We start from the raw sequence: 89,168 nt of genomic DNA, 5'->3' as shown, positions 1-89,168 counted from the left end.
TCACTTAATTCTTTTTGACCAGAGCAACTGTTTCTAGCTCTAGTTTTTTTGGTCTTCCTGTTTTATTATGTTCTTGTAATAATGCGTCTAATCCTTCCGTCTTATATAAGTGAAACCATTCGTAAATTGTTCTCTCACTACGTCCCATCATTACCGCTAAGTATCTGATCGTTTCAGCCACTTGAATTTTCCAAAGATATAAAGCTTGAACTTTGGCAAAATTCAAAGCTGTTTTTTGTTGTTTCATGAGATTTTTTAGTGTATCTGCTGATTCAATTACTTCTATTTTTGATATTCCTGACATACTATTGCTCCTGTTAATTTATTCCTATACTAACCCTGAACTTACTTTTTGTAAATGGTATAACTACATTAAATTATTCATAATCTAATAAAATTTGTACCCATTTTGGAGGTCTAGGAATGGGGTTTCCTAAACGATCTAACATTAATAATGATACTAAATGAACTACTAATAAATAAATTAAATTGTTAATAATAATTAAAATGATAGCGATAATTTGAATTAACCATAAACTAGGTTGTGCTAATAAACCTAACTTAATAAATATCCATTCAGCTAATTCTGTTACTTGAGTAATTACATATAACCAAAGATCCTCTCCTAATAAAATTGAAAATAACCAAAATCTGAAAAAGAAGCCTATTGTACCAATAATTGTTCCGAAAAAAATAGAGCTTAACCAACTGGCATTTCTTTTCCATAACATTCCCAATTGTACACCCATTAAACCATAGGGAATTAAGAAGATAATTGAGCGAGTTGGCCCCATTAAAATTGATAATAATAGAAAAGAAACAAGGGCTGACATCCATGAGGCACGGCTTCCCCAACGTAAATAAACTAAAGCGATCGGCACGGGAAAAAACATTTTTAAAATAGGCCCAAGGGGAAAATAATAATTAATCAACCAAATTAAACTTCCCGTACTTGCTAAAAAGGCAGTTTCTACCATTTCTAAAGTACGTTGAGAAGTTTGGATTTTTTCTTTTTTAATTTCCGGTTGAGTTGTTAAATCAATTTGTTCTTGATCTCCTGCATCAACCCAGTTAATTTCTTCATGATTCATGATATTTTTAAGCTTGATAATTTAAGATAATTTGTTAATATTATATAATCAAAAATATTTTTTTAACTGATCTGTTTAATAAATGTCAATTATCAACTGATAAAATAACTTTCCCAATAATAAGTTGAACCGATTTTTTTTAATAAGCGCCATGTTTTACCCTCGGCTTGTCTTTGTAAATAAATTTCAAATTGATTATTTTTTTGTTTGATGGTTTCCTGTGGATATTTTAAGGTTAAATTATATGTTCCTTTGAGATGATAACTGGCTAATTTATTAATAAATATTGGCTCGATTTTTTTTATAGTAATTTGATTTATTTCTAACTCAGGAAAAGAGGATTTTAAACTTTGACTTAGATTAGTTTGTGTCTTTTTTAATTGTAAAATAATTGCTTGATTAATAATATTACCATCTGGGGCAAATTCTAAAGGTGGTTTAATAATTGTACAACCATTTAAGCATAAAAAATAACAAAATACAAGCAAAATTAAAAATTTTTTAGTTATTTTTTTAAGGGTTAGATTGATTGATTTTAACATAAGAAACTTGACATCAATATTATTTTATGTTAGTCTAATTTTAATATTTTAATTGTATCATAAAATCAAAAAAAATAATTATTTAGATTAGATAAAAACCGTGCTTGAAGTTGAAGTTCATCAATGTTTAAAATCATTTTTAAAAAATAATCAATCCCCTTGGCATCATCATTTAACAATGGCAAGGTTAGTAGCACGGGCTTTACGTTTGGGGAGATCGGCTTTAATTCAAACAGGGGCATCCCATCAACAATATAAATTAAGTTATTTATTACCAGCTTTATTAGATCAAAGCCCTGTTATTATGCTTATTCCTGAGCAATTTCAAGAAAGAATCTTAACTTATGATCTGCCTAAATTACAACAGGAATTAAACTTAAATAAAGCCGTTTCAATTAATAATTATTGGCCTTGGCCTGATGATTTTTCAGGGGTGCTTTTAACTTCTCCTCAAAACTGGTTAAATAATTATTTTAACCAATTGGGAGCTTTTCCTGCTCAGATTCCTCTGATTATTGATCAAGCTGATGACTTAGAAAGTTACACTCAAGACTGTTTAACGGCTGAAATTAATCATGATCATTGGGAACAATTAATGATTAAATTACCAGCTTCAAGGGAATTTATTAGAGATATTCGCATAAAACTCACAAAATATATTTTTGATCATCCCGTTAATCCCTATGAATGTTGGGTAATGGACACAGAAGAAAAAACATTATTATACAATTTATTTAATGAAATAAAGTCTAATTTTAATTTAATTCCTGATTTTGAGGGATTTTGGCAAAAATGGCAAAATGAAAGTCCATTTTTATGGATTTCTGTTAATAGGAAAAAAGGCCAATTTAGTCTTTTTTGTAGTCCAGTAAAAGTCAGCGATCGCCTGAAACAAATTTGGCAAAAACAAACAGTTGTGATGATCGGAAGTTGTTTAGATTATAAACCAAATGCGACAATTTTCCGTCAACAAATAGGCTTAGAAGATGTTACTTGTTTAAAATTTTCTCCTAATACTAATCGAGAGCAATTTCAATTATATATACCTGAGCGTTTTCCTTTACCGAATAATCCTCAATTTGCTTCGGTTTTAATCAATAAAATTGAAGAATTTTTAAGCTATACTAATCAAATTGAAAAACCTGTTATTATTTTAACAGATGATGTGCCATTAAAAGGAAAAATCGGAGCAATTTTAGCGGGAAAATATGGCTCAAAAGTTCAAGTTGAAAATCCTAATTTAGCAGACAATAATATTTTAATTAGTGGGTGGGAATTTTGGCGAAAATATCAATTTCAGATAGGGAAACCCCAACTTTTAATCATTGCTACTCTACCTTTACCCTCTTTAGAAAATCCTTTAGTGGCGGGTAAAGTTGAATATTATAAACAACAAAAACAAGACTGGTTTCGTCTTTATTTGTTGCCCCATTCTTTAAGGGAAATTCAACGATCTGTATTAGCTATTCGAGAAAATCAAGGGGTAGTTGCTCTATTAGATAATAGGGTTAATTATCGCTCCTATGGGGCTTTAATTTTAGAAAGTTTAGAGCCTTTTGCCCGTTCAAATTATCTCGATCCAAGTTGGTTTGAAATGGTTTAAAATTGTATCCTTAACCCTGAAGGGTTAAGGCTATAAAAACGAAGTCTGCCTACGCAGACTTCATTCTAGCCTGTGCAGACAGGCTTTATTTTTATAGCATAAGGCTTCAGCTTTATGGGATTTTATTAATTAATATTAAATTAAATTATGAATAATTATTATATTTCCAGTAAACAATTTAATCAATGGTATAATCAAGCTAAAATTCAAGCTAATCAAAATCAAATTTCTAGTTATGAATTAGATTGGTTAATTTTAGAATTAACTAATATAAATCGTCTTGATCTTAAATTACAAAACTTTCAATCTTTACCTCAAATTAATTTAAAAATCCCCTTTGATCAATTAATTAATTTATGGGAAAAAAGGGTAAATGATCGCTATCCATTACAATATTTAATTGGCTTTACCTATTGGCGCAATTTTAAGTTAAAAGTTACCCCAGATGTGTTAATTCCTCGCCCTGAAACTGAGGAAATTATTGATCACGCCATCGCCGCAATTAAAAATAGTAAAACTCCTAATTTAGATCGGGGTGATTGGGTTGATCTTGGCACAGGTAGCGGGGCGATCGCCTGTGGTTTAGCACAGGTTTTTCCTAATATGATAATTCATGCAGTTGATTATAGTCAATCGGCTTTAAATATTGCCCAAGAAAATGCGAAAAATTTAGGCTTTGCTAATAGAATTAAATTTTATCAAGGCTCATGGTGGCAACCTTTAAGCCATTTAAAAGGTAAAGTTAAAGGGATGATTTCTAACCCTCCTTATATTCCCACGGCCGGATTAAAAAACTTACAAATTGAAGTAAAAAAATATGAACCCTATTTAGCTTTAGATGGGGGAGAAGACGGTTTAAAACATATTAAATATTTAATTAATACCGCTCCTGAATATCTTTGTGATGGGGGAATTTGGTTAATCGAAATGATGAAAGGACAAGGAGAAACAGTAAAAAAACTATTAGAAAATAATGGTAACTATGGGAATATTAAAATTTGTTATGATTTAGATAAAATAGATAGATTTACTTTAGCTTATTGTTATAATTAAACATATTATTAAAAAAGTTGTAAATTTTTTTTAATCTCAGACTTTTGATGTTATAACTTTATTAGTCTAATTGACTTAAGTAAAATTTTCAAAAATGTTACAAAAAATGACCAAAAATCTATTTCATGTTAAAACCTTAAATCAGGCTTTACAAATTTTTAAATTTCCTGATGATTTAATTACTAAACAGGAAAAAATTACTAATTGGATCGCTTCTTTACAAGGGGGAATATTAGATGAAATTAAAGAGACTTCTTTACATGGTCAATTTTTTAATGATATTTTTCAAGAAATATTAGGTTATCGCCCTATTACCGCAACAAAAGGTAAATCTTGGGAAATTCATGCTGAGGCTAGTATCTCTGATGGAGGCGGATCGGCTGATGGTGCTTTAGGTTTTTTTACGGCTACAGAAAATCAAAAGGGTAAGGTAAAATTAGAGGGTAAAATTATTGCTCCGATCGAATTAAAGGGTGCAAAAATTAATTTAGATCGTCCATTATCAGGTAAAAAAGAGTCAGCAGTTGATCAAGGTTGGCGTTATGCTAATTATACCCCTAATTGTCAATGGGTAATTGTTTCTAATTATCGAGAAATTAGATTATATCATACTAATAAAACTCCGGCTTATTATGAACAGTTTTTCTTAACAGATTTAGCTGATCTAGATCAGTTTAAAAAGTTTTATTTTCTTCTATGTCGCCAAAATTTTTTACCTAGTAGTAATAAAAGTAATCAATCTTCTAAAATTGATTTACTTTTAATTCAATCTAACGAAAAAGAAGAAGAAATTACTAAACAATTATATCAAGAATATCGTCAAGTTAGATTAGATTTAGTTCAACATTTTAAAAATACCGCTTCTTTAGCTATTTCTAACAGAGATCAGGTATTAATTGAGAAGGCACAAAAAACTTTAGATCGTTTACTTTTTATTGCCTTTTGTGAAGATAAGGGTTTATTACCTAAACATATTATTAAACAAGCCCATGATCATCAAGATATTTTTAATCCTCGCCCGATCTGGCATAATTATAAAGCCGTTTTTCGGTGGGTAGATCAGGGTAATGATGATCCTTTAATTTCCGGTTATAATGGTGGTTTATTTAAGCACGATCCTTTATTAGATGAGGATTTACAGGTTTCTGATCTATTATGTTCTCAATTAAAACAATTAACTAGATTTGATTTTGATACGGAAGTTTCTGTTAATATTTTAGGGCATATTTTTGAGCAGTCTATTACTGACTTAGAAGAATTAAAAGCTTTAGCTAAAAATCAAGCCTATAATCAAAAGAAAGGTAAGCGTAAAACTCAAGGTGTTTTTTATACTCCTGCTTTTATTACCCAATATATTGTTGAAATTTCTTTAGGTAGTTATTTAAGTAAACAAGAGGAAGAATTAAGAAATAAATTACAATTTAAGCCCGTTAAAGCTAAGTTAACTAAACAAGAAAAAGCTTTAGAAATTAAATTTTGGGAAACCTACCGAGATCAAGTTTTAAAGAAAACTAAAATTCTTGATCCAGCCTGTGGATCGGGTGCTTTTTTAATAGCGGCTTTTGATTATTTAGCTCAAAAGTATGAGGAAGTTAATCAAATTTTAGCAGATTTAACGGGTGAGGAAAAAACTATTTTTGATTTGAGTAAAACGATTTTAAATTGTAATTTATATGGGGTTGATCTCTCACCTGAATCGGTTGAAATTACCAAGTTATCTTTATGGTTAAAAACGGCACGGCCGGGGCAAACTTTAACCGATCTTGATCATAATATTAAAGTGGGTAATTCGATTATTGCTGATCCTAATTTTGATCCCAATGCTTTTAATTGGGATCGGGAATTTCCTGACATTTTAGCAGAGGGTGGTTTTGATATAATTATTGGTAATCCTCCCTATGTAAGACAAGAATTATTATCACCTTTAAAGCCCTATTTACAACAACATTATCAGGCTTATCATGGAGTGGCAGATTTATATACCTATTTCTATGAAAAGGGGGTTAAACTATTAAAAAATAATGGCTTTTTATCCTATATTGTTACTAATAAATGGTTAAAGTCTGGTTATGGTGAAGCCTTAAGAAAGTTTTTTACAGAAACGACTATTGTTGAGCAAATTATTGATTTTGGACACGCTCCAATTTTTGAGGATGCTGAGACTTTTCCCTGTATTATTAAGGTGAGAAAAAGTGAAGCCCTCACCCCCGCCCCCTCTCCTACAGAGCGAGGGGAGTTTAATGTTGTAATATGTGCTATTCCTAAAGAGGAATTAAGTAATATTAATTTAATTAGTTATGTTAATCAAAAAGGTTTTGAAATACCCTATAGTCGTTTTAATAGTAATGCTTGGGGTTTGGAAAAACCGGAAGTTAATTTATTAATGGAAAAGATTAAAAATCAGGGTATTCCTTTAACTGATTTTGCCGGAATTAAGCCTTATTATGGTATTAAAACAGGTTTTAATGAAGCTTTTTTAATTGATCATGAAACGAAAAATCAATTAGTTAAAGCAGATCCTCGATCGCTTGAAATAATTAAACCTTTTTTAAGGGGGCAAGATATTAAAAGGTGGTATCCTGAATGGAAAAATCAATGGATTATTGTGACATTTCATGGTATTAATATTGACGAATATCCTGCTATTAAAAATTATCTTATTCAATATCAAAAAAGATTAGAACCTTGTCCTAAAAGTTGGGATAAAAAGATTAATGGAGAATGGGAAGGACGTAAACAAGGAAAATATAAATGGTATGAACTTCAAGATAATTTTAATCATTGGCAAGAATTTCAACAGAATAAAATTGTTTGGCAAGATTTAGCATTTCATTCAAAATTTTGTTTTGACAATAATAGTTTTTTTGCAGAAATGACTTGTTTTGTTTTGCCTTCTTCTGATTTATATTTGCTTGGATTATTAAATTCTCCTGTTATTTGGTATTATTTATTTAATACGACAATTCATGGAGCAAACGAAACTTTAAGATTAAAAAATATTTATACTGAAACAATACCGATCGCCGATCCTACATCAGAAATTAGAGCAAAAACAGAAGAAATTGTTAGTCAATTAATTGAAATTAGCAAAAATAATCAACAAATTTATAAAGATGTATTTGATTGGTTATTTATAGAGTATAAAATTGAAAAATTAGGCAGAAAATTAGAAGATTTTGCCAGTTTATCTAGTGATGAATTTGTCACAGAAATTAAAAAACGTCAATCTAAAGGAATGAAAAGTATTAATATTAATCAATTCAGGCAAATTCGGGAAGCTTATGATCAATATGTTCCCACAATTCAACAGAATAAAAATTTAATTTTAACCTTAGAATTGGGTTTAAATGATTTAATCAATCAAGCCTATCAATTAACACCAGAAGAAATAGAATTAATGTGGAAAACAGCACCACCAAGAATGCCTATTAATTATCAATAAAAAAGGTAAAAATATTTTCTCAATCAATAACTGCCGATCCTAATTTTACCCAAAAATTAAAAGATCAGATACAATGAATTTTAAGAGAAAGTCAGCCTAATTCTGAAACAACAGAAACGGGGAAACCAATTTGGGGGCTTATCTTTACGGTGAATGTAAAGAGGGACATCTCTCAGTTCTCGCCCGTCAGCTAACCTCGTAGGCATTGAGAGGAGACTAAAGAATGAGCTTTTTACTGTCTCAATTTCATTTAGGTATTTCCTTTGACCAGTCTCTACATTTTATTAATTACCTTTATTTGATTTTGAGGTATAACTAATTATCATGAATTATTTTTAATAATTTTTGTTTAAATAGATTAAAGATTTTTGATAGATTTTTTGATCGAAAATTCATTGTAAATTGAGGATTTTTATGAAGTTAAAGAAAAACAATTTTCTTAATTTTTTCACTAATGCTAATTTTTTATTGCCGATCGTGGGTTTTTTAGGGGTGATCCTGTTATGGTGGATCATTGCTTTATTTAGGCATGAAATGATGCCCACTCCCCCCGAAGCCCTTGTGAAAAATTTGGATTTTATTTTACACCCTTTTTATCATCGTGGGCCGGGTGATCTGGGCTTAGGTTGGTTACTTTTGGCTAGTTTAAAGCGTGTTTGTATTGGCTTTTTACTCGGCGCGATCGTGGCCATTCCCCTCGGTTTTTTAATCGGAATGTCTGACACTGCATGGCAAATACTTAACCCCATTATTCAAGTCTTTAAGCCCGTTTCGCCCCTTGTTTGGTTGCCGATCGCCCTTGCTATATTCAATGCGGCCGAACCTTCCGCCATTTTTGTGATTTTTATTACCTCTTTATGGTCAACTATTATTAATACCGCCGAAGGGGTGAAAAATGTACCCCAAGAATATTTAGAAGTGGCTCAAGTCTTAGAAATGCCCCGTTGGCAACAGTTAGTTACGGTGATGTTACCCGCTAGTTTACCCTACATTTTTACAGGTTTACGCATTAGTTTAGGGGTGGCTTGGTTGGTGATCGTAGCGGTGGAAATGTTAACCGGAGGGATCGGGATCGGTTTCTTTGTCTGGGATGAATGGAATCGTCTTAACGTGAGTTCGGTCTTTTTAGCAGTGTTTGTGATTGGCATTACAGGCTTAATTTTAGATTATGCTTTGGCTAAATTACAAACTTTAATCACCCATCGCCCCGCTAAAGGTTAACAGGAGTTTATTATGAGTCACATCAAACGAAGGTTATTTCTACAGGGAATGATGGCCACGGCGGGATCGATCGCTCTTAAAGGTTGTAGTCAACCAAAAACCAATTCTAATCTAAGCCAAGGGGAAGTTGAAGTAATTATTAAACCCGAAACCCTCGAAAAACCTAATTTAACCGTTGGTTTTGTTCCTGTTAATGACTGCGCCCCCTTTGCGATCGCCCACGAAAAAGGCTTTTTCCGTAAATATGGCTTAAATGTTAAACTCAGTCGGGAAGCAAGTTGGGCTAACTCCAGAGACGGCATTATTTTTGGGCGTTTAGACGCATCTCCTGTGGTTTCTGGGGCAGTAACTAACGCTCGACTGGGTGCGGAAGGCTCACGCCATTTTCCCCTCAGTGCCGCCATGACGATCCACCGCCATGGTAACGCTTTGACCATGAATCGGAATTTATGGGAAGCAGGGATCAGACCTTGGTACACTTATAACGGCAATTTAGACCAATTTGGTCAAGATTTACGCCAATATTGGCAAAAATCCCCCATTGATGAGCGAGTTTGGGCGGTGGTGTTAAGTTCCGCCATTTATGAATATTTCGTGCGTTATCTCCTCGGCTCCGTAGGTTTAAACCCGATCGAAGAATTTAGATTAATCATTTGCCCACCCCCTCAGATGGTGAGTAATATGCGGATGGATGCCATTCAAGCCTATATGGTAGCCGAACCTTGGAATACAAGGGCAATTTCGGGGAATGAAAATGTGGGTTTTACCTTTGTTCAAGGTCGGGAAATTTGGCGAGGCCATCCCGATCGCCTTTTGGCAGTAAGGGAAAGTTTTATTAAAGAAAACCCCAAAACCTATCGCTCCCTAGTTAAAGCCATGATCGAAGCCTGTCAATATTGCAGTAAAGAGGAAAATCGAGCCGAAGTAGCTCAAATTATCTCCCAACGCTCCTTTACAGGGGCAAAAACCCAATATACAGAAGCCGCAATAGTGGGTAATTATAATTATGGTGGTTTTGATGATCAACCCAGAATTAAAAACAGTTTAGAAACAACCCTCTTTTTTGACTTACCCTCTGGCATTTCAACCATTGAAAACGATCATTCTACCTTTTTATGGCAGTCTGATGCCCTCTGGTTGATGACACAAGCCTATAGATGGGGACAAATAGAGGAATTTCCCAAAAATGTGGAAGAAATAGCCGCCCAAGCATGGCAAACCGACTTATATCGGGAAATAGCGCAGGAAATGGGGATTAAATGTCCATCGGATAATTATAAAACTGTGTCAGGATCGGCTTTTATTGATGGCAAAACCTTTGATCCTAGTGATCTAATGGGCTATATTAACAGTTTTGAAATTAGGGCAAATGCCCCGAAAATTTACGGTTTAGCTTAATTTCTCTATCCGTGAGACAGGCTAGAAGCCTATCCCACCTTGGCACAGGCATCTTGCCTGTGAACAAATAAATGACCCGAATCAAAATATTATTAATCAAAAGGAGTTAAATTTATGGTATCACCCTCCCAAAATCAACTAACAGATAATACTTCTAATGCTGATGATTTTCTAGTGATTGAAAATGTAGTTAAAAGCTTTAAAAAAGCCGATGGTAGTGATTTTACCGTCTTAAATGGCATTAATTTAACCGTTGGTAATAAAGAATATGTTTCTGTTATCGGTCACTCTGGTTGCGGAAAATCAACCCTTGTGAGAATAGTAGCAGGTTTAGAAAAACCCACCTCTGGAGTGATCACCCTTGAAGGTAAAATGATCCGTAAGCCCGGAGCCGAAAGAATGATGGTATTTCAAGGCTATGCCCTCTTACCTTGGTTAACCGTGCGGGAAAATATTAAACTGGCCGTAGATCAAGTTTTCAAAAAAAACAGTAACGCTGAAAAAATAAATATAGTTAATGAACATATTGAAATGGTTAATTTAACGGCGGCGGCGGATAAATACCCCCATGAACTTTCGGGAGGGATGAAACAGAGGGTAGGGGTAGCAAGGGCTTTGGCTACCCGCCCCAAATTATTATTATTAGATGAGCCTTTTGGGGCTTTAGATGCTTTAACTCGCCCTAAGCTACAACAACAAGTCATAGATATTTGGGAAAGTCATCCTCAAGCTGTGATGATGATCACCCATGATGTAGATGAGGCCATTTTTATGTCCGATCGAGTGGTAATGATGAGTAATGGGCCTAACGCCACCATCGGCAAAATTTTAGATATACCCTTACCACGCCCCCGCCACGCCCACGAGATCAGGGAAACTGAGGAATATTATCATTTAAGAAATGAGGCTTTAGATTTTCTGGAAAAATACCAATAATTAGGATTTGATTTTCAATCTATTCAACAATTGACAATTACTCAATTGTCAATTGTTAACTAATAACATTCTAAACCGATAGATTATACTCACAATAATTACCTTCTTTTTTTGCTTCTTCTAAGGTTTGACAAGCATGAGCCATACAACAACCACACTGAGTAGAAACTCCGGTAGACTCTGCCAGTCTTTCTATGGTACAAATGCCCTGTTTAACCGCTTTTTGAATATCTTTTTCGGTAATTCCTTGACAAATACAAATATACATCTTTCTTTAATTGGATAGGTTAACAATAATATTATTCAATAATCTTGAGAATTATTTGCAATTGTACAAAAAAATTTTTTCTCTGTCAAGGGCAGGGGTGTTTTCAATGTGAAATTTTGCCCTAAGCCTTGCCCCTCTGGCACAGGAGAGGGGTAATTTTTTAGGTTAATTTTAAAAATTTTAAATTGATTTAGAGAAAGTTTTATCTTGATTTTGGCTTAAATAACCGTCAAATACTGAGGCAATATTTCTGATTAAAAGTTTACCTCTGGGAGTTACTTTTAAACCATGATTAAAAATCTCAATTAAACCATCTTCTTCTAATATTTTTAATTGGGGTATTTGCTCCTCAAAATAATGTTGAAAATCCACATCAAAACCTAAAGGATATTTTTCTTCTAAGTCTAATAAATCTAACTGAAATTGACACATTAATTCCATAATAATTGTACGGCGAATCATATCATCATGACTTAAAGTTACTCCTTTTTCAATGGGTAATTTTCCGGCTTCCACATCTTGATAAAATGGTTTTAACCGTTTATGATTTTGTACATAAACATCATTTAACATACTAATAGATGTAATGCCAAAACTTAATAAATCTGATTCTGGTTTAGTGGTATAACCTTGAAAATTACGGTGTAATGTGCCTTCTTGTTGTGCTAAGGTTAATTCATCATTTGGTTTAGCAAAATGATCCATTCCAATATAAACATAACCATTATTTGTTAATTTTTCAATGGTCATTTGAAACATAGCTAATTTTTGTGCAGTTGAAGGTAAATATTCTGGGCTAATATGTTTTTGGGTGGGAATAATATTAGGAATATAGGCAAAATTAAACACCGCAATGCGATCAGGATCGAGTTTAATTGTTTTATTAATGGTATCAGTAAAGGTTTCTAAATTTTGATGAGGTAAACCATAAATTAAATCAACATTAATACTTTCAAAACCCGCTTCTTTGATCCAACCCATTGTTTCAAATAACATTTTTTCTGGTTGAATACGGTTAACAGCTTCTTGTACTTTTAAGTTAAAATCTTGAATGCCAAAACTAATACGATTAAAGCCAATACTTTTTAAGAAAAAGATATAATTTCGATCTAATTGACGGGGATTAACTTCAATGGAAATTTCTGCTTTTTCTTCAAAAGTAAATCGTTGATTAATGGCATTCCAAAGTATTTCTATTTGATCTTGATTGAGATAATTAGGTGTACCTCCCCCCCAATGTAATTGATTAACTTTTCTGTTTTGATCTATTAATTTTGACAGTTGATCTATATTTTTAATTACATGATCTAAATAGGGATCAGCTACTTTTTTCTGTTGGGTAATAATGGTATTACAACCACAAAAATAACAGGCACTATCACAGAAGGGAATATGACAATATAAAGAGAGGGGATTTTTTTTATAATTGGCTACAGCTATTGATGATAAAAAGTCTTTTTCTTGAAATTCTGTTGTTAATTGGGTGGCGGGAGGATAACTGGTATAACGGGGAATTGCTTTGTTATATTTTTGTAATAAATTGGCATCAAAAGTAACGGTTTGTGATAATAATTTCATAGTAGTTATTGGTTCTTTGTTATTTGTTATTTGTCAACTATCAACTATCAACTATTAAGCGGTAACTGTTAATTGATTACTGTTAACTGTTTCTGTACTTCCGGGTTTATCTTGACGGGTAATTAAATCAAAGATATGATCACCAATTGATTCTTTTACTAATGGTTCAAGATCATGAAATACATCTCGATTTAATTTAAAAGCTAAGTTTGCTTCTTCAATAATGGCATTAGTTAAAGTTTGATCTAAGGGTAAAGAATTTAAGTGATTACGATAGGTTTCTTTAAAATTTCTTTTATCTTGAATAGTGGGTAAACTATCAAATTCATAAAATTTTATACCTTGATCTTTAGGAAGATCTAAAGCTGAAATAGCAATATTTTTTAAACTTTGGCCTCCCGATAAATCCCCCATATAACGCACATAGGCATGGGCTACTAATAAGGCCGGGTTGGTGTTAGAAACTTCTTTAATCCGATTAACGTAGGTTAATCCGGCAGGTAGGGGAGTAATCTGAGCCTTCCAATCCTCTCCAAAAAAGTAGGTTAAATCTTCTTCTAATTTGCCTTGACGATTTAATTCGGGGAAAAAGATTAAACTAATAATTGGATCCTCGGCGTGACGTTGTAATTCTTCCTCTAAAGTGGTATAAACATAATATAAATTGGTTAGTAAATTGCGAAAAGGCTCTTTTTCCACAATCCCCTTGAGAAAACATTTCATGTAAGCAGTATTTTCCGAGAGGGTATGAGATTTTTTTGTTCCTTCTCGCAATAAACTGGCAAATTCATTACTCATAGCTTTTTACCTCTTAATTGATTGATCAAGGGCGATCGCCCTTGGTTTAATTTTTTTGTATTTTCATAACTATATAGTTATATGTCTGTTTTGACAAGTAAGGGTTACAAAACTTAATATTTTGTAACTGATGACGGTTGGGGGTTTATTTGGTAGATTTAATTAATAAAAGACTTCCGGCGCTCAAGCCTAAAATGTTGGGTAGCCATGCGGAAACAACGGGGGATAGAACTCCCCAAATACCTAACGAACTGCTCATAAAACCTAACAGATAATAACAGAAAACGATGCCGACACAAACCCCGAAACTGGTGGCTTTACTGGTATTTTGGGGGCGAGTACCCAAGGCCGCTCCCACTAGGCCAAAGACGAGACAAACAAAAGGCAGAGCGATTTTTTCTTGTATTCTCACTTGTAATTTTCTAATTGCTTTTTCATCGCCACTCAAACGAACCATATTCAAGTATTCTTTGGCTTGAAAAATATTCATTTCTTTATATTGTTTGCGTCTTTGTGCGAGATCAAGGGCGGTTTTTGGGAGGGCTAATTGTTGATGTTCAAAGGTTAAAATATTACGGTAAGAACCGTCCGGCGCGATCGTATAAGTTGTACCATTAAAAAAATCCCATGTATTCTCTTTAAAATTCCATGTAGCTGATTTTGCTGTAATAATTTGATTAATTTCTGGTTTAGATCTTTCTAAAATAGTTAAACCTTGCATTTTACTACCATCAAATTTTTCGGCATAAAATAATCGAATCATAATCCTTTCTTTTTGTCCATTTTCTTTTTCTATATACTGATATTCTGGATAAATAATATTATTTTCTTTGAAGGAAGTTTGAGCTTTATTTAAGGCTTTTTCTAAGGTAATTGAGGCGGTATAATTGGAAGCAGGGGCGACAAAATCATTAAAAATATAAGTAACACCTGTCATTAATAAACTAAAAATAATCCCCGGAATAATTAAACGATAAATACTAATACCAATACTTCTTAAAGCGATAATTTCACTGTCACTAGAAAGACGACTATAGGCCATTAAAGTGGCGAGTAACATGGCCATGGGAAAGGCTAAAACAATAAATTCAGGTAATTTTAAGAGAAGAATTTGTACGGCTAAATTTAAACTTAAACCTGCTTCTGTGACTTGACGTACTAAGTCAAATAAAGTGCCGATCGCCACGCCTAGAGAGGTAAATAAGCCCATCCCAAACAGAAAAGGAATCGTTAATTCTGTTAAGATATAACGATCCATGATGGAAATTCCTAAAAAATTTCCCGATAAAGAGGTAACATTTTTTGGTTTAGTTAATACGTTCATTAAGAATAATTTTAATTATTAAAAATTAAAAATTTTGAATTTTTTTATTATTAGCTATCAGCTATTAGTCAATTGTGAATTATCAATTATTTAATTATCTATGAAATTTATCACCTAAATAAAATTGTCTGACTAAAGGATTATTATATAATTCTTCTGATGTGCCATTAGCTAAAATTTCACCATCTCTCATAATATAAGAGCGATCGGTAATTTCTAAAGTTTCGCGCACATTATGATCGGTAATTAAAATACCCATATTACGTTTTTTTAAGTCAGCCACAATTTTTTGAATTTCTGAAACAGCGATGGGATCAACTCCGGCAAAAGGTTCATCTAATAATAAATATTTAGGCCCATCCTTACCAGAAGCTAAAGCCCTTGCTAACTCCGTGCGTCTTCTTTCACCTCCAGAAACTTGATTTCCTTTTGTATTAATTACTTTTTGCAGACGAAATTCATTGATTAAAGTTTCTAAACGAAAAGCCCTTTCTCTACGGGGAATATTGGTTTGTTCTAATACTAATTGGATATTTTCTTGTACTGTTAAATTACGAAAAATACTGGCTTGTTGTGTTAAATATCCGATGCCTAAATGCGCTCTTTTATTAATCGAAAGTTGAGTTACATCATGATCGTCTAACCAAATTTTACCTTCAGTCGGTTTAATTAGTCCGGTGGTCATGTAAAAAGTTGTGGTTTTTCCTGCACCATTAGGCCCGAGTAGACCGACAATTTCACCCTGATTAACTCTTAAGTTAACCCGATTAACAACTAATCTTTTACCGTAATATTTATGGATATTTTCTAAAATAATCACTGCTGACGTTTTGGGATTGGATTATATATTTAATTAACCATCATAAACGATCATTTAACAAAAATTTCAACAATTGACAATTACATCCCCAACCTCCTCCCAGTGGGGAGAAGGGGGTAAAGTTAAGACAAATTAAGCTTGTAAAGTGGGTAAAGTTTCCTTTAACACCGCTAAAACGGTATAAATATCACGTTCCGACACAAAGCCTAAATGACCAATACGGAAAATTTGACCTTTGAGGTGATCTTGACCTCCGGCTAAGGCAATATCAAATTTTTTACGGATCACACCGCGCACATCTTCCGCATTTAAGGGAGAAGGATCAACCGCCGTAATAGCATTACTCGCATATTGATCGGGTGCATATAATTTTAAACCTAAAGCCTTCACACCTTCACGGGTAATTTGGGTTAAACGCTGATGACGGGCGAAAATATTTTCTAAGCCTTCCTCTTTCATTAACTCTAAAGCCGCATTGAGGGCGAAATAAAGGTTAATGGCGGGGGTGTAGGGGGTGCTGTTTTTGGCATTGGCTTTTTTATATTTGCCTAGATCAAAGTAAAAACGGGGTAATTTTGCCGTTTCGTAAGCTTTCCATGCCTTATCACTTACCGCTAGAAAACCAAGGCCGGGGGGGATCATATAACCTTTTTGTGAGCCACTTCCCACCACATCTAAACCCCATTCATCAATGGGTACATTAGTCGCGCCCAAACTGGTGACAGCATCAACAATAATTAAAGCCTCACCATGTTCTTTAACGGCTTTATTAATTTCCTCAAGGGGGTTTAACACGCCTGTGGAGGTTTCAGAATGGGTGATAATAACCGCTTTAATTTTCTTATCGGTATCGGCTTTTAACTGTTCCCTAAAGGCTTCGGGATCAAGGGGTGTACCCCATTCGGCTGTAATAATATGGGTATCTAAACCAAAAGCTTGAGCCAGTTTACCCCAACGCTCACCAAATTTACCATTATCACCCACTAAAACTCGATCGCCCGGACTTAAAAAGTTAATAATACCGGCCTCCATTGCCCCCGTACCGCTACTGCAAAGGGTTAACACCTCATTTTTAGTTTGATGTAACCATTTTAAATTGTCGTTGACTTGAGCAATAAGATTACTAAAATCCCCGCTACGATGGCCGATCGGGTGTTTAGCCATCGCTAATAACACTTTTTCGGGGACGGGGGTAGGCCCAGGGATCATTAACATTTGTTTTTCGCCCATTTAATTTACTCCTTTTTTTAGCAATAAATTTAAAATTTTCTATATCAGTTAATACAGTGTTTAAGCTTATCTTATTTTTTGAATCTTGTCATTATAGTTTAATAAAAATTTATTTAAAAGTTGTTAAATTTTAACATACCTGACTTTTGGCCTAACCTAAGTTGTAATTTAATCATATTATCTCACTGGAATAATTTTAAGATTTTTTGATCATTTTTGGATCAAAATAAATAATCCTCTCAAGGCTTTATTGAAAAAATAATATTTAATCAATTCTTTTATGATTTAAAATTGATCAAAAGTTTTATTTTCTCAGTTGATAATTGTTGAATAATGCTCTATTTATTTTGTTTCTAAAGTCCAAACTCGATCCCAATTTTCGGCGGGGGGATGGGTAAAGAAATGTTGACATCTTTGCATATGTAAATAGGCCGCTTTATTATAGGGATCTAACTGTAAAACTCTCGCAAAACGATCTAAAGCAAAAGCAAATTTTTTGTTATTATAAAGGGTTCTACCCTGTGTATAAAGTTCAATAATTTGTTGGGTTTTTGGTAAAATTGTTTCCGTATTTAATGCCACTAATTCATAAATAGAAACGGGTTCATTTTTACCTTTTACCCTAATACGATCTAATTCTCTTACTATTACTTTATCTTTACATTCTTCATAAGTATTTTCACTAATTACAATATCACAACCATATTGTTTACTTGTACCTTCTAAACGGGAACTTAAATTAACTCCATCGCCGATCGCCGTAAATTCCATTCTTTTACTTGAACCAATATTACCACTAATGACCGAACCGGAATTAATCCCGATCCCGATCTTAATTTCCTGTTTATTCTCCGCTTTGCGCCGTTTATTAAACTCCGCTAACCGATGACGCATTTCGATGGCGGTTTGTAGCGACTTCCAAGCGTGATCCTCCAAGGGTAAGGGCGATCCAAATACCGCCATGATCGCATCCCCAATATATTTATCTAACGTGCCTTTATATTTAAAAATTACCTCCACCATTGTCTCAAAATATTCATTTAACATTCCTACCACTTCCTCCGGTTGTAATTTTTCCGTGAGGCTGGTATAACTGCGAATATCGGAAAATAACACCGTTACATCCTTACGATCGCCCCCTAAGCCTAGATTACCACTTTCTAATAACTGTTCAGCTAACTCCTGTGTCATATAGCGATACATGGTACTTTTGAGGCGTTTTTCATCGGAAATATCATCCATGACTACTAAAGCTCCGTAAACACTCTGATCACTGGCATCGGTGATCGAATTAATTGATAAATTAACACTATGTTCCTCCCCAACCTCAGAAACTAAAGGCTGATCAGGGTAATATTGTTCTCGATCTTTTTGCTCTTTAGGGTGTAAAGCCCTCTCAAACCACTGCGCAAAATCTCCTTTTTTATATTCTAATTCACCGGATTTAATCTCTACTAATTCACTCATTTTTTTACCTTCAAGGGGATCATCCTCACCAAAACCGAGTAATTCCTTCGCTTTTTCATTGGCCGCAATAATGATCCCGTTGCGATCGGTGGAAATAACCCCATTGGTTAAACTGCGTAAAATATCCCTTTGCATCTGCTCCTGTTGCTTAACTTGGGCAAAGAGTTTGGCATTTTGGATCGCTACCCCAGCCTGAATATTAAAAGCCTTCATAAACTCCTGATCACTGCGGTTAAAACTGGCTTTCCATTTTTCAGGGGGTGTGGGCCACTCATCTGGATTATACTCAGGAAAATCACCCTGTTTTTCTTTATTAACTAACTGAGTTACCCCGATTAAATCACCATCGGAGTTAAACACAGGCATACACAGTAAACTACAGGTACGAAAACCCGTTTGTTGATCGGTTTTTTTCGAGGTATCTGAGTCAGGATTAGTATATAAATCAAACCCTATATTGAGGGTTTCTCCGTCTGTATGGCGATTAGGTTGTAAATTTAATTGAGCCACTTTTCCGGCAAAACCCACGCCAATGGGAACTCTTAACTCCCTTTGGGAACCGTCTGGCATATTAATTTTTGTCCAAAGATCCTGCTTTTCATGGTCAATTAACCAGAGGGTACTACGAGCGGCATTCATTAATTTTTTGGCCGCATCCATCACTGTTCTGAGGGTTGCATCTAAATCTAAATTACTTTTACTGAGGGAATTGGTAGCCTCAATTAAAGCATTGGCCGCCCGTTGACGTTGGGTAGCCTTATAAAAAGAGCGAGAAGACTCTAAAATTAAACGGATTGAAGGCGCAAAATCCTCAAATACTTTTATATCTTCATTGGTAAAACCTTCATGGGAAACGGTTTCCCCAAGGGGGGCGGCCAGATCATGGGGGGATTTTAATTTATTTAATAATTGTACCACCGCCACCAATTCCCCATCATCCCTTAACAGGGGTAAAGCTAACATGGTATAAGTACGATAACCCGTTTTCTTTTCAAATTCTTTGGCGGCCGTGGAGCGGGGATCATCGTAAAAATCAAAGGGTATATTGACAATTTTCTTAAAAGTAGCCACCTCCCCCGCAATACCTTGATTAATGGGGATCCTAATTTCTAAAGGTTTACCATCTTCCCCTTTCGCTACAATAGACCATAATTCATCTTGATCATCATCTAATAAAAAAATGGTGGTGCGATCGGCCCCTAATAGCTCTCCCGTTTTGAGGGTGATTGACTCCAACATATCGTTGAGAATAGCATCAAAACCCTGACTATCTAAGACACTATCCAACATTGATAAAGTATCATGAAAAACCTGTAATTTTTGCTCTACACCTTCAACAACTTCTTTAAATGTATCTTGATTGAGAGGGGCTAAAAAGGCACTAAAATTGCCCCCAGTAGTTACTAAAGCACTACCCCCCGGATTAGACGGAGATTGGGAATTAAACTGATTACCATTGCTTTCTACAGTAATATCAATGGTTTGATAATCTTGATCGGATCGAGCAGAGTGATGATATGCCGCAGTCATAATTATTGTTTAATTCAGAATTGGGTTTTGATGATTATAGCAATAAGTTTAACCCAGATTCCGTAATTCAAATTGTAGCATAATAAAACACAAAAAGAATTGAGGGGAAAAGTGATCAATCATGATTGCCTGAAGTTGCTAAAAGAGGGTTAGTTTAACAATTTATTTTATTCAGTAAAAATGTTAATTTTTGAGTAATAAATTTTATTTTTTGATCAATTTATGATAAATTCGGGGTGAGGTTAATCTAATTTTTCCATAGTTTGATCAATTAAATTTAACCCTTCTTCTACTGTTTCAATTAAAGATAATTGCTCCCTTAAATGAGCCGCCCCATTAAAATCTTTACAATACCAAGTTAAATGTTTTCTCGCTTGAAAAATGCCTTTTTTTCCCTTATATTCCCATAAACCTTGTAAATGTTCTTTCGCACATTCTAAGCGTTGTTTAATGGTTATTTGATCCGGCATCTTTCCTGTTTTTAAAAAGTAATCAATTTCCCCCACTAAAAAAGGATTACCTAACGTGCCTCTCGAACACATCACCCCATCAGCCCCCGTTATTTCTAAACATTTTAAAGCCGATTCGATGGAGAAAATATCACCATTTGCGATCACAGGAATAGTTAAAATTTCTTTCACTTTTGTGATCCATTCCCACCTTGCTAAACCGTGATAACCTTGCTCTCTGGTGCGCCCATGAATAGTTAATAAAGAAGCCCCAGCCGCCTCCATTCTTTTCGCAAATTCTAAAATATTAATTTCCTGATCATTCCAACCAAGGCGAGTTTTCACCGTCACAGGCACATCCACTGCTTTAACCACTGCCCTCACAATTGCCTCAGCAACCTCTGGTTGTCTTAATAATGAGCTTCCGCCGCCCTTTTTAGTGATTTTATTCACAGGGCAACCCATATTAATATCTACGGTTTGTGAGCCTTCTAAAACTGCTTTTTCGGCGGCCGATCCCATAAAATCGGGGCGACAGTCAAACAGTTGAATACTGATGGGATGCTCATTTTCGCCTATTTCCATGAGGCGGGGTATTTGGGGTAAATGGTGAATTTCCTTAGCGTTTACCATTTCAGTGTAAAGCATGGAGTCAGGAGCATAACGGCGCACTAAACGCCGAAAAACCAAGTCAGTTACACCTGATAAGGGTGACTGAAAAACTCGACTTTTGACTTCAACTGAGCCTATTTTTAAAGGTGTTTTTAATTTTTCTTGTAAATTAGGAGATATTTTAAGCATTATTGATATTTATTTTATTATATTTAAGGTAGTTTTAGAGGCTTAATATTAATTTAAAGATTAGGTAAATCTTCAATCTAACAAACATAAGAAGATAAACTATCATTAGCAATTTCATTAACAAATCTGTGATCTGCTGTCACCATCTTAGCATTATGGTTTACAGCTAAAATACCAAAATTGATCACTATTTCCCCTTATCCTTTTCTCTTTTTTTACTTGCCTTAGAAAAGTTTGATATTTTTAAGTCTATTCCCTGATAGCTTAGTCTTTGGAATAAATCCCTCATAGTGACGATACTTCCAAAGCATATTGACCTCAACTTTATAACAATATTTGTTAATATTATAAAATCATCGGAGATTTTACTTAAATTATTCTTTTAACTTTAACTTATTTAAAATCCCCCAGTTTTAACAATCAAATACATCCGCAACATTTCCTTAATTTTTCTCCGGTAACAGAAACATCAAGATAGAATTTAGCTAAAGGTATTTTCACAGTTTTCTGTGCATGACAAGCTTTCAGCCCATTCTCTTGCATCTTTTGGTAGTTTATCTAACATTTTTTCTGCCCTAGATTGATTAATAAAATTGATAATTGTATTTTCTTTTAATTTCCTTTAATCTTATCTTTATTGTCATTATAAACTTTTAATTTTAATTTACTGCTTTTGTCTGGCCAAGCCTAATTACTTTTCGACAGTCTGATTATATTACCAATTTTTGTTATGATTTTTTCTCACTGCCTTATTACCCTAATATGTTATTCCATTATCACTTTTACCGATTATGTTTTTCAAACACGCCTTGAAACGAATTAAAACTGAACCCTCTTTCTTAACTTCTTTTCGCAAAAACACACCTGAGCGCCTCAATCATTGGTTTAAATGGTTAGCCCCCGGCCTATTGGTGAAAAGATGGTTGTTAATCAGTGCGGGGGGAGTATTACTCACCAGTTTAGGATTAGCAATTCTCTTAAAATTAACTCCAATTTATTATTTATTAGATTTTATTTCTAATCTTTTAGAGCAATTAGCTCAAATTTTACCTAATTATATTTCTGGCCCTTTAGTGATTTTACTGGGTTTATTTTTCATTTTTTGGGGTCAAGGCCGCACCATGAACTCAATCACAGAGGTACTTTTACCAGAAAGTAACGAAGAATTAGTTGATGTCTTATTAAATTATCGCCGTTTAAATAAAGGGCCGAAAATCGTGGTGATTGGAGGGGGAACAGGTTTATCTACCTTATTAAGAGGGATTAAGGTTTATAGCTCTAATATTACCGCTGTGGTAACGGTGGCTGATGATGGGGGATCATCGGGGCGCTTAAGGAGGGAAATCGGAGTTTTACCCCCAGGTGATATTCGCAACTGTATTGCGGCCTTAGCAGACGAGGAAAAATTATTAACTGAGTTATTTCAATATCGTTTTCAAGCCGGAGATGGTTTAATTGGCCATAGTTTCGGCAATTTATTTTTAACGGCCATGAGTGACATTACAGGGGATATTGAACAAGCGATCGCCGCTAGTTCTAAAGTTTTAGCCGTGAGGGGGCGAGTTTTACCCGCCACTTTAAGCGATGTGAAATTATGGGCTGAATTTACTGATGGAAGACGAGTAGAAGGTGAGTCTAATATCCCAAAAATGGGAGGAACTATCTCAAAGATTGGTTGTATTCCTGAAAAACCCCCCGCTTTACCAGCGGCCATCAAAGCAATTGATGAGGCCGATTACATAATTATAGGGCCGGGAAGTCTTTATACAAGTATTATCCCCAATTTATTAGTACCTGAAATTAGAGAAGCGATCGCGCGAAGTCAAGCACCACGCATTTATATTTGTAATATTATGACCCAACCCGGAGAAACTGAGGGTTATACGGTTTCCGACCATATCAGAGCCATTGATTATATTTGTGGGGGAAAATTATTTGATGCGGTGGTAGTACACCGTAGAAGCCCATCACCAGCGGCTTTGAAGCGTTATGCAAAAGATAATTCCCACCCCGTTTATTTAGATCGGGAACAAGTGGCAAAATTGCAAAGAAGAATAGTGATCGCTAATGTGATGGATGAAGATCCCGAAACGGGTTATGTACGTCACAATCATCACAAATTAGCTCAGATTCTCCTGCGTTGGTATCATAAACAATAATCAGTGACCATTGATCGGTAAACTTTCAATAATTATCCATTGTCAACTGATAAGTAAATTTTTGTTACCAAAAATTAGAAAAAATAAATTTTATGGATTAAACTGAGGTAAATCTTTTTTTTAAAAATTAAATATAAAAAATAAATTTTATGCAAGTCAATCTTTCATTATCTTCTCAAAAAATCACTAGATACTTATTTATTAGTATTTTGATTTTAAACTTAGTTAGTTTGATTGTTCGTGTTTTTCAAAATTTATGGTTTAAAGATTCTTTTATCATGAAAGGTCTAACCTATTTAGTCAGTTCGGCTTCTGAAAAAAATATTCCCACCTTTATTTCTTGTGTATTGTTATTCACTGCCTGTCTATTATTTTTGTTTATTTCTTTCATCAAAAAACAAGAAAAAGACCGCTATTTTCTCCATTGGTTATTGTTATCTTTTGTTTTTTTATTTTTAGCATGGGATGAGGCGGTTCAAATTCATGAATTAGTGAGCAATACAAAGGGACTTAATTCGATAAAATCATCTTTAAATTTAGCAAATATAGATTTTTTTGCTTTTACTTGGGTACTTGTAGCCATTCCACTTGTTTTAATTTTTGGGATAATTTATCTTCAATTTTTCTTTTCTTTATCGGCAAAATATCGCAATCTCTTTCTAATGTCATTTATTCTTTATGTAGTGGGTGCAGTGGGCTTTGAGATACTAGAAGGAGGGATAATGCACAATTCTGGTTTTGATAGTTTGAGTTATATTTTTGCCTCATCTATTGAAGAATTCATGGAAATGTCAGCTATTATTATTTTAATATCGGCACTATTCCAATATATCAGTAGTTATGGAATTAATCTTAATTTTTTAACTACCAATGATCACTTTGATTTAATGATCAAAAGTGATCATCCTAAACTTAATTATGTAACAGAAAATATCTTTGAAAATCAAAATTAAACTTTTGATTTAGTAAATATTTCTTTGAAAACTACAGCATATAATTGCGCTGTAGTTTTCCATGTTGGTAAGTCAACTTGAGGCGGTTTTTTCTGTTTAATTTGCCCTAAAAATTGAAGGGCGCTACCTTTAGGATCATTAATATTAATAGGAATTAAACTACTACCTCCCGCTTCAAAAGCCGCTTGATTTTTCTGACTGACGATCGCCCATTTTTCAAAACAGGCGGCTTCGGCGATGGGAAAACCAAAACCCTCGTTATCAGATAAAAACACAATGGCCGTAGCTTGACGATACCATTGGGCTAAATGCTCATTATCCACATAACCGTGATAAATGGCCCAGTCTAAGGTTTTTAATGACTCAATAAAAGCTTCTCCAGCCTCTTGACTAGAGGCATTCATCCCACCGATCAAATGAATTTGCCAATTTTCCCCAGTTACTTCCCTTAACGCTTTAGTTAAATTAATGGTCTCTGGTAAGTTTTTACTAGCAGGATCAATTCTTCCCACCGAGAGTAAAAAAGGTGTTTCAGGGGCATTAATGTTTACTGCTGGCAAATTAATTAAACTAGAATTAGAACCATTAGAAATAGTAATTAATTTGTTTTTAGGTTTAAATTTAGGGCGAAATTTTATAATATCTTGATAAGTAGCCTGACTAATAGTAACTATTTTTTGAGAGAAATAAAGAGAAGAATCTAAATAAATCAGAGAACGTAAAGCCGTTTTCAAACTGCCATATTTAGAAGCCATTTTCCACTCATTAACATCATGGATAACCGCAAGACTAGGAGGATGCCAAGGTAAAACAATGGGGTTAGAAAGCCAGACAACGCCCGTAATGCCATTTTTTTTGCAAAAAGCGGGAAAATTAAGGGCAAACCAAATTAATCTTTTTATCGGGCTATAATCGAGGGATGGCAAAGTTAAAATTTGTGCATCTATATTGTTAAGGGCGGGAGTTTTAGCTTTAGCATTAGGGGAGGCTAAAATAACAGTTTCGATTTTTTTCTGTTTTAACTCATTAATTAAAGGAGGAATTAAACGATCTAAATATTGACCAATTCCCAAACTAGGGCCAAGATAATGAGCAATTAAAGCAATAGTCATATTAATTATAAATTATTTTGATTCAACAATTGATACTTGTCAAATATCAACTGATAACCAGATTATATCATTTTTTATTATTGATTATTTATTATGATTTCTCAAATTCGTCAAGGTATTTCTTATATTATTACCTCTTTTCAAGAAGCAAAAAAAGCTCAACAAATTCCTTTATGGCTCATCACAGCTTATGCTTTTTATATTCCTTTTGAAGATTTTATTAATAGTTTAATTCCCATTTCCGCAGTTAGATCATTAATTAGTTTTATCCCTGAAAATATCTTTTATGCTACCGCTTTTTTTGTAATTTATGATCGCTTTCGTTTTCGTGGCGATATAAGGAAAACCCCCATAGATCCCTTAGTTATCGCCCTAATACTTTCTATCTTAGTTTCTGTCTTTTTTAATGGGGCTTCCCCACCTGGAAGTTTCAAAAATTTGCGGATTCATTTTCGTTATATTGCCATTTATTATATCTTAGTTAATATTGATATTCCCCAAGAAAAAATAAATTATATCTTAAATAAAATTCAACTATTAGGTTTAATTCAGGCAGTTTTTGCTTCTATCCAATTCTTTTTACCTACAAGTATAACTATCAAAATAAGTAGTTCTGTTTGTGCAGGTATTATTGAAAGTAAAGGGGCTAATTGTGGCACATTTAATGATAATGCTATTTTAGCGGCTTTTTTATTAATAACATTTGTTTTATCTTGTATTTCTTTTTATCTTGATGAGAATAACTTAATTGTCAATCAAAAAGGTAAATTAGCTATTATTTTATTACTTATTTTTGCTGTATTCGCCTCAAAGAAAAGAGCATCTTTAATGTTAACATTGATTGTACCTTTAATCATTTTTGCTTTCTCAAAAAAACGAAGATTATTAATTAAATATCTTTGGTTAATGTTAGCAGGTGGTTTGATCGCAGGTTTAACCTTATCATTAATACCTAGTCAGCCCGATCCATTAGCCGCCTCTCAAGAGCAAGATTTATCAAGTTTTTCCGCTCTTTTTACGGAAGAATATTGGAGGGCTAATGCGGAAAATTCACGGGGCTGGATGATCATTGTCACCGTTAATGCTTTAATCAAATCAGGACAATTTTGGTTTGGTTTTGGGCCGGAATTGGGCATTGTGCCAAGGGGAATCGAACCTTTTTTACAGAATCCCGAAGACGTGGCACAACTTTACCGCAATTTATATGTATTTGAAGATCCCTATTGGATTGCTATTTTTGCATATATTGGTTTAGTTGGGATAATTTTCTTTTGGTTAATTCTTTTACGTTTGAGTAAAATGGGCAAAAAATTAATGAATTTTCCTTTACCAAAAGAAGAAAAAACTATTATTATTGCAGTGCGCAGTTTAATCTTCATTTCTTTAATATATTGTTTTGTCGAAAGGTTATTTACATTAAGAAGTTTTAGTTTTTATTTTTGGTTATTTGCCGGAATTATGGCTAATAGATTTAATTATTATAAAGGTCTAAAAAAGCCTTTTCAAACTAAATTGAAACAACTTAAACAACTTAAACAAGTTAAACAATAGTGCAATTTATTTTTAATTTTCGGCGAACCATAATTGTGGCATAAATATTTAATAAAGATATACTTACCCCCGTGGAAGCTACAACTCCAATAATTTCCCACTGGGGGATCCATAACCAATTTAAAATAACATTTAAAACACTACTAATACCAATCGCTACCACTGTATCCCTTTCATATCCAGTCATATTTAATAATAAAATATTAAAAGGAGCAATATTATCTATTAATGTAAATATACATAACATAATTAAAGGAATTTGTCCCACGATAAAATCATTGCCAAATAAAGATAAATAAAATTTACTAAAAATCATTAAACTAATACTGATACAAAAAACAATCATAAATAAAATTCTGCTACTTTTTTTGACCATTTTTTCCATTGTTTCAATTTTTCCTTGAGCATAAAGACTAGCTACATTTGGTTGAAGCACACTAGAAACTGATTGATTCACCATATACATAATTAATTTTCCTTTCATGGCCGCATCATATATCCCGACTAAAGCCACATTAGTCATTACACCTAACATTAAAGTATCAATATAAGTATATAAAATTATTAAACTAGCATAAAATAATAAAGGTAATGATGTTTTTAACCAGTTTTTTATTTCATATTGAGCTTTTTCTTGGAAGATTTTTTTCGGTAAATTTTGATTGAGAAGAATCATCACAATTGATAAACAAATACCCGATACTAACACATGAACTACGGATATAATAATGGCAGTAACATTTTTATTTGTGATAGCATAAACGAAAAAAATTAAAGCAATAAAAATAATTGGTCTAATTAAAAATTCTCCGATATGTGCTTTAGTAAATTTTTGCAACCCATTTAAAGCGGCAATATTAATATTTCTGATGGAGGCAATTGGTAGAAATAAAATCCCAATCCAAAAACAGATCTCCATTGATTTATCCACTTGATCACCTAACAACCAAATAATTGTTAATGTAATCATAATTAGAACAGCACAAACCCCTAAAACAAATTGATGAGACCATTTTAATAAACCATTTATTAATCCCCAATTATTATTACTTTGATAAATAGCAATATTCTTAACTACTAAAGTATCAATTCCGGCTGTTCCTAATAAAATTAATAAATCTAAAATGGTAAATACAAACACATATAAACCATAATCAGAAGAACCTAATATTCTAGCCAAAATCATACTAATTATAAAACCACAACCTGCGGAAAAAACCTTTAAACCAAATAAACTAACTGCTCCTTTTAATAAGCGATTTTTGAGTTTGTCTCCCACACCAATTTTGGTTAATAATTGGTTTACTACTAAAGCTATTTTTTCTTTTAAGATCATAATTTTACGTTTAAATAAATTGGTTATCAATGAGTTTTTTGATTAATAATTAATATATTAATTATTAATTGGTAGTCTTAAATAGGCCTCGATCAATTGATCTAAGTTCCCATCTAACACCTCATCAACTGCACTTGTTTCATAATTTGTGCGCAGATCTTTGACCATTTGATAGGGATGAAAAACATAATTTCTGATCTGATTTCCCCAAGCCGCTTCCACCATATCACCTCGTATTTCGGCGATTTCTTTAGCTCTTTGTTCTTCTAAAATAATTAATAATTTAGCTTTTAAAATAGCTAAGGCTTTTTCCTTATTTAAAAGTTGCGATCGCTCCTGTGTACAACGTACCGCCAAGCCCGTTGGTAAATGAACGATCCTCACGGCCGTTTCTACTTTATTCACATTTTGGCCGCCTTTGCCACCGGAGCGAGAAGTAGTAATTTCTAAGTCTTGATCGGGTAGATCTAAATTAATTTCATTTTGCTCTAATAAAGGCATAATTTCCACCCCAGCAAAACTGGTTTGACGTTTTCCATTGGCATTAAAAGGGGAAATTCTTACCAGTCGGTGAGTGCCTTTTTCTCCTTTTAAATAACCATAGGCATAACGCCCTTCAATTTCTAAAGTAACAGACTTAATTCCTGCTTCTTCACCCTGAGAAATTTCATCTAAATTAACTTTATAACCATGATCATTTGCCCAACGGGTGTACATTCTCATCAACATTTGCGCCCAGTCTTGAGCATCGGTACCACCCGCCCCCGCATTAATCGTTAAAACTGCACCCTTACTATCATAAATACCCGATAAAAGTTGCTCCAATTCCCAACGATCTAAATCTTGATTTAATTGAGTTAAATCAACTTGTGCTTGATTAATTAAACTTTGATCTTCTTCTATTTCTAAAAGTTCAGCGATGGTTATTAAATCCCCCAATTTATTTTCCCAATTATAAAATTGATCTAAAGTTACCTTAAATAGATTCAATTCTTGTAAAATAGATTGGGCAAAATCTTGATCGTGCCAAAAATCAGGTTCAGCCGAAGTATATTCCAAATCTTGAATTTTAGCCTGAAGGGTAGCTAAGTCAAAGATACTCCTGGGTTTTCCCCAGGCGTAAAGTTAACAATTCAATTTCTCGTTTAAGTTGAGTAAGTTCCATAAATTTAAACCAAATCTAATCTTTTTTGTTACAATTAATATTTTGCTGATCTTTGTTCTTAGTTTAGTGTATCCTAAAAAAGACATGATTTAGTCATTAGTTCTTGGTCATTGACAATTAAATCGCTAATGACCCCCCACTGATAATTGATAACTGTGTATGAGTATTTCTAATTTTTCTCAACGTCGTTTAATTAAAGTTCCTCAAGTACCTAGTGTTTGGGAGGGAGATCGTCGCCCTCTGGCTGGGCTTAGTGTTGATCTGGAGTCAGAACTAGAAGAAAATGGTGATTGTATTATTTGGATTGATGGAACGGAAGGTTTTGTTCGGGCGATGGAAATTGTTTCCCCCCAAATGGGAACGGAAGCCATTGTCAGAACTTTAATTAAAGCGATTGAAAATCCCCATCGCCCCGGCCAACCTGCTCGACCTCAAAAAATTATTGTGCGCGATCGCAAATTACAATTTTTCTTAAGAGGTGTACTACAAAACCTAGATATTGTGGTAGAATATGCGCCCCAATTACCTTTAATAGATGAGCTTTTCCGAGGTTTTGAGAAAATGGCCGGAGTGCCTTCCCACGCTTTAGCACCCGTCTATCGAGAATTATTAAATAAAATCGCCCAAGAGATTTGGCAAAAAGCACCTTGGAATATTTTAGCCGATCATGATGTTTTAGAAATTGAATTAAATCAATGGGGAATTGAAAAAATTTATCTTTGTGTAATGGGAATGTTAGGCCAAGAATATGGGGTACTTTTATATCGTTCCCTTGAGTCTTTAAAACATTTTAGAGAAACAGTTTTAGATCATGATTCTTTTGAAAAGTTAGAAAGTGCTTTTCTAGCTCAAGACTGTTGGTTTTTAAATTTTGAAAGTATGGAAGATGATGAAGATGAAAATTTAGAAAATTTACGTTTTGGCGAAATTCGGTCTATTTTTGGTAGTGTTCACCCCTATGAAGGGATGCGGCCTTTTTTAGATGAGGAGGAGGCGATCGCTGTCTATAGTGCCTTATCGGCTTTTATTCAGTTCTTTGATGAACATAAAAAAATCTTGGCACAAGAAGATTATCCTGAACTCAAAAAATCCTATAAAATTAAAGTTAATCAACAATCAACTAAGGGCAAAAAATCAATTAAAACCGAAGAAATAGTTAAGGAAATTTTTGATATTTCCGTTTCAACTTTGCCGGATTTAGTTCAAGAATTTTTAGATTTAATAGAGAGTGAAATTGAAGAAGAAGAGGAATATTTATCGGGAATGAATGTACCTTTAAGGGATGATTTAATCCCCGATCGATCTTTTTTAAGTCTAGGAATGATGCCTTGGGAAATTATTAATTTTTTGAAACAAGACCCTAAAATTTATTATCAAAGTGATAATATTTCTGAACAAGGAGAAGGTTTACCTATTATTTTAATTCAAACTTCCCGTCCAAAAGCGTTAGTTTTAATCGAAAGAATTAAAGAGGATGGAGGCTTAAGTGCCGTTTGTTTTAACCCTGGGGAAGATCCATTTTCTGAGGTGACTTATGACTTAGGAATTTTACAAACAGGGGATCAAAATTTATATTTATTTGCTGAATTTTTAAGTGATGATCCTACCCATATAGAAGCCAGAAACAAATGGGATCAAAGATGTAAAAAAAATAATGGGTCTTGTGGTTTAATTATTGCTAAAGGCTTACAAGGAGCATCAAGAGGCAATCCTCAACTAAAAGATATGATGGCATTTTTTGAGGCTAAATCAGTTAATCCTCGTGATCTGGGCATGGGTGTTTTACAATTAATGCCTGACCTAGAATTTTAATCATTGATTATTAACAAATAACTAATCATAAATAACTAATCATAAATAACTAAAATGACTCAATCTTCTTTAAATTTATTAATTTGCAATGATGATGGAATTTTTGCTAAAGGGATCCGTGTTTTAGCTAATACTTTAGTGGCCGCTGGCCATCAAGTTACTGTTGTTTGCCCAGATCAGGAGCGATCGGCTACGGGTCACGGATTAACTTTACATCAACCAATTCGAGCTAAAATGGTGGACGGGATTTTTGATGAAAGAGTTAAGGCTTATGCCTGTTCCGGTACGCCTTCCGATTGTGTTAAATTGGCTTTAAGTGTGGAGGAAGTGTTAGAAAAACGCCCTGATTTTGTGTTATCTGGTATTAATCACGGGCCAAATTTAGGAACGGATGTTTTATATTCAGGTACGGTTTCCGCCGCTATGGAAGGCACAATTGAAGGAATTAATAGTATTGCTGTAAGTTTAGCTAATTATACAGCAGGAGAATTTCAAAATTCAGCAGATTTTATTGTGACATTTTTAGATACTTTAAGCAAAAAAAACTTATCAAAAGTAACTTTATTTAATATTAATATTCCAGCTTTACCAAAAGAAGAAATTAAAGGAGTTGTCATCACTCGTCAAGGTTTAAGACGTTATCATGAGCAGTTTCAACACCGTTTAGATCCGAGGGGAAAAAGTTATTATTGGTTAGCAGGAGAAGTAATTGAAGATATTGAACAACCTCCTAATCCTCATTTACCAGAGCATACTTTAACCGATGTTCAAGCCATTAAGCAAAAATATATTACAATTATGCCCCTACAATATGATTTAACCGATGTCAAATTGATTAATGAATTAAATGATTGGTCATTCGTCATTAGTCATTAGTCAATTCTCAATAATCAATAATCAATTTATGGTATTGTAAGATTGATCCTTTAACTGTATATGATAAATCAGCTATGTCTTCAGCATCCTATTCCCAAGGTGGACAAAATAATACCGATATTGTAACCCTGATTGACGAAACAGGGCGATCGCTTGATTGTTATTTAGAAAATTCTTTAGAGTTAGATGGCTCAATTTATCTGTTACTCTTACCAATAGATTCTCCTGTGGTAATTATTGCATGGGATGAAGATCAAGATGAGAACGATGAGGTTGCTGATGCTATCATTATTGAGGAGCCAGAAGAGATCCAAATGCTTTTTGCTGATGCAAAAGCCGTCTTAGGGGAATTAAATTTAGTCTTACAAAATACCGCTTTTTCTTTAACAGTAAGTGGTGAACTTCCCCCTTTACATGAAGATGAAATTTTATCATTAGAATTAGATGAAGATGACGAAAATGTAGATACAGAAGATCTGCAATTTTTGGCTAGTTTTTATCATAATAAAGCTAAATATAGTATTTATAGTCCCGTTGCACCTTTATTGTTTGTGGCTTGTGATAATCAAAATGGTCAACTAGAATTATTATCACCTGATGATGCCAATTTATCTTCTATTTTAAGTTTTTTACTCCATGATGATTTAGATAATAATTAGTTATTTGTGATTGAATTTAAGAATTTCCGACTGCAATTCTCATTTAAAGAAAAACAGATCATTATTAATCTTTGAAAACCGCAAAATTGAGGTTAATTGTTGTCAAAATTTACCGTTAAAGTCTTTAATTTTCGATCGACAAATATACTAGATCAAAAAATCTTAAACCTTAGAATAACAAAGTAACCTAACACTCTTTTCCTACTTTGGATTTTCTATAGTTATTAAGATTTTTTTTGCATAGGCACTTACTTAATGGCAAAAATTAACAATTATTTACAAAAATCTTAGTTTAAACGGGGATCACTTCAATAACCCTTCTTACTTGAGAATAGTTAACCTCCCATTTAACTCAATTTTTAATTAGCTCAAAGCCTTATCTAACAAGCTTTTTAACCTTCTTACTCCCTTAGAAGATTAACCCCTTTTACCCCGATCTTGAGGGGCTACCTTTGGTTATTTTTCTTTTGTTCGCAATTATTATAACTAAGTACACAAAAAGTAAAAATTAGCTAAATTTAAGCAAAAAATAGAATTAGAGTAAATTAAAATCAAAAATTGCTTTAATCCTCTTGATAACTTTAATTTACTCAATTTTTCATTTTTAACACCCCTTTTCTTTTTTAAAAAAATTGTTAATAATACAGGCAACGCAAAAAAATTAATTAACCCAAGAAAAAACTAAGTATAAATTACTATCATTTTCTTGATTAAAACCGCAATTATTAACAATAAAATTTTTCTAATTAAAAGGAGAAAAAACAAGATGAAACTCTCAGTATATGGTAAAGGTGGCATTGGTAAATCCACAACTAGCTGTAATATTTCCGCCGCCCTAGCGAAAAGAGGCAAAAAAGTTTTACAAATAGGTTGCGATCCCAAACATGACAGCACTTTTACCCTCACAGGTTTTCTCATTCCCACCATTATTGACACCTTACAAGAAAGAGATTTTCATTATGAAGATATTTGGCCGGAAGATGTGATCTATAAAGGTTATGCCGGAGTTGACTGTGTAGAGGCAGGTGGGCCTCCGGCGGGTGCGGGTTGTGGCGGTTATGTAGTGGGCGAAACCGTCAAACTCCTCAAAGAGTTAAACGCTTTTGATGAATATGATGTAATTTTGTTTGATGTGTTGGGTGACGTGGTTTGTGGTGGTTTTGCCGCACCTTTAAACTATTCTGACTATTGTATGATCGTTACAGATAACGGTTTTGACGCTCTTTTTGCCGCCAACCGCATCGCCGCCTCGGTGCGTGAAAAAGCGCGCACTCACCCCTTACGTTTAGCGGGTTTAATCGGTAATCGTACCGCCAAACGGGATTTAATTGAAAAATATATTAGTGCCGTGCCGATGCCCGTTTTAGAGGTTTTACCGTTAATCGAGGATATTCGAGTTTCCAGAGTCAAAGGAAAAACTTTATTTGAAATGGCAGAAACGGATCCTTCTTTAAATTATGTTTGTGATTATTACTTAAATATTGCAGATCAAATATTAGCTTTACCTGAAGGAGTTGTGCCAAATGAAGCCCAAGATCGGGAGTTATTTTCTTTACTTTCCGATTATTATTTAAACCCTCCTAAAGGTTCAGAAGTTGAAGAAGAATTAGAGTTAATGATGGTGTAATTTTAATTAATAATTGATAATTGATAGTTAATAGTTTAAGTTTTCTAGTTTAATTTTGATAACTAATGATTGATTTTGAGGAATTAGAATCATCTCTAAAAACTAAATGGTTAGATTATTACAAAAATAATCAATCTTGGATAAGTAAATATTTATCTGGATCCGTAACCATCCAATTAAATAATAGACAATATATTCCAGAAGTAAAACGCCCTAATTCTAGTTTTATTTTAGCAGTAATTAGCATTTTAGAACCTAATGTTAAAGACTGGCTAATCTTTCTCTCTCAAGCGGAATCTGATACTCATAAAATTGTTTTAGCTCTGGGTTTAAATTTTAATCCAGATGAAATGCTAAAAAAAGAGAATTTAGAAATTAGTGAATTACAAAAAGAGATTATTTCTCAAGATAATTTATCAAATTCTAAATTAATTCAATTTGAAGATTTAAAAAAAGAACTAAAGGAAAAATGGCTTAATTATTTTGAGTCTAATGAAGATTGGATCTGCTCATTAGCTATGTGGAGTAAATCCAGTGCAGATTCAGAAGAAAAACGTCCTATGACTTCTTTTATCTTAGGTTTTGCTCTTACTATACAGCCAAGAATACAAAAAATGTTGACTCCTTTATTTAGGATGGATCCATCGGGTGAAAAAGTAATCTTAACATTAGGATTAGATTTTGATCCTAGAGTCGAACTAGATAATAGAGAAAAAAATAAAGAAAATCAATTACTTGATCCCTATTTTCCTCATAATTCTGATTTAGAAGAATTAGAAAAAATTAGAGCAGAAATTAGGAAACAAGAACAAAATAATTGATTTATTTTGATTAAAAATTAAACCTTAGTTATCTTTAGATAACGTCAAAATCTTAGCTTTGAAATTCATTTCAAAGCGGTATATTAAAAACAGAATAACTTATAAATAAAAAAAATTTTTTCTTTTATAAAAATAAGTTAATTCTAACAAGACAACCCGCCTTGAAATTAATTTCAAGGCTAACATAAACCGTTCAATAAATTGAACTAATCAAGCTAAAAAGTTAATTCTTAGTTATCTTTAGATAACGATTAATATTAGTTTTGAAATTTATTTCAAAGCAATATTAAAACTTAACTTTTGACCCATAAAATCAAACCAGCAAGATGCTTATTTTTCTAAAAAAACATTAATTTAGGAGCTAAAAAAATGACCCTTACCCAAGATTCTACCGCCTTAACTTTTGACTGTGAAACTGGTAATTATCACACCTTTTGCCCCATCAGTTGTGTAGCTTGGTTATATCAAAAAATTGAAGATAGTTTCTTCTTAGTGATCGGCACAAAAACCTGTGGTTATTTCCTCCAAAATGCCATGGGAGTAATGATTTTTGCTGAACCCCGTTATGCCATGGCCGAATTAGAAGAAGGGGATATTTCCGCAAAATTAAATGATTATGAAGAATTAAAAAGATTATGTTTACAGATTAAAAGAGACAGAAATCCGAGTGTAATCGTCTGGATTGGTACTTGTACAACGGAAATCATTAAAATGGATTTAGAGGGAATCGCCCCTAAATTAGAGGCTGAAATCGGTATTCCCATCGTGGTGGCGCGTGCCAACGGTTTAGATTATGCCTTCACACAGGGAGAAGATACGGTTTTAGCGGCTATGGCACAAAGATGCCCCTCCTCCACTGAAATTAAAAAAGATGAGGATAAAGAGGAAAGAAACGCTATTCAAAAATTATTAAATTTCGGACGCAAAAAAGAGGATGTAACAAAAGAAGAATCTGAGTATAAAGAGCATCCCCCCCTCGTTTTATTTGGCTCATTACCCGATCCCGTTGTGACCAATTTAACCTTAGAATTGAAAAAACAAGGGGTTAAAATTTCCGGTTGGCTACCCTCAAAACGCTATACCGAGTTACCTGTGATTGATGAAGGTTATTATACCTGTGGGGTGAATCCGTTTTTAAGCCGTACCGCCACCACTTTAATGCGCCGCCGTAAGACGAAATTAATTGGCGCACCCTTCCCGATCGGGCCAGACGGCACAAGGGCATGGATTGAGAAAATTTGCTCAGTTTTCAATATTCAACCCCAAGGATTAGACGAAAGAGAGGCGAAAATTTGGGAAAGTTTAGAAGATTATGTGAGCCTAATTAAAGGAAAATCTGTCTTTTTTATGGGAGATAATCTGTTAGAAGTTTCCCTCGCTCGGTTTTTAATCCGTTGTGGTATGATTGTTCAGGAAATTGGTATTCCTTATATGGATAAACGCTATCAAAAAGCAGAATTAGACTTTTTGGCGCAAACTTGCGAACAAATGGGAACACCTTTACCGAAAATTGTGGAAAAACCCGATAACTATAATCAAATTCAGAGGATTTATGAGCTTAAACCGGATTTAGTGATTACGGGCATGGCACACGCCAACCCCTTAGAAGCGCGGGGAATTAACACAAAATGGTCAGTAGAATTTACCTTTGCCCAGATGCACGGTTTTACCAATGCGCGTGATATTTTAGAATTAGTTACCCGCCCTTTAAGACGTAATAATAATTTAAAAGATTTAGGTTGGGAAAAATTAGTTAAAGAGGAAGCTTTAGTTTAAGTTTTTGAAACTAGAGTAAGGTGGGCAAAGCGATCATAAGTTAAAGTTTAATTAAGTAATTAAATAAGCTTTGCCCACCCTACAGTTTAAAATTATGATTTATGATAATATTAGGGATACATATTTTAATTGTGTCCCTAGTTTATTTTTTAGGATTAAAATAATGGAAATTAATACAATAGATAATAAACAAATAGAATTACTAGATCAAGAGAATGATTTTGATAATGAATTTATATATGATGATGATGACAATAAAGAACCATTTGATCCAACTCTGATTAGGGTGAAAAATAAACCCATGACGATGGATTTATTACTTAAAAGAATTAAATATGATGAAATAGATTTAGCACCAGATTTTCAGCGTCAAGCGGGTATTTGGACAAATAAAGCAAAAAGTCGTTTAATAGAATCTCTTTTAATTCGTATTCCTTTACCTGCATTTTATATAGATGCAACTGATGATAATGAATGGATTGTGATAGATGGTTTACAAAGAATTAGTACCTTTAAAAGTTTTATTATTGATAAAGATGAAAAAAAGAAACTTAAATTGACTGGATTACAATTTTTAACAGATTTAGAAAATAAAAGTTATGATGATTTACCTCGTCATTATCAAAGAAGAATAGACGAAACAGAATTAACAATTTATTTAATTGAACCCGGAACTCCTGATCAAGTAAAATATAATATTTTTCAGAGAATTAATACAGGAGGATTACCGCTTAATAATCAAGAATTACGTCAAGCAATGAATCCGGGTAAACCAATAGAAATTATTAAAAGATTTGCTAATTTACCTGAATTTGAAAGAGTTACAAAGTTAACGCAAAAGAAAAAACAAAGATTAGAGGATCATGAATTTGTACTTGGTTTTATTGCTTTTACATTAACAAATTATCAAGATTATCCTGAAAAAAAAGGACGTAATTATTTTTTGAATGAAGCTATAAAAAAATTAAATAAAATAGAAGATTTGTTAATAGAAGAAATAGAACATAAATTTATTAAAGCGATGAAGGTCGCTTATGATATTTTTGGAGATACAGCTTTTCGTAAATCTCAAAATTCTCCTGTAAATAAATCTCTTTTTGAAACATGGTCAATTACTTTAAGTGAATTAAATCAAGAAGAAATTAATATTTTAATTACTAAAAAAGAAATATTACAAGAAAAATTTAAACAAAAGATGAAAGATGATCCTGATTTTTTAAAGTCTATATCTCAGGCAATTTTCAAAGTAAAATATAGTTTTGAGCAAATTAATAATATAGTTCAGGAGGTTTTATCATGCTAAAATCATTAACTTTAAAAAATTTTAAACCTTTTGAAAATCAATCTTTTGCCTTAAAACCTTTAACCTTATTATCTGGCTTAAATAGTAGTGGAAAATCATCTGTATTACAATCTTTACTCTTATTAAGACAATCCTATCAACAAGATTTGTTAAAAGATAAAGGATTAGCTCTTAATGGTGATTTTGTTAGCATTGGAACTGCTCAAGATGCTTTATTTGAAAGGGCAAAAGATGATTTAATTATGTTTGAAATTATCACAGAAAATGAGATGACAAGTAAATGGGTTTTTCATTATAACCGAGAATCAGATATTATTCAGCTTTCTTCATTTTCTATGATCAATCAAACTGTTTATAATGAAAGTCTTTTTAATGATAATTTTCATTATTTAAGAGCGGATAGAATCTCTCCTAAAAATTATTTTGAAATTTCTGATTTTCAGGTAAAACAACATCAACAATTAGGCAATCAAGGAGAATTTACACCTCATTTTCTTTCCGTTTATGATGAAACAATTATTATTAATAAAAATTTGTCTCATCCTTCAGAAAATTCCCTCAAATTTCAAAATCAAGTTGAAGCTTGGTTAGGAGAAATTAGCCCAGGTACAAGAATTGAGATAGAATCTTTTTCAGGAATGGATTTAGTTAGTTTACAATATTCTTATGGACTTAGTAATCCTTATAGATCAACTAATGTTGGTTTTGGAATTACTTATACATTACCGATTATTGTTGCTATTTTATCAGCAAAAAAAGACTCATTAATATTATTAGAAAATCCTGAAGCTCATTTACATCCACAAGGGCAATCTAAAATAGGTGAATTAATTGCTTTAGCTTCAAGTTGTGGTGTTCAAATAATAGTAGAAACCCATAGTGATCATCTTTTAAATGGTATTCGTAAAGCGGTACGTCATAATAAAATTAATGCTGAAGATGTGCAAATTCACTATTTTCAAAGATATTTAAAAAAAGGTCAAGCCATAACTGAGATTATTTCACCTCGTATCTATCAAGATGGAGGAATTGATAAGTGGCCGGATGGTTTTTTTGATCAAGCTGAAAAAGATTTAATGGAGTTATTATAAATGTACTTTTTGATCAATGAACTTTCTTTAATTTCCCAAGCAAAAGATTCTTATGAAGTTGATGAATTAATGAAAGATTTATTTAAAATTATTGAAGAAATAACCATAATTCAAAATGGTGATCCAATTTTAACTCATAGTAGTTTTGCTAGTAAAAATTTATCAAAAAATTTAACAATAAGTCAATGGATTTTTCAAACAATTAAATCTCAAAAATCTAATCAGCAAAAAATAGCTCAAATTTTACTTAGACTCTTAAGTAAAGGGCCTTTTATAGATTTACAAGGGGTAATAGATAATTGTCAATGTTTTTATCAAAAAAAAGATGTTTCATCAAGTTCATTAACAGGTGCAGTTAAACTTGAAGGAATCTTAATTAGTTTACAAAATGCTCCTAATTTTACTGATGGAAATATTGAGGTTGAATTTCAAGAAAATAACAATATTTTAGAAAGTAAAATAATTAAAAATTTAACCAAAGTTGATCAAGCAAAAAAACTATGTCCACGTTATAAACTTCATTTAAAACATGATAGTTTAGGTTATTGGAAAAATGCAACTCCTATGGATTTAAGTGATGAAAAAGCCCAAAAAGTTTTAAATATTTCTATCGCAGATATTAATGAAAATAGCAATAAAAGATATGGTTTTTGTAAAGAAAATGATCAATTTTATGTTTTTCATTATGACAATACTTTTGATGACGAAGGTTATCCCACTTATCACGGTTATCCAATTGATGAAAAAGAGATTCCTTCTGTGATCAAAAATAAACTTATAACTAACAAAAACTAAGTTATTAATGCAGTTACTTTATTAGTTATTTTAAGATAAAATTATAAACTAATTTAATCATGTCACAACGTAAAATTATTGGCTTAACTGGTGGAATTTCTACGGGGAAAACTACGGTTTCTAATTATTTAGAAAGTAAATATCAAATTCCTGTTTTTGATGCGGATCTTTTTGCTAGAAATGCTGTTGAAAAAGATAGCCCCATTCTCACTAGAATTGTTGAAAAATATGGGGAGGATCTTTTATTATCCGATCGCACCCTCGATCGCCAGAAGTTAGGATCAATTCTTTTTCATGATGCCCATGCGAAACAATGGCTAGAAAATCAAATTCATCCTTTTGTTAAAAATTGTTTAATTAAGGCAATTAATAATTCAGATGCTAAAATCATTGTTTTAGCTATTCCCCTATTATTTGAAGCGAAAATGACTGATTTAGTTACGGAAATTTGGGTAGTTAATTGTGATTATAAAGTACAATTAGAAAGATTAATGAAAAGAAATAATTTGAATCTAAATGAGGCGCAAATCAGAATTAAAAATCAATGGAGTTTAGATCAAAAAATTGCTTTAGCTAATGTGGTTTTAAATAATAATTCCAGTGTAGAATTTCTTTATCAACAAATTGACCAATATCTGAAATAAGACAATTTATTAAATATTAATTTTATTAATTATTAATAATCAATTGACAAAAACCTAGATTTACTGAATATGTAATCAAAAATTTTTTGCTATATCGTTTTTTACTAGATAGTTTTGACGATTTCTGATGAATAACTTTAACTAAAACTGCATATTCAGCAAATCCAGACACATCACGAAACATGAAAAAAATCACGAAACATGAAAAATCCACTTCAAACTTATATCTTTATAATAACTTTATTTTTTCAATTTGGCAATCAGGGAAATCCCTTATTTCTTTATTTTTTATCTCGGTAAATTTACTTAGATTAATCAATATACTGTTGAGATTTTACTAAAAAATAGGGATGGTAAAATGAAATTCACTCCCTTGATTTTTACCTAAAGAATTAGCCCAAATTTTACCGCCCCAGCCTTCAATAATTTGCCTACAAATAGCTAACCCTAAACCTGTACCTCCGGTGCTTCTTCTTAATGCTCCTTCTTCTTGATAAAAGCGATCAAATACTGTTTCTAAGCGATTTGTTTCAATGCCTCGCCCCGTATCTGAAATGATAACTTCAACATTTTTATTATTAGTTAGTTGGGCTGAAATTATTATTTCACCGTCCATCGGGGTAAATTTGCAGGAATTATCTAAAAGTTTGGCTAAAACTTCTACTAGCCATTCCCCATCTCCCCTAACTAAAGGCAATTTTGAGGATATTTGAGATGTTATAGTGGGTAAATCATTACCATAGTGACGAGCTTGAACATTGCTCACAGAAAGGGCAATACATTCCTCTAAACAAAGGGCTTCAAAATTCCATTTGATTCGGCCACTTTCTAACTGTGATAATGTTAGGAAATCTTGGACTAATTTTTTCATTCTTTCCGCATCATTGAGGGCAGTTTCTAACATTATTTTTCTCATTTCTAGGGGCATATCTGGATCACTGGCTAAACTTTCTAAACATACTTGAATGGTGGATAATGGTGTTCTCAATTCATGGCCGGTAATGGCCACTAAGTTCGATCGGGTGCGATCTAAGGCTTCTAATTGTTGATTAAGATGTTCTAAATTGTGATAGGCTTCGGCTTGAATCAAGGCTACGCCCACTTGAGTGGCGATGGCATTTACGAGAGCCAGATCTTCATTTTTCCAAATAATAGGAGGATTTTGACAATGATGTAATTCCACCATTCCTAACAATTTATCTTGATATAAAACAGGCACAAGTAGCCAAGAAACAATGCCATAATTTTGAATTAAATTAACTAAAATTTCTTGAGAATTATCGGGATTAAATAATAAGGATAAATTGGTATTTGCCAAAATATTATTAATAGATAAAGATTGTTTTTGCTCAACAACAGTTTGAAATAAATTATTATCTTTTAATGGCCAATATTTTCCCAAACTTGAGATAGTATGAGGTTTTAAATATTGATGTTTAATTTGAGCAAATTGATCCGTTTCTTGACAGCGATAAATTATACAACGACAAACATTTAAACCTTCTCCCAATATATCTACAGCTAATTGCAAAATTTCTTCAGGATCAAGGGATTTACGGATAGCGATAGCGACTTCATTAATTAATCTTTCTTTTTCCTCTTTACTGGTTAAAGTTTTATTAGCTTTAATTAACTTATATTGACTAGCTTGTAAATAGGAAATTAAACGTAAAACAAAAGGATCAGGATTGCGAATCCCACCGTTCATATTTTTAGTAGAAGGTCGCCCTCTTTTGGGTTTATTAGTTAAATAAAGTTCTTGTGCTTCACTAATTTTAGCACTTAATTCAGGACGATAAAATTGAATTTTTGCTAATAATAATTGAGCCGCTTGTTGAGCAACTGATCGTTCAAAAGTACACAGCCCATCAAAACGTCTAGCATTATCAATTGTTACTTCAAATTCTTCTTTTTGAGGGTGTTTTTCCCGATTAATTAAACAACTACCATATTCTTGGCCAATTATCACTAAATGCCATTCTTTAAACAGTTGATCTTCGGGGGAAAAAACAATAGTTTCGTATGGATCAGAATTATTAATAAAATCCTTTTCAGAAGTAGCTAAAACATAAAGATGATCGGTTTTAAGAGCAATTTTTTGATAACGCTGAATTTCAGGACGATAAAAACGCTCATGTTGAAAACTAGCAATGACTAACGGCCGATCCAACTGGGCTAAAGCTTGATCTTCCATCGCTTTAGAAAGTGCTTTTAAGGAAGATTTAAAATACATTTGTAGTCGTTTGTCTGGAAATATTTTTAATAATTCTTCAACGATCGAGTTTTGGCTATCCATGAATAGTGAACAAAGACCAAGTAATAATTAATAAGTAGTAAGTAATAAGTAATAAGTATTAATCAACTGATAGCTGATTAAAAAGGAAATAAAGGTAATAAAATGGTAACAAAATAATAAACCAAAGGGGCAGTAAAAACATAACTATCCGTGCGATCTAAAATCCCACCATGGCCGGGAATTAATTGCCCAGAGTCTTTAACTCCCGCATCTCTTTTCATTACGGACTCAATTAAATCACCTAATAAGCTAGTAATAGCGATTAATAATCCTAAAATTAAACCAGTAATGATCCATGAATGCCAGTGAAAATACCATGCACCGATCTCGGCCACCGTTAAACTACCTAAAAAACCAAAAATTGCGCCCTCTACGGTTTTTTTCGGGCTAATATGGGATAGTTGGGTTTTGCCAAAGGATTTTCCCATAAAATAAGCCCCAATATCCGCCGCCCAAATACAGGCCATCACTAAAAAAGTTAAAGTTAAAGCAAAGGGAAATTGACTCGGATCCTGCCATGAATTAGGAAAATAACCCATTAACGGTAAATTAATACTGTCTTGATCAAATAATCCTACTCTTAAACGAATCCAATAACTGGGCAAATAACCCCCATAAAATAAGCCTAAAATTGAGGTGGAAATATCGGCGATCGTGGCAATTTTCTTTTTAAATAATAAATAAAAACAAATAAATGCCCCCGCAATGGGAAAGATGGCATCCGTTAAATGAGGTCTCAAAAAGGCCGAACTAATTAATAAACATTGAGATAAAATTAAGGTAATTTTTTTTGATGGTTCAATCCCTTTAGCCTGAACCATGCGAAAATACTCCAGTTGTCCTAAAAAAACAATCACTGCTATCCCTAATGTAAAATACCATCCGCCCAAGGTAATAATAATCAAGGCAAATGCGATCGCAATAATTCCGCTAATGATACGAGTCCAAGGCATAGAATTTAGATTAAGTAACTGTGGTGAAAAAGTTAAGGCATTAATGTGATCTTAAGGTAAAGATAATCTTTTTTGCTCAAAACTTTAAGAATACCTGATCAAAGATTAACAAATTATGATCTTCTTTTGACCAACCATCGGGGAAAATTTTTAGTTTTCCTACTTAGACTCTTGCCTTTACAATCCTCATTACGATACAATAAAAAATTGTGTCTTTATAATAAAGAGTATTTTAAACCAATGGCTAAAAAAAGCATGATCGAGCGTGAGAAAAAACGTTCTCGTCTGATCGAAAAATATGCAGACAAAAGAGCAGAATTAAAAGAACAATTCCGCACGGCTGAGTCTGCCGCTGAAAAATTAGAAATTCAACGTGAAATTCAAAAACTTCCCCGTAATAGCGCTCCTTGTCGTCAACGTAACCGTTGTTGGTTAACTGGTAGACCTAGAGGCTATTATCGTGATTTTGGTTTATCTCGTAATGTGTTACGGGAATGGGCGCATCAAGGCTTATTGCCCGGTGTGGTTAAATCTAGTTGGTAGTCTAACTTTTATTAGAATCAAGAGAGACGCAACTTTTTACGTCTCTCTCGTTACTTATGACTTAATTTAGCCGCCACAACAGCGATCAATCCCTAAGCTTTCTAAAATTAAATCACTGACGGCATTAGCGATCGCAAATTCACTGTAAAAACTTTTCGTAAAATCAAAGTTTTGCATTTCCGTAACGATCGCAATCACTAATGAGCCAAGATCATTTTCACCCTCTAAACGTTGACGGATAAAAATTTGACTAGCACGATGGGCGATCGTCAAATTGATCACTTCAGGTAAAAACTCTTGATCTAGCCATTGGTGTAAATTATGCTGTAACCATTCTCCTTCTTGGCTTGGATCCTGAAGGGGAGGTAAGGTAATCGGAGGAATAGGAGTCGCCATTTTGAAAATTTACAATTTAAAACCGACAATTGAAAAGTCAAAATCAATTATAAATTATTAATAATTAACAATAAATAATTGACCATCTACTTAATTAATTAATAAAAGTTGACAATTGACAATTGACAATAAATTTTTTTATTGTCCACTGTTGATTGTCTATTGTCAAATGATAATTACTGACTCAAAAAGCAATGGCATTTAATATTAAGGCAATTATTGAAGGTTATTCCCAAGGTTATTTTCTGATGGCTGAAGATGATAATGGGGAGTTAGCTTGGTATTCGAGTAAAAAGCGCACTATTATGCCCTTAGATGGGCGTTTTCGCTATCCAAAATCCCTCAATCGAGTTTTGAATCAAAATCGCTTTTGTGTGGCAATTAATCGTGATTTTGAGGGGGTTTGTCGGGGCTGTGCCAATCGCCCTAGCACTTGGATCTCAGAAGAATTAATTGAACTGTATCTGTCGTTAAATCAAGCGGGATGGGCTTATAGTTTTGAAACATGGCAAGGGGATCAACTCGCCGGAGGCATTTTAGGTTTGGCGATCAATGGTGCTTTTATTGGGGAATCTATGTTTTATCATATTCCTGATGCTTCTAAAGTGGCCATGGTTAAATTAGTTGAACATTTACGAAAACAGGGTTATCTTTTATTTGATGTGCAAATGCAAAATCCTCATTTAGAAAGGTTTGGAGCTTATATTATTGAAGAAAAAGAATATCAATTTTTATTAAAGAAAGCCATGTTATTTAAACCAAAATTTAAGGATAATTAATAGGTTATTTGTGATTGGTTATTTGTTTTTTATCAAAAAATTATCCTGTCTCAAAAATGGGAGCTAACAACCTATTGATCTGCTAGATTTAGCACTACCTAAGATATAATAGAAAACTGATTTATCAGTTGTTGACAATAGACAATGGGCAATTTAAAAAGTTATTGTCCACTGTCCACTGTTAACTGTTGAATTTATCTTAAATTTATTACAGTAAAACAAACTAAATTAAACTATGTCCCTTAATTTTCAATCTATTATTACTAAATTAAATCAATTTTGGAGTGATCAAGGTTGTTTGATCGCCCAACCCTACGATACGGAAAAGGGTGCGGGTACAATGAATCATCATACCTTTTTAAGAGCGATCGGGCCTGAACCTTGGGCGGTGGCTTATGTTGAACCCTGTCGTAGACCTACCGATGGCCGTTATGGTGAAAATCCTAACCGAGTTCAACATTATTTTCAATATCAAGTTTTAATTAAACCATCTCCTGATAATATTCAAGAAATTTATTTAGACTCTTTAAGAGCATTAGGAATTAATCCCGATGATCATGATATTCGTTTTGTAGAGGATAACTGGGAGTCGCCCACCCTTGGCGCTTGGGGTGTGGGTTGGGAAGTGTGGTTAGATGGCATGGAAATAACTCAATTTACCTATTTTCAACAATGTGGGGGTATTGACTGTAAACCCGTTTCCATTGAAATTACCTACGGTTTAGAGCGTTTAGCCATGTATTTACAAGAAGTAGATACTATTTATAATATTCGTTGGACAGATCAGATTAATTACGGAGATATTTTCTTACAATCAGAAATTGAACAATGTACCTATAATTTTGAAGCATCTAACCCCGATTTTCTGTTTAATTTATTTAGTTTATATGAAGAAGAAGCAAAACAATTAATTGAAAAAGGATTAGTTTTACCCGCTTTAGATTATGTTTTAAAATGCTCCCATAGCTTTAATTTACTGGATGCAAGGGGCGTAATTGCTGTTACTGAAAGAACCCGTTATATTAGTAGAATTAGACATTTAGCCAGAGAAATTGCCCATCTTTATTTAGAACAAAGAGAATCTTTAGGTTATCCCTTAAAAGAGCTAGTTAAGGCCTAAATTTTAAGTCAGATGGTAGGGATATAGCACTGCTATCCCCCTACCGTCTAAATTTTTGGGAAAATTTAATAGATTTTTTATCGGAAGATGTTAAGAAAACTACTACCCTTAATTTCTATAACCTCTGTTTCTATCGCAACTTGATCAAAAGAGTAAGGATATAAAGTCATCAAATTTTGATAATATTCAACTCCTATTTTACGAAAAGTTCCGTATATTTACGGATGACACAATAATTAAATAAAGATTAAACTAAATATATTCACTTAATAATTAAGCTCTGTATGATTTTCAACTCTGTATGATTTTCAACTCTGTTTAATTTTTTGATTAGTTAAAATCCTTAGTAAAGGAGATTTAATTATGTTTGATCCATCTTCAGACTATTACAATCAAAATTCAGGTTTGACTTGCGCTCCCTGCTACAATAATCAGTTTTTGGGCGATTTATCAGATTTAATTACAGGTTTTGCACAACATTCTTCCCCAGTGGGACAAGCCACACCTTATTTAGAGGCATTAAATATTCCCGATACCTTCCCAATTAACGCCTTACAGGAATTTCAACAAAGATTACAAAATTTCGCTCAAAGCTCCACCGCCGATGAAATTTTAGGAGAAGCTTTCGGAGTTAATTATAATCAAGAAAATGCCGACACTTTGCTCAATAACTTAGCTCAAGGTAATTTTAATGGTACACCGCAAATTCAAGTTATTGATTCTGATATATTAGGTAGTGCCAATGGAGCTTATTCTGCACAACTTAATACTATTTTCCTCTCAGATGAATTTGTTAATAATAGCCAGACTCAAGCTATAGTTGATGTGGTTTTAGAAGAATTTGGTCATTTTATTGACAATCAAATTAATGTTGGAGACTGCGCGGGAGATGAAGGAGATATATTTGCAAGATTAGTACAAGGCCGGAGTATAGATAGTGCAGAATTAGCCTTATTACAAGAGGAAGATGATAGCACATTAATTAATTTTGGACTTTGGACAAAAAGAAATTGGTAGAGGTTAAAATAGAAGATAAAAAAATAGACAAAGTAAAACTAACCTAAAATAATTTTAGGGGAAAAAAGATTAATTAACAGTCGTTTCTAACAGCAATTTAGCTATTTTGTTGACATTTTTGATTCTTTTTTATAACCTGATAACGTGGTCTTTTCACTTGTATTTCACCTTTTTTCCGTCCAGAAGAATAACCACGGGGTTTGGGAAAATTAGAATTGATCTCAATGGTGCTAATAATTCTATAAAAGTCTCTCTGAACAGCACTGGGGTAATCTTACTCTCACGAAAATTAGGCAAATATTTCTCCCAAGGGCGGGGTAAGCAAACAGCTAAATTCCTTGCATTCCACAATTGAATATAAGCAATTAAAATTAGGTTCATCCAGTTTTCTTCATAACTTGTATGAGAGGTTAAATAGTCGTTCATTAATAATCTTTGTTTGCCAAATCGAAAAAAGTGTTCCAAGTCAAAACGTTGACGATAAGATTGATAAATTTCAAGCAAAGTTAATTCGTTACGGCGTTTACCAATGGCAATTAACCACATTGGTTTCCAAATAGAATTACCTTCTTGATCAGTAACAGTAATTTCCAATAATGTAAAGGGATAATCATGCAATTTATGTTCCTTTGTTCCCTTCATTAACATATTATTCCAACCCTTAATTTTGACATTTAATAATTTACCACGTTTCGTAGTAAAATTAGTTTGAATTAAATCATCAGGGGGATGCCAAGAAGTTGAATCTTTTAAATCAAATTTATCACCATACCAACGTGGATGTCCACTTTTTAACTCAGAAGAATCTTTGACAAAAGGACGAAAAAAAACACGATTACTTTTAACTCTGGTGACAACAAGTCGATCTTGATTAAGAACTTGTTTGCCAATAAAATCTTTTTGACTATAAAGACAATCTACGACAATAACTGATAGAATTATCTTAAATAATAATGAATCTGTCAAAACTTTATTAATCTGTTTATGAGCAACAGAAACATCTTTTTCATCGCTTTTTACTCGTTGAACTGATAAAGGAATTGTCCAAGAAGCATCACAATTAGATATTTTTTCAGGTAAGTAAAAAGCCAAGAATAAGCATGACCAATATTGATGGGTTTATTGCCTTTAATACTGTTAGGTTGATGAATAAACGTTTTATCAGATACAGTAGGAGAAAACTGGCGTGAATTAGGGGTTACATCAATGCCAAATAGATGAAACTTTCGCTGATTATTTTGAGGAATACTCTCTAAAATAATCTTAGATATTTCGGCTTTATTTGTGATTTGTGATTTCTTTTTTCCCGCTTTATTAAAATCAGCAATTGCTCGATAAATACTTTGGTATTTATGTTTAAATAGAGGATTTAAACTTAATTCCACGACTGTTTTAGCATCTTGATTACTACTAAGAGCATCGAGTAAATTCATCAAGGCATCTTTTCTTAAACCAAGACTTTGATATAATCGTTGACGACCTTGAATAAATTGTTCAACTTCTTGGTAATTTTTATTTTTGATTTTCATATTATTTTGAATAATAAACTATCTATTTATTCTAATCTATAGAACAAACTTGTTGAGAAAGAAAGTTTATTATTTGACATTATGCTATTAGACAATATTCAATTTCTCTTAATATAAATATCTTATTTTAATTTTTTCGGTCTGATGTGAGCTTCATTAAATCTAATTTTTTGTCCAAAGTCCAATTTAGTTGCAGGTAATACCTATCAATTCCGTCAAAATGGTGTAACCTTGGGTGATTCTTACCTCTATCTACGCAATAGTAGTGGTGGTTTAATTACTTATAATGATGATGGTGGTGGTAATCTTAATTCATTGATTAACTATACCGCCGCTTATACTGGTACTTATTACCTTGATGCCCGTGCTTATAGTTCTGGAACGGGAAGTTATACCCTCAGTGCTTCCTATCTTGACGAGTTTGCAGGTAACACCGCCACAACAGGTTCACTAGCCATCGGTACTTCAAGAACTGCTACCATTAACTATGGTGGAGACTCGGATTGGTTCAGAGTTAATTTATTGGCAGGGAATACCTATCAATTCCGTCAAAATGGTGTAACCTTGGGTGATTCTTTCCTCTATCTACGCAATAGTAGTGGTGGTTTAATTACTTATAATGATGATAGTGGTGGTACTAACAATTCTTTGATTAACTATACCGCCGCTTATACTGGCACTTATTACCTTGATGCCCGTGCTTATAGTTCTGGAACGGGAAGTTATACCCTTAGTGCTTCATTAGTACCAAGTAACCCTACAGATTGGTATAGCACTAATTTACGGGACGCTGGATTAATTAGTTTAACCCGCTCTTTAGCATCTGACAGCAATTTGAGTCGTAACGATATGATCTCTATTTTCCGTAACGCAGAAGATGGTAGCACGATTGATGCTAACGAGTTAACAGATTTACGCACTATTGTGGCAAACTCTAGCCGTTTCGCTATGGCTGATTATGTAAGAGTTTTATCTAATAAGATTGCTAATAGCGATGCGGCAAATGTTCGTTCCGGTTTCGGTAACTTGTATGCAGGTAGTAGTTCCACTCAAATGGAAAACCTCATCGGTAAATGGTTTTTAGGTACGGATCGCCCTGATGCTGCATCAGGTACTACCTATCGTTTTGCTAGTGGTTCTCTATTCCAAAGTGGAGTTAGCTATACTGATATAAACCAAGGCAGTCTTGGGGATTGTTACTTACTGGCAGGTTTAGCAGGTGTGGCTTTCCGTTCTCCTAGTGCAATTCAAAATATGTTCATTGACAATGGAGATAATACTTATACCGTCCGCCTCTACAATAATGGTATAGCGGATTATGTGACTGTAGATCGTTATTTACCAACAAATAGTATTGGTGGTTTTGTCTATGCAAATCGGGATAAAGGATTACTTTATAACAATTCTGCGAATGAATTATGGGTTGCTTTAGCCGAAAAAGCTTATGCTCAAATGAATGAGTCTGGTTGGATCGGTCAAGATAATACCAATTCTTATTTCGGAATTGAGGGAGGAATGCCAGATACAGTTTTACGACAAGTTACCAATCAAAATAGTACCTGGGACTGGTCTTTAACGGATAGCGATCTCACTAATGTTATTAATCAATTTAATGCAGGTCGAACTGTATTTATGAATTGGAGTAATCATGCTTTAACTCTTGTTGGTTACAATTCTAGTACCCAAATGTTTAGTATTTATAATCCTTGGGGACGTACATACACTTTAAGTTGGAGTCAAATTCTTAATGGTGGCTATTCACCGGATGGAGTTCAATTTACCGACTGGAGTTATTCTGTTTAATTACTTGTTTAGTTTGCTTTAATAACTGCTTCCAAAATACTAGGATAACTGTTAGCAACTTTTGCTGAGTTATCCTAGTCATAATTATTGATCAAATAATAAATTATGGAGATAGACAATGAGAAAAAAAAGATTACTCGCAGGGGTAATACTTGGCTTTTTAACCGCAACATCTTTACTCTATAGTCAAGTCATCGCTAAAGAAAATAATCCCCATCAAACTAAAATGAATCAAACCATGAATCTAAAACAGACAAATCAGATGGCTGATCAAATACAAGTTGTAGCTAAAATTTCACAGTTACTTGCCACAGAAGAAATTAGACCTCCATTGGGAGTAAAGCCTGATCCCACTCGGGATATTGGTTTTGCTTCTGTATTTCTAAGTTTAGAAAATCATCAAGAAACTAATCAAACGATAACTATTCAAAATATTGAAATTCGCAATGTTTCTGATAATCAGTTACAAGATTTTAGTTTTGAATCAAAAGAAATTGAATTAAAACCTTTAGAAAATTCTGTCATTGATATTCATTTAACCAATAAAACTGGTTATCTTGGGCAAGATCAAGTTAAAGCAATTGTAACTTATCAAATTGGGGATCAAGTTTATACAATTGAATCTGAATTTGTAGAAGTTGATAGGCATTAAATCATGAATAAATAGTAACTAGGGTGGGCAATGCTTTTTAATCTTTGATTTTTTAATATTAATTTAGATTGATTGCCCACCCTACAATTATTGATCACTGCTGACTGAAATTCCGCCATGTTTCTAAAGCTGTTTGATGAATTTCTCGCCATGATAAATTATGTTTTTTCGCTAAAATTACACAATCTTCATATTCGGGTTGTACATTCATAATTTTCTTTTCTGTACCTAATTTTTGATAACCAATTTTAATTTTTATCATGCCATAATTTGTTTCAATTTCTTTAAATTCTCTTTCTAAAATATTTCTTACTTGGGTTGATCTTCTAATTCCTAAAGTGGTAGTTTCTTGGAAAATAATTTGTTCACATTGACCTACATTTTCAGGATAACAAATTACTGTTAATAAAACCCCTAAACGATTCTTTTTCATGGTGATGGGTTGGGTAAATACATCTAAAGCCCCCCCATTTAATAAACTATTCATGGTATAGGCGATCGCCTGTGGTGATAGATCATCAATTTGGGTTTCTAAGACTGTAATTGTTTCTAAATTTTCATAATTTAAGTTTGAATTTTCTTGAGTTTCTTTAATCTCTGAATTTGTCCCTAACCAAACTTGTAAAATATTAGGAATAATTAAATCATGATTTCCCGCACCCCTACCATATTTTTCAATTTTCATGGTTGGAGGTTGACCAAAATCTTCTGCTAAACTAACAATAATGGCCGCTCCTGTGGGGGTGACTAATTCTTTTTTAATTTGATTACTATAAACGGAAACTTGACGAGTTTCCCATAATTTTAACACGGCGGGAACAGGCACGGAAAGCTCACCATGAGCCACTTTAACCGTTCCTCCTCCCGTTGGTAACGCTGAACTATAGATTTTTTCTATACCTAAATAATTTAAAGCGATACAAGTTCCCACAATATCCACGATCGCATCGGTAGCGCCCACCTCATGAAAATGGACTTTTTCGGGGGGAATACCATGCACCGCCCCCTCGGCGATCGCTAAATTTTGAAAAATCTTGAGACTTGACTCTTTAACTTGATCACACAGTTGACTCTGGTTAATAATACTTTCAATTTCCGGTAAATGTCGAACATGGTCATGATGATGTTTATGATGGGAATGGGAATGTTCATGGTGATCATGTTCGGACTCAATTAAATTAACATTAACTTTAGTACAGGTTTGACCATGACGGATCACCTTTTCACTACTTAAGCGAAACTCGTGATCTAAGCCTAATAAAGATAATTGTTGACTTAAATGGCTTAAGGGTACACCTAGATCAACCAATGCCCCTAAACACATATCTCCAGAAATTCCCGTTGGACAATTAAAATAAGCAATTTTACTCATAAAAACAGAAAAAAACTATGGCTACCTATTATGAAATTCATCCCCAAGATCCCCAATCATATCAGATTGACAAAATTATCACAGCCCTCAAAAAAGGTGCGGTGATGTTATATCCCACTGATACAGTTTACGCTATTGGTTGTGACTTAAACAATCAAGAGGCGGTAAAAAGGGTGAGAAGACTTAAACAAATGTCTAACGATAAGCCTTTAACTTTTCTTTGTTCTTCATTATCTAATATTTCCGAATATGCGGTAGTGTCGGATCCGGCTTACCGTTTGATGAAACATTTAATTCCGGGTACTTATACCTTTATTTTACCTAGTACAAAATTAGTACCAAAAATTGTCATGAACCCAAAACGAAAAACAACGGGGATCAGAGTACCTGATAACTCCGTCTGTCAAGCCATTTTAAACGCCTTGGGCAACCCGATCATTTCCACTTCTGCCCATTTAGCTAACGAGGAGGAAGAATTATCTTTTACGGGCTTAGAAAGGGCGAAATTATTTGATCAACTAGAAAAATCGGTAGATCTAATCATTGAAACGGGGGAAGATCCGGGTTTTCAAGTGTCAACAATTATAGATTTTACCAATTATGAACCCGTTTTAGTGCGTAAAGGTTTAGGGTGGGAAGAAGCCCAAACATGGCTACCGATCAGTTGACAGTTGACAATGGATAATTGACAATTAATAGCAAATAATTAATTTTTCAAATTTAATAAACCTAAAAATTTATGACAGATACAAAAGGAGCAGATGCAGTTGATCAGGCGATCGCTGTGGGAATAGACTTTGATGGAAGCCCCATTCCTCAGGAAAAACTAGACTTATATCAAAAAGTAATGGCTTTAGAAGCCGGAAGACAAAGAAGTGGCGTTTCTAACACAATGCGCTCTCGTATTGTGAGAATAGGAGCAAAACATATTCCCCAAGATGAATTAAATCAAATGTTAATTCAAGCTGATTTTGCACCTTTAAAAGATAAGGAAATCGCCTTTTTTTATGGTGGGAAATAATTAAATTAATGATAATTGACAATGGATAATTGATAATTATTTTTTAGTTAAAAATTGATTTTACTGGGGGTAAACTGCCGTTAACCCCCTACAGATTTTTAAATAATTGGTGACAGATTATCTAATTTTTCATGAACAACTTTTTGATAAAATTCTTCTAAACCTTTAACACATTCTACATCATTAAATACTCGATCTTGATTATTTTTAATTTTTTCTTTAATCTTATTTCTAAATTCATGATCTAAACCCAATTTAACAGCAATATCTATATATTCCTGTTCATTATTGGCGATCGTTTCTTCCATTCCTAACATCTTTAAAATACCATAGGAATGACGTGATCTCATAAATTCTCCCGGACAAGTTACAATAGGTAAATTACAAGCGATCGCCTCTAAAGTTGTATTACCACCAGACCAGCCAAAACTATCTAAAAATATATCAGAAATTAAATTTAATTGATAATATTGAATTTGATTTAATTGTGATAAAAATAGACAATAATCATTACTATTTAATCCTACATTATTAAAAGCATTATTTAAACGATTATTAAATTGTTCAATGATAGATTTTCCAAACTGATTACTTTTTAAAAAGACAAATTGTGATTGGGGTACTTGTTTGGCTATTTCTGCTAAAATGTAATCATATTGGGGTAAATATTTAAAAGTTGACTGACAACATAAATAAATAATTTTATCCTCTTTTAAATTAAAATCAGAGCGTTTTTTGATCTCTTGAGGAAGTTGGGGTTGATCATAACAAACACCAATATTAGGTAAATTTATTAAAGTTTCTGTATAATGTTCTTGAGCATTGTTAGTCTCCATTAATTCACTTGATAAAAAATAATCAATATTTGGACTTCCAGAAGTAACAGGATGACACCAAGTTGTACATTGAATTGGTGCTAAACGTAAGGCTGAAAGCTTTGTCATTATAGTTTCCATCCCAACTTCTATAAATACTAAAATATGTAATTGATCTTGATAAATTTGTTCAGCAAGTTTTTCAAAATTATTGGGAAAATAATAAAATTTATCACTATAATTTTTAATTTCATTTGTCATTTGATCAAAAGCTAAATTACCATAATAACAATAAATTTCAAATTGTTCTTTATTGTGATGTTTTAACCAACCTTTACTTAACTTGCCAACAGTGTGAAAATTCATTGACATAGACACATAACCAATTTTAATTTTACCTTGATTAGTTAAAGGTGGAATTGTTAAACTTTGCATATATTGAGGATATTTAAACCCCATAACATAATCAACAAATTTACCATATTTTTGCTGTAAATCCCTATCATTTTGATATTGATATGCTAAATAAAAATTAGTACAATTACCGATACTTGTTAAGGCATAATCTAAATTTTGAGCATCAAGTAATTGTTTTGAATTAATTAACTGATCTAAATAATCAATAAATTCTGTAAATTTATCTCGCCAAATATTAATTTCTTCTTGATTATTATATAAAATAGGTAAAATTCGTTGAGCTTCAATTTTTAAAGTTAAATTTTCAGAATTTTGATCAATCAATTGATTAAGAAAAATTTGATCTTCTTGGGTATATCTATTCAGTTTAAAAGAAGAAATAAAACAAAGATAAATATAGTTATTATAAGGATATTCTTGTAAAGCTTTAAGATAGATTGATCTTGATTTTTTTTCATTTCCTAACTGACGATAACAGTTAGCAAAGTCAATATAAATGTTAGGTTCTTTTTTCCTATTAATATTAGTAACAAATTGTTCAAATTTATCAATAGCCTGATCATATTCATTCTGATAGTAATTAATATAAGCAGAATATAATAATGATTTAGAAGGCTCAATATTCTCAAAAGCTTTACTTAATTTTTCTAAAATTTTAATGTTTTTAGGTCTAAATTTTAAGACTATTTCATATTTTTCGATCGCCTCAATATAGTTTTTTTCTTCAAGTAATAGATCACCTAACTTAAGATAACTTTCAAGATTTACTTGATCTAATTCAATAATTTTTTGATAAATTAATTTGGCTTGTTCTATTTGATTAATTTCTGTTAATAAATTACCTAATCTTTCATAAATTTCTACTTTATTAGACTCTAATATTAGAGCTTGTTTATAAAATTCAATTGCTTTTTCTTTTGCTTCTAATTTTTCTAAAATTGTAGCTAAATTAACTAAAAATAAAAAGTTTGAACTATTAAGATTAACAGCTAGTTGAGCATAAGTTAAAGCTTCTTGATATTGTTCTTGTTTTAAATAAATTAAAGCAATACAATTATAAAGATAACAATTATATTTATCCCACAATAAAGCTTGTTTATTTTTCTCGATCGCCTGAGCATATTTGCCTTGATTATAAAGATTAACACCTTCTGCAATTAAAGATTTAATTATTTCTGGTTTTTGTTGAAATTCTAAATTTTTATGTAAATCATTAATTACTTTAATTGCTAAAATATTTCTTAATTTCTGTTCTATTTCTGGCAAATTATAATTAATTACTTGATTAATGTCCCAAGTTAATATCGTAATACCATGAGCAAAATTAACGGGTAATTCTAATAATAAATTAACAGATTCATTACTATTAATAAAATCATAAATTGCCTGTTGTGTCAAGGTAAAATTGCTATTATTAATCATAATTAATGCCTGATCTGCTAAAAAAGGACGTACTAATAATAAGCCCATTAAAACAGAACGATAATCAGATTTACTATTATAAAAATATACTCCTATTTTTAGATCGGGTTGTAATTCTTTTAAATCTGCGAAAAATTCTTCATCATTTTGATTACAAAAAAATACATTTTCATCTAAATTAAACTTAGTTAAATTTTCCGTTAATTGATTAAATTGCTCATCATCTAAATTATCTACTGCATAAGCAATTTTATCTTGATAATTAAATAAAGCACCGATTAAATTAATACCTTGATCACTTCCTATTTCACAATAAATTTCATCATCATTAAGAAACTCAACTGTACTATTAAGTAATTCTAATAAATTAGAATTAGTTTTAAGATTCATTTCCGTTAATTTTTGACTTAAATCTTTTGTTTGTGAACTTATTTGATCTTGAGTAAAGTTTTCTAATAAAGAAGATAGTTTATTAATAAAATTTTGAATGTTCATCTTAAGTAATCTGGTTAATTAGAATAAAAGTTAATGTTAATTTTGTAATTTTTCGTGAACAACTTTTTGATAAAATTGTTCTAAACCTTTGACACATTCTACATCATCAAAAACTTTATTTTGATTAAGTTTCATTTTTTCTTTAATCTTATTTCTAAATTCCTGATCCAAGCCCAATTTAACGGCAATATCTATATATTCTTGTTCATTATAGGCGATCGTTTCTTCAACTCCTAACATCTTTAAAATACCATAAGATTGACGACCTAACATTAATTCTCCCGGACAAGTTACAATCGGTAAATTACAAGTTACAGCGTCAAAAGAAGTATGTCCACCGGAAAAAGCAAAGGTATCTAAAAATACATCAACACAATTTAATAAACTAATATAACTTTCCCAATCTTTTTGTGCTGGTAAAAAAGTACAATAATCATCCACATTCAGGTTATGATTAGAAAAGACTTTTTTTAGACGATTATAAAATAGATTTTTGATATGAGTCGGTTGCTGAAAACTTCCTCCTTTTCTTAAGATAAATATAAATTGTGCTTTAGGCACTTTTAAAGCAATTTCCGGAAAAATGTAATCATATTGGGGTAAATATTTAAACACTAACTGACAAGATAAATAAATAATTTTATTCTTATCTAAATTAAAATTAGAACGATTTTTTATCGGTTCAACAAAGTTAGGTTTTGGGTAAGAAAGTCCTAAATTTGGTAATTTAATTAACTGCTCTGTATAATGGTCTTGAGCATTATTTTTTTCAATTAAATCCCCTGATAAATAATAATCAATTGTTGGTAGTCCAGAGGTGCTAGGATGTCCCCAAGTGCTACATTGAATTGGTGCTAATCTTAAAGAAGCTAATTGAGTTGTTTGCGGCCACATTCCGATCGCCAAAAATACTAAAATCTGTAATTTATCTTTTAAAATCTGCTGACAAATTGCTTCTAAATCATCAGGAATATAATAAAAATAATCACAAATATTTTTAATTTTTTCTGTCACTTCTCCTTCAACAATTCTTTTAGATGTGGCATAAATATAAATTTCAAATTTCTCTCGATTACACTTTTCTAACCAGCCGATTATCCATTTACTTGCACTAGAATTACCAATTTGATCTGATAAGTAACCAATTTTAATTTTTCCTTCTGAGGTTAAGGGCGGCATCATTAAAAGTTGAATATATTGAGGATATTTTAAGCTCATCACATAATGAACAAAATTACCATATCTTCTTTGTTGTTCTTTATAAATTTGATATTGATTTTGATAGATTAAATAAAAATTTATTTTAACATTGATACTTTGCAAAGCATAATTTAAGTTTTGAGGATTATCTAATTGTTTACTATTAATTAAATCGTCTAAATAGTTAAGAAATTCATTAAATCTTCGATTATGAAAAATAATTTCTTCCTTTGTATTGTAAACAATTGGCAATAATCGTCTGACTTCCATTTGTCCAGTTAAATTATGAGGCATTTTTTGCAAAAATTCGTTAATAAAAAGCCAATCTTTTTCTGTATAACCTAATTGTTGTAAGAACATAATAAAATAAAGATATAAATATTCATGATCAGGATATTTTTCTAAACCTTCTAAACAGATTAACTTTGCTTGATTTTCTTGATTTGTGTGACGATAACAGTCAGCTAAAGCTGCATAATCGAAACCATTACCAATCTTATTGATAAAAAAATCTTCAAATTCTTGTAATGCTTCCGAATAATTATCTTGATAATATTTTAAATAAGCATTATATAATAAAGCTTGATCGGGATCCTTATTTTTGTCATAAGCTTGAGCTAATTTACTTAAAATAATAGCTTCTTTTGGTTTTAAGATTAAAGCTTGTTTATAAATCTCAATGGCTTCTGTATATTTATGATCTCTCATCAAAAAATCACCTAAAGCAAGAAAAGCAAATATTTTTTCCTGAGTTAAATTAATTCTTTGAGCAATATGATAATTATTTTGTTTAACTATTTCTAATTTTTCTAAAAACTTACCTAAATTAAGATAATATTGAATGTTTAAATTATTAAGATTAATTGCTATTTTTATAAAATTTAATGCTTCTTCATATTTTTCTTGTAAGAAATAAATTGAGGCTATATTTTCATAAATAGAAGAATTATATTTATCCAATCTTAAAGCTTTTTGATATTCTTCAAGAGCCAGATCATAATTATTTTGTTGATTTAATTCAAACGCTTTTTTTATTAGCTGATTAACGATGGCTGGTTTTTGTTGAAATTCTAAGTTACAATGTAAATCATTAATTACTTTCACTGCTAAAATATTTCTTAATTTATTTTCAATTTCTGGCCAATTATAATTAATTACTTGATTAATGTCCCAAGTTAAAATCGTAATACCATGAGCAAAATTAACGGGTAATTCTAATAATAAATTAACAGATTCATTACTATTAATAAAATCATAAATTGCCTGTTGTGTCAAGGTAAAATTACTATTATTAATCATAATTAATGCCTGATCTGCTAAAAAAGGACGTACTAATAATAAGCCCATTAAAACAGAACGATAATCAGATTTACTATTATAAAAATATACTCCTATTTTTAGATCGGGTTGTAATTCTTTTAAATCTGCGAAAAATTCTTCATCATTTTGATTACAAAAAAATACATTTTCATCTAAATTAAACTTAGTTAAATTTTCCGTTAATTGATTAAATTGCTCATCATCTAAATTACCTACTGCATAAGCCATTTTATCTTGATGATAATATAAAGCACCGATTAAATTAATACCTTGATCACTTCCTATTTCACAATAAATTTCATCATCATTAAGAAACTCAACTGTACTATTAAGTAATTCTAATAAATTAGAATTAGTTTTCAAATTCATTTCCGTTAATTTTTGACTTAAATCTTTTGTTTGTGAACTTATTTCAGCCTGAGTAAAGTTTTCTAATAAAGAAGATAGTTTATTAATAAAATTTTGAATGTTCATCTTAAGTAATCTGGTTAATTAGAATAAAAGTTAATGTTGATTTTGTAATTTTTCGTGAACAACTTTTTGATAAAATTGTTCTAAACCTTTGACACATTCTACATCATCAAAAACTTTATTTTGATTAAGTTTCATTTTTTCTTTAATCTTATTTCTAAATTCCTGATCCAAGCCCAATTTAACGGCAATATCTATATATTCTTGTTCATTATAGGCGATCGTTTCTTCAACTCCTAACATCTTTAAAATACCATAAGATTGACGACCTAACATTAATTCTCCCGGACAAGTTACAATCGGTAAATTACAAGTTACAGCGTCAAAAGAAGTATGTCCACCGGAAAAAGCAAAGGTATCTAAAAATACATCAACACAATTTAATAAACTAATATAACTTTCCCAATCTTTTTGTGCTGGTAAAAAAGTACAATAATCATCCACATTCAGGTTATGATTAGAAAAGACTTTTTTTAGACGATTATAGAAAATATTTTGTCTACTCAATGATTTTTCTATATAAGCACCTGCTCTAATCACAAATATAAATTGAGATTGAGGAACTTTTAAAGCAATTTCTGGGAAAATATAATCATATTGGGGTAAATATTTAAAGATTACTTGACAAGATAAATAAAGAATTTTGTCATCACTTAAATTAAAATCAAAACGATTTTTTGTCGGTTCAACAAAGTTAGGTTTTGGGTAAGAAATACCCAGATTTGGTAATCTAATTAACTGCTCTGTATAATGTTCTTGAGCGTTATTTTTTTCAATTAAATCCCCTGATAAATAATAATCAATTGTTGGTAGTCCAGAGGTGCTAGGATGTCCCCAAGTGCTACATTGAATTGGAGCTAATCTTAAAGAAGCTAATTGAGTTGTTGCACCAAACATTCCGATCGCCAAAAATAATAAAATATGTAATTTATCTTTTAAAATTTGTTGAGAAATTGCTTCCAAATCATCAGGAATATAATAGGCATAATCACAATATTTTCTAATTTCATTAGTTGTTTGACTAAATACTGTTCTTTTTGAAGTAGCATAAAGATAAATTTCAAACTTAGTTCGATCGCAATTTTTTAACCAGCCGATGATCCATTTACTAGCACTGGTATTACCTATTTGATCTGATAAATAACCAATTTTTATTTTACCCTCATTAGTTAATGATGGCATAGTTAAAGGTTTAACCCATTGAGAATATTTTAATCCCATAACATAATGAGCAAAATCTCCATATTTCTTTTGTTGTTCTTTATAAGTTTCATATTGATTCTGATATTGTAACAAAAAATTTGTTTTGAATTTTAGACAATATAAAGCTTTATCTAAATTTGTTGGATCAGTTAACTTTTTAGATTGAATTATTGTCTCTAAATATTTCAGAGAATCTTTAAATCTATTGTTATACAAAATTATTTCACTTTGATCACAATAAATATCGGGGAAAAATCGTTGAAATTCTAATTGAATAGCAAGATTATCTTGGGCATTTTTAGAATATTCCTCTATCAATTTTAAGTCGTCTTGTGTTTCACCCCAACTATGAAGAAAAGATAAAAAATTAAGATATAAATATTCCTGATTAGGATGTTTTTTTAGTCCATCAAGATACATTTTTTTTGCTTTTGCATACTGGTTAGTTTTTTCATAACAATCAGCAAAAGCAACGTAATCATAACAATTACCTTCATTGTTAATAAAAAATTTTTCAAATTGTTTCAAAGCTTCTATATATTTATCTTGATAATAATTTGTATAAGCTGAATATAATAAGGCTTGGTTTAAATCATTGTTTCTTTGATAAGCTTTTGTAATTTTATCTAAAATTAGAGGGGTTTTTGGTTTAAATTCTAAAGCTTTTTGATATTTTTCAATAGCTTGATCATATTTTTCCAATTTCACTAAAATATCGCCTAAACCTAAATAAGCATCAACATTTTTTTCCTCTAACTCAATCACTTTTTGATAACTTATTTTTGCTTGATCTAATTGATCTAATTTTTCTAAAATTTTTGCTAAATTAAATTGATGTAAGGCAATTTTACTATCAAGATTAATGGAAATTTGAGCTAATTCTAAGGCTTTGTTATATTCTTCTAACTTAAAATATATAGATGCAATATTATTGTAAAGATAGGGATTATATTTATCCCAAAGTAAAGCCTGTTGATATTGTTCTATTGCCTCATTAAATTTTTCTTGTTTATTTAATTCTAAAGCTTTTTTACTTAACTGATTAATCACTTGAGGTTTTTGCTCAAATTCTAAATTTTTATGTAAATCATTAATTACTTTAATTGCTAAAATATTTCTTAATTTCTGTTCTATTTCTGACCAATTATAATTAATTACTTGATTAATGTCCCAAGTTAAAATCGTAATACCATGAGCAAAATTTACGGGTAATTCTAATAATAAATTAGAACATTTATTACTATTAATAAAATCATAAATTGCCTGTTGTGTCAAGGTAAAATTACTATTATTAATCATAATTAATGCCTGATCTGCTAAAAAAGGACGTACTAATAATAAGCCCATTAACACTGAACGATAATCAGATTTACTATTATAAAAATATACTCCTATTTTTAGATCTGGTTGTAATTCTTTTAAATCTGCGAAAAATTCTTCATCATTTTGATTACAAAAAAATACATTTTCATCTAAGTTAAACTTAGTTAAATTTTCCGTTAATTGATTAAATTGATCATCATCTAAATTATCTACTGCATAAGCCATTTTATCTTGATGATAATATAAAGCACCGATTAAATTAATACCTCGATCACTCCCTATTTCACAATAAATTTCATCATCATTAAGAAACTCAACTGTACTATTAAGTAAGTCTAATAAATTAGGATTAAATTTAAAATTGATTTTTGTTAATTTTTGACTTAAATCTTTTGTTTGTGAACTTATTTGATTTTGAGTAAATTCTTGTAACAAAGAAGATACTTGACTAATAAATTTTTGAATATCCATATAATAATGAGTTTAATTATTGACAATAAAATTTTGTAAAAAAAATCATTAAATAAATAATTCAGGAACTCGATTAAATAATTCTTGATTTAACATTGGTAATTTTTGACACATTTTTAAGTACCATTCTACTCTTTGATGATAATGTTGTGATAATAAACGATTTTCTTTAACCCAATTATAAGCATTAATCGCTGTTTGTTTCCGTTGGTTATGATTAATAATTAATTCATTTAGTTTTAATTCAAATTCTTCAATTGAATAGACATCTCTATAATATAATATAAATAAAAAAATTAAGCTATCATCAACAAAAATTTTAAGGAGAAATAGCCAAAATGAGTAATTATACTTGGCAATATATTCAAGATCACAAACAAGCAACTAAAAGATTATTAGGAATTAATTATGAACAATTAGAACTGCTAATCGCACATCTTTTAATCTTGGAGAAACAAGCAAAAGAAGAATCTGAAAAACAAAAAACTAGAATTATCAATTCCGGTGGTGGTAGAGAGAGTAAACTTTCAAAAGAAAACCAGATTATTTTGACTTTAATTTATTTAAGACATCATCTGAGTTTTCAACTATTAGGTATCGTCTTTCAAGTAAGTGAATCAACTGCGAATAATTTGTTTGATTATTGGCAAAAATTATGAGAGAAGCTTTGCCATGCTCTTTACTAGAACAAGTAAAAAGTCCCCAGAAAAAATAGAAGAAATGTTGGAAAAATTGAAGGAAAATGAATTATTAGTAGATAGTGAAGAACAGCCAAGAGAAAGACCTTTAGACTATGAAGAACAGAAAAAATATTATAGTGGAAAAAAATGTGAACATACTTTTAAAAATCAATTAATTAGTCTTCCAAAAGGCAGAGATATTGTGGATGTAGTGGCGGGAAAACCAGTCCTTCAAGTGATATTAACATTTGTCGTCAAAATCTCAAGAAGTTTGGGATGAATCAAATGTTTAAAGGGGATAAAGCTTATGTGGGAGAGCCACAAATTATTACCCCAAAGAAAAAACCGAAAAAGGAGTATTAACTCAGGAAGAAAAAGAAGAAAATAAAAAGATTTCATCGGTCAGAATATTTATAGAACATTTAATTAGAATCATAAAAATATGGCGAGTAGCAAGAGAAAGATTTAGATTAAGAAAAGATAAATATCAGTCAGTATTTTTAACAGTTTGTGGGTTAGTGAGATTAAGAATTGAGAGTTTAGTTTTAGAAATAGTAAAATCATCGTCATCAAGTGAAGTAATTGATGTTTTAATCAGTCATACTTTTGGGAGGAAATTAGATTTAGAGGAAATTTTGACGTGAAATTAACTTTACGGCGATTGATTGCTGAGTGCTGATTAAAGATGAAACTGTTACCATATAAGCTTTATCAGTTATTGGAGATGTCTAATGATAAATTAAGCCTGTTTTTCCTTCTATAATCGAATCTGCATAAACTGTGGGACTAGCTAAAGCAACAACACCATATCCTGCGCATTCAATAAATTTTAAATCAGATTTCATTGAATCAAAAAGATTATTTTCCAGAGGAAGTAAGGCAATATCACAATATTTAAGAATTTCTAAATAACGGGAATAATGACACCAAGATTGAAATTCTTTTTTGTCTGTTTCTAATGCTTCAAAAAATTCTTGATCATGAACAACTTTAAATTTCAAAAATTTCCCATATTGTTTAATTAATTTATTTAAACTCGGCATAATTTTCGACCATGATAATTTTCTATTTTGTGCGCCAAAAAATATAGTTATTTCTTCCGAATTATCATTAATTTTTAAAGGTGGTAAAAATGCTAATTGATTAGGAAAAATAACAATATTTGTACAAAATTCTTTCATACTATCCGCCAAAGGTTGAGTAGATGTTTGTAAACAATGACAAGTATTTAAAAATTTTAAATACAGATGTTTGATATTTTCTGACCAAGCGGTAAGACTATCATCCAATTCCGCCACAACCAGATAACCTTCTTTGATTAAATATTTTTGCATATTCCAGATTTCTTCTAAATTCATTTGATAATCTAAGAAAAGACGTTGCCAAATAAAAACTTTATTTTTATAATTTTTGCCTATATCATAATCAACATATTGTTGGTTATGAATAACCTTTACTCCCGGAATTGTAGCACTAAAATGATCAGGTTCACGAACTCTTACTAATCTACAGATAGAAGGAGTCTCTTTAGTTTGAATTAAAATTTTTTCTATTCTATTTATTGATTTCTGTGATCTAATGATGTATTGAAAAATATCAGTATTTATATTGAATTTATTTAACAAATACTTAACATTTCTAAAAATTTCTACTGATGATTGATTTAAAATTTGATATTTTATATCAAAAATTTTCAAATCTGCTTGATTAAATAAATCTTGAATATAGCTTAATGTTAAAAATCTTAAATTAGTTTGATCTAAGTAATCATGATCTTGTGATTTTCTTTTTAACGAATCAATAATTGTCGTCCAAGGTTGAATATTGTGACTCAAAGCAATAATTTGACCATCATCTTTTAACCATTTTTGATGCTCTTTTAATATTTGATGTGGATTAACTATATTTTCTAAAATATCTCTATAAATAATACAATCTATTGTTTTTTCATTAATATCTAAAATATTGAAATCTAATTTTTCAATATTACCAATAATTACTTGATCTAATTCTTTACTAACAATATTACCGAAATTTTCATTAATTTTAATTCGGATATATTGGCAATGAGGATTAATTAATTTATATAATTCACCTAAATCATTATTTCCACAACCTATTTCCAAAATCAAACTAGCATCACAAGGTAAATTTTCTAGTAAATCAGGATTAATATAATCATCATAATTTTGATTATTTTGACAAGTCAAATTTAATAACTGTTGTGTCACAAAACTTCTTTCCTTAATCAAAGAAATAGTTTGGTTTTCTTCTAAAATTTGATTGGTAAGTTTTTCCTCAACAACTTTTTGATAAAATTCTTCTAAACTTTTGACACATTCTACATCATTAAAAACTCGATCTTGATTAAGTTTCATTTTTTCTTTAATCTTATTTCTAAATTCATGATCCAAGCCCAATTTAACAGAAATATCTATATATTCCTGTTCATTATAGGCGATTGTTTCTTCTACTCTCAACATTTTTAAAATACCATAAGATTGACGACCAAACATCAATTCTCCCGGACAAGTAACAATGGGTAAATTAGAAGCAACAGCTTCAAAAGTGGTATGCCCTCCAGAAAAAGCAAAAGTGTCTAAAAAGACATCAGAAAATGATAACAAATGATGATAATTGTCCACACTTTGCTGTGGTAGAAAAATACAATAGTCATCAATATTAAGATTTAGTTGAATAAAAGCTTTTTTGAGTCGATTATAAAAAATATCTTGTTTAATTAAAGATTCTTTTTTTGATGCTCCTGCCCTCACAATAAATAAAAATTTAGCTTGGGGTACTTTTTGAGCAATGCAAGGAAAAATATAATCATATTCTGGTAAATATTTAAAAATTAATTGACATGATAAATAAATAATTTGATCTTGATTTAAGTTCAAATCAGCTTTAGTTTTTGTTATTGTTTTTAGTTTTGGTTTGGGGTAAGAAATTCCTAAATTTGGTAAGCGGATTAATTTTTCGGTATAATGTTGTTGACCATTTTCAGGTTCAATTAAATCTCCAGATAAATAATAATCAATTGTGGGTAAGCCTGATGTGCTAGGGTGTCCCCATGTTGTACACTGAACAGGAGCTAATCTTAAAGATGCTATTTGAGTGGTGGCTCCCCACATTCCAATAGCTAAAAAGACCAAAATGTGTAATTGATTTTCTAATATTTGTTTAGTAATGGCTTCGAGATCATCGGGAATATAATAATAATAATCGCATAACTCTTTAATCAAATTAGTTATTTCACTGTTAACTGTTCTGGTTGAAGTTGCATAACAATAGATTTCAAATTTATTACGATCACACTTTTCTAACCAACCGATAATCCATTTACTAGCACTGGTATCACCTATTTGATCAGATAAATAACCAATTTTAATTTTATGTTCAGAAGTTAAAGAAGGCATTTTGAAAGGTTTAACCCATTGAGGATATTTTAAACTCATTACATAATGAGCAAAATTTCCATATTTTTGTTGTTGATTTTGGTAGATTTGATGCTGATTTTGGTATTGTAAAAGAAAATTAGTCATAAATTTCACACTAGATACCGCCATACTCACATTTGATAAATCAGTTAGTTTTTGAGATTGAACAATAAAATCTAAGTATTCAAGAAAATGTTCAAATCTATTTTTATAAAAACTTAATTCGTCTTGATCTTGGTAAATATGGGGGAGAAAACGATTTATTTCTAATTGAATAGCTAAATTATTAGGAGCATTTTGTGCATACAAATTAATTAAATTAAAATCTTCTTCTGTTTGCCCAAAATCATATAAAAAAGCTAAAAATTTGCAAAATAAATATTCTTGATTAGGATTATTCTGTAATAATTTGAGATAAACTGATCTTGCGCAATCATACAAGTTCATCTTTTGATAACAATCAGCCCAAGCGAGTTGATCAAACAGATCTCCTTTATTATCTTTAAAAAATTCTTCAAATTTTGGGATTGCTTCGGTATAATTATTTCTACGATAATCTACATAAGCAGAATATAAAAGGGCTTGAGTTTGATCGTTATTTTGCCCATAAGCTCGAGCAATTTTTTCTAATATTTCTGGAGTTTTAGGTTTCAAAATTAAGGCTTGATTATATTGTTTAATTGCTTCCTCATATTCTTCTTTTCTAACTAATAAATCTCCCCATAAAAGACAAACTTGAAAATTATTTTTTTCTAATGTAATAAGTTTTTGATGAATTAATTCAGCTTTTGCTAACTGATTAGTTTCTAATAATAAACCAGCTAAATTAATATAACTATCTAAATGTTCAGGAGCTAAGTTAATACTTTTTTCATAAGCTAACATAGCATTTTCTTTTTGATCTAATTTTTCTAAAATTTTTCCTAAATTAAATTGATGTACAGCTATCTTATGATTAAGATTGACAGCAATTTGAGCAAATGCTAAAGCCTCTTGATATTTCTCCATTTTAAAATATAAAGATGCAATATTGTTATATATATAAGGGTTATATTTATCCCAAAGTAAAGCTTGTTTATATTCTTCAATTGCTTCTTTAAATTGATCTTTTTGATTTAATTTTAAAGCAGAAGTCATTAAAGTTTTAACCATAGCAGGTTTTTCCTTAAATTCTAATCTTAAATGTAAATCAGCAATTGCTTCTATTGCTAGAGAATTTTGATATTGATTTTCTATTTCTTGCCAACTATAATTAATCCCTTGACTCACATCCCAAGTAAAAATAGTAATTCCATTACCAAAACTAGGATGATCCTTGTGACAGGTTGGTAAATTGATCAATAAATTACATTGTTCATAACTATTAATAAAATCATAATTTGCCTGTTCTAGCATCGTATAATTACTATTATTAATAATAATTAAAGCTCTATCTGCTAAAAAAGGTTGAGCCAATAATAATCCCATTATGGTGGAACGATAATCAGATTTACCATTATAAAAATAAACACCTATTTTTAAATCCGGTTGTAACTCGTTTAAATCAGCAAAAAATTCTTCAAAATCTTGATTACAAAAAAAGACTTGTTCATCTAAATTAAATTTAGTTAAATTTTCGGTTAATTGATTAAATTGTTGATCATCTAAATTATCCACCGCATAGGCCATTGAATCTTGATTATTTAATAAAGCTCCAATTAAATTAATACCCTGACTACAACCTATTTGACAATAAATTTCATCTTCTTCCAAAGACTCGATCGCACAATTAAGCAACTGCATTAGACTAGGTGTACTAATTTCTTTAAGCTGATTGAATATTTCTTCAAACTGTCGTGATAGGGGTTTAATCGTATCTTGTCCCCAATTCTCGTATAAAGATGGCAGTTTAGCGATAAATTGTTGAATATCCATTGTTTTTAACAAGATTTAAAACGAACTGAAATATAATTATAGATCGAAAACTTCTCAAGTCTTCAATTTTAGTTCAATTTTCTATTTTTTATTTCTTTTCCTCTCAAAATATATGATTAACAGTAAATTTTCTCAAACATCGGAGAATTTAAAACAACAATATGAACAAAATCCCTATCCTGATGTAAGAATTGAACAATCATTTAAAAATGCCTATCCAAATCTTTACTTAAATAATTTAGTTACTTCCTATTATCTCAGAAATCACAAGGTAATAAATACTAAAGATAAAATTATTTTAGATGTGGCTTGTGGTAGTGGTTGTACAACTTTAATGTTAGCCCAAGCTAATCCAGATGCTCAGATCATTGGTATTGATTTTTCTCCAAATTCGATAGAAGTAGCTAAAAAAAGATTAAATTATCATGGGTTTAATCAGGTTGAATTTCACATTATGGAATTAGAAAAGGTAGGACAATTAAATATCAAATTTGATTATATTAATTGTTCTGATATTCTTTATTTTTTAGATGATTTAGTAAGTTCTTTAAAAATCTTAAAATCTGTTTTAAAACCAGAAGGAATTTTGCACGGGAATCTTCATAGTAAATATATGAGAAGATACTTTTATTTAGCACAAGAACTTTGTAAAATCATGGGTTTGATGGATGATACCCCTTCAGAAGTGGAAATAGAATTTATTCGAGAATTTATGAAAGCAGTCAAAGATGATACCACTTTAAAAAGAATGACATGGAGTGCTGATTTAGAAAAAAATGATCTCAGTTTGTTAATGAATTATTTGATAGTTAACGATCATGGTTATACCATTCCTAAAATGTTTGAAGTTTTAGATCACGCTCAATTAGAATTTATTAGTATGACTAATTGGCGAGATTGGGATTTAAAAAAACTCTTTAAACAACCAGATGATTTACCCGATGTGATCGAATATTGCCTTGATCAAGCTAGTGAAAAGGAAAAACTAGCTTTTTGTGAATTACTCCATCCCCAATCTCGTCTCTTAGATTTTTGGTGTGGGCATCGAGATCAAGCCCATTCTTTTCTTCCCGTTTCGCAATGGAAAGATTCTGACTGGCACAATGTCAAAATTTACCTGCATCCCCAACTAAAACAGGAAGATTGGAGACAAAAAATTATCGAAGAAATCAAACTCCATCATTCTATTGAAATCTGTCCTTTTTTACCAATGGCAGGACAAACTTTAACTTTAGAAAGTAATCTTGTCTCTGTATTATTACCTTTATGGGAAACTCCCCAATCTTTAGAATCTTTAATTAAAAGATACCTGACCATCAACCCCCTTGATTGCGTTTCTTTAGAGCCTATTTCCCCAAAAGAGGCCACCGACAAAATCAAAAGTATTTTAATCACCTTAGAAGATTGGGGTTATATTTTATTAGACAGATACTAATACTTTGAAAAGTGGGGTTTTTTCAAATTCTGAAAAAAAAAGAAATAGATGATAGGTAGTTGATCGAAAGTGGGTATAGTATCCATAACTAGATTAAAAAGCTTACTCATATTTTTAAAGGAGTCCATATATTATGAAATCCGATCTTCAAGTAAAATTCTTACAACACCTCAATAGCAAAAAAGATTCTGAACAAGGTTTTACCTTAATTGAATTACTCGTTGTAATCATCATTATCGGTATTTTAGCGGCGATCGCTTTACCTTCTTTCTTAAGCCAAGCTAACAAAGGGAAACAGTCTGAAGCGAAACAAAATATTGCTACTATTAACAAAGCACAACAAACTTTCCTCTTAGAAAATAATAGATTCCAGACCGTACAAGGTCAATTTGGGGCTTTAGGAACTGGTCTTAAAACCATGACCGTAAACTATGCCTACAATATTACTGTTCCTACTAAAGATGGAGGTTTATCAGCCATTGCAGTGGGAGTTGCTGCAGACCCGAATACCACTTCAGGTTTAAAATCATATTTCGGTGTGGTTGCTCAGTTGTATCAAGATGGTAGTAACGACTTGCAAAGCCAATCACTTGTTTGTGAAAGTGCGGCTGGAAACCAAACCAGCGTGAGTGCAGGACCTCTCGCTAATGGTGCAACTTCAGCCTCTGCCTCTCTTGATGCTTATGTCAACTGGAGTTCAGGTTCAACTGGAACTCTTCTGACGGATGGTACTATCACTGGTGTAACCCCTGGTACTTTAGCGTGTGATGGTACTACTTATCAGGCTTTAGCGGCTAAATAATTTAATTGCTTGATTTTCTTGATTTAAGAACAAGTGATTTAAAGAAAAATAAGAGGATAGATTTAAAATCTATCCTTTTATTTTCAGGTTAAATAGATCACCCTAACCCCCTCTAATATCCATATCACAACTTTATAAAATAAATGAGTTAACTCCCGTATCTGTTTAAGATACAATGGAAAAATGAAAATGTTATTATCTTGAAAATATGAATGATCTATCTAATGTATCTCAATCACCTAAGTTAATTGCTGTCGATTTAGGATGTGGAACTCAGAAAGAAAAAGGCTTTATTGGTGTTGATATTGTGCCGGCAGATCAAGTAGATGTGGTCGCTGACTTAAATCAGGGTTTTCCCTTTCCCGATCATAGTGTAGATCTGGTTAAAGCTCATGATTTTATAGAATATTTACCTGATCGCATTAAAACAATGAATGAACTCTGGCGCATCTGTAAACCAGGAGCGATCGTTGATATTTTAGTACCTTCAACTGATGGCCGAGGAGCATTCCAAGATCCAACTCACGTCAGTTTTTGGAATATCAATTCTTTTATGTATTACTGCCAAGAATATCCTCCCTATTTAACACTATGTCGAAGTCATTACGGTTTTAAAGGAGAATTTAAAATTGTTAACATTCAACAAATAGAAACAGCACCACAAGTATTTCATGTTCATGCAGTTTTACAAGCAATAAAATCAGAGACAATTACACCTTTAAACTTAAAGCACATAAACTTAATTGTATTTCCTGATTGGCAAAAAGGAAAAGAATTAATCTTTAATGAATTGGTTAAGGTATTCCAAGCAATTATTAATCATCCGAAAAGTCAAGAAATTTGTTTATTAATAGATACTCAAAACATAGATTTAGAAGAAGTAGAATTTTTAATAGCCGATGTTTTAATGAATATTTGTTATGAAAATGAAATAGAAAAAGAGGAAGAATTACTCCCGATCATTAATTTATTAGAAGTTAACTATTTGCAAGAATATCAAGGTTTATTGCCAAATTTAAATGCTCGGATTTTTTTAGAATATTATAATAATGAATTGATTAATAACATTAATTTTGAAACATTAGAAGAATTAAAAATAGAAGAACTAGAAGCCCAAACATTTGAAAAAGTTATAAGTGATAAATTTTTGATTGAATTACCCAAAATAGAAGCTAACAAAATGGAATTATCACCAGTCATTAGCGGTAATTTAATAGTTAGACCAACCCCAGCACAAGATAATCCTTTATGGCGATATTTTTGTAATAATCAAGGTAGATTAATTCATAAATGGCATCATTACTTTGACATTTATCATAATCATTTTTCACGCTTTAGAGGAAAAGAGGTGAAAATTTTAGAAATTGGGGTTTTTCACGGTGGTTCTTTGCAAATGTGGAAAGAATATTTCGGTGATCAAGCATTTATTTATGGTGTTGATATTAACCCAAAATGTCAAGAATTAGAGGAAGAAAGAATAAAAATTTTTATTGGAGATCAAGCTGATCGCAATTTCCTCAAAATGCTAAAAAATGAAATAGGAATAGTGGATATTATTATAGATGATGGAGGTCACTTGATGGATCAACAAATTAATTCTTTTGAAGAACTATATCCGGCAGTGAGTGAAACAGGTATTTATTTAGTAGAAGATCTACATACCAGTTATTGGCAAGGCTATGGTGGGGGTTATAAAAAAGCGGGAACTTTTATTGAATATGCAAAGAATTTGATTGATTCTATTAATGCCTATCATTCCCCCGAACTTACCCCCTCTTATTTCACAAAAACTTGTACAGGCATTCACTTTTATGATAGCGTCTTAATTTTAGAAAAATATCCTAACTATGAATATCCCAAAGATTCTAAAACAGGTTATCCATCTTTTTAAAATAACTTTAATCATTAATCACATTAAAAAATGATTAGTAATAATATAGATCAATTTTTAGAAGAATTTTTATATTTATTAACTCAAAATTCCCTTAAAATAAATCTCAAAAATACAACTCTAGTCAGCATCTCATCTATTAATATAGAACAAACTTTACTGAGTTTAGTTATTACCAATTTTTATGCTGATTTTGAGCGAATTTTATTGTTTACCTCCGCCGAAATTGAGCAACAATATTTACGACTTTTTCCTCAATTAGAAATTATTAAAATTGAGCCACTAAAAAATGTATTTGAATATAGTAGATTTGTGATTAAAGAATTAAATCAATATATAGAAAGTGACTATTGTTTAATCACTCAATATGATGGTTTTATTCTTAATCCTGAAAAATGGGATCAAAATTTCTTAAATTATGATTATATAGGCGCACCTTGGCCAGAAAAACTATCTATTATATCTCAAGCTAATCAAGTAGTAGGAAGTTTAGATTTAAGTAAAAATAGAGTTGGAAATGGTGGTTTTTCTTTACGCAGTAAAAAATTCTTAGAATTATCTGCCCAGTTAGATTTTGATAATCTGAATTTTCAGTGTAAGTCTGAAGATATTTTAATTTGTCATTATCTTTATGAATATTTTATTGATCACGCAATTAAATTTGCACCCTTAGATCTAGCAGTTAAATTTAGTTTTGAAGAAATAATTAAAGAATATCCTCAGATTACATGGAAAGATACTTTTGGGTTTCATGGAAAAAATCATTTAATGCCTGTTTTTGCTACTTTAGCGGAAAGATTTGATTCTTTAATTAATTCAGAGGAAATAATTATTGAAAGATTAAAAGATGAATTAAATTTAAAAGAAATTAATCTAATTATTTTCCCTGATTGGTTAGCTGATGAGGAAGAATTAGGCTTAGAATTAATGGAAATTATTAATAATTTAGCTCATCATCCTGAACATGAAAAAATGACTTTGTTAATAGATATTAGTAATCTTAATGAAGAAGATGCTAATTTATTTTTACAGGGAATTGCTATGAATTTAATGATGGAATTAGAATTAGATATTACTGAAAAATTAACTATTTCTTTAGTTAATTCCCCACAAGATTGGCAATTATTATTAACAACAATTGATTGTTGTCTGATCTTACAACATGAAAATAAAGCGATCATTAATCAATTATCTATTCCTGATCAATTAAGAGCTACTTTTGACAATCTATTAATTTAATTTACCCGAAAAACCTTACGGATAAAACTGTTTAAATTCTGTTTAGCAATGACAGAATTTTCCTCTTTTTTTTCAATAATTTCTAACTCCATTAATAAAGATATTACTTCCGTATCTAAAGCAAATCTTAATAAAGATTGAGGTAAAATTAAATCACTGGTTTCCCTTAAATCAATAATTTTTTTATCTTCATCATTGATTATTTCAACTAACATTAAAGGCCGTAACCAACAAGTTTGACGTTCAGATATTACTTGAATAATCTGTGCATATAATAAGTTTTGGCCTTTTTCAATACAAATAATTTGACTAGCTTTAAAATTATTTCCCATACCTTAACTTATTTTTTTATTGGTTTTTAAAAACTGTAGAGACGTAAAATTTTACGTCTCTACGATTATGATTTAAAAATTAGGCCGAAGTACACATTTCTCGAAAACGAATCTCATCACGATAGGGATCCGCACGGGTAACTTGTACATCCAAGCGATCGCCTAACATCACATTTCTTTCAAAACGATGGGGCAATTCTAACCCCAATTCTTCTAATAAAATAATTCCTAAATTATCATCTTCTTTTAACCATCTTAAGACTAAACCCTGCCAAACTTGATCCGTATTGCGTCTTAAATACTCTAAACTCCAATAACGGTTAGTTTGACGCTCCGTTAAAGTCGCTTCATAAGCCGAATCCGCCACACTAAAGAGGATATTCTGTAATTCATCACTACTAAAAGGTAGGCTATCACCCCTTAAATGGGCTTTAATTTGGAAATGTGCCAATAAATCACTATAACGGCGGATCGGTGAAGTTACCTGAATATAATGATCCAAGCCTAAACCAGCATGACGGATCGGGTTGATCCCCATCTCACTGCGGGGCATACACCGTCTTAAATGGACATAGCGCACAGGGCCGGGAGGATATTGCAATAATTCTTCATCGCTAGGTAGATCCGGCTGAGGTTGCCCCCTAAAGGGTAAAGGTAAAGCGTGAGTTTTACCATATAAACCCGCCACTTCTCCCGCCAAAATCATCATTTCCGCCACCAGTTGACGGGAATAGGCATTATCTAACACATCAATGATAATTTCATCATCGGATTTAACCTTAATGGAGGTTTCCGGCATTTTAATATTAATTGATCCCTGTTGTTGTCTCCATTTATGACGTTTTTGGGCATAATCCCACAAACTCATTAATTCAGGTTCGGCCGTAATACCCAATTGTAACATCTCATCCACATCATCGTAGGTCAGACGGTAGGTAGGTTTAACCCAACTAGGATGAATGCTAAAATCATTAATACTACCATCTTGATGCAAAGTCACCGCAAAACTTAAAGCAGGACACATTTTCCCTTGAATTAAACTCATGGGGCCAGTGGCCAACTCCTGCGGAAACATGGAGATCATGCCAGTGGGTAAATATAAACTGGTACTACGACGACGGGCTTCTAAGTCTAATTCATCTCCAGGAGTCACAAGACGAGTAGGATCCGCAATATGGATCCATAAACGCACTTGATCCCCTTTGGTATTACCATCTAAATATTCCACACTTAAGCCGTCGTCTATTTCTTCCGTGCTTTCGTCATCAATGGTATACAGTTTTAAATGGGTTAGATCTAGGCGGTTATTTTCATCAAGATCACGAGGTTGAACAATAAGACGATTTTGAGACACTTCAATTACCTTTTTCGGAAATGTTTTGGGATAGGAAGATCGCAACAAAAATAGGTTTTCGTGACGACTCCACCAACCTAACTCCACCAATAATTCAAAAGCAGAGTCCGGTGTTTTTACTCTATCTACATATTCTAATATTTCATTTGCTAAATTGTTTTTTTGTTCTGGGATCAAAACTAATTTTTCTAAAGCCTCTAAACGAATGCGATCGCTTTCACTCCATTCCACCGATTTTTTCTCTAAAGCATCTTTGACATGGAAGAAAAACTCCTGTTTTTCCCTTTCCCTTTGCTGTTCGATCTCTAACTGATGTAAAATTTCTTGAACTTGAGACGCACTTCTGGGTTCATAAAAATCCCCCTTATTTTTAAAATAAACCTTATCATCACTTAACAGACGATGCGCCGCATAACATAACACAGGGCTTTTTTCCGAATATAATAATTGAGCCAAACTATCAGGCGTAACCTTTATATTTTCCTCCCGTGATAACTCCCAAGCTATTTCTAAACTAGAGGGGTCTAAATAAGCCTCAACTTCCTGTAGAAAACTCCCAATTTCAGAAAACTCATAAAACTCACCTTTGACCTCATATTCTACCCGTTGGGGACGCAACTTGTGAGCCTGGCCGCCCTGATCAATAACGATCCAGTCTTTTTTTCCCTCTGGACGATCAACAACGGCAAGACGGCGTTCACCTTGGTTTCTAAATTCAATGAGTTTACCTTTTTCCACTAGCTTTTAAACACAATTGAGATATTAATAATAAAAATTATTGAGGAAATAAGAGTTAAGGATAAAATTTGAAAAAAGATTGAACTTTCATCCCTGATCCCTCATCCCTCATCCCTTTAAAACGATTAAGTTTCGTTATTAACAAAAGGTAATAAAGCTAAAATACGAGCGCGTTTAACAGCGTTAGTAAGATCCTTTTGTTGTTTAGAAGTTAAGCCAGTGATCCTACGGGGTAAAATTTTTCCTCTTTCTGTAATAAACTTATGTAATAAGTCTATATCTTTATAATCAATGGGTTGACTGGGAGGAATGGGAGAAAGACGTTTACGATAATAAGCCATAATTTGTAAATAAATTTCCTGTTATTGTTTGGTCTGGAAATGACTTATAATTAAATTTAATTTAAAATTAAATCTTAAATTAATTAAAGTCACTACAATAGAGTAAAAAAAGACAAAGTAATTAAAAGATTAGTTAGGATTTAATTACTAATTATTTAATTTCTTTGTGAACGGTATGGGCGTTACAATGGGGACAGAATTTTTTAATTTCTAATCTAGCCGTTGTATTACGACGGTTTTTAGTGGTGGTATAACGAGACACCCCTTGGGATCTTTTATTGGTATTGGTGCGACACTCAGTACATTCAATCGTAATGATGAGTCTAGCGCCTTTTTTACTAGCCATAATTAGTTGTTAAACCTTAATAATTGACAATAGTTGAACTAGGATATTATACCCGATCAGTTGGCAGTGGAAAGTGGGCAATTGACAATTTAATCTACTGTAACAATTTAATCCACTGTGCTTTAAGCCAAAGTATAATAAGCAAAGATTTATTTTCTCATATTTTGTTGCAACTGTGCAAGTAATTTTTTTAACCGTAGGTCTAAAGAAAAGCCTCGACGAGTTTGTACAATAACAGTTTGTGCCATTTGATCATGAAAAGCCTGTTGAAAACGCTCATCAGCTAAAGCTAAGGCACAGTCAGCGAAAAGGGGACAACATAATAAAATCATGCCGATGCCGTTAGTTAAATTATAATATTGAAGACCGATCATGGCTAAACAGGCCGCACTGCCTAAAATACCCTCTCTTTTAATTAAAGTAACCAGAGTGGGAATTTTTTTGAAGCGCGGATCTAACACTTTCATATCAAATAGCCACCGCCCTAAAGTTTGCCCCTTATTTCTTTCGGCGATCACTACCCTTACCAACATCCACAGGCCTAAAAATACTAACCATTGTAAAACTACCCCTGCGATCGCGCTCAATAACCAAATTACTAAAAAATCAATCACAAAAGCCCAAGCCCTTCTTTCTAAGGGAACTTTGGGAAAAGGGCGATAAATTGGCTTTTCGTTATTCATTGGCAATTGATCGGGATTGATAAATTAGGTTAAGTTTTAAGTTTAGTATAACAGGATCTTGAGCTTAAAAACCAGTAGAGACGTACGATCGTACGTCTCTACAAATTGCCGATCACTGAGCAAAAGTTTATCCCGCCGCTACCGCTAACTTAGCTGGAACAGCAATATAAAGAATAACCGTATCACCGCCTGTTAAAGCAGTTACACCTTCAGGGAAAGTAACATCCCCCACATGAAGCATCTGCCCCATATCTAAATTAGTAATATCAATATCAATGCTTTCAGGAATATTGGTAGGGGTACATCTTACCGTTAATTCGGTTAATCTTTGTTCTAAAATACCACCACGTTTAACGGCCGCTGAGTCTCCCACTAACTTAACGGGAACAACCACTTCAATGCTTTTTTGATTAGCGATCGAAAAGAAACTTAAATGATAAAGATTTCTTTTCCAAGGATGGGCTTGAACTTCTCTAATTAAAGCCTTTCCATTCCATGATAAATCAGCAATATTAACATCAACTAAAGTATTATTAATAGATGCTTTTTTTAATAAATTAACCGCATCTTTAGCATTAACAGTTAAAGCAAGAGACTGCGCCCCATGATGTCCATATAAAGTAGCGGGAATTTGACCTTCACGGCGTAAAGCTTTGGGGTTACTGCCTTCTGGTCTGGGTTTACATTCAATACTAACTTGCATTTTTTCTCCTAATAATAAAAATTCAAAATTTAAAATTTAGCGATGAGCTATTAGCCATCAGTTATTATATTTGGTAACAGTTGACTGGTAACAGGTAACTGTTCACTGTTTACTGAACGGGAGTTCCATTGTGATCTAATAAAGCTCGTTTTGGCCCGTGAATGGGATCCTCCACAATAATAGTCTGATCTCGGCCAGCCCCTAACGAGACGATCGCAATAGGAGTTTCCATCACTTCCGCTAAAAATTTCAAATAATCTAAAGCAGCCTGAGGTAAATCCTCTAAATTGCGACAATTGGTAGTAGACTGTTTCCAACCGGGTAAAGTCTCATAAATAGGCTTACACCGTGCAAATTGATTAGAGTCACTGGGAAAATGATCACAACGCTGACCATCTATCTCATAAGCCACACAAACCTTAATTTCCTCTAATTCATCGAGAATATCTAATTTAGTAATGGCTAAACAGTCTAAACCGTTGATTCTCACAGCATAGCGACCAATGACCGCATCAAACCATCCACAACGTCTACGACGGCCGGTAGTAGTACCAAACTCAGCACCCCGATCGCCTAATAACTGACCAATTTCCTCTTTTAACTCAGTGGGAAAAGGCCCTTCACCCACCCTTGTGGTATAGGCTTTAGCCACACCGATGACTCGATCGATCATGGTCGGGCCTACCCCTGCACCCACACAAGCTCCTCCCGCAATGGGATTAGAAGATGTAACATAAGGGTAAGTACCATGATCCAAATCAAGTAAAGTTCCCTGCGCGCCTTCAAACAAAATATTTTTACGTTGTTTGATCGCTTCAGCAATTTTCAGAGAACTGTCCACCACATAGGGACGTAAAATATCCGCATAACGCTGATATTCTTCCAAAACTTTGTGATGATCTAAAGGAGGCAGATTATATAATTTTTCTAAAATGGCATTTTTATAATTAATGCTCCACTCTAGGATTTTGGGAAACGCCTCCTCATTAATTAAGTCGAGGATGCGGATCCCCGTCCTTTCAGATTTATCAGCATAAGTTGGGCCGATCCCACGTCCGGTTGTCCCAATTTTAAAATCTCCTCTGCGTTCTTCTGCGGCCTTATCAATCAAACGATGATAGGGCATAGTTACATGGGCAGTTTGAGAAATAAACAGGTGATCACTCGGAACATTTAACTGTTTTAACTGTTCAATTTCCTCAAGCAAAACCTCTGGATCAATGACTGTTCCAGAGCCGATAATACATTCAGTATCAGGGTAAAGAATACCTGAAGGAATTAAATGCAGTTTAAAAGTTTGTTCGCCAACTACCACAGTATGTCCGGCATTTACGCCCCCTTGGGAGCGAACTACCACATCTGCTGATTTACTGAGTAAATCTGTTATTTTACCTTTTCCTTCGTCACCCCACTGGGCACCGATGACAACAACGTTAGCCAAGGGTTTAATCTAATTCTAAAGTTTACACAAACTATAATTATGGTCACTGAAGGGAACAAAAGTCAAGATCTATTTTTAAATCATAAAATTTTTGTTGAACTGGACTTCTTTTATTTGATCAATATCTGATTAACTTAGCCTGAATTATTCATGAACAAAAAAAACTACATATTATTCCTAATTTTTACTCAGAAACCCTCAAAAATAAAGGATTTTTAGTCATTTAGACACAATGATCCCTTGGTCATTTTATCTAAGCAAAAATCAATGTTGCGATGTTCCCCCTCTGGATAACCACTCTCGTTTCATAATAATTCGGCTTTATTGATTTGATTTTCTAATCTACTTATTGTAGGTTTATTGTAGGTTGAGATGCTAATAATTCTTGACCAATTAGAGGAGTTTTCCCACAGATAGTCTTGAAAATAGGGTCATGACGCAGATAATTACTATCATTTACATCTTCATAACCTGCTACTATTTGATAAACTCTTTGACTAATTAATTGTAAAAGGGGATGTACAACTTTATGTAATTGTCTTTTCTCATCCAAACAATTAGCTATCCCTTCACAAACTTTGAGATTTTCTTGAGCTTGTTTCACTAATAACAAACCGCCATCAGAACTTAAATCTACACCTGAGAATTTAACTTCTAATGGTTTTTTAGTAGGAAATTTTAAAGATAAATCACCGGAAGTTTGAGACATTGATCATCAATTTTATTATTTGATTGTTCACTAAACTTAGTGTATATTATTTCCTGAAAAAAAGCAGTGAGCGAGACGCTCACACCCCAAAATTTTCTACACCCTATTGAGAATTGTTATATTACTTATTACCCATTACTTATTATTTAATTTCTATTTTCTATGCCAAGAAACTTTAGGTAAAATTTGAGTTTGATCCACTCGATTTTGATATTTCATGGCAAAATTTAACAGAGAATCTAACAAAGAATCTGATAAATAATGGGGGTTTAATCCTAAGTCTAAAAGTTTGGTATTCTTAGCATTAAAATAATGTTGTTCTAGTTCCACTCTAGGGTTAGGAATGTTATTAATTTCTACTTTTAATCCTAAAGTTTGACCTGCTTTTTGTACCATTTGCGCCAGATCCCCTACACTGAATAATTCAGTAAATTGATTAAATACTCTAAATTTTCCGGCCTCAGCAGGATGCGCGATCGCCAACTCCATACAGCGCACCGTATCCCTAATATCTAAGAAAGCGCGAGTTTGACCACCAGAGCCATATACTGTTAAAGGATGGCCGATCGCAGCCTGAATACAAAAACGGTTTAAAGCCGTACCAAAAACGCCATCATAGTCAAGACGGTTGATCAGCATTTCATCCATGCCCGTTTCTTCCGTTAAAACACCATAAACCACACCTTGATTAAGATCCGTCGCTTTTAAACCCCAAACCTTACACGCAAAATGAATATTATGGCTATCATGGACTTTACTTAAATGATAGAAACTGCCCGGTTGTTTAGGATAGGGTAAAATGTCCTTACGGCCATTATGTTCAATTTCAATATAACCCTCCTCAATATCAATGTTCGGAGTACCATATTCGCCCATTGTTCCCAGTTTAACTAAATGGGAGTCGGGAAAATCCTCTTTCATGGCATAGAGAATATTTAAAGTTCCCACCACGTTATTAACTTGGGTAAAAACAGCGTGTTCCCGATCGATCATAGAATAGGGCGCGGCACGTTGTTCCCCAAAATGCACGATCGCTTCCGGTTCAAACTGACGGAAGGCTTTTATTAAAAAATCATAATTGGTAATGTCACCAATAAATAAATCAATGGTTTTACCCGTTAAATCTTTCCAACGCTGGATCCGTTGCTGAATAGGTGCGATCGGGGTTAAAGTATCTACCCCTAGTTGGGCATCCCAATGTCTACGGGCTAAATTATCTATAATGGCCACTTCATAACCTTTATTGGATAAATGAAGTGCCGTAGCCCAACCACAATAACCGTCACCACCAATAACAATAGCTTTCATAATCAATCTATAATTAATCTATTAATCAAAAAATTTAGTAATCTCATATTTGCTAAATGTATCAGTAAATGGCACTTTTTGACTGATGGAGATTAAAGCTTAAATTGATCTTAACCTTTACTCAAAAAAATTTTTGCAAAAGACTTGACAAATTAATTTCATTTTGATAAATTTAATATCACTGACGAAAAACAAAGCAAAACGGCTAAATTTTGACTTGTTAATCTTAAGTAAAAAACTTAATTAAAAATTGGGATTGTAGCTCAGTTGGTTAGAGTGCTTGCCTGTCACGCAAGATGTCGCGGGTTCGAGTCCCGTCAGTCCCGCTAAACAATATCAGAAAACCTATTAGATCATTAATTTAAACTGATTCTAATAGGTTTTCTAGTATTATTATTTTATTTTAATTTAATTAGGATTCTATGCACAAACAAAGTTTCTGGATCACCTTATTATTTAGTTTTTTATTTACCCTTTCTTCTTTGTGGTGGAGTCCTAGTGCCAATGCTTTTACCGAGGGACAAAAATTAGTTCTACAAGCTTGGCGTTTAGTCAATCAATCTTACCTTGATGAGAGTTTTAATCATCAAAATTGGTGGTTATTAAGGGAAAAATATCTTAAACGCTCTATTTCTAATACGGATGAAGCCTATGCAACGATTGAAGAAATGTTAGGAACTTTAGGTGATCCTTTTACCCGATTACTCAAACCTGAACAATATCGTAGTTTAAAGGTTAATACATCGGGGGAACTTTCCGGCGTAGGTTTACAGATTAATCTTAATCCTGAAAATGGTTATTTAGAGGTGGTTTCTCCGATGGCAGGATCACCGGCCGAAAAAGCAGGTATTCAGCCGGGCGATCGCATTGTGGAAATTAATGATATTTTAACCAGTGAGATTAGTTTAGATGAAGCGGCCGCTTTAATGCGTGGGCCGATCGGCACGACTGTTTTTTTAACTTTAGAAACTACTGATCAACAATTAAAACGAGTAGAATTAACGCGCGATCGCATCTCTTTAAATCCCGTAGTAGCAAACTTTAATCAAAATAATCAGCTAGGTTATATTAGATTAGCTCAATTTAGTGCCAATGCAACCGAAGAAATAGAAAAAGCCGTTATAAATTTAGAAAAACAGGGAGCAAAAGGTTATATTTTAGATTTAAGAAATAATCCGGGGGGGTTGTTACAATCGGGGATAGAAATAGCCAGATTATTTTTAGATCAAGCGACAATCGTTTATACGGTTAACCGTCAAGGAATGTTGGGTAGTTTTGAATCGGTTGATCCTGCCCTCACCCATGCGCCTCTAGTGGTATTGGTGAATAAAGGTACAGCTAGTGCTAGTGAAATTTTAGCAGGGGCTTTACAGGATAACGGCCGAGCCATTTTAATCGGGGAAAAAACCTTTGGGAAGGGCTTGATCCAATCTTTATTTGATTTACCTGATGGGGCTGGAATGGCCATTACGGTGGCCAAATATGAAACCCCTAATCATAAAGATATTAATAAATTAGGAATATTACCAGATGATATTGTGACACAAGAACCAATTACTTTTGAGCAAATTGGTACAGATCAAGATTTACAATATCAAGAAGCTACAAATAGACTTCTTGCCCAACTCAAGTGATTTTTATGAAAAATTATTGCATATTTATTTGTGAATATATTGAATTTTAAAAATTAATATTGGTGGGTAATCTTATTAAAAGTTTTAAATGAAATATAAAATTAAATGAAAATTGCCCACCCTACTAAACTAGATTCTACATTCCTTCAGGTAAAAATCTTTGAAATTGACTTAATTTTAATAACAAAATACTTCTGCGATAATGTAACATTAAAAGAACTTCATGTTTAGAGGGATATTTTAATTCGATATATTCAATAAAATCATCTATAGTACAACTTTGAAGATAACCTCCGTTCCATTGATGAAAGTCCTTATGAATTTCCTGATCAATAATAATAATGTTATCATGATCATCAGCTAAAAATTTATAAACTTTTTTATCATATAAATGATGACCTGCTAAATCTATTTCATTATCTCTATTTGGAATTTTACCTGTGATTTGACAATAGTTATATTTCTTTTTTAAATAACTAATAGCACGATTAATTTCTGTTTCTGAAGGAGAAGGAGCAAGAGCAAGAAATTTTATAACAGGAGGTGCAATTTCTCTAACTCGATTACAATATTCTCGTCTTTCTTGAGATCGTAAACTTAATGATAATTCTAAGCTAATTTTTTCTAAACCTGATAAAGAAAAATATAATTGTTCTTGATATTCAATAAAATCTTCTTCTAATTTCATGTCTTCAATATCTTTAAATGCTTTTTGTAATCTTAATTTTGTTGTTTGAAAAATTTTAGAAACGTCATCAAAATGTAACCAATGTCTTTGTTTTAATCTTATTAAAGATGAACTATTTTCGTAAATTATAAAAGTAATTGTTCTATCTATTTTATTAATTCTATAATCTTCAATTAATGTTAATACTTGATTATAAGAATAATTATCTAATTTACGTTGTTCATCAAAATATTTAGCGACTGCGATCGCTCCTTCTCTTGAAAAATTAATAACATTTTGACCTTTACTTTTTCCCTGAATTATAAAATGGATATATTCTTTTATTTTAAATTTTGGATCAGGAAAATTTATTAATTTCTCTACAATATTAAGGAAATCTGTGATAGAAAGATTAAAAGTTTCAGCCAGACTTTTATCTGCCAAATAAAAAATTTTTCGATCTTCTTTTTTTAATACCATGTTTTAAATTTTGCTAAGATACTTTTATACATAATTTCCAATTGTTCAAAAATTGCTCTATCTCCTGTTAGTAAATTATCAGGATGATAAATTTTAGCTAATTGATAATAAGCATTTTTAACATCTTCTTTTGTTGCTGTTTTTGGATCTAAATTAAACACTTGCCAAGGCTTAAAATAATTAAATATATTAATACCATTAATACAGCCATAACCTTCTTGATTTTCTTCATCAGGAAGAATACCAATAAATTTACGATAGAGCATTTTCCATGTAAATTTTAAACGAAAATCAAGTTTTTCCATACCATCTGTAGCCATTTTAAAAGCTCCAGAATTTTTTAAGCCTTGAGTATTACTAACATTAAAACGATTATAAATTGCTTTTTTTAAATCATTGTTACTTAAGGATTTATCTTTATTTTTTGATTTAACTTTAGCCGTTTTAATAACAAGATAAGCTAAATTTTCCAATAAGTTTATTGGTATTTTCCCACTCTCTGAAATATGTGAAATACGATTGATTTCATCTTGAACTTGTTTATCTAGGGTTAGAGTTGTCATATAATTATTTCAACTATCTTGATTATTAAATTATAACTTAAGTTTCAAATAATCTTTAAAAGTAATTTTAACATAAACAAAAAAAACTGTCAGCCCTACTATGTACCAATAACCTTTATAATAATAAAAAACTAACCATTAAATTAACTATTTAAAACATCATGATTAATAGCTCTTTCTTAAACTATCTAAAAAGTCCAAAACGCCCTGTAATTGTCTTTGACGGTGCAATGGGAACTAATTTACAAGTACAAAACCTCACGCCCGAAGACTTCGGTGGTGCTAAATATGAGGGTTGTAATGAGTATTTAGTCCACACCAAGCCCTCCGCCGTTGAAACTGTCCATCGTGGCTTTTTAGAGGCAGGTGCTGATGTGATTGAAACGGATACTTTTGGCGGTACTTCTGTCGTCTTAGCTGAATATGATCTGGCAGATCAAGCCTATTACTTAAATAAAACTGCGGCCGAGTTAGCGAAAAGAGTAGCAAATGAGTATTCAACGCCCGAAAAACCCCGATTTGTGGCGGGTTCGATGGGGCCAGGCACGAAATTACCCACTTTAGGTCATATTGATTATGATACGTTAGAACAGGCATTCTGTCAACAAGCAGAGGGTTTATTTGATGGGGGAGTTGATTTATTTATCATCGAAACTTGTCAAGATATTTTGCAAATTAAAGCCGCATTAAATGGAGTTGAAACTGTCTTTAAAAACAAAAAAGAAAGACGACCAATTATGGTTTCTGTGACGATGGAAACGATGGGTACAATGTTAGTTGGAACGGATATTAGTGCGGTTGTAACTATTTTAGAACCCTATAATATTGATATTTTAGGTTTAAATTGTGCCACTGGGCCTGATTTAATGAAGGAACATATTAAATATTTATCGGAAAATTCGCCTTTCATAATTTCCTGTATTCCTAATGCTGGTTTGCCGGAAAATATCGGTGGTCAAGCACATTATAAATTGACTCCCATTGAGTTAAAAATGGCTTTAATGCACTTCATCGAAGATTTAGGGGTACAGGTGATCGGCGGCTGTTGTGGCACACGCTACGAACATATTAAAGCACTATCAGAAATTGGGGCAACTTTAACACCTAAAGAAAGACATTTTCGTTATGAACCTTCGGCCGCTTCAATTTATAGTTCACAGCCCTATCTTCAAGATAATTCTTTCTTAATTGTTGGTGAAAGATTGAATGCTAGTGGCTCTAAAAAATGTCGGGATTTATTAAACATTGAAGACTGGGATAGTTTAGTCGCTTTAGGTAAAGAACAAGTGAAAGAAGGGGCGCACATTTTAGATGTAAATGTGGATTATGTGGGGCGTGATGGTGTTAAAGATATGAAAGAATTAGCCTCACGTTTAGTTAATAATATTACCCTGCCTTTAATGTTAGATTCTACCGAATGGCAAAAGATGGAATCAGGCTTAAAAGTTGCGGGGGGAAAATGTATTTTAAACTCTACTAATTATGAAGATGGAGAGGAAAGATTTTTTAAGGTTTTAGAGATAGCTAAAAAATACGGTGCAGGGGTAGTTATCGGCACAATTGATGAGGAGGGCATGGCAAGAACAGCTGATAAAAAGTTTGAGATTGCAAAACGTGCTTATAATGACGCTATTGCCTATGGAATAAAGCCTTACGAAGTATTTTTTGACCCTTTAGCTTTACCAATTTCTACAGGGATTGAAGAAGATCGTGAGAATGGAAAAGCAACAGTTGAAGCCATCAAAAGAATGAGAAATGAGTTAAAAGATTGTCATATTTTACTAGGAGTTTCTAATATTTCATTCGGCTTAAATGCGGCCGCTAGACAAGTATTAAATTCGGTGTTTTTACATGAAACAATGAGCGTGGGTTTAGACTCAGCAATTGTCAGTGCAAGTAAAATATTACCCCTTGCTAAAATATCAGAAGAACATCAAAAAGTATGCTGTGATTTAATCTACGATCGCCGTGAATTTGAGGGTGATATTTGCACTTATGATCCCTTAACAAAATTAACGGAATTATTTGCAGGTCAAAAAGCGAAAAAAGCCGAAGCAATTGATAAAAGTTTACCCGTAGAAGAACGGTTAAAACAACATATTATAGACGGGGAAAGATTAGGTTTAGAAGATGCTTTAAATGAAGCATTAAAACAATACCCACCTTTAGAGATTATTAATACTTTTTTATTAGACGGAATGAAGGTAGTTGGGGAGTTATTTGGATCGGGTAAAATGCAGTTACCTTTTGTGTTACAATCTGCCCAAACTATGAAAGCCGCCGTTGCATTTTTAGAGCCATTTATGGACAAAGCTGAGGGTGATGATACGGGCAAAGGTACGGTTATAATTGCAACGGTTAAGGGTGATGTGCATGATATTGGAAAAAACCTAGTTGATATTATTTTATCTAATAATGGTTATAAAGTGATTAATTTAGGTATTAAACAACCCGTTGAAAATATTATTAATGCCTATAAAGAATCAAATGCAGATTGTATTGCCATGAGTGGTTTATTAGTAAAATCAACTGCTTTTATGAAAGATAATTTAGAGGTATTTAATGAACAAAATATCACTGTTCCTGTTATTTTAGGGGGGGCGGCCTTAACTCCTAAAT

68 protein-coding genes, 1 tRNA gene, 4 pseudogenes and 1 riboswitch (2 of these 74 cut by a window edge) are annotated in these 89,168 nt (G+C 32.2%); of the genes and pseudogenes, 38 read left to right on the top strand and 35 right to left on the bottom strand.

The window, feature by feature from the left end:
- From Anndu_RS09215 to Anndu_RS09205, 3 genes and pseudogenes are all read right to left on the bottom strand, one after another.
- Positions 1 to 304 (bottom strand): annotated as a pseudogene (locus Anndu_RS09215) (IS630 family transposase); it reaches 757 nt to the left of the window's first position.
- A gap of 73 nt (positions 305 to 377) precedes the next feature.
- Positions 378 to 1,091 carry a DUF2232 domain-containing protein gene (locus tag Anndu_RS09210; protein WP_464100926.1) on the bottom strand — a complete coding sequence of 238 codons (714 nt, stop codon included), beginning with the start codon at positions 1,089 to 1,091 and terminating at the stop codon, positions 378 to 380.
- 92 nt (positions 1,092 to 1,183) lie between these two features.
- Entirely contained in the window at positions 1,184 to 1,633 is a 450-nt protein-coding gene (locus tag Anndu_RS09205) for a hypothetical protein (RefSeq protein WP_464100925.1), read from the bottom strand.
- A gap of 100 nt (positions 1,634 to 1,733) precedes the next feature.
- On the opposite strand from Anndu_RS09205, the gene Anndu_RS09200 reads away from it, so the two are divergent.
- From Anndu_RS09200 to Anndu_RS09175, 6 genes are all read left to right on the top strand, one after another.
- Entirely contained in the window at positions 1,734 to 3,236 is a 1,503-nt protein-coding gene (locus Anndu_RS09200; protein WP_464100924.1) for a helicase C-terminal domain-containing protein, read from the top strand.
- A gap of 147 nt (positions 3,237 to 3,383) precedes the next feature.
- Entirely contained in the window at positions 3,384 to 4,289 is a 906-nt protein-coding gene (gene prmC / locus Anndu_RS09195) for a peptide chain release factor N(5)-glutamine methyltransferase (RefSeq protein WP_464100923.1), read from the top strand.
- A gap of 94 nt (positions 4,290 to 4,383) precedes the next feature.
- The gene (locus tag Anndu_RS09190) at positions 4,384 to 7,731 is read left to right on the top strand and encodes an Eco57I restriction-modification methylase domain-containing protein (RefSeq protein ID WP_464100922.1); all 3,348 of its coding nucleotides are present in this window, start codon (positions 4,384 to 4,386) and stop codon (positions 7,729 to 7,731) included.
- An 83-nt stretch (positions 7,732 to 7,814) separates the two neighbouring features.
- Positions 7,815 to 7,951, top strand: a riboswitch (cyclic di-AMP (ydaO/yuaA leader).
- Between the two features lie 194 nt (positions 7,952 to 8,145).
- Positions 8,146 to 8,952 carry a nitrate ABC transporter permease gene (ntrB, locus tag Anndu_RS09185; protein ID WP_464100921.1) on the top strand — a complete coding sequence of 269 codons (807 nt, stop codon included), beginning with the start codon at positions 8,146 to 8,148 and terminating at the stop codon, positions 8,950 to 8,952.
- Between the two features lie 12 nt (positions 8,953 to 8,964).
- On the top strand, positions 8,965 to 10,350 hold the full coding sequence (locus Anndu_RS09180; RefSeq protein ID WP_464100920.1) for a CmpA/NrtA family ABC transporter substrate-binding protein: 1,386 nt from the start codon (positions 8,965 to 8,967) through the stop codon (positions 10,348 to 10,350).
- Between the two features lie 114 nt (positions 10,351 to 10,464).
- Positions 10,465 to 11,286, top strand: a complete 822-nt coding sequence (locus tag Anndu_RS09175; RefSeq protein WP_464100919.1) for an ABC transporter ATP-binding protein — start codon at positions 10,465 to 10,467, stop codon at positions 11,284 to 11,286.
- A 70-nt stretch (positions 11,287 to 11,356) separates the two neighbouring features.
- Here Anndu_RS09175 and Anndu_RS09170 read toward each other — a convergent pair whose 3' ends face one another.
- The 9 genes from Anndu_RS09170 to Anndu_RS09130 form a co-directional block, all read right to left on the bottom strand.
- Positions 11,357 to 11,554, bottom strand: coding sequence for a (2Fe-2S)-binding protein (locus Anndu_RS09170; protein ID WP_464100918.1), 198 nt, complete (start codon positions 11,552 to 11,554; stop codon positions 11,357 to 11,359).
- 180 nt (positions 11,555 to 11,734) lie between these two features.
- Positions 11,735 to 13,132 carry an oxygen-independent coproporphyrinogen III oxidase gene (gene hemN / locus Anndu_RS09165; protein WP_464100917.1) on the bottom strand — a complete coding sequence of 466 codons (1,398 nt, stop codon included), beginning with the start codon at positions 13,130 to 13,132 and terminating at the stop codon, positions 11,735 to 11,737.
- Positions 13,133 to 13,186: 54 nt separating this feature from the next.
- Positions 13,187 to 13,930 carry a biliverdin-producing heme oxygenase gene (locus tag Anndu_RS09160; protein WP_464100916.1) on the bottom strand — a complete coding sequence of 248 codons (744 nt, stop codon included), beginning with the start codon at positions 13,928 to 13,930 and terminating at the stop codon, positions 13,187 to 13,189.
- A 145-nt stretch (positions 13,931 to 14,075) separates the two neighbouring features.
- Entirely contained in the window at positions 14,076 to 15,254 is a 1,179-nt protein-coding gene (locus Anndu_RS09155) for an LptF/LptG family permease (RefSeq protein WP_464100915.1), read from the bottom strand.
- Between the two features lie 94 nt (positions 15,255 to 15,348).
- Entirely contained in the window at positions 15,349 to 16,074 is a 726-nt protein-coding gene (gene lptB, locus Anndu_RS09150) for an LPS export ABC transporter ATP-binding protein (RefSeq protein ID WP_464100914.1), read from the bottom strand.
- A 132-nt stretch (positions 16,075 to 16,206) separates the two neighbouring features.
- Entirely contained in the window at positions 16,207 to 17,304 is a 1,098-nt protein-coding gene (locus Anndu_RS09145) for a pyridoxal-phosphate-dependent aminotransferase family protein (protein ID WP_464100913.1), read from the bottom strand.
- A 342-nt stretch (positions 17,305 to 17,646) separates the two neighbouring features.
- On the bottom strand, positions 17,647 to 20,301 hold the full coding sequence (locus tag Anndu_RS09140) for an adenylate/guanylate cyclase domain-containing protein (RefSeq protein WP_464100912.1): 2,655 nt from the start codon (positions 20,299 to 20,301) through the stop codon (positions 17,647 to 17,649).
- A gap of 242 nt (positions 20,302 to 20,543) precedes the next feature.
- Positions 20,544 to 21,551 (bottom strand): tRNA dihydrouridine synthase DusB, encoded by a 1,008-nt coding sequence (gene dusB / locus Anndu_RS09135; protein WP_464100911.1) that lies wholly within the window; start codon positions 21,549 to 21,551, stop codon positions 20,544 to 20,546.
- Positions 21,552 to 21,971: 420 nt separating this feature from the next.
- Positions 21,972 to 22,094, bottom strand: a complete 123-nt coding sequence (locus Anndu_RS09130) for a hypothetical protein (protein ID WP_464100910.1) — start codon at positions 22,092 to 22,094, stop codon at positions 21,972 to 21,974.
- Positions 22,095 to 22,342: 248 nt separating this feature from the next.
- Here Anndu_RS09130 and Anndu_RS09125 point away from each other — a divergent pair, with 248 nt between their 5' ends.
- A complete protein-coding gene (locus tag Anndu_RS09125) occupies positions 22,343 to 23,710 on the top strand; it encodes a gluconeogenesis factor YvcK family protein (protein WP_464100909.1) in 1,368 nt (455 codons plus the stop codon).
- Between the two features lie 149 nt (positions 23,711 to 23,859).
- A complete protein-coding gene (locus tag Anndu_RS09120) occupies positions 23,860 to 24,663 on the top strand; it encodes a hypothetical protein (RefSeq protein WP_464100908.1) in 804 nt (267 codons plus the stop codon).
- Here Anndu_RS09120 and Anndu_RS09115 read toward each other — a convergent pair.
- Entirely contained in the window at positions 24,660 to 25,775 is a 1,116-nt protein-coding gene (locus Anndu_RS09115; protein WP_464100907.1) for a glycosyltransferase, read from the bottom strand. The genes Anndu_RS09120 and Anndu_RS09115 overlap by 4 nt on opposite strands.
- A gap of 93 nt (positions 25,776 to 25,868) precedes the next feature.
- Here Anndu_RS09115 and Anndu_RS09110 point away from each other — a divergent pair, with 93 nt between their 5' ends.
- Positions 25,869 to 27,326: a hypothetical protein gene (locus Anndu_RS09110; protein ID WP_464100906.1), complete on the top strand. Its 1,458-nt coding sequence runs from the start codon at positions 25,869 to 25,871 to the stop codon at positions 27,324 to 27,326.
- Here the strand turns inward: Anndu_RS09110 and Anndu_RS09105 are convergent.
- Entirely contained in the window at positions 27,316 to 28,662 is a 1,347-nt protein-coding gene (locus tag Anndu_RS09105; protein ID WP_464100905.1) for a flippase, read from the bottom strand. The two genes, Anndu_RS09110 and Anndu_RS09105, sit on opposite strands and share 11 nt — an antisense overlap.
- A gap of 57 nt (positions 28,663 to 28,719) precedes the next feature.
- A protein-coding gene (gene prfB / locus Anndu_RS09100; RefSeq protein ID WP_464100904.1) for a peptide chain release factor 2 occupies positions 28,720 to 29,827 on the bottom strand; the annotation gives its coding sequence in 2 pieces (ribosomal slippage) (positions 28,720 to 29,754 and positions 29,756 to 29,827; 1,107 coding nt in all).
- Between the two features lie 159 nt (positions 29,828 to 29,986).
- Between prfB and Anndu_RS09095 the strand changes: the two genes are divergently transcribed.
- The 10 genes from Anndu_RS09095 (at position 29,987) to coaE (ending at position 41,231) form a co-directional block, all read left to right on the top strand.
- On the top strand, positions 29,987 to 31,639 hold the full coding sequence (locus Anndu_RS09095; RefSeq protein WP_464100903.1) for a DUF6930 domain-containing protein: 1,653 nt from the start codon (positions 29,987 to 29,989) through the stop codon (positions 31,637 to 31,639).
- Positions 31,640 to 31,693: 54 nt separating this feature from the next.
- A complete protein-coding gene (gene surE / locus Anndu_RS09090) occupies positions 31,694 to 32,515 on the top strand; it encodes a 5'/3'-nucleotidase SurE (RefSeq protein ID WP_464100902.1) in 822 nt (273 codons plus the stop codon).
- 74 nt (positions 32,516 to 32,589) lie between these two features.
- A complete protein-coding gene (locus tag Anndu_RS09085) occupies positions 32,590 to 33,174 on the top strand; it encodes a DUF3727 domain-containing protein (protein ID WP_464100901.1) in 585 nt (194 codons plus the stop codon).
- A gap of 766 nt (positions 33,175 to 33,940) precedes the next feature.
- Positions 33,941 to 34,801, top strand: a complete 861-nt coding sequence (gene bchL / locus Anndu_RS09080; RefSeq protein WP_464100900.1) for a ferredoxin:protochlorophyllide reductase (ATP-dependent) iron-sulfur ATP-binding protein — start codon at positions 33,941 to 33,943, stop codon at positions 34,799 to 34,801.
- Between the two features lie 65 nt (positions 34,802 to 34,866).
- Positions 34,867 to 35,622 carry a DUF5331 domain-containing protein gene (locus Anndu_RS09075; protein WP_464100899.1) on the top strand — a complete coding sequence of 252 codons (756 nt, stop codon included), beginning with the start codon at positions 34,867 to 34,869 and terminating at the stop codon, positions 35,620 to 35,622.
- Between the two features lie 369 nt (positions 35,623 to 35,991).
- Positions 35,992 to 37,398, top strand: a complete 1,407-nt coding sequence (locus Anndu_RS09070; protein WP_464100898.1) for a ferredoxin:protochlorophyllide reductase (ATP-dependent) subunit N — start codon at positions 35,992 to 35,994, stop codon at positions 37,396 to 37,398.
- A 163-nt stretch (positions 37,399 to 37,561) separates the two neighbouring features.
- Entirely contained in the window at positions 37,562 to 38,701 is a 1,140-nt protein-coding gene (locus Anndu_RS09065) for a DUF262 domain-containing protein (RefSeq protein ID WP_464100897.1), read from the top strand.
- A complete protein-coding gene (locus Anndu_RS09060; RefSeq protein ID WP_464100896.1) occupies positions 38,695 to 39,792 on the top strand; it encodes an AAA family ATPase in 1,098 nt (365 codons plus the stop codon). Before Anndu_RS09065 ends, Anndu_RS09060 begins: the two co-directional genes overlap by 7 nt.
- Positions 39,793 to 40,587: a hypothetical protein gene (locus Anndu_RS09055; protein WP_464100895.1), complete on the top strand. Its 795-nt coding sequence runs from the start codon at positions 39,793 to 39,795 to the stop codon at positions 40,585 to 40,587.
- Positions 40,588 to 40,646: 59 nt separating this feature from the next.
- A complete protein-coding gene (gene coaE, locus Anndu_RS09050) occupies positions 40,647 to 41,231 on the top strand; it encodes a dephospho-CoA kinase (protein ID WP_464100894.1) in 585 nt (194 codons plus the stop codon).
- A gap of 337 nt (positions 41,232 to 41,568) precedes the next feature.
- On the opposite strand, the gene Anndu_RS09045 is transcribed toward coaE, so the two are convergent.
- Positions 41,569 to 43,527: a DICT sensory domain-containing protein gene (locus tag Anndu_RS09045; protein ID WP_464100893.1), complete on the bottom strand. Its 1,959-nt coding sequence runs from the start codon at positions 43,525 to 43,527 to the stop codon at positions 41,569 to 41,571.
- Positions 43,528 to 43,604: 77 nt separating this feature from the next.
- Positions 43,605 to 44,480, bottom strand: coding sequence for a phosphatidate cytidylyltransferase (locus tag Anndu_RS09040; RefSeq protein ID WP_464100892.1), 876 nt, complete (start codon positions 44,478 to 44,480; stop codon positions 43,605 to 43,607).
- A 240-nt stretch (positions 44,481 to 44,720) separates the two neighbouring features.
- On the opposite strand from Anndu_RS09040, the gene rpsN reads away from it, so the two are divergent.
- Positions 44,721 to 45,023 carry a 30S ribosomal protein S14 gene (gene rpsN, locus Anndu_RS09035; protein ID WP_464100891.1) on the top strand — a complete coding sequence of 101 codons (303 nt, stop codon included), beginning with the start codon at positions 44,721 to 44,723 and terminating at the stop codon, positions 45,021 to 45,023.
- A 66-nt stretch (positions 45,024 to 45,089) separates the two neighbouring features.
- Here rpsN and Anndu_RS09030 read toward each other — a convergent pair whose 3' ends face one another.
- Complete coding sequence (locus Anndu_RS09030; RefSeq protein ID WP_464100890.1) at positions 45,090 to 45,419, bottom strand: hypothetical protein; 330 nt, start codon at positions 45,417 to 45,419, stop codon at positions 45,090 to 45,092.
- A 194-nt stretch (positions 45,420 to 45,613) separates the two neighbouring features.
- On the opposite strand from Anndu_RS09030, the gene aat reads away from it, so the two are divergent.
- The 3 genes from aat to Anndu_RS09015 all read left to right on the top strand — a co-directional run bounded on the left by aat (position 45,614) and on the right by Anndu_RS09015 (position 48,335).
- On the top strand, positions 45,614 to 46,198 hold the full coding sequence (gene aat, locus Anndu_RS09025) for a leucyl/phenylalanyl-tRNA--protein transferase (RefSeq protein ID WP_464100889.1): 585 nt from the start codon (positions 45,614 to 45,616) through the stop codon (positions 46,196 to 46,198).
- Between the two features lie 235 nt (positions 46,199 to 46,433).
- Entirely contained in the window at positions 46,434 to 47,318 is an 885-nt protein-coding gene (gene glyQ, locus Anndu_RS09020; protein WP_464100888.1) for a glycine--tRNA ligase subunit alpha, read from the top strand.
- Positions 47,319 to 47,681: 363 nt separating this feature from the next.
- Positions 47,682 to 48,335, top strand: coding sequence for a hypothetical protein (locus Anndu_RS09015; protein WP_464100887.1), 654 nt, complete (start codon positions 47,682 to 47,684; stop codon positions 48,333 to 48,335).
- A 97-nt stretch (positions 48,336 to 48,432) separates the two neighbouring features.
- On the opposite strand, the pseudogene Anndu_RS09010 reads toward Anndu_RS09015, so the two are convergent.
- A pseudogene (locus Anndu_RS09010) lies at positions 48,433 to 49,864 on the bottom strand (NF041680 family putative transposase).
- A 231-nt stretch (positions 49,865 to 50,095) separates the two neighbouring features.
- Between Anndu_RS09010 and Anndu_RS09005 the strand changes: the two are divergent.
- Positions 50,096 to 51,667: a C2 family cysteine protease gene (locus Anndu_RS09005; RefSeq protein ID WP_464100886.1), complete on the top strand. Its 1,572-nt coding sequence runs from the start codon at positions 50,096 to 50,098 to the stop codon at positions 51,665 to 51,667.
- Between the two features lie 118 nt (positions 51,668 to 51,785).
- Positions 51,786 to 52,319 carry a hypothetical protein gene (locus Anndu_RS09000; RefSeq protein WP_464100885.1) on the top strand — a complete coding sequence of 178 codons (534 nt, stop codon included), beginning with the start codon at positions 51,786 to 51,788 and terminating at the stop codon, positions 52,317 to 52,319.
- 94 nt (positions 52,320 to 52,413) lie between these two features.
- Here Anndu_RS09000 and larC read toward each other — a convergent pair whose 3' ends face one another.
- A complete protein-coding gene (larC, locus tag Anndu_RS08995) occupies positions 52,414 to 53,691 on the bottom strand; it encodes a nickel pincer cofactor biosynthesis protein LarC (RefSeq protein WP_464100884.1) in 1,278 nt (425 codons plus the stop codon).
- Positions 53,692 to 53,708: 17 nt separating this feature from the next.
- Here larC and Anndu_RS08990 point away from each other — a divergent pair, with 17 nt between their 5' ends.
- Positions 53,709 to 54,359 carry an L-threonylcarbamoyladenylate synthase gene (locus Anndu_RS08990; RefSeq protein WP_464100883.1) on the top strand — a complete coding sequence of 217 codons (651 nt, stop codon included), beginning with the start codon at positions 53,709 to 53,711 and terminating at the stop codon, positions 54,357 to 54,359.
- Between the two features lie 71 nt (positions 54,360 to 54,430).
- Positions 54,431 to 54,712, top strand: a complete 282-nt coding sequence (locus tag Anndu_RS08985) for a small RNA NsiR4-regulated ssr1528 family protein (protein WP_464100882.1) — start codon at positions 54,431 to 54,433, stop codon at positions 54,710 to 54,712.
- Positions 54,713 to 54,810: 98 nt separating this feature from the next.
- Here Anndu_RS08985 and Anndu_RS08980 read toward each other — a convergent pair whose 3' ends face one another.
- From Anndu_RS08980 to Anndu_RS08970, 3 genes are read right to left on the bottom strand one after another with little or no spacing between them, the layout of a single operon-like run.
- Positions 54,811 to 57,861 carry an O-linked N-acetylglucosamine transferase family protein gene (locus Anndu_RS08980; protein ID WP_464100881.1) on the bottom strand — a complete coding sequence of 1,017 codons (3,051 nt, stop codon included), beginning with the start codon at positions 57,859 to 57,861 and terminating at the stop codon, positions 54,811 to 54,813.
- Positions 57,862 to 57,897: 36 nt separating this feature from the next.
- Positions 57,898 to 60,855, bottom strand: coding sequence for an O-linked N-acetylglucosamine transferase family protein (locus Anndu_RS08975; protein WP_464100880.1), 2,958 nt, complete (start codon positions 60,853 to 60,855; stop codon positions 57,898 to 57,900).
- A 30-nt stretch (positions 60,856 to 60,885) separates the two neighbouring features.
- A complete protein-coding gene (locus tag Anndu_RS08970; RefSeq protein ID WP_464100879.1) occupies positions 60,886 to 63,849 on the bottom strand; it encodes an O-linked N-acetylglucosamine transferase, SPINDLY family protein in 2,964 nt (987 codons plus the stop codon).
- A 338-nt stretch (positions 63,850 to 64,187) separates the two neighbouring features.
- On the opposite strand from Anndu_RS08970, the gene Anndu_RS08965 reads away from it, so the two are divergent.
- From Anndu_RS08965 to Anndu_RS08950, 4 genes and pseudogenes are all read left to right on the top strand, one after another.
- Positions 64,188 to 64,508, top strand: coding sequence for a helix-turn-helix domain-containing protein (locus Anndu_RS08965; protein WP_464100878.1), 321 nt, complete (start codon positions 64,188 to 64,190; stop codon positions 64,506 to 64,508).
- A gap of 13 nt (positions 64,509 to 64,521) precedes the next feature.
- Entirely contained in the window at positions 64,522 to 64,809 is a 288-nt protein-coding gene (locus Anndu_RS08960) for a hypothetical protein (RefSeq protein ID WP_464100877.1), read from the top strand.
- A gap of 112 nt (positions 64,810 to 64,921) precedes the next feature.
- Positions 64,922 to 64,990 (top strand): annotated as a pseudogene (locus tag Anndu_RS08955) (transposase family protein); the annotation flags it as partial.
- Positions 64,991 to 65,047: 57 nt separating this feature from the next.
- Entirely contained in the window at positions 65,048 to 65,173 is a 126-nt protein-coding gene (locus Anndu_RS08950; RefSeq protein ID WP_464100876.1) for a hypothetical protein, read from the top strand.
- A gap of 84 nt (positions 65,174 to 65,257) precedes the next feature.
- Here the strand turns inward: Anndu_RS08950 and Anndu_RS08945 are convergent, their stop codons facing one another.
- Positions 65,258 to 69,883: an O-linked N-acetylglucosamine transferase family protein gene (locus Anndu_RS08945; protein ID WP_464100875.1), complete on the bottom strand. Its 4,626-nt coding sequence runs from the start codon at positions 69,881 to 69,883 to the stop codon at positions 65,258 to 65,260.
- Between the two features lie 112 nt (positions 69,884 to 69,995).
- Here Anndu_RS08945 and Anndu_RS08940 point away from each other — a divergent pair, with 112 nt between their 5' ends.
- The 4 genes from Anndu_RS08940 (at position 69,996) to Anndu_RS08925 (ending at position 75,250) form a co-directional block, all read left to right on the top strand.
- Entirely contained in the window at positions 69,996 to 71,318 is a 1,323-nt protein-coding gene (locus tag Anndu_RS08940; protein ID WP_464100874.1) for a class I SAM-dependent methyltransferase, read from the top strand.
- Positions 71,319 to 71,451: 133 nt separating this feature from the next.
- Positions 71,452 to 72,120 carry a type IV pilin-like G/H family protein gene (locus tag Anndu_RS08935; protein ID WP_464100873.1) on the top strand — a complete coding sequence of 223 codons (669 nt, stop codon included), beginning with the start codon at positions 71,452 to 71,454 and terminating at the stop codon, positions 72,118 to 72,120.
- Between the two features lie 208 nt (positions 72,121 to 72,328).
- Positions 72,329 to 74,011 carry a class I SAM-dependent methyltransferase gene (locus tag Anndu_RS08930; protein ID WP_464100872.1) on the top strand — a complete coding sequence of 561 codons (1,683 nt, stop codon included), beginning with the start codon at positions 72,329 to 72,331 and terminating at the stop codon, positions 74,009 to 74,011.
- A gap of 30 nt (positions 74,012 to 74,041) precedes the next feature.
- Positions 74,042 to 75,250, top strand: coding sequence for a DUF5672 family protein (locus tag Anndu_RS08925; protein ID WP_464100871.1), 1,209 nt, complete (start codon positions 74,042 to 74,044; stop codon positions 75,248 to 75,250).
- Here Anndu_RS08925 and Anndu_RS08920 read toward each other — a convergent pair.
- The 9 genes and pseudogenes from Anndu_RS08920 to Anndu_RS08880 all read right to left on the bottom strand — a co-directional run bounded on the left by Anndu_RS08920 (position 75,247) and on the right by Anndu_RS08880 (position 83,205).
- Positions 75,247 to 75,582, bottom strand: a complete 336-nt coding sequence (locus Anndu_RS08920; protein WP_464100870.1) for a hypothetical protein — start codon at positions 75,580 to 75,582, stop codon at positions 75,247 to 75,249. The two genes, Anndu_RS08925 and Anndu_RS08920, sit on opposite strands and share 4 nt — an antisense overlap.
- Positions 75,583 to 75,661: 79 nt before the next feature.
- A complete protein-coding gene (locus Anndu_RS08915) occupies positions 75,662 to 77,674 on the bottom strand; it encodes a ribonuclease catalytic domain-containing protein (protein ID WP_464100869.1) in 2,013 nt (670 codons plus the stop codon).
- A gap of 125 nt (positions 77,675 to 77,799) precedes the next feature.
- Positions 77,800 to 78,015: a 30S ribosomal protein S18 gene (gene rpsR / locus Anndu_RS08910; protein ID WP_464100868.1), complete on the bottom strand. Its 216-nt coding sequence runs from the start codon at positions 78,013 to 78,015 to the stop codon at positions 77,800 to 77,802.
- A 151-nt stretch (positions 78,016 to 78,166) separates the two neighbouring features.
- The gene (gene rpmG / locus Anndu_RS08905) at positions 78,167 to 78,361 is read right to left on the bottom strand and encodes a 50S ribosomal protein L33 (RefSeq protein WP_464100867.1); all 195 of its coding nucleotides are present in this window, start codon (positions 78,359 to 78,361) and stop codon (positions 78,167 to 78,169) included.
- A 149-nt stretch (positions 78,362 to 78,510) separates the two neighbouring features.
- Positions 78,511 to 79,044 carry an RDD family protein gene (locus Anndu_RS08900; RefSeq protein WP_464100866.1) on the bottom strand — a complete coding sequence of 178 codons (534 nt, stop codon included), beginning with the start codon at positions 79,042 to 79,044 and terminating at the stop codon, positions 78,511 to 78,513.
- Between the two features lie 127 nt (positions 79,045 to 79,171).
- Positions 79,172 to 79,747, bottom strand: coding sequence for a 50S ribosomal protein L25/general stress protein Ctc (locus Anndu_RS08895; RefSeq protein ID WP_464100865.1), 576 nt, complete (start codon positions 79,745 to 79,747; stop codon positions 79,172 to 79,174).
- A 109-nt stretch (positions 79,748 to 79,856) separates the two neighbouring features.
- Positions 79,857 to 81,188, bottom strand: a complete 1,332-nt coding sequence (locus Anndu_RS08890) for an adenylosuccinate synthase (protein ID WP_464100864.1) — start codon at positions 81,186 to 81,188, stop codon at positions 79,857 to 79,859.
- Positions 81,189 to 81,543: 355 nt separating this feature from the next.
- Positions 81,544 to 81,897, bottom strand: a pseudogene (locus tag Anndu_RS08885) (transposase); the annotation flags it as partial.
- A 153-nt stretch (positions 81,898 to 82,050) separates the two neighbouring features.
- Complete coding sequence (locus Anndu_RS08880; protein WP_464100863.1) at positions 82,051 to 83,205, bottom strand: NAD-dependent epimerase/dehydratase family protein; 1,155 nt, start codon at positions 83,203 to 83,205, stop codon at positions 82,051 to 82,053.
- A 252-nt stretch (positions 83,206 to 83,457) separates the two neighbouring features.
- Between Anndu_RS08880 and Anndu_RS08875 the strand changes: the two genes are divergently transcribed.
- Together Anndu_RS08875 and ctpA are read left to right on the top strand one after the other, a co-directional pair.
- Positions 83,458 to 83,531, top strand: a tRNA-Asp gene (locus Anndu_RS08875).
- Positions 83,532 to 83,627: 96 nt separating this feature from the next.
- The gene (gene ctpA, locus Anndu_RS08870) at positions 83,628 to 84,839 is read left to right on the top strand and encodes a carboxyl-terminal processing protease CtpA (RefSeq protein WP_464100862.1); all 1,212 of its coding nucleotides are present in this window, start codon (positions 83,628 to 83,630) and stop codon (positions 84,837 to 84,839) included.
- Between the two features lie 136 nt (positions 84,840 to 84,975).
- Here ctpA and Anndu_RS08865 read toward each other — a convergent pair whose 3' ends face one another.
- Together Anndu_RS08865 and Anndu_RS08860 are read right to left on the bottom strand one after the other, a co-directional pair.
- Positions 84,976 to 85,986: a hypothetical protein gene (locus Anndu_RS08865; RefSeq protein ID WP_464100861.1), complete on the bottom strand. Its 1,011-nt coding sequence runs from the start codon at positions 85,984 to 85,986 to the stop codon at positions 84,976 to 84,978.
- Positions 85,977 to 86,549, bottom strand: a complete 573-nt coding sequence (locus tag Anndu_RS08860) for a molecular chaperone DnaJ (protein WP_464100860.1) — start codon at positions 86,547 to 86,549, stop codon at positions 85,977 to 85,979. Before Anndu_RS08860 ends, Anndu_RS08865 begins: the two co-directional genes overlap by 10 nt.
- Positions 86,550 to 86,713: 164 nt before the next feature.
- Between Anndu_RS08860 and metH the strand changes: the two genes are divergently transcribed.
- A protein-coding gene (metH, locus tag Anndu_RS08855) for a methionine synthase (protein WP_464104061.1) crosses the window boundary here: on the top strand, positions 86,714 to 89,168 show its 5' portion. The gene runs 1,094 nt beyond the window's last position; 2,455 of the gene's 3,549 nt are visible here — the first part of the coding sequence; its start codon is at positions 86,714 to 86,716; its stop codon lies beyond the right edge, outside the window.

The sequence above is a fragment of the Annamia dubia NIES-4383 genome, from assembly GCF_055394725.1.
Note: the sequence above shows the minus strand (reverse complement) of the source record. Positions and strands in the feature narration are given on the sequence as shown.

Coding starts and splice junctions, on each gene's coding strand:
- Anndu_RS09175 (WP_464100919.1), top strand. CDS start 10,465: ATGGTATCACCCTCCCAAAATCAACTAACAGATAATACTTCTAATGCT.
- Anndu_RS09015 (WP_464100887.1), top strand. CDS start 47,682: ATGTTTGATCCATCTTCAGACTATTACAATCAAAATTCAGGTTTGACT.
- Anndu_RS09000 (WP_464100885.1), top strand. CDS start 51,786: ATGAGAAAAAAAAGATTACTCGCAGGGGTAATACTTGGCTTTTTAACC.
- Anndu_RS09030 (WP_464100890.1), bottom strand. CDS start 45,419: ATGGCGACTCCTATTCCTCCGATTACCTTACCTCCCCTTCAGGATCCA.
- Anndu_RS09130 (WP_464100910.1), bottom strand. CDS start 22,094: ATGCAAGAGAATGGGCTGAAAGCTTGTCATGCACAGAAAACTGTGAAA.
- Anndu_RS09205 (WP_464100925.1), bottom strand. CDS start 1,633: ATGTTAAAATCAATCAATCTAACCCTTAAAAAAATAACTAAAAAATTT.
- Anndu_RS09145 (WP_464100913.1), bottom strand. CDS start 17,304: ATGGGCGAAAAACAAATGTTAATGATCCCTGGGCCTACCCCCGTCCCC.
- Anndu_RS09105 (WP_464100905.1), bottom strand. CDS start 28,662: ATGATCTTAAAAGAAAAAATAGCTTTAGTAGTAAACCAATTATTAACC.
- Anndu_RS09040 (WP_464100892.1), bottom strand. CDS start 44,480: ATGCCTTGGACTCGTATCATTAGCGGAATTATTGCGATCGCATTTGCC.
- Anndu_RS08930 (WP_464100872.1), top strand. CDS start 72,329: ATGAATGATCTATCTAATGTATCTCAATCACCTAAGTTAATTGCTGTC.
- rpsR (WP_464100868.1), bottom strand. CDS start 78,015: ATGGCTTATTATCGTAAACGTCTTTCTCCCATTCCTCCCAGTCAACCC.
- bchL (WP_464100900.1), top strand. CDS start 33,941: ATGAAACTCTCAGTATATGGTAAAGGTGGCATTGGTAAATCCACAACT.
- aat (WP_464100889.1), top strand. CDS start 45,614: ATGGCATTTAATATTAAGGCAATTATTGAAGGTTATTCCCAAGGTTAT.
- Anndu_RS08985 (WP_464100882.1), top strand. CDS start 54,431: ATGACAGATACAAAAGGAGCAGATGCAGTTGATCAGGCGATCGCTGTG.
- Anndu_RS09170 (WP_464100918.1), bottom strand. CDS start 11,554: ATGTATATTTGTATTTGTCAAGGAATTACCGAAAAAGATATTCAAAAA.
- prmC (WP_464100923.1), top strand. CDS start 3,384: ATGAATAATTATTATATTTCCAGTAAACAATTTAATCAATGGTATAAT.
- Anndu_RS09085 (WP_464100901.1), top strand. CDS start 32,590: ATGTCTTCAGCATCCTATTCCCAAGGTGGACAAAATAATACCGATATT.
- hemN (WP_464100917.1), bottom strand. CDS start 13,132: ATGAAATTATTATCACAAACCGTTACTTTTGATGCCAATTTATTACAA.
- Anndu_RS09190 (WP_464100922.1), top strand. CDS start 4,384: ATGTTACAAAAAATGACCAAAAATCTATTTCATGTTAAAACCTTAAAT.
- Anndu_RS09155 (WP_464100915.1), bottom strand. CDS start 15,254: ATGAACGTATTAACTAAACCAAAAAATGTTACCTCTTTATCGGGAAAT.
- Anndu_RS09045 (WP_464100893.1), bottom strand. CDS start 43,527: ATGGATAGCCAAAACTCGATCGTTGAAGAATTATTAAAAATATTTCCA.
- Anndu_RS08860 (WP_464100860.1), bottom strand. CDS start 86,549: ATGACAACTCTAACCCTAGATAAACAAGTTCAAGATGAAATCAATCGT.
- Anndu_RS09180 (WP_464100920.1), top strand. CDS start 8,965: ATGAGTCACATCAAACGAAGGTTATTTCTACAGGGAATGATGGCCACG.
- rpmG (WP_464100867.1), bottom strand. CDS start 78,361: ATGGCTAGTAAAAAAGGCGCTAGACTCATCATTACGATTGAATGTACT.
- Anndu_RS08990 (WP_464100883.1), top strand. CDS start 53,709: ATGGCTACCTATTATGAAATTCATCCCCAAGATCCCCAATCATATCAG.
- Anndu_RS08935 (WP_464100873.1), top strand. CDS start 71,452: ATGAAATCCGATCTTCAAGTAAAATTCTTACAACACCTCAATAGCAAA.
- Anndu_RS09070 (WP_464100898.1), top strand. CDS start 35,992: ATGACCCTTACCCAAGATTCTACCGCCTTAACTTTTGACTGTGAAACT.
- rpsN (WP_464100891.1), top strand. CDS start 44,721: ATGGCTAAAAAAAGCATGATCGAGCGTGAGAAAAAACGTTCTCGTCTG.
- Anndu_RS09115 (WP_464100907.1), bottom strand. CDS start 25,775: ATGACTATTGCTTTAATTGCTCATTATCTTGGCCCTAGTTTGGGAATT.
- dusB (WP_464100911.1), bottom strand. CDS start 21,551: ATGCTTAAAATATCTCCTAATTTACAAGAAAAATTAAAAACACCTTTA.
- Anndu_RS08970 (WP_464100879.1), bottom strand. CDS start 63,849: ATGGATATTCAAAAATTTATTAGTCAAGTATCTTCTTTGTTACAAGAA.
- coaE (WP_464100894.1), top strand. CDS start 40,647: ATGTCACAACGTAAAATTATTGGCTTAACTGGTGGAATTTCTACGGGG.
- Anndu_RS09125 (WP_464100909.1), top strand. CDS start 22,343: ATGTTTTTCAAACACGCCTTGAAACGAATTAAAACTGAACCCTCTTTC.
- surE (WP_464100902.1), top strand. CDS start 31,694: ATGACTCAATCTTCTTTAAATTTATTAATTTGCAATGATGATGGAATT.
- Anndu_RS08945 (WP_464100875.1), bottom strand. CDS start 69,883: ATGGATATTCAACAATTTATCGCTAAACTGCCATCTTTATACGAGAAT.
- Anndu_RS08965 (WP_464100878.1), top strand. CDS start 64,188: ATGAGTAATTATACTTGGCAATATATTCAAGATCACAAACAAGCAACT.
- larC (WP_464100884.1), bottom strand. CDS start 53,691: ATGAGTAAAATTGCTTATTTTAATTGTCCAACGGGAATTTCTGGAGAT.
- Anndu_RS08920 (WP_464100870.1), bottom strand. CDS start 75,582: ATGGGAAATAATTTTAAAGCTAGTCAAATTATTTGTATTGAAAAAGGC.
- Anndu_RS09120 (WP_464100908.1), top strand. CDS start 23,860: ATGCAAGTCAATCTTTCATTATCTTCTCAAAAAATCACTAGATACTTA.
- ctpA (WP_464100862.1), top strand. CDS start 83,628: ATGCACAAACAAAGTTTCTGGATCACCTTATTATTTAGTTTTTTATTT.
- Anndu_RS08960 (WP_464100877.1), top strand. CDS start 64,522: ATGCTCTTTACTAGAACAAGTAAAAAGTCCCCAGAAAAAATAGAAGAA.
- Anndu_RS09060 (WP_464100896.1), top strand. CDS start 38,695: ATGCTAAAATCATTAACTTTAAAAAATTTTAAACCTTTTGAAAATCAA.
- Anndu_RS08975 (WP_464100880.1), bottom strand. CDS start 60,855: ATGAACATTCAAAATTTTATTAATAAACTATCTTCTTTATTAGAAAAC.
- Anndu_RS09065 (WP_464100897.1), top strand. CDS start 37,562: ATGGAAATTAATACAATAGATAATAAACAAATAGAATTACTAGATCAA.
- Anndu_RS08880 (WP_464100863.1), bottom strand. CDS start 83,205: ATGAAAGCTATTGTTATTGGTGGTGACGGTTATTGTGGTTGGGCTACG.
- Anndu_RS08865 (WP_464100861.1), bottom strand. CDS start 85,986: ATGGTATTAAAAAAAGAAGATCGAAAAATTTTTTATTTGGCAGATAAA.
- Anndu_RS09140 (WP_464100912.1), bottom strand. CDS start 20,301: ATGACTGCGGCATATCATCACTCTGCTCGATCCGATCAAGATTATCAA.
- Anndu_RS09095 (WP_464100903.1), top strand. CDS start 29,987: ATGAGTATTTCTAATTTTTCTCAACGTCGTTTAATTAAAGTTCCTCAA.
- Anndu_RS09055 (WP_464100895.1), top strand. CDS start 39,793: ATGTACTTTTTGATCAATGAACTTTCTTTAATTTCCCAAGCAAAAGAT.
- Anndu_RS08940 (WP_464100874.1), top strand. CDS start 69,996: ATGATTAACAGTAAATTTTCTCAAACATCGGAGAATTTAAAACAACAA.
- Anndu_RS09160 (WP_464100916.1), bottom strand. CDS start 13,930: ATGAGTAATGAATTTGCCAGTTTATTGCGAGAAGGAACAAAAAAATCT.
- glyQ (WP_464100888.1), top strand. CDS start 46,434: ATGTCCCTTAATTTTCAATCTATTATTACTAAATTAAATCAATTTTGG.
- Anndu_RS09075 (WP_464100899.1), top strand. CDS start 34,867: ATGATTGATTTTGAGGAATTAGAATCATCTCTAAAAACTAAATGGTTA.
- Anndu_RS08900 (WP_464100866.1), bottom strand. CDS start 79,044: ATGAATAACGAAAAGCCAATTTATCGCCCTTTTCCCAAAGTTCCCTTA.
- Anndu_RS09210 (WP_464100926.1), bottom strand. CDS start 1,091: ATGAATCATGAAGAAATTAACTGGGTTGATGCAGGAGATCAAGAACAA.
- ntrB (WP_464100921.1), top strand. CDS start 8,146: ATGAAGTTAAAGAAAAACAATTTTCTTAATTTTTTCACTAATGCTAAT.
- Anndu_RS09110 (WP_464100906.1), top strand. CDS start 25,869: ATGATTTCTCAAATTCGTCAAGGTATTTCTTATATTATTACCTCTTTT.
- Anndu_RS08925 (WP_464100871.1), top strand. CDS start 74,042: ATGATTAGTAATAATATAGATCAATTTTTAGAAGAATTTTTATATTTA.
- Anndu_RS08895 (WP_464100865.1), bottom strand. CDS start 79,747: ATGCAAGTTAGTATTGAATGTAAACCCAGACCAGAAGGCAGTAACCCC.
- Anndu_RS08980 (WP_464100881.1), bottom strand. CDS start 57,861: ATGAACATTCAAAATTTTATTAATAAACTATCTTCTTTATTAGAAAAC.